This is a genomic window from Ochrobactrum soli, from assembly GCF_003664555.1.
In the GTDB taxonomy this organism is placed as follows: domain Bacteria; phylum Pseudomonadota; class Alphaproteobacteria; order Rhizobiales; family Rhizobiaceae; genus Brucella; species Brucella teleogrylli.
In genome coordinates this window covers 572922-684999 of sequence record NZ_RCHH01000001.1, presented here as the reverse complement: position 1 = coordinate 684999, position 112078 = coordinate 572922, and the positions used below count along the sequence as shown (strand labels likewise).

Genomic DNA, 112078 nt, shown 5'->3' with positions numbered 1-112078 from the left:
TTCGTCGTCGCCGTCAAATTCGATCAGCGCGACTTCACCGCTCAGAGCGGTTGCCCATGCACTTTTGTGCGGCTCTTCAGCAGGCTCTTCGGTGAGGGTGCCCATCTCAAGAAGTTCGGCTTCATGATAACCTTCCTCAGCGAGAATGCCGAGAACGGTCTGAACCAGATCTTCGTCTTCGTCCGCCTTCAAGAGCAGATGCACTTCGACGGGGGATTCTTCACCCTCGTTCCAGACGTCGGCGATGACCAGGTGGACGGTTGGCGAATCGTCGCCGGTGGATGCAGTGGTGGAAGACATTGAGAATCTCTTAATATTGGGTTGCGTTTCGACTCGGATGTGTTTCAATAACGGCTCACGGGCGCCAACACCATGGTGCCACGTGAAAATGACGGTTTTGATCGCGAAATAAGTGCGATTTCGCGCCGATTACAGCGCAATAACCTGTCCGGCGAAGGCCGAAACGCCGGTTTCCTGCCCTTTGGCGAAGAAACTTGGCCCAACTCCCTTGACGAAACGTCGCTAAAGACGTATCAGCAGCCCATCTGAGCCGATGTGAGGCAGGCTTGTTCGGGACGACGCGTCCTGAAGTTCGTCTCAAACAGGGTTCGTTTTACGATCGAAATGCAATTTGCCGTTCGCATGAAGCGTCAGCTTCCTCTGCTTTTGTTCGGGGTGGTCACCGGTTGTCGTGACTTGTCCCGAATTCGTGCATCAGCATGGCGGTGAAACGGCCCATATGGGCGTGGATACGAGATTTTTTATAGAGGAAGGTTGTATGCCAACCGTAAACCAGCTTATCCGCAAGCCGCGCATTGCGCCGGTAAAGCGCAATAAGGTTCCTGCACTGCAGGCAAACCCTCAAAAGCGCGGCGTTTGCACCCGCGTGTATACGACGACCCCGAAGAAGCCGAACTCGGCTCTCCGTAAGGTTGCCAAGGTTCGTCTGACGAACGGCTTCGAAGTTATCGGTTATATCCCTGGTGAAGGGCATAACCTGCAGGAGCACTCGGTCGTCATGATCCGCGGCGGTCGTGTAAAGGACTTGCCGGGTGTGCGTTACCACATCATCCGCGGCGTTCTCGATACCCAGGGTGTCAAGAACCGCAAGCAGCGCCGTTCGAAGTACGGTGCAAAGCGTCCGAAGTAAGATTTTCCGGGGATACCGGCCGCCAGAAGGCGAGCTGAGCCCGATGTAATTGAAAGAAGAGACGAAATGTCCAGACGCCATAAGGCTGAGAAGCGTGAGATTAATCCGGATCCAAAGTTCGGCGATCTCGTTATCACGAAGTTTATGAATGCAGTCATGCTGCATGGCAAGAAGTCGGTTGCTGAAAGCATCGTTTACGGTGCGCTCGATTCAATCGAAGCCAAGGCGAAGTCCGAGCCGGTCGCGCTGTTCCATCAGGCGCTCGACAACGTAGCTCCGCACATCGAAGTCCGTTCGCGCCGCGTTGGTGGTGCAACCTATCAGGTTCCGGTCGATGTGCGTCCAGAACGCCGCCAGGCGCTTGCCATCCGTTGGCTCATTAATGCTGCTCGTGGCCGTAACGAGACGACAATGATTGATCGTCTGTCCGGTGAGCTGCTTGATGCTGCTAACAACCGTGGTTCTGCTGTGAAGAAGCGTGAAGACACGCATCGCATGGCTGAAGCCAACCGCGCCTTCTCGCATTACCGCTGGTAATCGTCGAAACCTATTCAAAGAGCGACTATCATGGCCCGCGAATACAAAATCGAAGACTACCGCAATTTCGGTATCATGGCTCACATCGACGCCGGTAAGACGACGATGACCGAGCGCATCCTGTTCTATACCGGTAAGAACCATAAGATCGGCGAAACCCACGATGGTGCGTCGACCATGGACTGGATGGAGCAGGAACAGGAACGCGGTATCACCATCACGTCCGCTGCTACGACCACGTTCTGGCAGGGCCGGGATGGCAAGAAGCGCCGCTTCAACATCATCGACACTCCGGGCCACGTCGACTTCACGATTGAAGTTGAACGTTCGCTCCGCGTTCTCGACGGCGCGATCGCGCTGCTCGACGCCAACGCTGGCGTTGAGCCTCAGACGGAAACCGTGTGGCGTCAGGCTGAAAAGTACCACGTCCCCCGTATGGTCTTCGTCAACAAGATGGACAAGATCGGTGCTGACTTCTACCGTTGCGTAGAAATGGTTGGCTCGCGTCTTGGCGCTGTTGCACTTCCGGTTCAGCTGCCGATCGGCGCTGAAAACGAGTTCACCGGCGTTATCGACCTGATCGAAATGAAGGCCCTGACCTGGGATGGCACCATCGGCGCAGCTGCCGAAGTTGGCGAAATTCCTGCAGACCTCAAGGACAAGGCTGAAGAATACCGCGAAAAGCTCATCGAGCTGGCCGTGGAAATCGACGAAGCCGCGATGGAAGCATATCTGGAAGGCACCATGCCGACCAATGATGAGCTGCGCGCGCTGATCCGCAAGGGCACGATCGACGTCAAGTTCCATCCGATCCTCTGCGGTACCGCATTCAAGAACCGTGGCGTTCAGCCGCTTCTTGACGCTGTTGTCGAGTTCCTGCCGGCTCCGACCGACGTTCCTGCCATCAAGGGCATTGACGTCAAGACGGAAACCGAAACGACCCGCGAATCTTCGGATGAAGCTCCGCTGTCGATGCTTGCGTTCAAGATCATGAACGACCCGTTCGTCGGTTCGCTCACCTTTGCTCGTATCTACTCTGGCAAGCTGACCAAGGGCGTTTCGCTGGAAAACACCGTCAAGGGCAAGCGTGAGCGTATCGGCCGTATGCTGCAGATGCACTCGAACAGCCGTGAAGACATCGAAGAAGCCTTTGCTGGCGACATCGTTGCTCTGGCTGGCCTCAAGGAAACCACCACTGGCGATACGCTCTGCGATCCGCTGAAGCCGGTTATCCTTGAACGCATGGAATTCCCGGATCCGGTTATCGAAATCGCGATCGAGCCGAAGACCAAGGCCGACCAGGAAAAGATGGGCATCGCGCTCAATCGTCTGGCAGCTGAAGATCCTTCGTTCCGCGTAAAGTCGGATGAAGAATCCGGTCAGACCATCATCGCCGGCATGGGCGAACTTCACCTCGACATTCTCGTCGATCGCATGAAGCGCGAATTCAAGGTTGAAGCCAACGTCGGTGCTCCGCAGGTTGCTTACCGTGAATCGATCACCCGTCAGGCTGAAATCGATTACACCCACAAGAAGCAGTCGGGTGGTTCGGGTCAGTTCGCTCGCGTGAAGATCATCTTCGAACCGCATGATGGCGACGATTTCATCTTCGAATCGAAGATCGTCGGCGGATCGGTTCCGAAGGAATACATTCCGGGTGTCCAGAAGGGTATCGAAAGCGTCATGGGTGCGGGTCCGCTCGCCGGCTTCCCGATGCTCGGCGTGAAGGCCACCCTGATCGACGGCGCGTACCATGACGTTGACTCGTCTGTTCTCGCCTTCGAAATCGCGTCCCGTGCAGCGTTCCGTGAAGGTGCGCAGAAGGCTGGCGCTCAACTCCTCGAGCCGATCATGAAGGTCGAGGTTGTTACGCCGGAAGATTACGTTGGTGACGTTATCGGCGATCTGAACTCGCGTCGCGGTCAGATTTCCGGCACCGAAGCCCGCGGCATCGCCACGGTCGTCAATGCAAACGTTCCGCTGGCCAACATGTTTGGCTACGTGAATTCGCTGCGTTCGATGTCCCAGGGCCGTGCACAGTACACGATGCAGTTCGACCATTATGAGCCGGTTCCGACGGCGGTCGCACAGGAAATCCAAAAGAAGTTTGCGTAATCGGAGCGCATGTCTCCCGGAAGTGGATACCGGTTCCGGGAGAAAGACATGCGTAATCTGAAGGTTACGCTCCCAATCAAAAGAATGCCTGAGCAGGCTAAATTTACGGAGAGCTCAAATGGCAAAGAGTAAGTTTGAACGTACGAAGCCCCACGTTAACATCGGCACCATCGGTCACGTTGACCATGGCAAGACCTCGCTGACTGCAGCGATCACGAAGTTCTTCGGTGAATTCAAGGCGTATGACCAGATCGACGCTGCACCGGAAGAACGCGCCCGCGGTATCACGATCTCGACGGCTCACGTTGAGTACGAAACTGCCAACCGTCACTACGCACACGTCGATTGCCCAGGCCACGCTGACTATGTGAAGAACATGATCACCGGCGCTGCACAGATGGACGGCGCGATCCTGGTTGTTTCGGCAGCTGACGGCCCGATGCCGCAGACCCGTGAGCACATCCTGCTCGCTCGTCAGGTTGGCGTTCCGGCAATCGTTGTGTTCCTGAACAAGTGCGACCAGGTTGACGACGCAGAACTGCTCGAACTGGTTGAACTGGAAGTGCGCGAACTTCTCTCGAAGTACGACTTCCCGGGCGACGAAGTTCCGATCATCAAGGGCTCGGCTCTTGCAGCTCTCGAAGATTCCTCGAAGGAACTCGGCGAAGACGCAATCCGCAACCTGATGGACGCTGTCGACAACTACATCCCGACCCCGGAACGTCCGGTTGACCAGCCGTTCCTGATGCCGATCGAAGACGTGTTCTCGATCTCGGGTCGCGGTACGGTTGTGACGGGTCGCGTTGAGCGCGGTATCGTCAAGGTCGGCGAAGAAGTTGAAATCGTCGGCATTAAGGCAACCTCGAAGACGACGGTTACCGGCGTTGAAATGTTCCGCAAGCTGCTCGATCAGGGCCAGGCTGGCGACAACATCGGTGCACTGGTTCGCGGCGTTGGCCGTGACGACGTTGAACGCGGTCAGGTTCTCTGCAAGCCGGGTTCGGTCAAGCCGCACACCAAGTTCAAGGCAGAAGCTTACATTCTGACCAAGGACGAAGGTGGTCGTCATACGCCGTTCTTCACCAACTACCGCCCGCAGTTCTACTTCCGTACGACTGACGTGACCGGTATTGTGACCCTGCCGGAAGGCACGGAAATGGTTATGCCTGGCGACAACGTTACCGTTGACGTTTCGCTGATCGTCCCGATCGCCATGGAAGAGAAGCTCCGCTTCGCTATCCGTGAAGGTGGCCGCACCGTCGGTGCAGGCATCGTCGCTTCGATCATCGAGTAATTAAGGTTTGTGCAGGAGCGTCTCTCCGGAGACGCTCCGCGTAACAAGGAACAGATGAAATGAACGGTCAAAATATCCGCATTCGCCTTAAGGCGTTTGATCATCGGATCCTTGACGCTTCGACGCGGGAAATCGTGTCGACTGCCAAGCGTACCGGTGCAAATGTGCGCGGACCGATCCCGCTTCCAACACGGATCGAGAAGTTCACGGTAAACCGGTCGCCGCACATCGACAAGAAGAGCCGCGAGCAGTTCGAGATGCGCACGCACAAGCGTCTTCTCGATATCGTTGACCCGACCCCGCAGACTGTTGACGCGCTGATGAAGCTCGATCTGTCCGCCGGTGTCGATGTCGAGATCAAGCTTTAATCGGCTTGAGGACGGAAGGAACGAACCCGATGCGTTCAGGTGTTATTGCACAGAAGCTGGGCATGACCCGCGTCTATAACGACGCCGGCGAGCATGTGCCGGTGACGGTTCTCCGCATGGAGAATTGCCACGTGGTAGCTCAGCGTACAGTTGAAAAGAATGGTTACACGGCTGTTCAGCTTGGCGTTGGTATCGCCAAGGTAAAGAACACGTCCAAGGCTATGCGCGGTCATTTCGCGAAGGCCGAGGTCGAGCCCAAGGCGAAGCTTGCGGAATTCCGCGTTTCTCCGGACAACCTCCTCGAAGTCGGCGCGGAAATCACCGCCGAACACTTCGTCGCCGGCCAGAAGGTCGACGTGACGGGTACTTCGATCGGTAAAGGTTTTGCCGGTGTTATGAAGCGTCACAATTTTGCTGGTCATCGCGCCTCCCACGGTAACTCCATTACCCACCGCGCTCACGGCTCGACCGGTCAGCGTCAAGACCCGGGTAAGGTGTTCAAGGGCAAGAAGATGGCTGGTCATATGGGCCAGACCCGCGTGACCACGCAGAATATTGAAGTTGTCTCGACGGACACTGATCGTGGCCTCATTCTGGTCCGCGGTGCGGTTCCGGGCTCCAAGGGCGCCTGGATCATCGTCCGCGACGCAGTCAAGGTCTCGCTGCCTGAGAACGCGCCGAAGCCGGCCGCTCTGCGTGCAGGTGCCGCCAAGGCTGAAGCCGCCGCGACTGAGGGAGCCGAATAATGGATCTCACGATTACAACTCTTGAAGGCAAGGATGCCGGCAAGGTCAAGCTGAACGAAGATATCTTCGGCCTCGACCCGCGTGACGACATTCTTCAGCGCGTTGTGCGCTGGCAGCTGGCTCGCCGCCAGCAGGGCTCCCATCAGGCTCAGGGCCGTGGCGACGTAAGCCGCACCGGCGCGAAGATGTACAAGCAGAAGGGTACGGGTCGCGCTCGTCACCATTCGGCTCGTGCTCCGCAGTTCCGCGGTGGTGGTCAGGCTCACGGACCAGTTGTCCGTAGCCATGAACACGACCTGCCGAAGAAGGTTCGCGCTCTTGGCCTGCGTCATGCTCTTTCCGCCAAGGCAAAGGCATCCGACCTGATCATCATCGATGATCTGGCGGCTTCCGAAGCCAAGACGAAGCAGCTTGTTTCTCAGTTCGCCAAGCTCGGTCTTGAAAATGCACTGCTCATCGGCGGCGCAGAGATCGACGTGAACTTCCAGCGTGCGGCTTCGAACATCCCGAACATCGACGTTCTGCCAGTGCAGGGCATCAATGTTTACGACATTCTTCGCCGTGGCAAGCTCGTGCTTTCCAAGGCGGCTGTCGAAGCCCTCGAGGAGCGTTTCAAATGACTGATCTTCGCCATTACGACGTGATCGTCAGCCCGGTTATCACCGAGAAGTCTACTCTGGTTTCTGAACACAACCAGGTCGTCTTCAACGTAGCCCGCAAGGCAACGAAGCCGGAAATCAAGGCTGCAGTGGAAGCGCTGTTCGGCGTCAAGGTTACCGCAGTCAACACTGCAGTGCGCAAGGGTAAGGTCAAGCGGTTCCGCGGCATTATCGGGCGCCAGAGCGACGTCAAGAAAGCGATCGTTACTTTGGCTGAAGGCCAGAGCATCGACGTTTCGACCGGTCTCTGAGAGGCCTTGGAGTAAGAAACAATGGCACTCAAGCATTTTAATCCGACCACGCCGAGCCAGCGTCAGCTGGTCATCGTGGATCGCTCGGAACTCTACAAGGGCAAGCCGGTCAAGTCCCTGACCGAAGGTCTGTCCAAGAAGGGTGGCCGTAACAACACCGGTCGTATCACTGTTCGCTTTCAGGGCGGTGGTCACAAGCGTTCGTACCGCTTCATCGATTTCAAGCGTCGCAAGCTTGACGTCGTGGGCACCGTCGAACGCCTGGAATACGATCCGAACCGCACCGCGTTCATCGCGCTGATCCGTTACGAAGACGGCGAACTCGCATACATCCTGGCTCCGCAGCGTCTTGCTGTCGGCGACAAGGTGATTGCTGGTAATTCCGTCGACGTTAAGCCGGGCAACGCAATGCCGCTTGCTTCGATGCCAGTTGGCACGATCGTCCACAACGTCGAACTGAAGCCTGGTAAGGGCGGTCAGATCGCACGTTCGGCTGGCACCTACGCCCAGCTCGTCGGTCGCGACCAGGGCATGGCGATCCTGCGCCTCAACTCTGGTGAACAGCGTCTGGTTTCCGGCGCCTGCTTCGCTTCGGTTGGTGCAGTTTCGAACCCGGATCACGGCAATATCAACGACGGCAAGGCCGGTCGTTCGGTATGGCGTGGCAAGCGTCCGCACGTTCGCGGTGTTGCAATGAACCCGGTCGATCACCCGCATGGTGGTGGTGAAGGTCGTACCTCGGGTGGTCGTCACCCTGTCACTCCGTGGGGCAAGCCTACGAAGGGCAAGAAGACGCGCTCGAACAAGGCGACTGACAAGTTCATCATGCGTTCGCGCCATCAGCGCAAGAAGTAAGAGAGGTAGTCTAAAGTGGCTCGTTCAGTTTGGAAAGGTCCGTTTGTCGACGGCTATCTTCTCAACAAGGCTGAGAAGGTACGCGAAGGCGGTCGTAACGAAGTTATCAAGATGTGGAGCCGCCGCTCCACCATCCTGCCGCAGTTTGTCGGTCTGACTTTCGGCGTCTACAACGGCAACAAGCATGTGCCGGTGTCGATTTCGGAAGAAATGGTCGGACACAAGTTCGGTGAATTCGCGCCTACGCGTACCTACTACGGTCACGGCGCGGACAAGAAGGCAAAGAGGAAGTAACGATGGGCAAGGCCAAGGCTCCCCGCCAGCTTAAGGATAACGAGGCGAAAGCCGTCGCCCGTACGCTCCGCGTCAGCCCGCAGAAGCTTAACCTTGTCGCGAGCATGATTCGCGGCAAGAAAGTGAATGCGGCACTTGCCGATCTGACGTTCTCGCGCAAGCGGATCGCCGATACGGTTAAGAAGACGCTAGAGTCGGCGATTGCAAACGCTGAAAATAATCACGACCTCGACGTCGATGCTTTGATCGTCGCCGAAGCCTATGTGGGCAAGTCGATCGTCATGAAGCGCTTCCACGTCCGTGGCCGTGGCCGCGCGAGCCGTATCGAGAAGCCGTTTTCGCATCTCACCATTGTTGTCCGCGAAGTCGCGGAAAAAGGGGAGGCCGCATAATGGGTCAGAAGATTAATCCGATCGGTCTTCGTCTCGGCATCAACCGCACCTGGGATTCGCGTTGGTACGCAAATACCGGTGAGTACGGCAAGCTGCTGCATGAAGATGTGAAGATCCGCGAGTTCCTCACCGAGGAACTCAAGCAGGCTGCGATTTCGAAGATCGTAATTGAGCGTCCGCACAAGAAGTGCCGCGTGACGATCCACTCGGCTCGTCCGGGCATCATCATCGGCAAGAAGGGTGCAGACATCGAAAAGCTCCGCAAGAAGCTTTCCGAGATGACCAATGCCGATACTTCGCTCAACATCGTTGAAGTTCGCAAGCCGGAAATCGACGCTACGCTGATCGCTCAGTCGATCGCTCAGCAGCTCGAACGCCGTGTGGCATTCCGTCGCGCCATGAAGCGTGCCGTTCAGTCGGCAATGCGTCTTGGAGCCGAAGGTATCCGTATCAACTGCTCGGGTCGTCTGGGTGGTGCGGAAATCGCTCGCATGGAATGGTACCGTGAAGGTCGCGTTCCGCTTCATACTCTGCGCGCCGATATTGACTACGGTACAGCAGAAGCGAAGACCGCTTATGGTATCTGCGGCGTGAAGGTCTGGGTCTTCAAGGGCGAGATCCTTGAACACGATCCGATGGCTTCCGAACGTCGTGCGGTCGAGGGTGACAATCAGGGTTCCTCGTCGAACCGCCGCCGCGAAAACGCTTAAAAAGCGGGCCGCGGGCGAGAAATTTGGAGTAGAGAACAATGATGCAGCCTAAGCGCACCAAGTTCCGCAAGCAGTTCAAGGGCCGTATCCACGGCAACTCGAAAGGCGGCACGGATCTGAATTTCGGTGCTTTCGGTCTGAAGGCTCTCGAGCCGGAACGCGTCACCGCACGTCAGATCGAAGCGGCTCGCCGCGCGATCACCCGTCACATGAAACGTGCCGGTCGCGTGTGGATCCGCATCTTCCCTGACCTGCCGGTAACTTCGAAGCCTACCGAAGTCCGTATGGGTAAAGGTAAGGGTTCGGTTGACTTCTGGGCATGCCGTGTGGCACCAGGTCGCGTGATGTTTGAGCTTGACGGCGTACCCGAAGATGTGGCACGCGAAGCCCTCAGACTCGGCGCAGCAAAGTTGCCGATCAAGACGCGCTTTATCCAGCGCATTGCTGAATAAGGAGAGGCAACGATGAAAGCCGCAGACGTTCGGGCGAAAAGCACCGATCAGATGAACGACGAGTTGGCCGCACTGAAGAAAGAACAGTTCAATCTGCGCTTTCAGAAGGCTACCGGCCAGCTCGAAAAGACCGCGCGCGTGAAGCAGGTTCGCCGCGACATCGCGCGTATTAAGACTATTGCCCGCCAGAAGGCGGCCGAAAGCAAGGCATAAGGAAAAAATATCATGCCTAAACGCGTTCTGCAGGGCGTTGTCGTCAGCGATAAGAACGACAAGACTGTTGTGGTTAAGGTTGAGCGTCGCTATTCGCATCCGCTCCTCCAGAAGACCGTGCGTCAGTCGAAGAAGTACAAGGCGCATGACGAAAACAACCAGTTCAAGGTTGGTGATTCCGTTTCCATTCAGGAATCGGCTCCGATCTCGAAGGACAAACGCTGGGTCGTTCTGACGAACGAAGCAGCGGGCTAAATTACAAACACGCAGCTTAGGTAGGGCAGGAGCCCTTAACCAGCTGAAGGAAAAGAAGGCGGCCAGTCATGATTCAGATGCAAACAAACCTCGACGTGGCGGATAACTCCGGCGCACGTCGTGTCATGTGCATCAAGGTGCTGGGCGGCTCGAAGCGGCGTTATGCTTCCGTTGGCGACATCATTGTGGTGTCGATCAAGGAAGCTATTCCGCGCGGCCGCGTCAAGAAGGGTGACGTGATGAAGGCGGTTGTTGTACGCACCGCCAAGGACATCCGTCGTCCGGACGGCAGCGTAATTCGTTTTGATAACAACGCAGCTGTTCTCATCGATAACAAGAAAGAGCCTATCGGCACGCGTATCTTCGGACCGGTTCCGCGCGAACTTCGCGCAAAGAACCACATGAAGATCATCTCGCTGGCTCCGGAAGTTCTGTAAGGAAGCACAACGATGCAAAAGATTCGCAAAGGCGACAGCGTTGTCGTGCTGTCCGGTAAGGACAAGGGCCGTAAGGGCGAGGTTCTTAAGGTTATGCCTAAGGACGAGCAGGCGCTCGTTCGTGGCATTAATATTGTGAAGCGTCATCAGCGCCAGACCCAGACCCAGGAAGCCGGCATTATCTCCAAGGAAGCGCCGATCCACCTGTCCAACCTGGCAATTGCTGATCCCAAGGATGGCAAGCCGACCCGCGTCGGTTTCCGCGTTGAGGACGGCAAGAAGGTTCGTGTCGCAAAACGTTCTGGAGCGCTGATCGATGGCTGAAGCTAAGGCACTTCCACGCTTCAAGAAGCTTTATCAGGATAATATCCGTAAAGCGCTCCTTGAAGAGTTCAAATACGACAACGAGATGCAGATTCCACGCATCACGAAGGTTGTCCTCAATATGGGCGTTGGCGAAGCCACCGGCGATTCGAAGAAGCCTTCGGTTGCCGCTGAAGACCTCAGCCAGATTGCCGGCCAGAAGGCCGTCATCACACGCGCCCGTAACTCGATCGCAACCTTCAAGTTGCGTGAAGGCATGCCGATTGGCACGAAGGTTACCCTTCGCCAGGACCGCATGTATGAATTCCTTGATCGTCTGGTGACGATCGCTCTTCCTCGCGTTCGCGACTTCCGCGGCCTGAACCCGAAGAGCTTCGACGGACGTGGCAACTACGCCATGGGCATCAAGGAGCACATCGTGTTCCCCGAAATCAACTACGATAAGGTTGATCAGATCTGGGGCATGGACATCATCGTTTGCACGACCGCCAAGACGGATGATGAAGCGCGCTCTCTTCTGCGTGCATTCAACTTCCCGTTTCGGCAGTAACGGCAAGCGTAGCGAGGTATAGATAACATGGCCAAGACTAGCGCAGTCGAAAAAAACAAGCGCCGCGAAAAGTTGGTTAAGCGTCATGCTGAAAAGCGTGCACGTCTGAAGGCGATCGTAATGGATCAGGGCCTTCCGCTGGAGGAGCGCTTCCGCGCCACTATCCGGCTTGCCGAACTGCCGCGCAATTCGTCGAAGGTTCGTATTCGCAATCGTTGCGAAGTATCGGGCCGTCCGCGTGGTTATTACCGTAAACTGAAGATGTCGCGTATTGCGCTGCGTCAGTTGGGTTCGCTCGGACAGATTCCGGGCGTCGTCAAGTCGAGCTGGTAAGGAGTAGCATATGTCTGTGTCAGATCCTCTCGGCGATATGCTGACCCGTATCCGCAACGCAGTAGGCCGCAAGAAGACCAAGGTTACGACCCCGGCTTCGAAGCTGCGCGCTCGCGTTCTCGATGTTCTTCAGTCTGAAGGTTACATCCGCGGATACTCGCAGAGCGAATTCGTGAACGGCAAGGCCGAGATCGAAATCGAGCTGAAGTATTATGAAGGTGTTCCGGTTATCCGTGAGATCAGCCGCGTATCGAAGCCTGGCCGTCGCGTTTATGTGTCGGTCAAGTCGATCCCGCAGGTTGCAAACGGCCTCGGCATCTCGATCCTCTCCACGCCGAAGGGCGTAATGGCGGATCATGAAGCCCGTGAACAAAACGTTGGTGGTGAGCTGCTCTGCCGCATCTTCTGATGCGGTTGACAGCGAACAGATAAAAGACAGGTATTAAAATGTCTCGTATCGGTAAAAAACCCGTGCCGGTCCCGGCAGGCGTGACCGCCAGTGTTGATGGGCAGATCGTCAAGGCCAAGGGCGCGAAGGGTGAACTCTCCTTCGTCGTGCACGATGAAGTTCTGGTCAAGATGGAAGACGGCGCTATCAGCGTCGATCCGCGCGACCAGTCGAAGGAAGCTCGTTCGAAGTGGGGCATGTCCCGCACGATGATCTCCAACATTTTTGTTGGCGTGAAGGACGGCTTCGAGAAGAAGCTCGAAATCAGCGGCGTCGGTTACCGCGCTGCCATGCAGGGCAAGAACCTGCAGCTTTCTCTCGGCTTCAGCCATGAAGTGGTCTATGACGTGCCTGCTGGCATCACTGTTGCCGTGCCGAAGCCGACGGAAATCGTCGTCACCGGTATCGACAAGCAGCAGGTCGGTCAGGTCGCGGCTGAGATCCGCGAATATCGCGGCCCCGAGCCTTACAAGGGCAAGGGCGTCAAGTATGCTGGCGAGAAGATCGTCCGCAAAGAAGGCAAGAAGAAGTAAGGGAAGCGCGTCATGGCATCGCCAAAAGAAACTTTGCAGCGTCGCGCTGCTCGCGTGCGCCGTCAGCTCAAGTCTGCCGCCAACGGCCGACCACGCCTCAGCGTACACCGCTCTTCGAAGAACATCTACGCCCAGATCATCGACGACGTCCGCGGCGTTACGCTTGCGGCCGCTTCGACCCTCGATGGCGACCTCAAGGGCAAGCTCAAGACCGGCGCAGACCAGGCAGCAGCAGCTGCCGTTGGCAAGCTGGTTGCTGAGCGCGCCGTCAAGGCTGGCGTTAAGGACGTAGTGTTCGACCGTGGTGCATTTATTTTCCACGGCCGCGTGAAGGCTCTCGCCGAAGCTGCCCGCGAAAGCGGCCTCAGCTTCTAATAGAAGTTTGTGCTTCCGGAAAAGAAAAAAGGAAATCAGGATATGGCACAGAGAGAACGTAACCGCGAAGACCGCGGTCGCGAGGAGCGCGACAGCGAGTTCGTTGACAAGCTCGTTCACATCAATCGCGTAGCCAAGGTCGTCAAGGGCGGCCGTCGCTTCGGTTTTGCTGCTCTCGTCGTCGTTGGCGATCAGAAGGGCCGCGTAGGCTTCGGTCATGGCAAGGCACGTGAAGTGCCGGAAGCTATCCGTAAGGCTACCGAAGCTGCCAAGCGCGACATGATCTTCGTTCCGCTGCGTTCGGGTCGTACTCTGCATCATGACGTCGAAGGCCGTCACGGTGCTGGCAAGGTTCTGCTCCGTGCAGCTCCTGCCGGTAAGGGTATCATCGCCGGTGGTCCGATGCGTGCAGTGTTCGAAACGCTCGGCGTTCAGGACGTTGTCGCCAAGTCGCTCGGTTCGTCGAACCCATACAACATGGTTCGCGCGACGTTTGATGCTCTCAAGCATCAGATGCATCCGAAGGATATCGCGGCACAGCGCGGCATCAAGTACTCGACCCTTCAGGCTCGCCGCCATGATGTGGTCGGTTCGGAAGAATAGCCGATAGTTTGTGTTAGTCCGGGGTCTGACAGTTTCTGCAAGAATTTGCATTCGACACTGAAACAGGCCACCGGATACGCCATAGACAAAGGATTTGAGTGATGGCTGAGAAGAAGGGTAAGACGGTTACGGTCGAACAGATCGGAAGCCCTATCCGTCGTCCAGCCGAACAGCGTGCAACGCTGATCGGCCTCGGACTTAATAAAATGCACCGCCGCCGCACGCTGGAGGATACTCCTTCGGTTCGTGGCATGATCGCCAAGGTTCAGCATCTCGTCCGCATCGTGGACGAGGCCTGATAACGCAGGGGATAGAGACATGAAACTCAACGATCTGCGTGACAAGCCAGGTTCCGTCAAGGCGCGCAAGCGCGTTGGCCGTGGTATCGGCTCGGGCACAGGTAAAACCGCTGGCCGCGGCGTCAAGGGTCAGAAGTCCCGTTCGGGCGTCTCGATCAATGGCTTCGAAGGCGGCCAGATGCCAATCTACCGTCGTCTGCCGAAGCGCGGCTTCACCAACATCTTTGCAAAGAGCTTCAACGTTGTGTCGCTCGGCCGTGTTCAGGCCGCTATCGACGCCGGCAAGCTGGACGCCAAGGCTGTTGTGAACCTCGAAGCGCTGAAGGCTGCTGGTGTGATTCGTCGCGCCAAGGACGGCGTTCGCATTCTTTCGGATGGCGAACTGAAGGCAAAGGTAACCTTTGAGGTTGCTGGCGCTTCCAAGTCGGCAGTCGAGAAGATCGAAAAGGCTGGCGGTAGCATTAAGCTTCCTGAAGTAGCAGCTGCCGAATAAGGCTTCTGCATCAAAATTATAAGCGGCGGCCCAGGGCAATTCCGGGAAAGATGCAGTGCATTTTTCCATTTGGAACTGCGATAAAAACTGGGCCGCCGCTTGCACATTTATGCCAATGCGCATATCTGGGTTGGGTCTTCTTGTCCGGAAGGACGCGGGTTGATTAAACGCGTGTCGATGGGAGTAGGGGACCGGAGACTTTTCACCGGAGAAATTTAATGGCATCGGCTGCTGAACAGCTAGTTTCCAATCTCAATTTCTCGGCTTTCTCGAAAGCTGATGAACTCAAGAAGCGCATCTGGTTCACACTGGGCGCTTTGCTCGTATATCGGTTCGGCACCTATATTCCGCTTCCGGGAATCAATCCTGACGCTCTTGCGCAGGCTTTCCAGCAGCATAGTCAGGGTGTACTCGGACTTTTCAACATGTTCGCCGGTGGCGCCGTTGGTCGTATGGCCATTTTCGCGCTCGGCATCATGCCTTACATCTCGGCTTCCATCATCGTGCAGCTCATGACGTCGGTTGTTCCGTCGCTTGAAGCGCTGAAGAAGGAAGGCGAGGCGGGTCGCAAGATCATCAATCAGTATACGCGTTACGGCACCGTGCTTCTGGCGCTTGTGCAGGCCTATGCCATTTCGGTGGGCTTGCAGTCGGGTAACGGCATTGTCATGAATCCGGGGCCGTTCTTCATCGTTTCATCGGTGATTACGCTCGTTGGCGGCACCATGTTCCTGATGTGGCTCGGTGAGCAGATCACGGCACGCGGTATCGGCAACGGTATCTCGCTCATCATCTTCTCCGGTATCGTCGCGAACCTTCCGCATGCCATTTCCGGCACGCTGGAACTGGGCCGTACCGGCGCTCTGTCGACGGGCCTCATTCTGGGCGTCATCGTGCTCGCAATCGCCTTGATTGCGGTCATCGTGTTCGTCGAGCGCGCTCAGCGCCGTCTTCTGATCCAGTATCCGAAGCGTCAGGTTGGCAACCGTATGTTCCAGGGCGACACGTCGCATCTGCCGCTGAAGCTCAATACTGCAGGCGTCATTCCGCCGATCTTCGCATCGTCGCTGTTGCTTCTGCCCGCGACCGTTGCTGGCTTTGCCAACACGACGGAAATGCCTGCCTGGGCTACCACGGTTCTCAACGCATTGGGCCATGGACAGCCGCTTTACATGCTGTTCTACGCTGGCTTGATGGCGTTCTTCTGCTTCTTCTACACGGCCATCGTGTTCAATCCCAAGGACACGGCTGACCAGCTCAAGAAGCATTCCGGCTTCATCCCGGGCATTCGCCCCGGTGAGCGGACTGCGGAATATATAGACTATGTGTTGACCCGCATCACGGTTGTCGGCGCCATCTATATTATGCTTGTCTGTCTTCTGCCGGAATTCCTGATTTCCGCGACCGGCGTGCCGTTCTATCTTGGCGGTACATCGCTGCTAATTGTCGTGAGCGTTACGCTCGATACGGTTGCGCAAGTTCAGGGACATCTTATCGCCCATCAGTATGAAGGGCTGATCAAGAAGTCCAAACTCAGAGGTGGGAAACGCAATAAATGAGACTGATACTTCTTGGGCCGCCCGGAGCAGGTAAGGGGACGCAGGCTGGACTTCTTACCAAGAAGCATGGAATTCCGCAGCTTTCGACTGGCGATATGCTGCGTTCGGCAGTCGCTCAGCAGAGCGAAGTCGGAAAGCGCGCCAAGGCGGTCATGGATGCCGGTCAGCTGGTTTCCGACGAGATCGTCAACCAGATCGTGTCGGAGCGCATCGACGCTCCGGATTGCGCGAACGGTTTCATTCTCGACGGCTACCCGCGTACGGTTCCGCAAGCTGAAGCTCTCGGCGGAATGCTCGCAAACAAAGGCCTGAAGCTCGATGCAGTCATCGAGTTGAAGGTTGATGAGAATGCCCTGGTCAAGCGGATGGAGAGCCGCGTGGCCGAAACGATCGCCAAGGGCGGTCAGGTGCGTTCGGACGACAATCCGGAAGCTTTCCGCAAGCGTCTGATCGAGTATCGCGAAAAGACCGCGCCGCTTTCGAGCTATTACGCCGGAACCGGTGAACTGCGTGTCCTCAACGGCATGGCGCCGGTTGAAGAAGTGACTGCCGAAATCGAGAGAATTCTCGTTCCGGCGTGAAGGCTTGGACGAACGCATCGGCCCAAAAATCGGGATCGTTTTTTGGAAAGCACGATGCGCAGATTCAAACACGGGCAGAAAAGCGGTTAGCGTTTTCTGCCCGTTTATTGCTTCCAGAAGTCGATTCGATTGTCTGTAAGGCCGGTTTAACGGCTTTACGAACGTTTAAGAGTTGACTTTTTCGGGCGATTCCGTCAAAGACTGCGCCACTTCATTTGGTTTTGAATGGCAGGTAGCGGCGGAAATCGAAAAGAGGCCGATACCGGTCATTTTATGCTGTCTGGGGGATTAGTCTTTCAGGCGGAAGTGATTAACATTAAGGAGAACAGACGTGGCACGTATCGCTGGCGTCAACATCCCGACGAACAAGCGCGTTGTTATTGCGCTTCAGTACATCCACGGGATTGGACCGAAATTTGCTCGGGAAATCGTAACGAAGGTTGGCATTGCCGACGAACGTCGCGTTAACCAGCTGACGGATGCTGAAGTCCTTCAGATCCGCGAAGCAATCGATGCTGACTACCAGGTCGAAGGTGACCTGCGTCGTGAAGTTTCGATGAACATCAAGCGCCTGATGGACCTGGGTTGCTACCGCGGCCTGCGTCATCGTCGTTCGCTGCCGGTTCGCGGCCAGCGCACGCATACCAACGCACGCACCCGTAAGGGTCCGGCGAAGGCTATCGCAGGCAAGAAGAAGTAATTTCGACGGAACGTTTCGTTCCGTCGGGCCTTTCCGGTGCGCCGGTTGGGTTTGATACTGGTCCTTTCGTGAGGACCGGTGTAGCCGCTGGAATTACGGCGGTGTAGAGATCGATTGAAAGGACTATCATGGCCAAGGAAGCCACGCGCGTTCGCCGTCGCGAGCGTAAAAACATCTCGTCGGGCGTTGCCCACGTAAATTCGACGTTCAACAACACCATGATCACCATCACGGACGCTCAGGGCAATGCGATTGCCTGGTCTTCCGCAGGTGCTCAGGGTTTCAAGGGTTCGCGTAAGTCGACCCCGTTTGCCGCACAGATCGCTGCCGAAGATTGCGCCAAGAAGGCTCAGGAACACGGCATGCGCTCCCTCGAAGTCGAGGTTTGCGGACCGGGTTCTGGCCGTGAATCCGCGCTGCGCGCCCTTCAGGCTGCCGGCTTTGTGATCACGTCGATCCGCGATGTTACGCCGATCCCGCACAACGGTTGCCGTCCGCGCAAGAAGCGCCGGGTCTAATCCTCGTTCACATGCCGCACGAACCCTGGAGCAATTCAGGGTTCCTCTGCGGTTTCTACACTTGATCGCTACGATAGGATGGTAGCGACGATTGATAGAGGGATACTTACATGATCCAGAAGAACTGGCAGGAACTGATCAAGCCGAACAAGGTGGAATTTATCACCCACGGCTCCCGCACGCATGCAACCGTCGTTGCTGAACCGCTAGAACGCGGTTTCGGTCTGACGCTCGGCAATGCTCTGCGTCGCGTGCTTCTGTCGTCGCTGCGCGGCGCTGCCGTGACCGCCGTACAGATCGACGGCGTTCTGCATGAATTCTCTTCTATTCCGGGCGTCCGCGAAGACGTTACGGATATCGTTCTGAACGTCAAGGAAATCGCCATCCGTATGGAAGGTGAGGGCCCGAAGCGCATGGTCGTCCGCAAGGAAGGCCCAGGCGTCGTTACGGCTGGCGACATTCAGACTGTCGGCGATGTCGAAATCCTGAACCCGGATCACGTCATCTGCACGCTGGATGAAGGCGCTGAAATCCGCATGGAATTCACTGTCAACACCGGCAAGGGCTATGTGCCTGCCGACCGCAACCGTGCGGAAGATGCTCCGATTGGGCTTATCCCGGTCGACAGCCTGTATTCCCCGGTTCGCAAGGTGTCGTACAAGATCGAGAACACCCGTGAAGGCCAGGTTCTCGATTATGACAAGCTGACGCTGAACATCGAGACCAACGGTTCGGTCACGGGTGAAGACGCAGTGGCTTATGCTGCTCGTATTCTCCAGGACCAGCTGGCGATCTTCGTCAACTTCGAAGAGCCTCAGAAGGAAGCTCCGCAGGAACAGGTTGCGGAACTCGCTTTCAACCCGGCTCTGCTCAAGAAGGTGGACGAGCTCGAGCTGTCTGTCCGTTCGGCAAACTGCCTGAAGAACGACAACATCGTCTACATCGGCGATCTGATCCAGAAGACGGAAGCCGAGATGCTGCGGACTCCGAATTTCGGCCGCAAGTCGCTCAACGAGATCAAGGAAGTTCTCGCGTCGATGGGTCTCCATCTTGGTATGGAAATCCCGTCCTGGCCGCCTGAAAATATCGAAGATCTCGCAAAGCGCTACGAAGACCAATACTAAGCATTTCCAGCGAAAGTGCGAAGCGGTTTCGCGCGGGATAATGCTTGAATTAAAGACCAGCATTTCCAGCGAAAGTGCGAAGCGGTTTCGCGTCGGACAATGCGTTAATCGAAAATAAGACCGGCATATCCCGGTACGTTACGAATTAAAGGAGAAGGCCATGCGCCACGGTAATGGACAGCGTAAGCTGAACCGCACTGCCTCGCATCGCAAGGCAATGTTCGCCAACATGGCGGCTTCGCTCATCGAGCACGAACAGATTGTGACCACGCTTCCGAAAGCCAAGGAAATCCGTCCAATCGTTGAAAAGCTTGTCACGCTCGGCAAGCGCGGCGATCTGCATGCACGCCGTCAGGCTATCTCGGCTATCCGCGACGTTAAGGTCGTGGCTAAGCTGTTCGATACGCTGGCTACGCGCTATGCAACCCGCAACGGCGGCTACATCCGCATCATGAAGGCTGGCTTCCGCGCTGGCGACAACGCGCCTCTGGCCGTTGTTGAATTCGTGGAACGCGATGTCGATGCAAAGGGCAAGGCTGACCGCGCCCGCGTCGAAGCTCAAGCTGCTGCTGAAGCCGACGCTGCGTAATTCACGCTGATAAAGATTTAAAAAGGGCCGCCTTGTGCGGCCCTTTTTATTTGCGCTGCTGCTTGCATATGCGGCCACACGTTGATGTGACGGAAAATTGCACCGGCTTTTTGCATGTGGTCACAATGTGGCCCTTTATCCTTGGCCTCACTTCATTACATATGGACAACGAGCCCCGTATTCCTCCATTGGGAGTTGAACGGGAAGGCTGGGAAAGCGCGGAGTTTGTGCATGAATTGGCGACGTTTCGGAATCACGGGCATCATTCTGGCATCGATTGGCATGGCAGGACTGCCAGCCATAGCGCAGGATGCGCCAGCACCGGCAAAGCAGATACCGCTCAGCCGGGCTGATATGCAGCTTTCCTTCGCCCCTTTGGTCAAGGAAACCACACCCGCCGTTGTCAATGTCTACGCTGCGCGACAGGTGCAGGCTCAGGCGCAGTCGCCATTTGCGGGCGATCCCTTCTTTGAGCAGTTCTTCGGCAGGCAGTTTCGCGACACCAAGCCCCGCATCCAGCAGTCACTCGGCTCCGGCGTTATTGTCGATGCGTCGGGCATCGTCGTGACCAATAATCACGTCATCAAGGACGCGGACGAAATCAAGGTCGCGCTGTCCGATGGCCGGGAATTCGAAAGCAAGCTTCTGCTGCGCGATGAGACCACAGATCTGGCCGTCTTGAAAATCGAATCCAAGGAGAAATTTCCGGTCCTGTCGTTGGGTAATTCCGACGAAGTGGAAGTGGGCGATCTTGTGCTTGCTGTCGGCAACCCGTTTGGCGTCGGTCAGACCGTGACGAGCGGCATCGTCTCGGCGCAATCGCGCACGCAGGTCGGTATTTCCGACTTCGATTTCTTTATTCAGACAGATGCTGCGATCAATCCCGGCAATTCCGGCGGTGCTCTGGTGGATATGCGCGGGCGGCTGATCGGGATCAATACGGCGATCTATTCGCGTTCCGGCGGTTCTGTCGGCATTGGCTTCGCCATTCCGTCTAATATGGTGCGCGCTGTGATTCAGGCCGCGCAAAGCGGCAGCACCAGCTTCGAACGCCCTTATATCGGTGCGACCTTTCAGGGCGTGACGGCGGATATAGCCGAAGGCCTCGGCATGGAGAAGCCTTATGGCGCCCTGATTACGGCGGTTGCCAAAGGCGGACCGGCTGAAGCCGCAGGCTTGAAGGTTGGCGATGTGGTGCTTTCCGTGCAGGGTACGCGCATCGATAATCAGGATGTGCTCGGCTATCGTCTTTCGACCGCCGGCATCGACAGCACGGTGTCCATTGCGATCCTGCGTGGTGGCGAAAATCTGACCCTGCCGGTCAAGCTGACCAAAGCACCCGAGGTGAAGCAAACCGCGCCTTTGGTTATTGAGGGTGATAACCCATTTGCCGGTGCCGCTGTGCAGGAGCTGACGCCGTCCACTGCCGCAAAATTGCGCCTGAAGCGCGATGCAAACGGCGTGGCGGTGATGGATGTTTATTCCGGCTCGCCAGCCGCACGGCTGGGCTTACGCCCCGGCGATATCATTCGCAACCTGAATGGCAATGTGATCCGCAGCGTAACCGATCTTTCTTCGGTCCTGAATGCGGGCCGCGGTCTGGCATGGCGTATGGAAATCGAACGCAACGGCACGCTCCTGCGCCAGTTCGTTCGATAAACCGGCTACAGAAAGTTGCATGCCGCTTCAGGTAAGCTTATGCCTTCATGTCTGATCCAAAAGTCGCCATGCCGGGCTGCAAATGGCAATTTCTGCGCTTACCTAGGCTCACGTACCCTAATGTACGCTGCGCTCCGGTTCTCGAAATCACCATTTTCCCCACGGCCTGCCGCTTTTTGATTTAGACACTGAAGCGGCATTTATTTTTCGACAGAGTCATCGAATGAGCGATCTTTTTTCATCGGCGTCAGACCCGAATGCGGACCGTAATCGTCCGCTGGCCGACCGTCTGCGTCCGAAGCATCTGTCTGAGGTCACCGGTCAGGAACATCTGACCGGGCCGGAAGGCGTGTTGACGCGCATGATCGCATCCGGTTCGCTCGGTTCGATGATTTTCTGGGGGCCGCCCGGAACCGGTAAAACCACCGTTGCCCGACTGCTGGCTGGCGAAACCGATCTTGCCTTCGAGCAGATTTCTGCAATCTTTTCCGGTGTTGCCGATCTCAAGAAAGTTTTTGAGACGGCCCGCGCGCGGCGCATGTCCGGGCGGCAGACCTTGCTGTTTGTCGACGAAATTCATCGCTTCAATCGTGCGCAGCAAGATTCCTTCCTGCCGGTGATGGAAGACGGCACCGTCATCCTGATTGGCGCGACCACCGAAAATCCATCATTCGAACTCAATGCCGCTCTTTTGTCGCGCGCGCGGGTGCTGACCTTTCATCCGCATGACGCGGAGAGTATTGCGACGCTGCTGATCCGCGCCGAAGAGCAGGAAGGCCGTCCGCTGCCGCTGGATGAGGAGGCGAGGGCGAGCCTTATCCGTATGGCCGACGGGGATGGCCGTGCTGCATTGACGCTGGCCGAGGAAATCTGGCGTGCCGCAAGGCCAGACGAGGTCTTTACGGTAGAAAAACTTCAGGACGTGGTGCAGCGTCGTGCGCCGGTCTACGACAAGAGCCAGGACGGGCATTACAATCTGATCTCGGCGCTGCATAAATCGGTGCGCGGGTCTGATCCCGACGCGGCGCTTTATTATCTGTCGCGCATGTTCGATGCAGGGGAAGACCCGCTTTATCTCGGGCGGCGCCTGGTGCGTATGGCGGTTGAAGATATCGGGCTGGCAGATCCGCAGGCGCTCGTCATCTGCAACGCGGCCAAGGATGCCTATGACTATCTGGGTTCGCCGGAAGGTGAACTGGCGCTGGCGCAGGCCTGCGTTTATCTGGCAACCGCACCAAAGTCGAATGCCGTTTACTTGGCTTATAAAGCTGCGATGCGCGCAGCCAAGGAAAATGGCTCTCTGGTGCCGCCAAAGCATATTTTGAACGCTCCTACCAAGCTGATGAAGAACGAGGGCTATGGCGACGGTTACGCCTATGACCACGATCAGCCTGATGCTTTTTCGGGTCAGGATTATTTCCCCGAAAGTCTCGGACGGCAGAAATTCTATGATCCGCCGGAGCGCGGCTTTGAACGCGATATCCGCAAACGGCTCGACTATTGGGCACGTCTGCGCCAGGAGCGTCAGGGCAGGAACCGATAGGCCTGCCCGCTTGTCGCTCAATGCAATAGTGCAGCATGCCGTACAGGATTGCCGTGATCGTAATCGCAAAGGCTGGGTGCCAGCCCCGATAGTACGAATAGGCAAGCAGGCGCCCCTGATCATGCCGCGAAACAACACTTCTCCCGCAAAGGCGACGAAGACGAGATTGTTGACGGCCCAGATCCCCAAATAGGGCATGATCTTCGGGTCGAACTTCATATAGCCGATCGCCAAGGCGAGAGGAATCACGGTTATAAGGCAACCACTCAACATCATTCCGATGATGTTGAGTGTTCTGGCCGTTCCCGCCGCGCAGTCCGGTTAATAGGACGTTTACTTTTACATTTTATCAATCTTTATAATTTGACGAGGTTTCCCATGATGCGCGTTTTGTGTCTCGTAGCGCTCGTGATCCTTGGAGGCTGTGCGACCGCCCCGCGGCAGGTCAGCAATGTATGCGCAGTCTTCGATCAGCGTGACGGTTGGTTTAACAATTGGCAGAGTGCCGCCACGCGCGTTTCGCGTGAATTCGGCGTGCCGGTTCCGGTTTTGATGGCGACGATCTATACGGAATCGGGCTTCCAGCCCTATGCACGACCGCCCCGCACGAAGATTCTCTGGATCATTCCATGGAAGCGCGCATCCAGCGCCTATGGCTATTCGCAAGCGCTCGACGGGACCTGGGATCGCTACAAGCGGGAGACTGGGCGCTGGACCGCTTCGCGCACCAATTTTGCCGACGCTATCCATTTCATCGGCTGGTATCACTATCAAAGCTATCAGAAGAACGGCATCAACCGCGCGGATGCGTATAGCCTCTATCTGGCTTATTACAGCGGCCATGGCGGCTATGCGCGTGGGGCCTGGCGTGGGAATGCGACGGCGCTCAATGGCGCGAAGAGGGCCCAGGCCATGGCCAATCGTTATGCGGCACAGTTGCGTTCCTGTGGCGGGATTAGCTAAAAGGTGAGGACGGGGGATTCAAATACGAAATTTGGAACACCGTCCGGCCTTAATCGCAACTATCATGCGCGCGGAATCGCAAATTGAGGATGACCTTTGCATGTTGAAAAAAATCGGTATCGGCCTGATTGGAGCCACCTTGCTGGCGGGCTGCACCACTGACCCTTATACGGGCGAACAGAAGATGTCGAACACGGCGGGCGGTGCTGCTATCGGCGCTGCCGTCGGCGCTTTGGGTGGCCTCATGGTTGGCGGTTCCAGCCGTGCACAGCGCAACGCCGTGCTGATCGGCGCAGGTATTGGCGCGCTCGGTGGCGGCGCTATCGGCAACTATATGGATCGCCAGGAAAATGAGCTGCGCGCGCAGCTTCAGGGCACCGGCGTATCCGTGACGCGTAACGGCGATCAGATCATCCTGAACATGCCGTCGAGCATCACCTTCGATACGGATCAGGATCAGGTGAAGAGCCAGTTCTATCCGACGCTGAACTCGGTGGCCATCGTGCTGCGCAAGTTCAACCAGACCCTGGTTGACGTCCTGGGTCACACCGACTCGACGGGTAGCGCCAGCCATAATCAGGATTTGTCGCAGCGTCGTGCCGGATCGGTGGCAAGCTATCTCGGTTCGCAGGGCATCGACCCACGCCGCTTTGCGATCATCGGTTATGGCGCAAGCCAGCCGGTCGCGACCAATGCGACGCCTGAAGGTCGTGCTCAGAACCGTCGCGTTGAAATTCAAATTTCACCGCTGCGGGGCGCAAGCTAACCCTTGGGCAGACAGAATCGGGCCGCTGTGGTCCCATCTAACGAACGCAGTTCCTCGCGAGAGGGCTGCGTTTTTCTATGTTCGGGCCGAATCGTTGCTCCGCCGAAAGTGGCGGAGCTGCTTAAAGCGTGGATAGGCTTTTTATTTTACGTCTCTCTAATTATAGAGAACAATAATGGAACAAAATAGTAATATTGTTTTATTTCAGACTGTTAGCCTTATTGCCAAACGAGAACAAAACAGATACAAATAGATATTGGCGATGAGCCTGCCGGGCTTCTAGCGGGACAAGAGGATGGTGTAAGATGTCTCAGAATTCATTGCGACTTGTTGAGGATAATTCAGTGGACAAGACTAAGGCACTTGATGCGGCGCTGTCACAGATCGAAAGAGCGTTCGGCAAAGGCTCGATCATGCGCCTGGGTCAGAACGACAAGGTGGTCGAGATCGAAACCGTATCGACCGGCTCGCTCTCTCTGGACATCGCGCTGGGTGTAGGCGGCTTGCCCAAGGGCCGCATCGTCGAAATTTACGGGCCGGAAAGCTCCGGTAAGACCACGCTCGCGCTACACACCATTGCTGAAGCGCAGAAGAAGGGCGGCATCTGCGCATTCGTTGACGCTGAACATGCGCTCGACCCTGTCTATGCACGTAAGCTTGGCGTGGATTTGGAAAACCTGCTGATCTCGCAGCCGGACACCGGCGAGCAGGCGCTTGAAATTACCGACACGCTCGTGCGTTCCGGTGCCATTGATGTTCTCGTCGTGGACTCCGTTGCAGCGCTGACGCCGCGTGCGGAAATCGAAGGCGAGATGGGCGATTCGCTCCCCGGTCTCCAGGCCCGTCTGATGAGCCAGGCGCTGCGCAAGCTCACCGCTTCGATCTCGCGTTCGAATTGCATGGTCATCTTCATCAACCAGATCCGTATGAAGATCGGCGTCATGTTCGGTTCGCCTGAAACGACTACCGGCGGTAATGCACTGAAGTTCTACGCTTCGGTTCGTCTCGATATCCGTCGCATCGGTTCCATCAAGGAGCGCGATGAGGTTGTCGGCAACCAGACCCGCGTGAAGGTTGTGAAGAACAAGCTTGCTCCTCCCTTCAAGCAGGTTGAGTTCGACATCATGTATGGCGCCGGTGTTTCCAAGACGGGCGAACTGGTCGATCTTGGCGTGAAAGCCGGTGTGGTCGAAAAGTCCGGCGCTTGGTTCTCCTATAATTCGCAGCGTCTCGGTCAGGGCCGTGAAAACGCGAAGCTTTACCTCAAGGAGAATCCTGAAGTAGCGCGCGAAATCGAAACGACGCTTCGCCAGAATGCCGGTTTGATCGCGGAACAGTTCCTTGAAGATGGCGGCCCGGAAGAAGATAGCGGGTCCGACGCTGCGGAGATGTAATCTCCGCTGTTGGTTCGGTTCGAACCTCAAGTTCCGCTTGAAAGTTGGAGGCCCTGTGCTGTTGCGCAGGGCTTCACTTTTTTCAGTCGCAGCTTGATAGGGATTCAACCGCACCGGCAAAAGCTGGTTTCAGGTGCTGAATTTGCCTTTATGGCGCACGCTGCTTATCTGGACAGAAAAGCAGCACATCGTTAAAAGCGGTCAACCGAAGAACTCCACTTCACGTCTTTGTAACGCGGGGAGGGAGTAATGCCTGCGGTTTCCGTTATTTAATGCGGTTTGCAGGTGCAAAAGACAATCGATGCTGCCTGTTAACAGGCTGCATCAATGCAGGGCAGGAAAAGCCCAAGGGTGAATTATGGCTGGCGTCAACGAGATTAGGTCCACATTCCTCGATTACTTCCGCAAGAACGGACATGAAATCGTTCCGTCGAGTCCGCTCGTGCCGCGCAACGATCCGACGCTCATGTTCACCAATGCGGGCATGGTGCAGTTCAAGAACGTTTTTACCGGGCTGGAACATCGCGCCTATAATCGCGCAACCACCTCGCAGAAATGCGTGCGCGCCGGCGGCAAGCATAACGATCTCGACAATGTCGGCTACACTGCGCGTCACCACACTTTCTTTGAAATGCTGGGCAATTTCTCGTTCGGCGATTATTTCAAGGAAGACGCTATCAGCTTCGCCTGGAACCTGATCACCAAGGAATTCGGTCTGCCGAAGGACAAGCTCCTCGTCACCGTCTATCATACGGATGAGGATGCGGCGAATTACTGGAAGAAGATCGCCGGCCTGAGCGATGACCGTATCATCCGTATTGCCACCAGCGACAATTTCTGGGCGATGGGCGATACCGGCCCGTGTGGCCCTTGCTCGGAAATCTTCTTTGATCACGGCGATCATATCTGGGGTGGACCTCCCGGATCGCCAGACGAAGACGGCGACCGTTTCATCGAAATCTGGAATCTCGTTTTCATGCAGTTCGAGCAGGTGACGCCCGAGCAGCGCATCGATTTGCCGCGTCCTTCGATCGATACCGGCATGGGTCTGGAACGCGTAGCCGCCGTGCTACAGGGCGTGCATGACAATTACGACATCGACCTGTTCAAGGCGCTGATCCGCGCATCGGAAGAAGCGACAGGCGTCAAGGCTGAGGGGGATTTCCGTGCCAGCCATCGCGTTATTGCTGACCATCTGCGCGCTTCGAGCTTCCTGATTGCCGATGGCGTTTTGCCGTCGAATGAAGGTCGCGGCTACGTGCTGCGCCGCATCATGCGCCGCGCCATGCGTCATGCCCAGCTTCTGGGTGCCAAGGAACCGTTGATGTGGCGTCTGCTGCCTGCGCTCATTCGGGAAATGGGTCAGGCCTATCCGGAACTGATCCGCGCCGAAGCGCTTATTTCCGAAACATTGAAGCTGGAAGAAACCCGTTTCCGCAAGACACTGGAACGCGGTCTCGGCCTCTTGTCCGACGCCTCCGAAAAGCTGGTCGAAGGCGACCGCCTCGACGGTGAAACGGCTTTCAAGCTTTACGACACTTATGGCTTTCCGCTCGATCTGACACAGGATGCACTGCGCCAGCGTGGTATTACTGTCGATACCGACGGCTTCTCCACTGCCATGGAACGCCAGAAGGCAGAAGCGCGCGCCAATTGGGCCGGTTCGGGCGAAGCCGCAACCGAAACGATCTGGTTCGGTATCAAGGACAAGGTCGGCGCGACAGAGTTCCTGGGTTATGAAACCGAAAGCGCTGAGGGCGTTATCGCCGCCCTGGTGCGCGACGGCTCGGAAGTGCAGTCGGCGTCCGAAGGCGAGACCGTATCGGTCGTGGTCAACCAGACGCCGTTCTATGGTGAATCCGGCGGCCAGCAGGGCGATACCGGAACGATTTCCGGCGAAGGTTTTGTCATTACCATCAAGGACACGCAGAAAAAGGGCGAAGGCGTCTTCGTTCATATCGGCGAAGTGACCAAGGGCACTGCGAAAACCGGCGAAGCCGTCGAATTGAAGGTCGATTCGGATCGTCGCACGCGCATTCGCTCTAATCACTCGGCAACCCATCTTCTGCATGAAGCGCTGCGCGAAACGCTGGGCAGCCATGTGGCGCAGAAGGGTTCGCTCGTTGCGCCTGATCGCCTGCGCTTTGACTTCTCGCATCCGAAGCCGATTTCGGCTGAGGAGCTGGCCAAGGTTGAAAACATGGCCAATGAGATCATTCTCCAGAACGCGCCGGTTTCCACCCGCCTGATGGCTGTGGACGATGCAATTGCTGAGGGCGCGATGGCGCTGTTCGGTGAAAAATATGGTGATGAAGTGCGCGTCGTGTCGATGGGCATGGCCAAGCATGGTCCGAAGGCTGGCAAGTCCTATTCGGTCGAACTTTGCGGCGGCACGCATGTGCGCCAGACAGGCGATATCGGTCTGGTCCGCATCGTTTCGGAAGGTGCGGTTGCAGCCGGTGTTCGTCGTATGGAAGCGCTGACGGGCGAGGCTGCGCGCCTTTATCTCGAAGAGCAGGACGAACGCGTGAAAGCAATCGCCAGCGCGCTGAAGACCACGCCTGCCGAAGCGCTTGAACGCGTCAACGCCCTGATGGACGAGCGCAAGAAGCTTGAGCGCGAATTGTCGGATGCACGCAAGAAGCTCGCGCTCGGCGGCGGTTCATCGGAGGGCGGCAGCGCGGTTGAAGCTGTGAATGGCGTCAACTTCCTCGGCAAGGTTGTGACTGGTGTATCGCCGCGCGATCTGAAGCCATTGGCCGACGAAGGCAAGAAGCAGGTTGGTTCCGGCGTGGTGCTGTTCATCGGCGTCGGGGAAGATGGCAAGGCCAGTGCCGTTGCTGCCGTGACGGAAGATCTGGTCGGTCGTTTCAGTGCCGTGGATCTGGTGCGCGCTGCTTCGGCAGCACTTGGCGGCGCCGGTGGCGGCGGCCGCCCGGACATGGCGCAGGCCGGCGGGCCGGATGGCGACAAGGCGGATGCTGCGATTGCAGCGGTCAAGGCGCTGATCGCCTGATTTAATAGCAATAAGGCCGGGGAAACCCGGCCTCAGCCTGCTGACAAACCCCTGGCTATGCCGGGGGGGTGTGATTCTCTGGGTCATGTTGAAGAAACCAGCCGCAGAACAGACCGCGCTCGAGATGGTGACGCTCGATCAACTGGTCCCGAAAGATCATCTGCTTCGCAAGATCGATGCGGTGATCGACTTCTCTTTCATCCATGACCGGGTTGCCGGGCTTTATTGCCCCGACAACGGCCGTCCTCCGCTCGATCCGACCTTGATGTTCAAGGCGCTGTTCATTGACTACCTGTTCGGCGTGCGCTCGGAGCGTCAGCGGGTGCGCGAGATCGAGGTCAATGTCGCCTATCGCTGGTTCCTGCGCCTGAAGCTGAGCGATGCGGTGTTCGACGCCTCGACACTGAGCCAGAACCGGCGGCGGCGCTTTAACGACACCTCGGTCGCCCAGGACATTTTCGACCATATCGTCGAACAGGCGATCCGGCACGGACTGGTCGATGGGACAGTGCTTTATACCGACAGCACACATCTGAAAGCCAATGCCAACAAGGGCAAATACGACCTTGAGATGATCGCCAGATCCCGGGCCGACTATTGGGCTGATCTTGATCGGGCCATTGATGCGGAACGGGCACTGCACGGCCAGAAGCCGATGAGGGACAAGCCGCGTGAGCGGGAGGTGAAGGAAACCAAGGTCAGCCGCACCGATCCGGAAAGCGGCTATATGGTGCGCGACGGCAAGCCGAAGGGCTTCTACTATCTCGACCACCGCACGGTGGATGGAAAGCTGGCCATCATCACCGATATCCACGTCACGCCGGCCAATGTGCATGACAGTCGCGTCTATCTCGACCGTCTGGATCGGCAACGCCGGCGCTTTGACTTCGAGGTTGGCGCGGTCGGGCTGGATGCTGGCTATGCGACAGCGGCCATTGCCCGGGGTTTGGAAGATCGCCATATCCTCGGCGTTACCAGCTACCGCACTCCAACGCCGCCCAGGGACGGCATGATGCGCAAGTCGAAGTTCGCATTCGAAGCGGATGCCGATGGCTATCGCTGCCCTGAGGGCCAATTGCTCCCCTATGCCACGACCGACCGCAACGGTTACAAGCATTATGTATCTGATCCGGCCATCTGCCGGACCTGCCCGCTGCTCGCATCCTGCACGGCCAACGCCAAGTCCATCCGTACCATCACCCGCCATGTCTGGCAGGACGCCCGCGAACGCACTGACGCCCACCGGCTCACAGCTTGGGGAAAAGCGATCTACAAGCGGCGCAAGGAAACGGTGGAATGCTCCTTTGCCGACGCCAAGCAGCTGCACGGCCACCGCTACGCCCGCTTTCGAGGCCTTGTCCGCGTCGCCTGCCAATGCCTGCTGCAAGCCGCCGCACAGAACATCAAGAAGATCGCCATGGTCCTGACAAAGACCCAAAGGCAGCCAGCGTATGAGCGGCTGCAGCCGCTTGCAACTCCTTACTAATGCAGTCACAAAACGCGCCCCTCTCAAAAACAAAACCCGCCGAAAAATATCGGCGGGTTTGTCAGCAGCCTGAGGCCGGGGAAACCCGGCCTTATCATTTTAAGCGGCGTGTGCTTTGCGGCTGTCATCGGGCGCTTCGGCCCGTTCATCAAGACCGTAGTCGCGAACCACGCTGGCGACCCGCAAGCGGTAGTTTTCAAAGACACCGCCACGACCCTGTGCCTGTGCAATGCGATGCGAGGGCAGGTTGCGCCATGCGCGGACGGCGTCTTCATCGCGCCAAAATGAGAGCGACAGCAGCTTGTCCGGCTCCACGAGGCTCTGGAAACGCTCGATTGAGATGAATCCATCGATGCGGCTGAGATCGTCCCGTAGGCCCGCCGCTATATCGAGATATTGTCCGCGCCGCTCATCATCGGCGGGCCAGACTTCAAAGATCACCGCGATCATGGTTTTACCAGCTCCGCATGAGGTCCCGATTGCGGCTTGAGGAACATGCGATCCTCAGATCGAATGAATTGCTCTCGGCGCGCAAATTCATAATTCTCGCGTCCGAGCGGATCGGCGGCAAGTCGCGCGCGATAGGCTTCATATGCGGCGAGGTTTTCCAGCGAATAAACGCCATAGGCCGTGGTAGCAGAGCCTTCATGCGGGCCGAAATAGCCGATCAGTTGCGCGCCGCAACGCGGAATGGCTTGGCCCCAATTGCGCGCATATTCGGCAAAAGCATCCGCTTTGAACGGGTCGATCTGGTAGCGGATGAAACAGGTGATCATGCGGGGTCTCCTTGATATGTATGCTTTCGATGGAAACACTGTAGCGGTTGAAATGCAGGCATAGTTCGGTTAGCATCGAAGTATGAAAGATGGACCGATCATAGCATCCGTCGCTGCTCTTCTCGGCGATCCGGCACGTGCAAACATGTTGACGGCGCTGATGGATGGACGCGCCTTGACCGTCAGCGAGCTGGCGTCTGCGGCGGGCGTCACCTTGCAGACTGCCAGCGGGCATCTGGCCAAGCTCGATGCGGCCAATCTGTTGATTGCTGAAAAGCAGGGGCGTCACCGTTATTTCCGCCTATCGGGCGCGGATGTGGCGCAGGTGCTGGAAGGGCTGATGGGCCTTGCCCAGCGAACGGGAGCGGTGCGCGTGCGCACGGGGCCGAAGGAGGAGGCATTGCGCAAGGCGCGCATCTGCTACGATCATCTGGCGGGCGAGCGCGGTGTTGAGATGCTCGATGCCGCGCACAGGCTTCGCCTCATCGATAATGCCGAAGAACCCGTGCTGACGGATGAGGGCAAATCGTTTTTCACCTGCCTGGGTGTGGACGTGGCAGGACTCGAACACGGCAAGAGACCGGTGTGCCGCCATTGTCTCGACTGGAGCGAACGGCGCAATCATCTGGGTGGTGCGCTTGGCGCGGCGCTTCTGAAGAATTTTATCGCGCGTGGTTGGGCCAGACGCGCCGAGGGGCGGGTGATCGCCTTTTCACCCACCGGCGCGCAAGCCTTCAAAAACGCGTTCTCAATTGAAGCGCAGCCGACTTGAAGTCGACACCTTAGCTCGCGGCCTTGACGGCAGCGTCATCCAGTTCAGCTGCACGTTTTGCGGCAGGACGGGCTTGCAGCCGTTCCCAATAGGCATCAAATGCCGGGCGGTGCGGCAAGCTTCCGAACATCATGCCCCAGCCTATATGAGAACCGACATAGACATCGGCTGCCGTGAAGCGATTGCCGGTAATATAGGGATGGCGCGATACCGCCTTTTCCAGCGTGGCGACGACGCTGTCGTAATTGCCATAGCCCATCATGCGCTCGCGCTCTGGCGGCACTTCAAAGCCCATGGAGCGATTTGATAGCGCCGCTTCCAGCGGCCCTGCGGCAAAAAACATCCAGCGATAGAAATCGGCGCGCTCGTCGGGATGGGGCGCAAGTCCTGCTTCCGGAAAGGTGACAGCCAGATAAGCGCAGACGGCTGCGGCTTCGGTGACGATAGCTTCGCCGTGGCGCAATGCGGGCACTTTGCCCATGGGGTTGACGGCACAAAATTCAGGGCCTTTCATCGGAGGGCCAAAATCGAGAATTTGAACGTCGTAGGGCTTGCCCGTCTCCTCCAGCATCCAGCGGGCGATACGTCCACGCGACATGGGATTGGTGAAAAGCGTCAGGTCAGCCATTTTATCCTCCTTGAATGGATGGATGCAGAATGCGCGTTTTCCCATATGAAGCAAATCAAAAAGAAAACGGCGGGAAAACCCGCCGTTTCGCATTCTTATGAAAGCTGCTGCTGATTAAGCAGCCATTGCCTTCTTGAGGTTTTCGTCGATCTTGTCGAGGAAGCCGGTGGTGGAGAGCCACGGCTGATCCGGACCGATCAGCAGCGCCAGATCCTTCGTCATGAAGCCGCTTTCCACGGTGTCCACGCAGACCTTTTCCAGCGTATCGGCAAAGCGCTTCAGCTCGGCATTGTCGTCGAGCTTGGCGCGATGTGCGAGACCACGGGTCCATGCGAAGATCGAAGCGATCGAGTTGGTCGAGGTTTCCTCGCCCTTCTGATGCTGGCGATAGTGACGGGTCACGGTGCCGTGTGCAGCTTCAGCTTCGACGGTCTTGCCATCCGGCGTCATCAGAACCGAGGTCATCAGGCCGAGCGAGCCAAAACCCTGAGCCACGATATCCGACTGAACGTCGCCGTCGTAGTTCTTACAAGCCCAGACATAACCGCCCGACCATTTGAGCGCCGAAGCGACCATGTCGTCGATAAGGCGATGTTCGTACCAGATCTTCGCTTCCTTGAACTTTTCGGCGAATTCGGTCTGGTAGACTTCTTCGAAGATGTCCTTGAAGCGACCGTCATAGGCCTTGAGAATGGTGTTCTTGGTCGAGAGATAGACCGGGTAGTTGCGCTGCAAGCCGTAGTTCAGCGAGGCGCGTGCGAATTCGCGGATCGATTCGTCGAGGTTGTACATGGCCATTGCCACGCCAGCCGCCGGAGCCTGATAGACTTCGTGTTCGATGGTTTCGCCGTCTTCACCGACGAACTTGATCGAAAGCGTGCCCTTGCCCGGGAACTTGAAATCGGTCGCGCGGTACTGGTCGCCGAATGCATGACGGCCAACAATGATCGGCTGGGTCCAGCCCGGCACGAGGCGCGGAACGTTCTTGCAGATGATCGGCTCGCGGAAGATCACGCCGCCGAGAATGTTGCGGATGGTGCCGTTTGGCGACTTCCACATCTTCTTGAGCTTGAATTCTTCAACGCGCGCTTCATCGGGGGTGATGGTTGCGCACTTTACGCCGACGCCGTGTTCCTTGATGGCGTTTGCTGCATCGATGGTGACCTGGTCATTGGTCGCATCGCGGTTTTCAACCGACAGATCGTAATATTTCAGATCGACGTCGAGATAGGGATGGATCAGCTTGTCCTTGATGAACTGCCAGATGATGCGGGTCATCTCGTCGCCGTCGAGTTCAACGACTGGGTTCGCAACCTTGATTTTTGCCATGGATGAAGCCTCTTTTTAAATGCGTCTTGAATGCGTTGGGCCCCTATAGCACCCGCAGGGAATAAGGCAAAGCTCTCAGGGCTCATTCTTTGGCCTATAGGTGAAATTGGCAGTCAAAAAATCGCGAAGGGCGGGGTCAGGCTGCGTGGTGCGTTGCCGGCTCGCTGTTGCGTGGCTTCTTCCAGCTCTCCTGCTGCTGGCGGTAATTTTCCTGTTCGCGCGCCAGAATGGCATCGGCGTCGAGCGCGGAAATGGCGGCTGCCTTGTCGGTCGGCACGAGGCCGTTCAGTTGCAGGGAAAGATAGCGCCCGCAGCAGACGCGCAGGAAAGAGGCGAAATTGTCGAGGTCGTGGCCTTCTTCGCGGGATTCGCCATAAAGCTTGCTGATCAGTCGGCTCACGCTGAGACCGTCGCGGGAAGCAACATCTTCCAGTGTCCACCAGAAGAAGTTTTCAAGCCTAACGCTGGTGACGACGCCATCAATGCGCAGTGAGCGTGTTACGCTCTGCCAGAGTTCTGGATTGGCACCGATGAACAATCTGCACATGATTTTCTCCCGGATAAAGCTCCGTGGATAGTGTTGCGCAATATGAAGCTGCCTGCAACCGGATGATGATTGCAGGCAATATCCATTATGCTCAAGCGTGCGTGATCTTGGTGCCGAGCACGGCGAGGAACTGCGATAGCCATGCCGGATGAGCGGGCCATGCGGGCGCGGTGACGAGGTTTCCGTCTGTTACGGCTTTATCGACGGGAATATCGGCATAGGTGCCACCGGCGAGTTCGACTTCCGGGCGGCAAGCCGGATAGGCTGAACAGGTGCGGCCTTCCAGCACGCGGGCGGCTGCAAGCAGCTGGGCGCCGTGGCAGACGGCGGCGACGGGTTTGTTTGCTTCGAAGAAGTGTTTTACGATCGCAATCACCTTGTCATCGAGCCGCAAATATTCCGGCCCGCGACCACCAGGAATGACCAGCGCGTCATAATTTTCAGCCTTCACATCGGCGAAACTGGCATTCAGCGTGAAATTATGGCCGGGCTTTTCCGAATAGGTCTGGTGACCTTCGAAATCGTGGATGGCGGTCGCGACCTGATCTCCCGCTTTCTTGCCGGGGCAAACCGCGTGAACCGTGTGGCCGACCGCAAGCAAGGTCTGGAACGGGACCATGGTTTCATAGTCTTCGCCGAAATCACCGCACAGCATGAGAATTTTTTTACCGGACATGGCTTCCTCCCTGAATCCTGATTTTCCGTACGGTTAATCTGGCATGGATGCGGCGAGGGCAGGTGTTATTCAGATACTACACCTGTTTTTTGCGGACGAACGTAAGGGGAATCTTTGCGAATTTACCTCAATTATGTCAGGGAAACGCCACGATTATATATATGACGGAAAGCATCATGGCAGGAACAGACAAGCAGCGCCCCTTTATCGCGGAAGGACCGGCAATCGTGCTGGTGGAGCCGCAATTGCCGGAGAACATCGGCATGGTGGCGCGTGCCATGGCGAATTTCGGTCTGGCTGAATTGCGGCTCGTCAATCCGCGTGAGGAGTTTCCCAGCGAAAAGGCGAGGGCCGCCGCCAGCAAGGCCGATCATGTCATCGACAATGCGGTGGTTTATGACGACCTGCCGTCGGCGATTGCCGATCTCAATTTCGTCTATGCCACCACGGCGCGTGAACGCGATGGCTTCAAGCAGGTGCGCAGCGCCGTCGAGGCCGGTAATGAATTGCGCACGCGTTTTCGAAGCGGCGAAAAGACGGGCATCCTCTTCGGTCGTGAACGCTTTGGTCTCAGCAATGAAGAGGTCGGGCTTGCCGATGAGTTGGTGACTTTTCCGGTCAATCCGGCCTTCGCCTCGCTCAATATCGCACAGGCCGTGCTGCTCATGTCCTATGAGTGGATGAAGTCCGGTCTCGAGACCGAGACGGAAACGGTTTTCCGTGGACCAGAGATGGAGCTTGCGCCGAAGCACGAATTGCAGGGCCTGTTCAACCATCTGGAAGAAGCCCTTGATGTCAGAGGCTATTTCCGGCCCGAAGCGCGCAAGGAAATTATGGTCAATAATCTGCGCGCCGTGCTGACGCGGGCCGGTTTCGCCTCAGCGGAATTGAAGCTCCTGCGCGGGGTTGTCACCTCGCTTGATGTGTTTACGCCCAAGAAGCCGCGTGGCTCCGGCGCGCCGGAAGGTCGCGCCCGCAAGCCCGCTCCAGAGGATAAGGCAGAATGAAAGACGCGCCCGTCGCCAGCTTTTCCGCTTCCGCAACAACCGACAACGAAAGACCTATATTGGTCTTCGACAGCGGTATCGGCGGTTTGACGGTGTTGCGCGAGGCGCGGGTGCTGATGCCGGACCGGCGTTTCGTCTATATCGCCGACGATGCCGGTTTTCCCTATGGCGGCTGGGAAGAAGAGGCGCTTCGGGCGCGTATCGTTGAACTGTTCGGCGGTTTCATCGCAACGCACAATCCTGAAATCGCGGTCATCGCCTGCAATACGGCCTCGACATTGGTGCTGGACGATTTGCGCCGCGCCTATCCATCGGTGCCTTTTGTGGGGACCGTGCCTGCGATCAAGCCCGCCGCCGAGCGCACATCGTCCGGGCTGGTTTCCGTGCTGGCGACGCCCGGCACGGTGAAGCGCGCTTATACCCGCGATCTCATCCAGTCTTTCGCCTCGCAATGCCATGTGCGGCTGGTCGGCGCTGATCGGCTGGCGAGCATTGCCGAGTCGCATATTCGCGGCGAGGAGATCGATGAAGCGCTGGTCGTGGAACAGATCGCGCCGTGCTTTATCGAGAAGGATGGCAACCGCACGGATATCGTGGTGCTTGCCTGCACCCACTATCCGTTTCTCGCCAATGTGTTCCGCCGTCTGGCACCATGGCCGGTGGATTGGCTCGATCCGGCGGAAGCGATTGCGCGCCGCACCGTATCGCTGCTGACGCCGCGCAAGGGCGATGTTGAATTGCATCACCACGACGATCTTGCGGTCTTCACCTCACAGAAGCCGGATTATGCCATCCGCAGGCTGATGCAGGGATTTGGGCTGCAATTCGCATAAGATATCATGCTTAAGGCCTTGTATTTTCCTGATCTTACGTGATCATGCTTGTGATCCGTCGATAAGGAAAAAGAGATGACCGGCACGATACCGCAGATCAAGCTTCCGTCAGGTCAGAACGTTCCAGCGCTGGGACAAGGCACCTGGTATATGGGTGAGAACGCCGGAGAGCGTCACCATGAGGTTGAGGCGCTTCGATACGGTATCGAGCTTGGCATGACGCTGATCGACACGGCGGAAATGTATGCCGATGGCGAAGCTGAGGAAGTTGTCGGCGAAGCCATAACAGGTCGCCGCGACGACGTGTTTCTGGTGAGCAAGGTTCTGCCCTATAACGCATCTCGGACTGGCACGATCGAGGCTTGCGAGCGCAGTCTGGAACGTTTCGGTACGGATCGCATCGATCTTTATCTCCTGCACTGGCGCGGGCGTCATCCGCTGGCTGAAACAATTGCTGCTTTCGAGGAATTGCAGCAGGCAGGCAAGATCGTCGCTTGGGGTGTCAGCAATTTTGATGCAGGCGATATGCAAGAGCTGTTCAGCGTCACGGGCGGTCAGGCTGTCGCGAGCAATCAGATTCTCTATAATCTCACACGGCGCGGGCCAGAATTCGACCTCATGCCCTGGTGCGGTCAGCATGGCATTCCGCTGATGGCCTATTCGCCTATCGAACAGGGCCGTTTGCTCGGCAATCGCGCTTTGGCGGAGATCGCTGCGGAATATAGCGTGACGCCTGCGGCGGTGGCGCTGGCATGGATCATGCGCAAGGGCAACGTGGTTGCTATTCCAAAATCATCGAACCTGCATCATGTTCGCGACAACAGAAAAGCCGCAGATTTGCGGCTTTCCGAAGAGCAATTGGCGCGTCTTGACCGCGCCTTTGCGCCGCCTTCGCGAAAAGTGGCGCTGGAGATGCTTTGAAATGGCTCTGTGATTGAATCAAAGAGCCGTTTTAAGCTGTTGTTTATAATCAATTTTCACAGGGTGTGGCTAGCGGGCGTCTTTCTTCGCCTGTTTGACACTTGCGGTCTTGCGGTTACGCCCGCGATCGGCAAGCCGCGTGAAAGTGCTGTACTTTTCATTTGGAACATTTCGCATACCGAAATGGGCATGACGCGTATTGAAGGTTTTGGCAGCCTTTTCGCTGGCGAGCTTTGCTGCAAGCGCTTTCTGGGCGTTGGCGATCAGATCGCTGGCAGCTGCCATCTGTTCACGGCGCTCGACTTCGCCATTGATGCGCGCCACGGCAGTCGCGAGAACGGCAACCTTCAGGTGAGAGCCTTCATCGGCCTTTGAAGCCGTCGCGCCACGGGCCGCCGATTTGCCGCGCATTTCACGGCGGCGCTGGTTGGCTTGATCGCGCGCCTTCTTGCGGCGCTCGCGGATCAGCTTTGCCAGTTGGGTGAGTTCCTCGTCGGACACTTCCTGCAAATGCGGATGCTGGGTCTTTTCCACCAGCTCCTTCTCTTCTGCATTAAGCGCGCGCGCCTGGTCCTTTCTGCTGACGGCCATGGGACATCCTTTCCTTGAAAAGCAATTTCCGCAAAAATCCCTATAGGGATATAGGCTCGGCTTTTGTCCGGGGAAGAGCGTAGTTGAAGTTTTCGTGTCACGCTTTTTATAGCGGTGTTCCTACGGGCCGGCATGGAACTATTACGACCGATTTCCGTTATCCCGCAGTCGGAAAAAGCGCGGAGATCAGCATATGGAAATCGTCGAAACCCGCATCGGCTCGATAGGCGGCTTCAAGCTCTATACGGTCGAGTTTATTGCCGAGGGTGATGAAAAGGTATCCGTGATTTTTGAAAACGAAACCGGGGTGGAGTTGAATCGCGACGATGCCATTCGGCGTGCAGCAGCCAAGCTTGGTGCGGCGCTCGGCGTTGCGTCCATGGAATGTGGAATTGAACCCGACACCTTGCTGACGCGCCCCAGCGCAAGGCGGGCAGGTGACCGGGCCGAACTGGAACGTCAGCTGGAGGAAGGGCTGGAAGATACCTTTCCCGCGAGCGATCCGGTTTCGGTGACGAGTTCCGCGATACCGGCATCCGCGGACCCGAAGTCGTAAGGCGATACAAAGAGAAAAGCCGAAGCGTATGCTCCGGCTTTTCATGTTCATAAAATGAATCGCTTTTTTGATTTAACCCTTTGATAAATCAAAGATTGCGGCGTTTCCCTTCCAGAATGTCCAGAACGGCGCGTGCACAATCCAACACATTCGAGCCGGGGCCGAATACCGCTGCGACGCCGTGGTCGAACAGATATTGATAGTCCTGACGCGGCACCACTCCACCGCAAACCACGACGATGTTTTCCGCGCCTTTTGCTTTCAGCGTATCAACGAGCTGCGGCAGCAGGGTCTTGTGACCGGCAGCCAGCGACGACACCCCAATGACGTGCACTTTCGACTTGATGGCCATATCAGCCGCTTCGTCGGGTGTCTGGAATAATGGTCCGGCCAGAACTTCGAACCCGATATCGCCGAAAGCTGACGCGATGATCTTGGCGCCGCGGTCATGCCCGTCCTGTCCAAGCTTGGCGACCATTACCTTTGGCGTTTCGCCGCTCTGCTTGGAAAACTCCTCCAGCCGCGACACCAGCGTCTGATATTCAGGCTCGTCCTGATAGGCATCGCCATAGACCTTGCGGATGACTTTCGGTTCTGCGGCGTGGTCGCCAAAAGCGCGGCGCATGGCGTCGGAAATTTCGCCGACCGTGGCGCGAGCGCGGGATGCCTCGACGGCTGCGGCAAGAAGATTGCCTTCCCCGCTGGTCGCCACTTCTTCGAGAGCGGCGAGGGCGGCTTCGACCTTTGCCTTGTCGCGGGTCTGGCGAATGCGCTCGATGCGCGCGATCTGCGACTGACGCACGGCGGTATTGTCGATTTCGAGAATGTCGATCTCGTCTTCCTGTTCCAGCCGGAACTTGTTGACGCCGACAATGACTTCCTCGCCCTTGTCGATGGCAGCCTGACGCTTGGTGGCGGCTTCCTCGATCAGCCGCTTCGGCAGGCCGCTTTCGACGGCCTTGGTCATGCCGCCCAGTTCTTCCACTTCCTCGATCAACGCCCAGGCCTTCTCGGCCAGTTCGTTGGTCAGGCTTTCGATGTAATAGGAGCCGGCCAGCGGATCGACCACCTTGGTCACGCCGGTCTCGTTCTGGAGAATGAGCTGCGTGTTGCGGGCGATGCGAGCGGAAAATTCCGTCGGCAAAGCAATGGCTTCGTCGAAAGCGTTCGTGTGCAGCGATTGCGTGCCGCCAAGGGCGGCCGACATGGCCTCGAATGCCGTGCGCACGACATTGTTGTAGGGGTCCTGTTCCTGCAAAGACACGCCAGAGGTCTGGCAGTGGGTGCGCAGCATCAGGGAACCCGGCTTTTTCGGCTCGAATTCCTTCATGATGCGCGTCCAGAGAAGACGGGCTGCGCGCAGCTTGGCGATTTCCATGAAGAAATTCATGCCGATGGCGAAGAAGAACGATAGGCGACCGGCAAAGTCATCGACATTGAGGCCTTTTTGCAGGGCCGCACGCACATATTCGCGCCCGTCGGCCAGCGTGAAGGCCAGTTCCTGCACCAGCGTCGCGCCAGCTTCCTGCATGTGATAGCCGGAAATGGAAATCGAGTTGAACTTCGGCATTTCCGTCGCCGTATAGGCGATGATATCCGCAATGATCCGCATGGAGGGTTCGGGCGGATAAATATAGGTGTTGCGGACCATGAACTCCTTGAGAATGTCGTTCTGGATGGTGCCGGAAAGCAGGTCGCGAGAGACACCTTGTTCTTCGCCTGCAACGATGAAATTGGCGAGGATCGGGATCACCGCGCCATTCATGGTCATCGACACGGAAACCTTCTCAAGCGGGATACCATCGAAGAGGATTTTCATGTCTTCGACGGAGTCGATGGCCACGCCCGCCTTGCCGACATCGCCGACGACACGCGGATGGTCGCTGTCATAGCCGCGATGGGTGGCAAGGTCGAAGGCGACGGACACGCCCTGCTGTCCGGCGGCCAGCGCCTTGCGGTAGAAGGCGTTGGATGCCTCGGCGGTGGAGAAACCAGCATATTGGCGGATGGTCCACGGACGTCCGGCATACATGGTCGCGCGCGGGCCGCGCACGAACGGTTCGAAACCCGGCAGGCTGTCGAGATGGCCGACATTTTGCAGGTCGTCCGCCGTATAAAGCGGCTTCACGTCGATGCCTTCCGGCGTATGCCAGACAAGGCTATCCGCAGGGCGCTTCAGTTCCTTTTCGGCCAACGCTTCCCAATCCGCGCGGGTTTTCTGCGTCATTGGCTTATTCTCCATCCCATATCGTCCTCATGCCCAGCTTCCCCGTCCTTCGAGACGCACCCTGCGGGCGCTCCTCAGGATGAGGAAAGCTTGCACCTGCACCTTGAGCCGGTGCAAAGCACCGCGTTGCAGGCTTATTCGAATTCCATAATCAGTTCGTCGACGGCAAGGCTTTCTCCGGCCTTGACGGCAACGCGCTTGACGGTGGCGCGACGTTCGGCGCGCAGCACGTTTTCCATCTTCATGGCCTCGACCGTCGCAAGTGGTTGTCCGGCTTCCACCGTAACGCCTTCCTCTGCCAGAATCGAGGTGATGACGCCCGGCATCGGGCAGAGCAACATTTTCGATGTATCCGGCGGCAGCTTGACCGGCATCAGCTTTGCCAGTTCCGCGATGCGGGGTTTTCGCACATGCACGGTCAGGTCCATGCCGCGCCAGCGCAGACGCCAGCCGGAGCCCGCGCGGGCGACCTTCACGCTCAGCGGCTTGCCGCCGACGGTGAATGTGGCGAGTTCGCGTCCTGGATGCCAGTCGCTGGCAATGGTGAGGCTGCCGCCATCGACGAAATTCACCGTTGCGCCGCCTTCGCCGTCGGCAAGGCGAACCGGCAGAAGATGGTCGCCGATCTTGACCACCCAGTCGTTGCCGGGCTTGAGGTCCTGCCCGGAAAGACGACCGGAAATTTGTCCGTCGCGGGTGACAACGGTGAGATTGATATGGGCAGCGACTGCAGCCAGAAGGCGCGCATCATCTTCCGATGGCGCAACACCCGAGAAACCATCCGGATATTCCTCTGCGATGAAGGCCGTGGTCAATGCACCGGCTCTGAAGCGCTGGTGGTCCATGACGGCGGACAGGAATGGCAGATTGTGGCCGATGCCTTCCACTTCGAAGGCGTCGAGCGCGTTGCCCATCGCGTCGATTGCGGCAAGGCGATCCGGCCCCCAGGAGCAAAGCTTGGCGATCATCGGATCGTAATACATCGAGATTTCGCCGCCCTCGAACACGCCGGTATCGTTGCGGATGACCGTTCCGTCGTCGCGACGACCTTCCACCGGAGGCCGGTAGCGGGTCAGGCGACCAATGGAGGGCAGGAAGTTGCGATAAGGGTCTTCGGCATAGAGACGGCTTTCCATGGCCCAGCCATTGAGCTTCACATCGGCCTGACCAAAGCGCAGCTTTTCACCGGCGGCAACGCGGATCATTTCTTCCACCAGATCGATCCCGGTGATGAGTTCCGTCACCGGATGCTCCACCTGCAAGCGCGTATTCATTTCGAGGAAATAGAAATTGCGGCTGCCATCGACGATGAACTCAACCGTACCGGCGGAAAAATACCCAACCGCCCTGGCAAGTGCGACGGCCTGTTCGCCCATGGCCTTGCGGGTCGCTTCGTCGAGGAAGGGTGAGGGCGCTTCCTCGATCACCTTCTGGTTTCGGCGCTGGATGGAACATTCGCGTTCGCCGAGATAGACGACATTGCCATGCTGGTCGCCAAGCACCTGAATTTCGATATGGCGCGGCTGCGTGACGAATTTTTCAATGAAAATGCGGTCGTCGCCGAAGGAGGATTTTGCCTCGTTGCGCGACAGTTGAAAGCCTTCGCGGGCTTCGTCGTCGTTCCACGCAATACGCATGCCCTTGCCGCCACCACCGGCAGACGCCTTGATCATCACCGGATAGCCGATGGAACCAGCGATCTTCACCGCTTCGTCAGCGTCTTCGATCAGGCCCATATGGCCGGGCACGGTGGAAACGCACGCTTCCGCCGCCAGCTTCTTGGAGGTGATCTTGTCGCCCATCGCATCAATGGCGTTCACCGGCGGTCCGATGAAAGTGACATTGGCCGCCTTCAGCGCTTCGGCGAAACGGGCATTCTCCGACAGGAAGCCATAGCCCGGATGCACGGCGTCCGCCCCGGTCTGCCTGATGGCATCCAGAATCTTGTCGATGACGATGTAGGACTGGTTGGAAGGTGCAGGCCCGATATGCACGGCCTCGTCGGCCATTTTCACATGCAGCGCATTGCGGTCGGCATCGGAATAAACCGCAACCGTGGCAATGCCCATCTTCTTTGCGGTCTTGATCACACGGCAGGCGATTTCGCCGCGATTGGCAATGAGGATTTTCTTGATCATCTTTATCTACTCAACTGAACCGGATCACAGCGGAATGGTGTCGTGCTTTTTCCAGGGCGCGCTTTGTTGCTTGTTGCGCAGGCTGGCAAAAGCGCGCGCAATGCGGCGGCGCGAGGAATGCGGCATGATCACCTCGTCGATGAAGCCACGCTCGGCGGCGACGAACGGATTGGCGAAGCGTTCTTCATATTCGCTCTGGCGGGCGGCAATCTTTTCGGGGTCGCCCAGTTCCGAGCGATAGAGGATTTCCGTTGCGCCCTTGGCACCCATCACGGCGATTTCCGCCGTTGGCCAGGCATAGTTGATGTCCGCGCCGATATGCTTGGAGGCCATCACGTCATAAGCGCCGCCATAGGCCTTGCGCGTGATGAGCGTGACCATAGGCACTGTCGCCTGACTATAGGCGAACAGCAGCTTTGCGCCGTGCTTGATGACGCCGCCATATTCCTGCGCCGTGCCCGGCAGAAAGCCCGGTACGTCCACAAGGGTCAGAAGCGGGATCGAAAAAGCATCGCAGAAGCGTACGAAACGTGCGGCCTTGCGCGAGGAATCGATATCGAGGCAGCCTGCAAGCACCATGGGCTGGTTAGCGACGACGCCGACTGTCTGGCCTTCGATACGAAGGAATCCGGTAATGATGTTCTTGGCGAAGGCTTTCTGAATTTCGAAGAACTCGCCTTCGTCTGCCAGCGCGTGGATCAGTTCCTTCATGTCGTAGGGCTTGGTTGCGCTGTCGGGGATCAGCGTATCGAGCCGCATTTCCAGCCGGGACGGGTCGTCATGCACCGGACGGACCGGTGGCTTGTCGCGATTGTTGAGTGGTAGGAAATCGAACAGAATGCGCACCTGTTCCAGCGCTTCGATGTCGTTTTCGTAAGCGCCATCAGCGACCGACGACTTGGCGGTATGCGTGCGTGCGCCGCCCAGTTCTTCCGCCGTGACGATCTCATTCGTCACGGTCTTCACCACATCCGGGCCGGTAACGAACATGTAAGAACTGTCGCGCACCATGAAGATGAAGTCGGTCATCGCCGGGGAATAGACCGCGCCGCCCGCGCAGGGGCCCATGATGACGGAAATCTGCGGAATGACGCCGGAGGCATCGGCATTGCGCTTGAACACGTCGGCATAACCCGCCAGCGAGGCGACGCCTTCCTGAATGCGCGCGCCGCCCGAATCGTTGAGGCCAATGACGGGCGCGCCGTTCTTCATCGCCATATCCATGATCTTGCAGATCTTCTGGGCATGGGTTTCCGACAGCGAGCCGCCGAGCACAGTGAAATCCTGACTGAACACATAGACCTGACGGCCATTGATCGTGCCCCAGCCGGTGACGACGCCATCGCCTGCCACTTTCTGCTCCGCCATGCCGAAATCGGTGCAGCGATGCGTGACATACATATCGAACTCCTCGAACGATCCTTCGTCGAGAAGCACTTCGATACGTTCGCGGGCGGTCAGTTTGCCTTTGGCGTGCTGGGCATCGATACGGCGTTGGCCACCGCCGATACGCGCTTCGGCGCGGCGGGCTTCGAGCTGTTCTAGGAGTTCCTGCATTATTGCGGCCTTCGAAAGTCGGTTATGAAACTGAAATGATAGGCATTTTTAGATGCGTTTTCTAAAATGCTTAAAGCGCTTGTGAGCCGTGTAGAAAAGCTTGAAAAGGTGCGATTGTGTAAGTTATAAATTTGCAAATAGCAAAATGCGAAATTGCGAAAATGGCACCTAAAAAACTCTATGTCGGCAGGAAGATACGTCAAATCCGCGAGCAGCATAAGGCCACGCAGTCGGCCTTTGCTGAACGTCTCGGTATTTCAACGAGTTATCTGAACCAGATCGAGAACAACCAGCGCCCCGTTTCGGCAGCCGTCCTGTTGGCGCTGGCCGAGAATTACCAGATCGATATTGGCGCGATCTCGCTCGGGGATGATGACCGGTTGTTATCGGCGGTTTCCGAGGCGCTGGCCGATCCTGTATTCGACAATTACAAGCCGAACCTCCAGGAGTTGAAACTCATCACCCAGAATGCGCCGGGACTGGCGCATGCCCTGATCGCCTGCCATCAGGCTTATCGGCGCAACAGCGAGCAGCTTGCCAGTCTCGATAACCAGCTGGGGCGCGCGCCTTCGATAGCCGAGCCTGCGCCTTATGAGGAAGTTCGCGACTTCTTTCATTTTATCGACAATTATGTGCATGAGATTGATGTTGCAGCAGAAAAGCTTGCCGAGAAGCTGGATATTCCCGGTCGGGATATCGGTGTCGCCCTGCCGCAATATATGGAAGACCGCCACCGCGTGCGGCTGGCAAGGTCCGGTTCAGACGAGGCGGTTCTGCGTCGCTTCGATGCGCAAGCACGGGTTCTCTATCTCAATCCCTATTCGCCTGCTTCGACGCGCCATTTCCAGATCGCATTTCAAATCGCCGAACTTGAAATGGAAGAACTGGTCAATGCGATAGCAAGGCGGGCCGATTTCAGGTCGGTCGAAGCAGTCGAGATTTGCAAGATCGGCCTGCGCAATTATTTTGCCGGCGCGCTGGTCATGCCGTACCAGACTTTTCTGTCGGCGGCGAAAGAACTGCGCCATGATCTTGAACTTTTGGCTTCGCGGTTCGGGGCCAGTCTGGAACAGGTTGCGCATCGTCTCAGCACTTTGCAGCGTTCGGGCCAGCGCGGCATCCCGGTTTTTTTCGCGCGTATCGACCGGGCAGGCAATATCACCAAGCGACACAGTGCCGCCAAGCTGCAATTTGCGCGTTATGGCGCCGCCTGTCCGCTCTGGAATGTGCATCAGGCTTTCGAAATGCCAGGAAGGATTATCCGTCAGTTGGCAGAAACGCCTGACGGTGCCCGCTATCTCTGTGTGGCCACGGAACTGACGAAAAGCGAGGGTGGTTTCAACGCCCCGCAGCGGCGCTATGCCATCGCCCTTGGCTGTGAAGTGGGCTACGCCCATGATTTCGTCTATGCGGATGGTCTCGATATCACGGCGCGGTCAGCCTTCGATCCCATTGGCGTTTCATGCCGGATTTGCGACCGTGCGGAATGTGTGCAGCGTGCCGTGCCGCCGCTCAAAAGCAGGCTGGCGGTCGATCACGACCGCCGTGGCATCCTGCCTTACAGGTTGATGTAGTCAGAAACCTGCATGTTCCTTGAGGAAGTCGGCTTCGTCTTCCGTGGTTGCGCGGCCCAGCACCTTGTTGCGATGCGGGAAACGGCCGAACTGCTCGATGATGTTGTGGTGGTCGCGGGCAAAGCCGAGCGAATATGGGTCGCCGAGCCTTTCATAAAGCTCGACGCAGCGGCGCTGGTGGTCCAGATTTTCGCTGTGCATGAAGGGCAGGTAGAAGAACTGCCGCTCATCGGCGGAAAGCTGCCGGTCGAAATCGTGGTCGAGCGCCTGCATGGCCACATCCAGTGCCAGGCCGTCGCTCTCGAAGGAACGCGGCGAGCCGCGGAACATATTGCGCGGGAACTGATCGAACAGGATCGTTAAGGCCAGCGCGCTTTCCGGCTGTTGCTTCCACGATTCCAGCTTGCCGGCGCGTGCATCGGCATAGGCGACAGCGAATTTCTCGCGAATCTCATTGTCGATATCGTCGCTTTTCGTGAACCAGTTTTCACGCATCTTGGGCGAAAACCAGAATTTGAGCACATCTTGCGGTTCGATAGCCATCTGGGGCCTCCCTTTATCGTTTCAGGCTCAACACCTATTGGGTCTTGGGTGGAGCCTGATCCGGCTGCGGGCAGGGCGGCTCTCCCTTGAAGTTGCGGGACATACAGCCGAATCGGTCAAAACTCTTGCCTGTATCCATGGCAGCCTTTCCCGCGCCACCGCAGCCTGTGAGGATGATGCCGGATAACAGGGCGAGCGAGACAAATATACCGCGTCGTTTCATGATGTTTTTCCCGAAAATGGACAGGCGCTGTCGGTTGAACAGATAATAGGGACGGGGTGAAGGCAGGACAATAGAGGTGCTGGATTTGCCGTGTGTTCACAAAGTTTCACATTCTTGCCCGATACTTGTGGTTCAGTTGAGGCCATTAACCGGTCAGCAAGTTCTGCGATCTAGGAACGATCGGCAATGGCCTCGTGGCGGAATGCAACGCAGGGAGCCTGCAAACTCCCCTGTCCTTGGTTCAAACCCAGGGCGAGGCCTCCATCATCCTCTTCCGCGATAATTCTGCACGCCCTGTTCAGGAATCCAGACATCCTGCGGCGCTGCACCGGTCTGGTAAAAAACGTCGATCGGGATGCCTCCACGCGGATACCAGTAACCGCCGATGCGCAGCCATTCCGGTTGCAGCAGATCGACCAGACGCTTGCCGATAGTCACAGTACAATCTTCGTGGAAAGCGCCGTGATTGCGGAATGAAAACAGGAAAAGCTTGAGCGATTTGCTTTCCACCAGCCAGCGGTCCGGAACATAGTCAATCACCAGATGCGCGAAATCCGGCTGCCCGGTCATGGGGCAGAGCGATGTAAATTCCGGTGCCGTAAAGCGCACGCAATAGCGCGTGCCATGCTGCGGATTGGCGACCTTTTCGAGAACGGCTTCTTCCGGCGAGGTGGGAACACCTGTGGTCGATCCCAGTTGGGTAAGGCCGGAATATATTGTATTTTCTGACATTTAAGCGCCTTTCGTCAAGTTACGGCGCAGCCAGTTTCGCGCTTATGCGCGCAGCACAAGCATTGCTGCTTGGCTCTTGTCCTTGTTTTGACCGGGTAGGCTGCGACCGGTGGCAAAATTGCCGATGCAGCTGCACTATCAGGCAGCTGAGCAGGCGTAAAGGGAAATAGATACAGGAAGGCCCGCGCGAGGGGGCGACGCGGGCCTTCCTTAAACCGGCTTCAATCGGCTTGCTACAAAGCAAATCCCGAAAACCGTACCAGACGTTTCAGGATGTACTCTAGCGGCGATCCGAAATCGCGCATCCGATGGCAACGCCGATCAGAATGCCGAGAATGCCGGCGGTCCCGAACAGCGTGGTCGCCGTTCCGGGATTTTCACGTATCGTCTCCGCCACCACTTGTCCGCGATCGCGCACAGCCTGTGCCGTGTGCCGCAGCCGACCCGATACGTCATCCATTGCGTCTTCCGCACGCTCCCGGAATTCTCCAGACTGGGAGGCAAGCGAGCGGGAAAGACGTTTCAGCTCACCGCGCATATCGGCGATCTGCTTTTCCAAAGCCTGCTGGATATCGTTGGTGGTCTTGTCTTCGGCCATTTGTCGTCTCCGTTGATTGATGCAAGGAAAACGTGCGGAACGCCGTTCGGTTCCATTCGATTTCAGAGCCGGGTGGAGCTTATGGTAAACGGATCATAAACCATTTTAATTTACCAATTTTGAATACAAAGAACTGTCTGGAGCGGGGCCAGAATGTATATCGAAAATGGTGCGCCAATCAGCCGAACCGAACCGGTTTCGGCCCGTATCGTCAAAGCCGCAGCGCTTGCGCAATGCTGCATTGACCAGCAGGAGCCGCAGCAATCTCGTGCCTTCGCTGAAGCAAGCCTGACACTGATGCTCGACGATCCGTCGCCCAAAGTGCGCATTGCCATGGCCGATGTTTTGTCCACCAGCGCGCATTCTCCCTTGCATATCGTTACGGCGCTTGCAGCCGATCAGCCGGAAGTGGCTGGCTATATCATCGCGCGCTCGCCGCTGTTGAGCGAGGCGGACCTTATCGACCGCGTTTCCTTCGGCGCGCCGTTGATCCAGTTGCTGGTCGCGGCCCGTCCGCATGTTTCCATCGCATTGGCCGCTGCCATTGCAGAAGTCGGCTCATTCGAATCGGTGGCCGAACTTCTCCGCAACAGTTGCGCGCGGATTGCGCCGCTGTCATTCCGCCGGATTGCAGAGCGTTGTGGACATGAGCCACAAGTGCGTGAGGCACTGTTGGCGCATCCGCAACTGCCTGCCGATTGCCGTCATTTGCTTGTGGTGAAGGTCGGCGACGCCCTGCGCCAAATGCCGCTGGTCAATCGTCTCCTTGGCGAGAGACGCGCCGCGAAGCTCGTCGGCGATGCGTTCGTGCGGGCGTCCATCGACATAGCCGAAGCTTGCACGCAGCAGGAATTGCCCGCAGTAGTCGAACATCTGCGACTGCGCGGGGAGGTGACGACCGCTTTCATCATCCGTGTTGTCGCGGGCGGTCGCATTGATCTGTTCGCGGCCCTGATGGCGTCGCTGTCCGATCTCGATGAAGAACGCATTTGCTCGATCATTTCGCACGGACGCCCGGCGGCAATGGTCGCTTTGCTGCGATCCGCCGGATTGAGTGATGCTACCCACGCCGCATTGATTGCGGCCATCGAGGCATGGCGCGCTGTTGCCAACGGACGCAGCAAGTTCGGCCCGGTCGAAGTCTCCGCTCTGATGCTTGAAACCACTGGCAAAAGCAGACAACTGGCTGCAAACGACGATCTCTTCGCGTTGCTGCGTTCAATCCATCAGGAATTCATGCGACAGACCGCCCGCGACAGGCTGAGCCTGATGTCGGTGGCCTGATTTGATTTAGGACTGCCGAAAGATGGGCAGTCTGCTCAAAAGATAGCCCGCGGTCGTTCCACAGACAGCACCCACGGCCTTGAAAAGAAAATCCGCCATTTCCCCGTGACGTCCGGGCGCAAGACGCTGCAACAACTCGAATGCACCCGCGCAGCCGACTGTCAGCAGCAAAACAGATAGCCAGTGGCGGGGATAAGCGAGGGCAAACAGCGTGCCCACCAGAAAGAACGCGCCGAAGCGCTCCACATCCGCAGGTTCGCCGCTGATCGGGCGCAGGCTGATCGGGCCGACTGTGACGATGAGAATGGAGGCGAGGACCAGCCACGCAAAAATGCGTAAAAAACGCTTCATGGAAGTATGTCCTCTGTTCGGCTCTATTCTTCGCTGTGATCGCCCTCAGCTTCGTCCTGCCGGGGATCTCCGCATCGCGCATACATACGGTCTGTGACGGATTTTTTCAGATTATTGCCGAACGGCAATTCGTAATGCGAGATGACATCGACGCCCATACACCATTTAACATCGTGCGGCGAGAGGCCGTAATTGGTTTCCAGAAAAGCAGTCACATATTCAACGCCGTCCTCGCAGGTGTCCGTTTTGCAGAACTTGCCGTCGCGCGCGAGCTGGCGAATCGATCCTTCGCCGAGCTTGACCACGAGTGGCTCGATTGCAAATGGAAGCGCACCGCCGATTGCGATGACGATAAGGCCTGCCAATGTGTATTTTATCGAGCGCCGCATAAATTGCCATCATGCTGGTTTCAGGATGGGCTATAACGCACGATCGGCAATATCATGGCAAGAGAGCGCAGCCGCTAATAACTCTATATCGCTGTTTTAATGCGCTTTTCCCATAACGTATCGTACATTTTTCGTGTTCTTCGACTGTTATAAGCCCAAGTTTGCGGCTCCTAAAAGAGTGTCAATATTTTAGGATGTGACGGATTGATATTGACTTTTACGTAAATGCGGTTGCACAACATTCAATCACTCAAGGTGAGGTGCAATGCCGTGGTGCGCGAATATTATACGATTACGGAACTGACGCGGGAATTCGGGATATCAACCCGTACCTTGCGTTTTTACGAGGATGAAGGACTGATCGCGCCTGTGCGGCGTGGCCGGACCCGCTTGTTCCGCCCGTCGGACCGCCACCTTCTCAAGCAGATTCTGCGCGGCAAGCGACTGGGCTTTTCCATCGCCGAGATTCACGAGATCATCCAGATGTATCGCGAGCCGCCCGGCGAGACCGGTCAGCTCAAGCTTTTGATGAAGCGCGTCGAAGAAAAACGTGACGATCTGCGCCAGAAGCGCCGCGATATCGATGAAACCGTCGGCGAACTGGATCAGATCGAAGAAGCTTGCATTGAGCGGTTGGCGGAGCTTGGCGTCAGCACCTGACGCCATCTATTCCGGTTGTGTATCGGGAACAGGCGAACACATATTCGCGATTTCCCGCACCGTACTGTTGTTCTGTTGATCAGCCTTGCCGGTAAAGACGTCATCGAACAGTTGCGCCTTGTCGAGCTCGGTCACGACACAGCCGCAGAACGCCTTGCAAAGCGCTTCGCTGCCGGTTTGCGAACAGGCGGCCACGCAGGACTGCGTGAAGGCTTCTCTTGGCGCTGGTCGCGCAGGCGGCGCGATTTGCGCGAAGACATACACCAGAGAAATAAGTACCGGCTGGTGAATGAGGTAGAAGGCAAGGCTGTGCCTGCCGATAAAAGTGAGCGGCTTTTGCAGAAAGCGGGGCTTGATGCCTCCGGAAAGCAGCGGGAGCAAATTGTAGCGCTCGGCGATGCGCGACGCGGCAATTCCCAACAGAACAGCGCCAAACCATGGAAATAGCGGCACAAAGTCGTTGGACCGTATTGTGACGGTCGAAAGACCGAGGAAAGCCAGTGCCGGATGGTTGAAAATATCGGTTCTGGCAAAATGGGGCGCAGCAATGACCAGGATGGCCGCGCAAAGGGTCACGATCCATGGCAGTCGCAAGAAAAGCAGGCCCAGAACGCTTGCGAGCGCAATTTGATGCAGGATGCCGAAAAAGATGAAGCTTTCCGGTGACATCAAATAGGTGACGCCGGTGATGGCCGCAGCCGCAACGACGATCTGGACAAGACGTATGCCCATTGAACGCCAGCGTATGCCGCGACCATGGGCTAGAACCAGGCTGAACCCAACGAGAAACAGGAAGCTGGAAGCAATGCAGCGCGCGAACAGTTTCCAGCCGCCTTGTGCCGTCGTTGCCGGGGCCATATAGCCGAAAAACTCCAGATCCCAGCCAAAATGATAGATCGCCATGGCGATTAGCGCGATTCCGCGCGCAATATCGATGCGTCCGAGACGAGGACGCGAGGCAGCGGGTGACAGTTCCGTTTCAGCGGTGTTCTGCATGATGCTTTCCGGTTTCGATTCCCCGCAAATCTCTAACACAGGCTGATCCAAGGCTATAGTATCGAGATGCGTGGGATTCGGCCCCGTGTGGATCGGTTCGCTAGGGGTTTCAGAGTGTTCTACAGTTTTTCAAAGCTTTTCTGGCTGTTCTTTCAGCCGCTTACGATCATTTTCCTGTTCGTTTTGCTCGGAATTGTGGCCATATGGGCCGGTTTTCGCAAAACAGGCCTGTCGGTATTGGGACTGGCCGCGCTTATCGTTTTCGTCAGCGCTTTCACAACGCTCGGCGCTCTGTTTCTGGCCCCACTGGAAGACCGCTTTCCGAGAGCTGCTTTGCCGGATAAGGTCGACGGCATTGTCGTTCTGGGCGGTTACATGAATGGCGACATCAATGCGGGACGGCCCGGTTTTGAATTGAACAGCGCGGCTGACCGCATTGTCGAGACGATGCGGCTTGCGCGGCTTTATCCCAATGCGAAGATTATCGTTTCCGGCGGCGAGGGTGCTTTTTTCGAGCAATCCACCAGCGAAGCCGACACAACGCGCGCGCTTCTGGACGATCTCGGCTTTTCCGGAGACCGCTATATCTACGAGAACAAGTCGCGCAATACGGTTGAGAATGCGGTTTTCTCGAAGGAACTGGCTCAGCCCAAAGCGGGAGAAAAGTGGCTGTTGGTGACCTCCGCCTATCACATGCCACGCGCGGTCGGCTGTTTTCGCAAGGCGGGTTTCGACGTGATCGCCTGGCCAGTCGATTACAAGACGCGATTGAACGAAGAATTCTCCATCTATCTGGAGTCGCCCAACGATGCCCTTTCGCGCTTCAGCGTCGCCATGCGCGAGTGGGTGGGACTTGCGGCTTACCGGATTACCGGCAAGACAGATATGTTCCTCCCACAACCCTGATGCCGCATTTTCGCCGCCACTGTAAAGCTTTTGTTAATGAAAAAATTTTGTAAGCTTTTGATACGGAATGGATTTTTAAAGTGCGGTGCTTGCAGTTTTGACAGGTTGCCGCATTTCAGCCGCTTTTCACCGTTGCATTTCGCACTTCACGGGGCTATATGAGCGGTAACAGTGACGTGATCAAAACCACTGTTTGTCAGACCGATACACAATAGGGTTATGAAAAGTTCCATGGACGAAACAGTTCAAAAATCCTGCTGGGGCGTTACGCTCTGGGCAGTCATTGGGCTCGCCGCTATTATTCTCATGGCCTACCTCTTCTCTGTTTGATCGATCAGGCGCTGGGGTCTGAACGATCCGGCAGCAGCGCAGAAACAGAGCTACGCATTCCGGAAAATTGATGCCGCATTTCGGCAATCCGTTTGCGTTATTCCTTTCTTACACTATCTGATATGAATGTACCGCAACGCGTGTTGTATTCGCTCGCGTATACAACCGTCTGGATAGGACGGGCGTTAGGTCAAAGCTTGGTCAGCTCCGTTTAGTCGAAGCTGCAGAAGGTGTGGAATGTTTCTGTCGGTTTTCGATCTCTTCAAGATTGGTATTGGGCCCTCCAGCTCCCATACGATGGGTCCCATGACGGCTGCGCGGATGTTTCTCAATGAGATCATCAGCGGCAACTGGCCACGGCCTGCGCATTCCAAAATCGTTCGCCTGAAGGCGAGCCTGCATGGCTCGCTGGCTTATACCGGCGTCGGTCATGCGACGGACCGCGCCGTCATTCTCGGCCTTTGCGGTTTTCTGCCCGACACGATCGATCCCGATATCATGGATTCGGAAGTAGAAAAGGTTCTGGCGGCCAAGAAAGTGCAGCCGGGAGGCCATCCCGCCTATCAGTTTGATCCGGCGGTCGATCTTGTTCTCGACCGCAAGACGCCGCTCCCCGGCCATGCCAACGGTATGGCGTTTTCCGCTTACGATCACGACGACAATCTTTTGTTGCGTCGTGCTTATTTTTCCATTGGCGGCGGTTTCGTCGTCACAGAGGAAGAATTGAGCCGCGTCCAGCGCAGCGGTGCGAAGCCGGATGACAAGGCCGACGTGCCTTATCCTTTCCGCAATGCCGCTGAAATGCTGGTCATGGCCCATGATAGCGGGCTGTCGATTGCCGAAATGAAGCGCGCCAATGAAGAAGTGCATATGTCGCGTGAGGAACTCGACGCGGGGCTGGATCGCGTCTGGGGCGCCATGCGCGGCTGCATCGAACGCGGATTGAGCCGCGAGGGCATCATGCCCGGCGGGCTGGGCGTTCGTCGTCGGGCACGGCACATTCACGACAAGCTTCAGGATGACTGGCGCAACAATCGCAGCAATCCGTTGCTCGCCAATGACTGGCTGTCGGTCTATGCCATGGCGGTCAACGAGGAAAACGCTTCGGGCGGCAGGGTGGTTACCGCGCCGACCAATGGCGCCGCGGGCGTGGTGCCTGCGGTGCTACGCTATTATCTGCATTTCCACGATGATGCCGACCAGAAGGGCATTCGCGATTTTCTGCTGACGTCGGCAGCCATTGGTGGCGTCATCAAGCACAATGCGTCGATTTCCGGCGCAGAGGTTGGCTGTCAGGGCGAGGTGGGTTCCGCTTCGGCAATGGCGGCAGCGGGGCTTGCCGCTGTTCTCGGCGGTTCGCCGGAGCAGATCGAAAATGCCGCTGAAATCGCGCTCGAGCATCATTTGGGCATGACGTGCGACCCTGTTGCCGGATTGGTTCAGGTGCCTTGCATCGAACGCAATGCGCTGGGTGCGGTGAAGGCGGTGACAGCTGCATCGCTGGCCGTGAAGGGCGATGGCAAACATTTCGTGCCGCTCGATGCCTGTATCGAAACCATGCGTCAGACTGGCCACGATATGAGCGAACGCTACAAGGAAACCAGTCAGGGCGGTCTTGCGGTGAATGTCGTAGCCTGCTGAGTTCTCAACTTTAGGAGAACGCGATTCTTCTTGCTTGAAGCGGTCGCATCCCTTGGTTAAACCGCTTCCATGGCTCTCAATCTCGTCAAGCTTTGTGTCGGTTGCGATAGTATCGAAGATCTCGCAGCCTGGATCGATTTCCGCCTCGCTGAACAGCGGGGCGCGGGGCTTGTGCCCGAACAAACCCACACGACGCGGATGGTGCCGAAACGCATCGACGAGCTTCTGGAGGGCGGTTCGCTCTACTGGGTCATCAAGGGCAATATCCAGTGCCGCCAGCGTTTGCTTGATGTGCGGCCCTTTACGGATGAAGTCGGCATCAGCCGTTGCCATTTCGTGCTGGAACCGAAGATCGTTCCGACGGAATGGCAGCCGCGCCGCGCTTTTCAGGGATGGCGTTATCTGAGCGAGAACGAAGTGCCGCGTGATGAAGCGGCTGGAAAGTCGGGCAGGGCAGCGCTCCCTGCGGAACTGCGTCAGGAGTTGGCAGCACTCGGCCTGCTCTGAGCAATTTTCCCGGAATCAAAAAGGCCCACCAAAAATCGGCGGGCCTTTATTTTATTCAGCTAATTGCCGCTCAGTTTTCAATCGTCACACGAACGGTGATCGTGTTGGAATTGACTGGCAGCGTCATGCGCATCCGGGCACGTGGCTGGGCGATGCGTTTGTTACGAGCGGCATGGCTGACCAGCAGGCCGACGAGATCACGGGTTTGAAACCCCGTGCCGCGACGCACATCGGCAATCCGCAATGCAGCCTGCTTGAGCGTCTGTACCGAGAACAGACCGCCCAGCGAAGGCACACGGTTTTCTTCATGAGACCAAATGGTGGTCTTCAGCGGCGGTACGAATGTGTCTTTCATATTGGACATCTCGAAACCCTCTACGCTTTACAAAATTCGGGTTTGAAGCTGTTGCGAGGAGAAAAAATCCCCTCGCGATTGATCAGTTGGCGACGGCATAGCAGCCGAAGCTCTTCTTCTTGAGAGAAGCACAAGCATCCCATGCAGCCTGCTTCGAGGTGAAGCCGACGAAGCGGGCGCGGTAGAATGTGGCGTTACCCTTGTTGAAGGTTTCCGTGTAGGGCGATGCGCTGCGCAGCGCGCCACCGACAGACGAGGACGCCTTGGCAAGCATGTCGCGGGCCTGACCTTCGCTCGGCAGAGAACCGATCTGGATCGCCCAGCCGCCAGCAGACGGGGCCGATGCGGTGGTGACCGGGTCTACCTCCTGTGCCTGCGCTTGGGCCTGAGCCTGCAGGGTGCCGGATGGGATTTTGGCCTTCGGTGTCGGGCGAATGGCGGCCTGTGCTGCGAGCGCAGCCGGACGGGCTGTTGGAGCGGCCAGTGCAAGCACCTGCGGCTGTTCCGCGTCACCTTCACCGGATTCGTTGTTGATGACTTCGTTGACCGATTCGACACGGGCAACCGGCACAGGCGCTTGTCTCGCCTTCGGCAGATCGACGGCGGCGACAGTCTGCGGAACGTCATTGGTTGCGGCAATGAGAGCGTCGGTACTGCGACCGCGCTTGGCCTGCGGGAGATATTTGTTGATCAGCTGCGCCATATGGGCGTCGCGGCTTGCGCCTGTATTGCCGCCCATGACCACGGCAACGATGCGGCGGCCATCGAGATTGACCGACGAAACGAGGTTGTAGCCGGAAGCATTGGTATAGCCGGTCTTGATGCCGTCGACGCCTTCGATGCGGCCCAGCAGGCGGTTGTGACCGTTGATGGTCTGACCACGATAAACAAAGCTGCGGCGCGAGAAATAGGAGAATTCACGCGGGAAATGCTGACGAAGCGCCATGCCGAGGATAGCCATGTCGCGCGCGGTGGAATGCTGCGCCATGTTCGGCAGGCCTGATGCGTTGCGGAACGTGGTGTTGCGCATGCCGAGACGGCGCGCCTTGGCGGTCATCATCTGGGCAAAGCGCTCTTCCGAACCGCCGATATATTCGCCGACCGCCGCCGCAACGTCATTGGCGGACTTGGTGATCATGGCGAGCGCCGCATCTTCGGCGCGGATGGTCTGGCCCGGGCGGAAGCCGATCTTTGTCGGTGGACGCGAACGGGCATAGGCTGACACGGGGATGGGCGTATCCCTGCTGATCCGTCCGGCCTGCATGGCTTCGAAGAGCATATAGAGCGTCATCATCTTGGTCAGCGAAGCGGGATAGCGCTGCGCGTCGGCGTTTGAAGCAAAAAGCGTCTTGCCCGTATTCGCATCGACCACGATCGCAGCATATCTGTCGCTGGCGGCAATCGCCGGTATCGTGGTGGATGCTGTCGAACAGCCTGTAACGGTCGCGAGAAGAAGTGTAGCTTGCGCCGCTTTTTTCAGGGCATATGCGACTTTACTGAATGCCATACGCACGATGATGACCCTACCTGTATTCCGGAATTTTTAAGCTGCGGCGCAAAAGGCACACAGCAATCTAATTCCACCACCCTAATGTCATCAGCGTTACCAATCCGTTTATGGTAAGCGCGTCGTTCATAATTTTCTGAAAATTTTTGCGGTCACTCGGCCTTGGTCGCAGCTTTGATCACGCATTTATGAAGTTTTTTCGCAGCTGCGCGATGCCCGTTCCGTCAAAAAACAAACGCCACTTTTGGCAGAAAGCTTTAGCAAACGGGTGCTTGACCTATATTAGTTGTGTCAAGGGGCTCGCTGGTAATAAGTCTCGGTTGCAAGTGCCACTGAAGGGCTTAAAATCAGAACGAAAAGACCTACATATTGAGGCAGGGCGGGGTCGGCAGATGGGCATTTGGGTACAGGTTTCATGAGGCATTTCAATACAGTCATGCAAAGCAAGACCGATGGCGGGAACGGGCCGGAAAACGGCACCGTTGTGGTCACGCGCACGCAGCCCAAAACCAAGAAGCCCAGCCTCTACCGTGTCCTGCTACTAAACGACGACTACACCCCCATGGAGTTCGTCGTACATGTCCTGCAGCGTTTTTTCCAAAAAAGCCTTGATGATGCCACGCGCATCATGCTGCATGTTCACAATCACGGTGTCGGTGAATGCGGAGTATTTACATACGAAGTCGCCGAGACCAAAGTGAGCCAGGTCATGGATTTTGCCCGCCAGAATCAGCATCCGCTGCAATGCGTGATGGAGAAAAAGTGAGGTCTTATGCCATCGTTCTCTCCCAGCCTTGAAAGGGCACTGCATCAAGCCCTGACCATCGCAAACGAGCGGCATCACGAATATGCTACGCTCGAACATCTTTTGCTTGCCCTGATCGACGATCAGGATGCCGGCGCAGTGATGCGCGCCTGCAACGTCGATCTGGAGCACCTCAAGCGCGTCGTTACCGATTATATCGACCGCGAACTGGACAATCTCGTCACCGGCTATGACGAGGATTCCAAACCGACGGCCGCTTTCCAACGTGTGATCCAGCGCGCCGTCATTCACGTTCAATCTTCGAATCGCGAGGAAGTTACGGGTGCCAATGTGCTCGTCGCCATCTTTGCGGAACGGGAAAGCCATGCTGCCTATTTCCTTCAGGAGCAGCAGATGACCCGTTACGATGCCGTGAACTATATTTCACACGGCATTTCCAAGCGTCCTCAAAGCGGCGAAACCCGTTCGCCGCGCGGTGCCGAAAGCCCGAGCGAGGAGCAGCGCCCCGGTGGGGAGCAGGAAGAGGGACCGAAGAAGAAGCAGGACGCCCTGTCTGCTTACTGCGTCAACCTCAATGACAAAGCCAAAGCCGGTCGTATCGATCCACTGATTGGTCGCGACAGCGAAATCAGCCGGACGATTCAGGTTCTGTGCCGCCGCTCCAAGAACAACCCGCTTTATGTGGGTGATCCCGGCGTCGGCAAGACGGCCATTGCCGAGGGTCTCGCGAAACGCATTGTGGAAGGACAGGTTCCTGAAGCGCTTGCCGACGCGATGATCTTCTCGCTCGACATGGGCACACTTCTGGCGGGAACGCGCTATCGCGGTGACTTTGAAGAGCGTCTGAAGCAGGTCGTGAAGGAACTCGAAGAGTTTCCGGGTGCGGTTCTGTTCATCGACGAAATCCACACGGTCATCGGTGCCGGTGCGACTTCGGGCGGTGCGATGGATGCATCGAACCTGCTCAAGCCAGCACTGTCGTCCGGCGCAATCCGTTGCATCGGATCGACGACCTATAAGGAATATCGCCAGTTCTTCGAGAAGGACCGCGCGCTTGTGCGTCGTTTCCAGAAGATCGACGTCAATGAGCCGTCGATCCCGGATGCGATTGAAATCATGAAGGGGCTGAAGCCTTACTTCGAGGATTTCCACAAGGTCAAATACACGGTCGACGCCATCAAGTCGGCGGTGGAGCTATCCGCGCGCTATATTTCCGACCGAAAGCTGCCCGATAAGGCGATCGACGTGATCGACGAAACCGGCGCCAGCCAGATGCTGCTGCCGGAAAACAAGCGCAAGAAGACCATCGGCGTGAAGGAAATCGAAGCGACCATCGCGACGATGGCCCGTATCCCGCCGAAGTCCGTCTCGAAGGATGATGAACTCGTCCTGTCGCATCTCGATGCGGAACTGAAGCGTGTCGTCTATGGCCAGGATCTGGCTATCGAAGCGCTGTCGGCCTCGATCAAGCTGGCCCGTGCGGGTCTGCGTGAACCGGACAAGCCAATCGGCTCCTATCTGTTCTCCGGCCCAACCGGCGTCGGCAAGACGGAAGTTGCCAAGCAGCTTGCCGCCTCGCTTGGTGTGGAACTCCTGCGTTTCGACATGTCGGAATATATGGAGCGCCATACGGTTTCGCGGCTTATCGGCGCGCCTCCCGGCTATGTCGGCTTCGATCAGGGCGGTCTTTTGACCGATGGCGTGGACCAGCATCCGCATTGCGTGCTGCTGCTCGACGAAATCGAGAAAGCCCATCCGGACCTTTACAACATTCTGTTGCAGGTCATGGATCATGGCTCGCTGACCGACCATAACGGCAAGAAGATCGATTTCCGCAATGTGATCCTGATCATGACCACCAATGCCGGTGCGTCGGATATGGCCAGAGCGGCAATCGGCTTCGGTTCCACGCGGCGTGAAGGCGACGATATGGAAGCGATCAACCGGCTATTCACGCCGGAGTTCCGCAACCGTCTCGATGCGATCATTCCGTTCGGTCCTCTGCCGGTTCCGGTTATTCATCAGGTTGTGCAGAAGTTCGTTCTTCAACTCGAAGCCCAGCTTGCCGAACGCGGCGTTACCTTCGAACTGACCGAAGGCGCAATCGCATGGCTGGCCGACAAGGGCTATGATGAGCGCATGGGCGCGCGTCCGCTCGGACGTGTCATTCAGGAACACATCAAGAAGCCGCTGGCCGATGAAGTGCTGTTCGGAAAGCTCAAGCATGGCGGTACGGTACGCGTCGATGTGATCACCAAGGCAGACGGCAAGACCGATCTGTCGCTGGAATCCGTCGCCGAGCAGCCGGTGAAGCCGAAGAAGGATATTCCGGCCGAGAAGAAGATTTCTCCGCGCCGGAAGGCCGCGCCGAAGAAGGCTGAAAAGGAAAAGGTTCTGGCCGGTAAGGACGAACCAGCTCCGAAGCCAGCTGCAAAAGCGGCGCCGCAAGCTTCAAGCGCCAAATCGTCGGTGCCGAAAGTGCCGCGCAAGAAATAAATGCATGAACAGACGGCCCCTCTTCGGAGGGGCCGTTTTCGTTTGAAGTTTAAACTTATCGATCCTCGGTCAATTCTATTCTAACGTGGCTTCATGCCAGCGACTCATCTTCCAGATAAGCCTCCACATCAGGACATTGCGCCAGCGCATAGCGGCCAGCATTTTCGCTGGTTTCTGCGTGGTTGCAGCCGCATTTTCAGCATTCCGGCCATCTTGCTGATGAGTTCGTTTGTCGGCTTTGCCGGGCTTGCGATTGAAAGCGGCATTTCGGTCGGGCAGGCGGTGTTCATGACGCTGACCATCTGGGCACTGCCCGCCAAGGTCGTGCTGATCGGTGCCGTCAGTGCAGGCGCAACACTGCCTGCCGCTGCGCTCGCTGTCGGACTGTCCTCGGTGCGCCTCATGCCGATGGTAGTGGCGCTTCTGCCGGAACTCAAAGGGCCAAAAACGCGTAAGCTGACGCTAGCGGTGCTCTGCCATTTCGTGGCGGTGACGGCCTGGGTCATGGCGATGGAGGAGTTGCGCAATATTCCGCGTGACATGCGCACCAGCTATTTTGCCGGGATCGGCTCGGTTCTGGTTGGAACCAATGCGCTGGTGGTGGCGATTGTCTATATGCTGTCGTCTTCGTTCCCGCCGGTTGTGTTTGCAGCCCTTTTCCTGCTGACGCCAATGTATTTTCTGACCTCGCTCTGGCGGTCGGCGCGCGAACTGGCAGGGCAGGTCGCGATGGCGTCCGGCTTGCTGTTGTTTCCGCTCTTTCACCAGTTCATGCCGGGATATGACCTGCTCTGCACGGGCATTGTGGGTGGCCTGATCGCCTTTGGATTCCACAGAAAGCGCAGCATGACGAAGGAGAAGGCGCTATGAACTGGGACAGTTTTGACAGCCAGTGGTGGCCGTTCGTCTTCATCATTCTGGCGGGATCGCTGCCGACCTATATTTTTCGCGTCATGGGCGTAATCGTCGGCGGGCGAGTCCGCGAGGATTCCGAGTTTCTTGTGCTGGTGCGCTGTGTGGCAACCGCGCTGGTCGCGGGCGTGATTGCACAGCTTATTCTTTATCCGAACGGCGCACTTGCCGATTCGCCGATATGGCTTCGGGTCGGAGCCGCCGGTGCAGGATTTGCCGCCTATCTGATGGCTGGCAAGCGTTTGCTTGTCGGTATCGCGGTTGCGGAAATCCTGCTGATTGCCGGTCTGTTGACGCTCTAAGAGTGAGTCTTATCAGAGCGCTGCGCGGATTTTTTCAGCATTTGCTGAAAGAACGGCTGCGTCTTCCATCTGGCCAGTATGCGGCTTGAGAGCGACGCCTTCAAAACGCGGAATGACGTGGAAATGCAGATGATAGACGGTCTGGCCGGAAGCCGGTTCGTTGAACTGCATGACGGTGACGCCATCGGCATTGAAAGCCTTCTTCACGGCCTGCGCGATTTTCTGCACGGCGGCGATGACGACGGCCAGCTTTTCCGGCTTGGCGTCGAGCAGATTGCGCGACGGCGCCTTCGGCACAACCAGCGTGTGGCCGGTGCCCTGCGGCATGACATCCATGAAAGCGACGACATCGTCGGTTTCGTAGACGCGGGTGGACGGAATTTCACCCCGCAGGATTTTCGCGAAGATGTTGTTGTCGTCATAGGTGGCAGACATGCGATTCTCTCCAATGCTGGACTTTGCCAAATTTGACCGCATAGAGAGGCGTTAGGCAAGCTTCGTGGGGGCAGCTTCGTGGCGGTAGGGTGTGTGTTCCTCCAGTGCCTCATGAATTTGCTCGACCTCGCGCCGTTCCTGAACGAGATAGTCGCTCACCGCATTTCGGAAACTTTCATTGACGATGTAATGCGCGGAATGGGTCGTTACTGGCACATAACCGCGTGCAAGCTTATGTTCGCCCTGCGCGCCTGCCTCCACCACGCGCAGCTTGCGCTCGATGGCGAAGTCGATGGCCTGATGGTAGCAGACCTCGAAATGCAGATAGGGGTGGTCCTCGATGCAACCCCAGTGTCTGCCGAACAGCCTGTCCCCACCGATGAAATTGATGGCACCGGCAATATAGCGTCCGGCGCGTTTTGCCATGACCAGCAGAATATCCTCGGCCATGGTCTGGCCGATCAGCGAATAGAACTTGCGGTTGAGATAAGGGCGGCCCCATTTGCGGCTGCCCGTATCCATATAGAAAGCAAAGAAATCGTCCCAGACCGCTTCCGTCAGGTCGCTGCCGGTCAGCCAGACGATTTCAATGCCATCGGACAGCGCTTCGCGGCGTTCCTTTTTGAGCGCCTTGCGTTTGCGCGAAACAAGTTCACTCAGAAAGTCATCATAATTGGAAAAGCCGTTGTTTATAAAATGAAACTGCTGGTCCGTCCGGTGCAGAAAGCCCGCGCGTTCCAGCGCATTTATTTCGTCGGGCAGGGCAAATGTCACATGCGCCGAGGATACGCCTGCCTGATCGGTTAGCTCGCGCAAACCGCCTGCCAGTGCCAGCCGCACGGCTTCGCCATCATAGGCAATATGGTTGAGAAGGCGCGGCCCGGTTGCGGGCGTGAAGGGAATAGCCGCCTGAAATTTCGGGTAGTAACGCCCGCCAGCCCGCTCGAAAGCATCGGCCCAACCGTGGTCGAACACATATTCGCCCTGGCTGTGTCCTTTCAGATAGTTCGGTACAACGCCGAGCAATTCGCCACGATTGTTTTCAAGACGCAGATGGCGCGGCAGCCAACCTGCTTTTCGGGAAACGGAACCCGATTCCTCCAGCGCGGACAGGAAAGCGCGGGTCGTGAAAGGATTATAGTTCGCGTCCTGCCGGGAGGCCCCGGCAAGACTGCCCCATTCGTCTTCCGTAAACTCGCTGATATTTTCAACGATGCGAAGAACGAATCTTTCTTCACTGTGCGGATCTTCGTCGTTCACCGCAAATCCTTTGCTCTCAGGCGACCAGTGAGCGAGGGTCGAACCCTTCGAACGTGAACTGTTCGACATTGAGTTCGCTGTGCTTCTGCATTTCCCGGTCGCGCACTGTCCAGCTGATGACCGGCATATGCAGCTTTTCCCGCACGAAGGTGACGAACGGGTTCGGCAGATGATGCACATTATAGGATACGAAGGAAATGCCATGCGCGAGCATGGAGAAATGCGCTTCGAAATCCTGCGTGCGGGTGCCTTCCGCCGTCAGCCCGCCCGGAATGCCAGGCGCGTCGCTTGCAAAGCGGCGGATCAGGTGATGATCGAACGACATGATGGCCGCTTCGCCCTTATATTCGCCAAGCTCGCGGGCAACGGCTGCGACCAGCCCGTCATCGCGACCTTCGATGCCCTTGAGTTCGATCACCAGCGGAACTCGTCCATCGACCAGATCAAGCATCTGGCGAAGCGTCGGGACGCGCTCGGCAGTGCCGCCGACGTTAAGCGCGGTTGCTTCGGAGAGCGTGAGGTCGCTGATGCGACCCTCGCGACCGGCAAGACGTTGCAGGTCGTCATCATGGAAAACGACCACGCCGCCGTCTTTCGTCAGATGCACGTCGCACTCGATAGCAAAGCCCGCCTTGGCGGCTGCCTCAAACGCAGCGAGCGTGTTTTCCCAGCGGGTTTTGTTCAGATCGTGCAATCCGCGATGCGCCACCGGGCGCTTTGCGAGCCAGTCGATGGAGGACATTATGCAACCTCGATAATCGCTTCGACTTCAACCGGCGCGTTGAGCGGCAGGCTGGCGACGCCGACGGCGGAACGCGCATGTTTGCCAGCATCGCCCAAAACGGCGACGAGCAGATCGGACGCGCCATTGGCAACGAGATGCTGTTCAACGAAATCAGCGGTCGAGGACACAAAAACGGTGATCTTCACGATGCGCTTGATTTTTTCAAGATCGCCGAGCGCAGCCTTGGCCTGTGCCAGAATGTTCACGGCGCAGGCGCGCGCCGCAACCTGGCCATGGGCAACCGTCAATTTGTCGCCAACCTGGCCAGTGTGCACAAGTTTGCCATTTTCCAGCGGCAGCTGGCCCGAAGTGAGCAAAAGCGAGCCTGTTTCAGCAAAGGGGACATAGTTTGCAGCCGGTGCCGCGGCTACGGGCAGGGATATACCCAGGTTTTTCAAGCGGCTTTCGATCGTGTCGGTCATTGCATTAATCCTTGCTTGCAAAGGGACTTCTCCGTCACCCTATAGGCAGAATCGGTGAAGCTTTTTGGGAAGGGTGCGTTTTTTGCCTCGCTTCCGCCACGAGTTTTTTTATCATGCTTGTCAACTCATCGGGAGATTCATGTATGCGTTTTTTGAAGCCGGGTTTTAAAGTGGTTGTTGCTGCAAGTGGAACCGCCGCCTGTGTGTGGGCAGGACTTGCGAGCGTGGCCCAAGCGGCTTCGACGGTAACGCTGGTGCCGCATCGCGCCGTTTACGATTTGACGCTGGACCGCGCCGATGAAAAGTCAGGCATCAGCGGTCTGACTGGGCGCATGGTCTATGAGTTCAACGGATCTGCCTGCGAAGGCTATACGACGAACTTCCGTTTCGTGACCCGCATCGACATGGAAGAGCAGCCGCAGCGCGTCACCGATCAGCAGACGACGACCTTCGAAGGCAGCGACGGCAAGAGCTTCCGCTTCGTCAACAAGACCTTTGTCGACAAGGAACTTGTCAAGGAAGTGCGCGGCGATGCCAAACTTGAAGGTGGCAAGACGGTGGTGGAACTGTCGAAGCCGAAGGAAAACAAGATTGATCTGCGCGGGACGCAATTTCCGACCCAGCATATGGAAGAGCTGATCGGCAAGGCTGAAGCGGGTCAGAAGTTCTATCAGACGTCGCTGTTCGATGCGTCGGAAGACGCCGACCGCGTGGTCGCCACCACAGTCGTTGTCGGCAAGGGGCAGACCCCGTCGGATGATGAAACCAAGTTCATGGGCCCTTTTTCCAAAGACCCGGTCTGGCCGGTGACGATTGCTTATTTCGATGACAAGGAAAAGCAGGACGGGCTGCCGATCTATCGCATCAACTTCAAACTTTACCGCAATGGTATCACGCGCGATCTCACCATGGACTATGGTGACTTCGCCATGCGTGGCAAGCTCGTGAAGCTGGACGTATTCGATGCGGCCAAGGAAAAGGCCAAATCCTGCAATTGAGGATGCCCAGATACGCCGTTTGGCGTTATATTGGCTGGATGACTTGCAATTCATGGCGCGATCGGTTAACAGCGCGCCTATTCCACACACGGGATTGGGCTTTTGCCGGGAGAAATCCGGCAAGAACCTCCGGTGGCGAGCAATCGCCTCAGCCCGTGGAGGTTAAACCGGAAAAGGAAAATAAAGATGGCATTGCCTGATTTCAGCATGCGCCAGCTTCTGGAAGCTGGTGTTCACTTCGGCCACCAGACCCACCGCTGGAACCCGAAGATGGCGCCTTTCATCTATGGCGCTCGTAACAACATCCACATCATGGACCTGTCCCAGACCGTTCCTCTGCTGCACAACGCGCTGAAGATCGTTTCGGACACCGTTGCTCGCGGCGGTCGCGTCCTGTTCGTCGGCACGAAGCGTCAGGCTTCGGACATCATTGCCGATGCAGCAAACCGTTCGGCTCAGTACTACGTCAACGCCCGCTGGCTCGGCGGCATGATGACCAACTGGAAGACGATCTCCAACTCGATCCAGCGTCTGCGCAAGCTCGACGAACTTCTGGCTGGCGAAGGCCAAGGCTTCACCAAGAAGGAACTTCTGAACCTTCAGCGTGAGCGTGAAAAGCTTGACCGCGCACTCGGTGGCATCAAGGACATGGGTTCGGTTCCTGACCTGATCTTCATCATCGACACCAACAAGGAAGCAATTGCTATCCAGGAAGCCAAGCGTCTTGGCATTCCGGTTGTTGCCGTGATCGATTCGAACTGCGATCCGGACCAGATCGACTACCCGATCCCGGGCAACGACGACGCTGCACGCGCTATCTCGCTCTATTGCGATCTGGTTGCACGCGCTGCTCTCGACGGTATTGCTCGCCAGCAGGGCGCAATGGGCATCGACATCGGTGCGCAGGCTGAAGCTCCGGTTGAGCCAGCTCTCGAAGCTCCGGCTGAAGGCGCTTAATCAGCGTTTGATTTCATCCATCCGTCATATCTCTGATAGAGGCGGATGGATAATCTCGTTTCATTCCGGCGCGGACGCGTGATTCCGAAGCACGTTTGACGGTTTTCGGGCAAATTCACGCTTCGTCAAAATGGCGCCGGTTCAAAGTTGGCACACCCATTCGGTGTGCCTTCGCTTTCGTGAAAGGCGACACAATGAGCATTTCCGCATCTCAGGTTAAAGAACTCCGCGAACTGACCGGCGCTGGCATGATGGACTGCAAGGCTGCTCTTGCAGAAACCAACGGCGACATCGAAGCTGCTGTCGATTGGCTGCGCGCCAAGGGCATTGCAAAGGCTGACAAGAAGGCTGGCCGCACGGCTGCTGAAGGTCTGGTTGGCGTTGCATCTTCCGGCAACAAGGCTGTTGTCGTTGAAGTCAACTCCGAAACCGACTTCGTTGCCCGCAACGACGCTTTCCAGGATCTGGTCCGCAAGATCGCTCAGGCTGCCCTGACCACCGACGGTTCGGCTGAAGCTGTGGCCAACGCCAACATCGACGGCAAGACCGTTACCGAAACTGCGAAGGACGCAGTTGCAACCATTGGCGAAAACATTGGTTTCCGTCGTTCGGCTGCTCTGTCCGTTCCGCAGGGTGCAGTTGCAACCTACATCCACAACGGCGTTGCTGACGGTCTCGGCAAGCTCGGCGTTCTGGTTGCTATCGAAACCGCAGGTGACGCAGAAGCTGCAAACGCATTCGGCCGTCAGGTCGCCATGCACGTTGCCGCTATCAACCCGCTCGCTCTGACCGCTGAAGAACTCGACCCGGCTGCTGCCGAGCGCGAAAAGGCGATCTTCATTGAGCAGGCTCGCGAATCCGGCAAGCCGGACAACATCATCGAAAAGATGATCGAAGGCCGTATGCGCAAGTTCTACGAAGAAGTTGTTCTTCTTTCGCAGGCTTTCGTCATCAATCCTGACCTGACGGTTGCAGCTGCCCTCAAGGAAGCTGAAAAGGCCATCGGCGCTCCGGCTAAGATCACCGGCTTTGCCCGTATCGCACTTGGTGAAGGCATCGAAAAGGAAGAAAGCGATTTCGCTGCTGAAGTCGCTGCTGCAGCCAAGGGTTAATCGGCTCTGGTCTTCCTCTGAAAGCGTATTTGCGCTTTCAGAACATGCTTTAGCCTGAAAAGGCTTTTGATTATGAAGGGCATCGCGTGACAACGCGGTGCCCTTCGTGTATCGGAACGCAACACAATCACTTTATTACGATCAGTGGAGAGCATTCCATGTCCGGCAAGCCCGCCTATAAACGCGTCCTTTTGAAAGCCTCGGGCGAGGCATTGATGGGCAGTCAGGGTTTCGGCATCGATGTCTCCGTTGCAGATCGTATCGCCAACGATATCAAACAGGCCCGGCTGCTCGGCGTCGAAGTCGGCGTGGTGATCGGCGGCGGCAATATTTTCCGTGGTGTCGCGGTGGCGTCCAAGGGCGGCGACCGCGTGACGGGTGACCATATGGGTATGCTGGCGACGGTGATCAATTCGCTGGCGCTGCGCACCTCGCTGCACAAGATCGGCGTGGACGCCGTTGTTCTCTCCGCCATAGCAATGCCGGAAATCTGCGAGAGTTTCTCGCAGCGTCAGGCGACGGCCTATATGGACGAGGGCAAAGTGGTGATTTTTGCAGGCGGTACGGGCAATCCGTTCTTCACGACCGATTCAGCGGCAGCGTTGCGCGCCGCAGAAATCGGCGCGGATGCGCTTTTGAAGGGCACGCAGGTGGACGGCATCTATTCGGCTGATCCCAAGAAAGACCCGACCGCGACCCGGTTCGACACGCTCACCCACAAGGAAGTTCTCGATCGCGGACTGGCTGTCATGGATACGGCAGCTGTTGCCCTTGCGCGTGAGAACAACATTCCGATAATAGTCTATTCCATCCATGAAAACGGCGGCTTGGCCGAAATTCTGCAAGGCAAGGGACGTTGCACGATCGTTTCCGATAATTGATCGACACTGATCGTTCACATGCCTTGCTGCGTATCGAAGGAGAATATGCATGAGTGATGCTTTTGACATCAACGACCTGAAACGCCGCATGGAAGGCGCAGTCAATTCTTTGAAGCACGATCTGAACGGTCTTCGTACCGGTCGCGCTTCCGCCAGCCTGCTTGAGCCAATCACCATCGAAGCCTATGGCGCGACGATGCCGATCAATCAGGTTGCCAATATCACGGTTCCGGAATCGCGCATGCTTTCGGTTTCCGTTTGGGACAAGAGCATGGTTGGCGCCGTCGAGCGCGCTATCCGTGATTCCGGTCTGGGCCTCAACCCGATCACCGACGGCATGACACTGCGTATTCCGCTGCCGGAACTGAACGAACAGCGCCGCAAGGAACTGGTCAAGATTGCGCATCAATATGCGGAGCAGGGCCGTATTGCCGCTCGCCATGTGCGTCGCGACGGTATGGATACGCTGAAAAAGCTGGAGAAGGACGGCGACATCAGTCAGGATGACAGCCGCGTTCTGTCCGAAAAGGTGCAGAAGCTGACCGACGACACCATCGCCGAGATGGACAAGGTCGTTGCTGTCAAGGAAGGCGAAATCATGCAGGTCTAGGACCTGTATGACGTTCGTAAAAGGAGAGCCAGGAATGTCCGATCCGCGCCACATCGCCATTATTATGGATGGCAATGGCCGTTGGGCGAAGGCGCGCGGCTTGCCGCGTAGCGCCGGGCATCGTGCTGGCGTGGAAGCGCTGCGCGAAACGGTGCGGGCGGCGGGTGATCGCGGTCTTGGCTTTCTCACGCTTTTTGCGTTTTCTTCCGAAAACTGGTCGCGACCGAGCGGTGAGGTCAATGACCTGCTCGGTCTGCTCAAACTGTTTATCCGTCGCGATCTTGCCGATCTTCATCGTAACAATGTGAAGGTCAGCATCATCGGCGAGCGCGAAGGGCTGACCGACGATATTCGTGGGCTGCTCACCGAAGCAGAAGCGCTGACCCGCCGCAATACCGGTCTCAATCTGGTGATTGCCTTCAATTACGGGTCTCGCGACGAGATCGTCCGTGCAGTCAAGAGCCTGGCGCGCGACGTCGCTGCCGGTCGTCTCGACCCGTCGTCAATTTCCGCCGAGCTGCTCTCGGCAAATCTCGATACCGCTTCCATGCCCGACCCGGACCTCATCATCCGCACCAGTGGCGAGATGCGTCTGTCGAATTTTCTGCTTTGGCAGGCCGCTTATGCGGAATTTCTGTTTCTGCCCGGTCACTGGCCGGATTTCCGTCCGGCCGATCTCGATGCTGCCTATGAAGTGTTCCGTCAGCGTGAGCGCCGCTTTGGTGGTGTGGAGGCGCGGAGCAGTCTTGAAGACGGCCTCGTCGAATGCGAAGAGGGCAGCCGGGCAATGGGGCAATAGGTGCGGCATGACAGATCGTTTCGCAGCCGTGCTTCGTCATTGCTCTGTTCCATCGCATCGCATGCTCTGACGTAGTGCAAGCCGAAAGGTGTCAATGTCCAATCTGCAAACCCGTATTCTCACCGCCATCGTGCTCGGCGCATTGGCCTTGTGGCTGACCTGGGTAGGCGGGTTGGGTTTCACGCTTTTCGCTATCGCTATCGGTCTGGCGATGTTCTACGAATGGACGGCGCTGAGCGCTCCACGTCAAACATCGTTTTCGCGGGTTTTCGGCTGGCTCTGGCTGGTCCTGACAGCCATCCTTCTTATTCTGGACCGCAGCGCGTTGCTGACCATCGGCACGCTTTTGCTGGGAACGCTGATTCTTCTCGCCACGCAGTGGAAAACCGGGCGTGGCTGGCCTGCCGCCGGACTTTTCTATGCCGGGTTCTCGGCGATATCGCTTTCGCTCCTGCGCGGTGACGAGCCCTTCGGCTTTACGGCCATCGTTTTTCTGTTCGCCGTCGTCTGGTCCACTGACATCGCAGCCTATTTCAATGGTCGCGCTTTGGGCGGGCCAAAGCTTGCGCCGCGTTTTTCGCCCAACAAGACATGGTCTGGCGCTATTGGCGGTGCTGCGGCGGCGGTCGCTGGCGGCATTCTGGTCGCTTCGCTGGTGGCGACACCGGGTAGCCTGATCGTGCCGTTGCTGGCGCTTCTGCTCTCTATCGTTTCGCAGATCGGCGATCTGGCGGAATCCTGGGTGAAGCGCCAGTTCGGCGCCAAGGATTCTGGCCGTCTTCTGCCGGGGCATGGTGGCGTGCTGGACCGTGTGGATGGGCTTGTCGCCGCCGCTGCACTTCTATACCTCTTTGGTGCCGTGATTGCGGAGCCGGATGTGCCATCTGCTATCTTTTTCAGTTTCTAAGCGGCAGACGATTCGTAGAGTACGAGGGTCGATGCCGTGCTGTGGCCGCTGTCGATCACTGGGTGATTTGTAAGGAGTAGTCATTTGCAGGAGGCTCTGGCCTTTTTCTTCGGCGGTGAAAGCCTGCTTGTCGGGACAATCGTACCGTTCCTTTTCGTTCTCACAATCGTCGTATTCGTGCATGAGATGGGGCATTATCTGGTGGCGCGATGGTGCGGCATCGGTGCGCAGGCATTTTCAATTGGCTTCGGCCCCGAACTTCTCGGCTTCACCGACCGTCGTGGAACCCGCTGGAAGCTCTCTGCAATCCCGCTTGGCGGCTATGTGAAGTTCATTGGCGATGAAAGCGAAACCAGTTCGCCCGTCGGTGTGGCTAACAATGCACTGAGCGAGGAGGATCGCAAGCGCGCGTTCCACACTCAGCCGGTCTGGAAACGTGCGGCAACGGTTTTTGCCGGTCCTGCTTTCAATATCATCCTGACCATCGTGATTTTCAGCGTCTTCTTTGCGCTTTATGGGCGGCAGATCGCCGATCCCCTGATTGCGGGCGTTCAGCCGAACAGCCCGGCTGCGGCTGCCGGTTTTGAACCCGGTGATCGCTTTATCAGCGTTGAGGGCGAGAAGATCACCACTTTTGCCGATGTACAGCGCATCGTTTCGGGCCGTGCAGGCGATACGCTCGACTTCACGGTGGAGCGCGGCGGCAAGATGGTTGATCTCAAGGCGACGCCCGCAACCGTCGAGAGAACCGATCCGCTCGGCAACAAGGTGAAGCTTGGCGCCATCGGTGTCGAGACCACGGAAGCGGTCGGCAATTTCCGCCGTATTGAATATGGTCCGCTCGAATCAGTCGGGCAGGCGGTGATGGAAACGGGCTTCATCATCAGCCGCACAGGTGAGTTTTTCACACGTTTCGCCTTTGGCCGTGAGGACAAGTGTCAGCTCGGTGGGCCGGTCAAGATCGCCAATATGGCGAGCAAGGCGGCGAGCGCCGGCTTTGACTGGTTGATACAATTGACGGCTATGCTCTCCATCGGGATCGGGCTTTTGAACCTGTTTCCCCTGCCGCCGCTGGATGGCGGGCATCTGGTTTTCTACGCGGTCGAAGCGGTCAAGGGCAGCCCGGTTTCACCGGCGGCGCAGGAAATTTTCTACCGCATCGGATTCCTTCTTGTGATGGGATTTATGGGGTTCGTACTTTTCAACGACCTCTTTGCCTGCTAGATCAAATGCCGACTGTCTCAGGCAGCGGTCCTAGGAATTGAAATCTTGGGGGATGACGATCTTGGGGATTATTGGCCAGACCGGCTTGTCCGGTTAAGCTGACTGCAGTGAGGCGACGCTTTGACCGACGGAGGCCGGGCAAGGTGTTAAACAGAAGTGAACATTGGGAGCGACGACCAGAAAAGCTAAGCAATCTGTTTACCATAACTCACAATTCGCGTGGCATGGATGCCACGCTTGTTGCCTAAGTAAACAGAATTTAACCGCAACGCTTGCTTGTATGGAAAAACCGGCTAATACGGTTGTATCTGTACGCATTTTTCTGGGTTAATCGTCCCGGGGACAGAAACGAAGGTTCGGAAAGCCTATGACGGCAAGTTCTAAATTCTTTGGCGCCGCGTCCGCGCTCGCCATGTCGGTGGCTCTAGTGGCTTCGGGTACTGCTGCGCTCTCGCTCGCATCCGTGAATGTCGCGGAAGCTGCCGTTGTGAGCCGTATCGATGTTCGCGGTAATACGCGCGTTGATGCTCAGACCATTCGCGACAATATCGACATTCGTCCGGGTAAAGCCTTCACCAGCGCCGATATCGATGCCGCTGTGAAGCGTCTTTTCGGCATGGGCCTGTTTTCCGATGTTCGCATCAACCAGTCTGGCAGCACGCTTGTCGTGACCGTCAGTGAGCGTTCCGTGGTCAACAACGTCCTGTTCCAGGGTAATAAGAAGATCAAGGATCCTGACCTGACGCGCGCCGTGCAGCTGAAGCCGCGTTCGCCTTTCGATGCGGCGACGATGGAATCGGACAAGGAAACGATCAAGGCTGCCTATGCACGTATCGGACGCAGCGATGCGACGGTTAATGCGCGCACTGTCGATCTCGGTCAGGGTCGCGTCAACGTTGTCTATGAAGTCAATGAAGGCTCGCGCACCAAGATCGAAAATATCGAATTCGTCGGCAATCAGGCCTATAGCGGTCGCCGTCTGCGCGACGTCATCTCCACCAAGCGTTCGAACCCGCTGTCGTGGCTGACCCGTAATGACGTTTATGACGAAGGCCGTTTGCAGGCTGATGAAGAAACGCTGCGTCGCTTCTATTACAATCGTGGTTATGCCGATTTCCGCGTTGTTTCGTCGAATGCGGTTCTCGATCCGGCTACCAATGAATACACGATTACGATCACCGTCGATGAAGGTCAGCGTTACACCTTCGGCGATGTGAGTGTTGAAAGCACCGTTGATGGCGTCAATACAGACGCTTTGTCCGGTCTCGTGAAGACCCGTTCGGGTCGCGCCTATAGCGCCAAGGAAGTTGAAGATTCCGTTCTGGCTGTAACTGAAAGTGTTGCCGGCAGCGGTTATGCCTTCGCCAAGGTTGAGCCACGCGGTGACCGCAACTTCGAGAATCGCACGATCTCGGTTGTCTATAGCGTTGATCAGGGTCCGCGCGCTTATATCCAGCGCATCGAAATCCGCGGCAACGACAAGACGCGCGATTACGTGATTCGTCGTGAGTTCGACATGAACGAAGGCGATGCCTTCAATCAGGTCATGGTGCAGCGCGCCAAGCGTCGCCTTGAGGCTCTGGACTTCTTCCAGACCGTCAACATCTCGACCGCTCCGGGTTCCGAGCCGGACCAGGTGATTCTGGTTGTGGATGTTGTCGAAAAGTCGACGGGTGAATTCTCCATCGGTGGCGGTTACACCACCGGCGGCGAAACGCCGGGTGCGTCTGTCGAAGGTGCAATCACTGAGCGTAACTTCCTCGGTCGCGGCCAGTATATCCGTCTCAGCGCCGGTGCCGGTCAGGACGATATGCGCAATTACGGCCTGTCCTTCACGGAACCGTATTTCCTTGGCTATCGCATTTCGGCTGGCTTCGACGTATTCCGTCGCAGCTATCGCGTGAACGATGACTACGACGTCGAGCAGACTGGCGGTACGATTCGCTTCGGTCTTCCGGTCACGGAAAACTTCTCGGTCGGTCTCGCTTACAACCTGGTTCAGGAAAAGTATGACCTGTTCCGCGACAATATTGCTGATTACTATGCGCCTGCTCTGCAGGAAGCTGCAGAAAACAGCCCATGGCTTCGCTCGTCGGTCAGCTATTCGCTGACGTATAACACCATCGATGACATGAAGAATCCGCATGAAGGCCTCTTTGGCAAGTTCACGCAGGAATTTGCAGGTCTTGGTGGCGATGCGAAGTTCCTGAAGACGACTTTCAAGGGTAACTACTATAAGACGCTGGCGCAGGAAGCCGACATTGTCGGTATGCTGGGTGTCGGTGGTGGTTACATCCACGAATTCGGCGACGACGGCGTTCGTATCTTCGACTTGTTCAAGAACAATTCGGATATCATTCGCGGCTTCAAGTTCAACGGCATTGGTCGTTACCAGGATTCTGCCAGCGGCCAGCGTTACTGGATGGGCGGCACGACCTACATCAACGGTACGGCTGAAGTGCAGTTCCCGATGCCTGTCGTACCGGAAAGCCTCGGTATCCGTGGGGCATTCTTCGCTGATGCGGCCATGCTCTATGGCGGTGACGACGTGTTGGGTAATCAGCCGGTTCTCGGCGACGACAAGAAGCTTCGCGCTTCGGTCGGTCTCAGCCTGATGTGGGCTTCGCCGTTCGGTCCGTTGCGCTTCGACTACGCATTCCCGGTCGCGAAGGCTGATACTGATAAGGTTCAGAACTTCAACTTCGGTGTTTCGACCAAGTTCTAACCGATTTGCCTTTCCCCGGGGCGGCTACGCCCCGGGAGAGAAAGTGTACTGATGGCAGATCCCGTCTTTTTCTCGCCTTCTCGTGAACTCACGATTGGCGATGTTGCTGATTTCACCGGTGCAAGACTTCGTGACCCGAAGCTTGCACCGCGTTCTGTTGAGCGTCTGGCTTCCATGAAGGATGCCGGAGAGGGTTCGCTTATCTTCGTGGAAGGTAAGAAAAATGCCGAAGCGCTGGCCGGTATCAAAGCCGCTGGCGTTCTCTGCAAGGAAGATGTCGCTCCAAGCGTTCCTTCGCATATGGCAGCCCTGATTACCCGCAATCCGCATCGCGATTTTTCCGCCGTTGGGCGCATGCTGTTTCCGACCTCGGCCAAGATGGAAAGCTGGCTTGGCGAAACCGGCATTTCCCCGCAGGCTTTTATCCACCCTTCAGCGCATGTCGAAGATGGCGCGACCGTTGAAGCGGGCGCGGTGATCGGCAAGGGCGTCACCATCGGTTCAGGCACGTTGATTGCTGCAACGGCGGTGATCGGCGAGAATTGCCAGATTGGACGCGACAGCTATGTCGGGCCTGGTGTGACGATCCAGTGCGCTTTTATCGGCAATCGTGTTTTGTTGCATCCCGGCGTGCGTATCGGTCAGGACGGTTTCGGCTATGTCCCCGGCGCTGCAGGACTTGATAAAGTTCCACAGATCGGTCGGGTTGTTATTCAGGACAATGTCGAGATCGGAGCCAATACGACGGTTGATCGCGGGTCGCTGAGCGACACGGTGATCGGTGAGGGCTCCAAAATCGATAATCTCGTCCAGATTGCGCATAATGTGCGCATCGGTCGTTTTTGTCTCATTGCCGCGCATTGCGGTATTTCCGGAAGTTGCGTGATCGGCGACGGGACCATGCTTGGCGGTCGCGTCGGTCTTGCGGATCACCTGATTATCGGCTCGGGCGTGCAGATTGCCGCTGCGAGCGGTGTTATGAACGATATACCCGATGGAGAACGTTGGGGAGGTCTTCCCGCACGTCCTATCAAGCAATGGTTCCGCGATATCGCGAACATTCGCAGCATCGGGCAATCAAGAAAGGAGCAATCCTCAGATGAGTGATACGGAACAGACGAAACTCGAAGCGGCGGATATTCAGGATCTTCTGGCAGTGTTGCCGCACCGATATCCCTTTCTGCTGATTGACCGGATCGTGGATATTGATGGCGATCGTTCGGCAACCGGCATAAAGAATGTCACGATCAATGAGCCGCATTTTACCGGGCATTTCCCGGAAAAGCCGATCATGCCGGGTGTTCTGATTATCGAAGCCATGGCGCAGACCGCTGGTGCCATCTCGCTGCTGCAGCGCAAGACCGGTCGCCCGGGCGTGGTCTATTTTATGACGATCGACAATGCGAAGTTCCGCCGTCCGGTTGTTCCGGGCGATCGCCTGCTTCTGCATGTCAAGAAAACCAAACAGCGCGCCAATATTTCCAAATATGAGTGCGTGGCTGAGGTTGATGGTGTGAAAGTTGCTGAAGCGGAAGTCGCGGCGATGATCAACGCCGGTGAAGAAAGCCAGTGAGCATTATAATGAACGAAACAATCATTCACCCCACCGCTCTTGTCGAGCCGGGTGTGGAACTGGGCCAGGGTGTGTCTGTAGGCCCCTTCTGTCATATTCAATCGGGCGCTGTCATCGGCGACAATTCCGTCCTGATGAGCCATGTGGTGATCACAGACGCGACCACGCTTGGCGCGGGCGCGAAGGTCTATCCGCATGCCGTTCTCGGCTGCGATCCGCAGAACAACAAGCATAAAGGCGGCCCGACCACGCTGAAGATCGGCGCGAATTGCATGATCCGCGAAGGCGTCACCATGCACCGTGGCTCCGACAGTGCGCGCGGCTATACTTCGGTCGGCGACGACTGCTCCTTCCTCGCTTATGCCCATGTGGCGCATGATTGCGATATCGGCGATCATGTCACTTTCTCGAACAATGTGATGATCGGCGGTCATACGACCATCGAACACCATGCCATTTTGGGCGGCGGTGCGGCTGTGCACCAGTTCGTGCGCGTCGGACACCATGCGTTCATCGGCGGCATGGCTGCCGTGGTAGGCGATGTCATCCCTTATGGCATGGCCATCGGCAATCATGCGCATCTGGGCGGGCTCAACATCGTCGGCATGAAGCGTTCCGGCATGGAGCGCAAGGAAATTCACAATCTGCGCCATGCCGTGCGTATGCTGTTCGACCGTACCAAGCCGGTGCGCGACCGTACCATCGACGTACTCGCAGCTTTCCCGGATTCTCAGGCGGTCGCCGATATGATTGCCTTTATCAGTGCCGATACGAAACGCGCCTATACCACGCCACCGCTCGATGCGGCTCATGGTGGACTCGGGCATGACAGCGACGAAAGCTGAAAACTTGGCGCGTCAGTCCGTCGATGGCGGGCGTGTCGGTATTATTGCGGGCAACGGCCTGTTGCCCATTGCCGTGGCTGAGGCGCTTCAAAACGCTGACACACCGCCCTTTCTCGTTCCCTTGCGTGAAGAAGCCGACCGGGTGCTCTATAATTATGAGCATCAGGAAGTATCGGTTGTCGAATTTGCAAAGCTTGTTCGCTCCATGAAAGCGGCTGGCGTTTCGCGAGTTGTCCTGGCAGGAGGCGTGCGCAGCAGGCCGCATCTCAGTGACCTCAAGCTCGACTGGCCGACGTTGCGGGCTGTGCCGCATGTGTTTCGCGCGCTTGGGCAAGGCGACGACGCTTTGCTGCGGGCCTTTATCGGCCTGTTGGAATCATTCGGCTTCAAGGTGGTTGGTGCCCATGAAGTCGTGCCCGATCTTCTGTCTCCGTCGCCCGCTCGCATTCTTACCAAGGTTGCGCCGGATGCGCGTGAAGCGGGAAATATTAAGCTGGCTATGGAATCGGCTTTGCGGCTCGGCGATCTCGATGTCGGGCAGGGCGCTGTCGCTGTCGGCGGACGGGTGGTGGCGCTGGAAGGCGCGGAGGGCACCGATCTAATGATTGAGCGCGTCCGTGAACTGCGTGAAGCCGGGCGTATTCCCAAGCGCGGAGGAGTGCTTGTGAAAATGGCCAAACCCCGTCAGGATGAACGCGCGGATTTGCCTGCCATTGGTATTTCCACTGTGCTTAATGCTAAACGCGCCGGTCTCGCCGGGATTGCAGTTGAGGCCCGGCGTACATTTATTCTAGGCTTCGGCGACACCATTGCGGCGGCCAATGAAGGCGGCCTCTTCATAGAGACGATCAGTCGACACGAGAAGGACAGTTAAGGGTGAGCAACACCAGCCGGCCATTGAAAATAGCAATCGTGGCCGGTGAAGAATCCGGCGATCTTCTTGGTGCTGACCTGATTGACGCCTTGCGTCTTCAGACCGACAGGCTAGTGGATCTGGTCGGTGTCGGTGGCGATCATCTGGCCGCGCGGGGTCTGAAAACCTTTTTCGACCCGCATGAAATCGCTTTGATGGGGCTTGGTGCCATCATCAAAAACTTGCCGGGACTGGTGTTGCGCATTCGGCAGACTGCACGGCAGATCGTGGCGGAAAAGCCGGATTGTGTTCTGCTGATCGATAGTCCGGATTTTACGCATCGCGTCGCAAAAAAGATCAGAGCCGCCGATCCCTCCATTCCAATCGTCAAGTATATCGCGCCCAGTGTCTGGGCGTGGCGTCCGCAGCGCGCACGTGCGATGCGCGCCTATATCGATCATGTGCTGACGGTTTTGCCGTTCGAGGTCGATGTGATGGAGCGGCTGAATGGACCGCAGGCAACCTATGTCGGGCATCGCCTGTCGAGTTATGCGCCGATCATTGAGACGCGCGCGGCGCAGCTTGCGCTGGAGCCGCAACGATCGGAAGCCGGCAAACATACGCTATTGCTTCTGCCCGGTTCTCGCCGCACGGAAATCCAGATGTTGATGGAGCCTTTCGGCAGAGCGGTCGAAGAGCTGTCGCAGCGCGTGGAAAAACTCGAAGTCATTCTGCCTACCTTGCCGCGCATCGAAGCGATGGTGCGCGATCTGTCGCGGGACTGGGCGGTGAAGCCGCTGATCGTCGTGGGTGACGAGGAGAAGTGGAAGGCTTTTGCGCGGGCCGATGCAGCACTTGCCGCGTCAGGCACCGTATCGCTGGAACTGGCGCTGTCGCGCATTCCGAGCGTGCTTTCCTACAAGGCAGACTGGTTTGCGCGCAAATTCCTGATGCCGAAGATCACAATCTGGAGCGCGGCATTGCCCAATATCATTGCCGATGAACCGGTGGTGCCGGAGTTTTTCAATGAATTTGTGCGTCCGGGCATGCTGGCGCGCAATCTGGAGCGCCTCATGCGGCCCGGTTCAGCGCGTCAGGCGCAGCTGGATGGCTTCGACGCGGTCGCTTCGGTCATGGCGACGGAGCGGCCTTCTGGGGAAATCGGGGCGCGGGTTCTGCTGGACGCGATCGAAAAAGGTCGCAAGGGTTGAACAACTCAAATTTGGATCAAAAAGAAACCCCGGTTGCCATTGGCAGCCGGGGTTTTGTTTTCAGCGTTTGCCGCGCTTATTTGCGCTTTGCAACCGGCACGTAGTCGCGTTCCGTTGCGCCCGTGTAGAGCTGACGAGGGCGACCGATCTTCTGCTGCGGGTCTTCGATCATTTCCTTCCACTGAGCGACCCAGCCGACGGTGCGGGCGAGTGCAAAGAGAACCGTGAACATTTCGGTCGGGAAGCCGAGAGCCTTCAGCGTAATGCCGGAATAGAAGTCGATATTCGGATAGAGCTTCTTCTCGATGAAGTATTCATCCGTCAGAGCGATCTTTTCCAGTTCCATTGCAACGTCGAGCAACGGATCGTCCTTGATGCCCAGTTCGCCCAGAACTTCATGGCAGGTCTTCTGCATGATCTTGGCGCGCGGATCGTAGTTCTTGTAGACGCGGTGACCGAAGCCCATCAGACGGAACGGATCGTTCTTGTCCTTGGCGCGGGCGACGAATTCCGGAATGCGATCCACCGAGCCGATTTCGGCCAGCATGTTGAGCGCTGCTTCGTTTGCGCCGCCATGGGCAGGGCCCCAGAGGCATGCAACGCCAGCTGCGATGCAGGCGAACGGGTTGGCGCCCGACGAACCGGCAAGGCGCACGGTCGAGGTCGAAGCATTCTGTTCGTGATCGGCATGCAGGATGAAGATGCGGTCCATGGCGCGGGCCAGAACCGGATTGACCCTGTAATCCTCGCAAGGAACGCCAAAGCACATGTGCAGGAAGTTCGAAGCGAAATCGAGGTCGTTCTTCGGATACATGAACGGCTGGCCGATATGGTACTTATAGGCCATTGCGGCGAGCGTCGGCACCTTAGCGATCAGGCGGATGGAAGCGACCATGCGCTGATGCGGATCGGTGATGTCGGTCGAGTCGTGGTAGAAGGCGGACATGGCGCCCACACAACCGACCATCACGGCCATCGGATGCGCATCGCGGCGGAAGCCGGTGAAGAAGCGCGTCATCTGTTCATGGATCATCGTGTGACGGGTCACGCGATAATCGAAATCCGCCTTCTGGGTTGCCGTCGGCAGTTCACCGTAAAGCAGCAGGTAGCAGGTTTCGAGGAAGTCGCCATGTTCGGCGAGCTGGTCGATCGGATAGCCGCGATAGAGCAGGGTGCCTTCGTCGCCATCGATATAGGTGATCTTGGATTCGCAGGAAGCGGTCGAGGTGAAACCCGGATCGTAGGTAAAGGCATGCGAATTCTTGTAAAGTGGACCGATGTCGACGACGTCCGGCCCGACAGTGCCTTGTCGCACAGGCAGATCGAACGTATTGCCGTCGAGAGTAAAGCTGGCTGTCTTAGCTGACATCATGTTTCCTTTCATGTCCACTTTGCCGCCGCAGGCGGCAGTATTGCATTCGCTGCTATAACTTGTCTCGTATCTCTTGGCGGGCCCCGAAAGACTGCGGGATGCCCGATTTTTAACGCATTACGGCTACGATTTTGACCGCCAAACTATCCCAAACCGTCCGCGATGCAATGCGAAATTTGAACTATTTATATGCCGTTCGTCACGTCAGCGTGAATGATAGCACCTTAACCGATTTGATCGCGAATACGGCCCAAGGACTCGTCGCGACCCAGCACGAAAAGCACATCGAACACACCCGGTGAAGTAGCGCGCCCGGTAAGGGCGGCACGCAACGGTTGCGCAATCTTGCCGAGTTTCAGTCCGGTTTTTTCTGCATGGGCGCGAACCACAGCGTCCAGTGATTCAATGGTCCACTCGCCGGCAACTTCCAGATCCGGCAGCACCGATTTCAGAACGGCGCGACCTTCTTCATTGAGAAGTGAGGCGGCCTTTTCATCGAGATCGAGCGGGCGCGCTGCGAAAATGAATTTTGCACCGTCGGCAAGTTCAACGAGCGTCTTGGCGCGGTCCTTCAGGCCGGACATGGCCGTGAGCAGCTGCGCGCTGCGCTTGTCATCGAGCGCTGCGGCCAGCTCTTTACCACCTTCGATTTCCGGCAGAACGGCAACAAGGGCATCAAACAGCGCCTTGTCGTCGCTGCCGCGCATATAAAGACCGTTGATCGCTTCGAGCTTCTGGAAGTCGAAACGGGCAGCGCCCTTGTTGATGTCCTTCACGTCGAACCATTCGATCATCTGTTCGGTCGACATGATTTCGTCATCGCCGTGGCTCCAGCCGAGACGGACGAGATAATTGCGCAATGCTGCGGGCAGATAGCCCATGGCGCGATAAGCATCGACGCCAAGAGCGCCATGACGCTTGGAAAGCTTTGCACCGTCCGCACCGTGGATCAGCGGAATATGCGACATTTGCGGCACGTCCCAGCCCATGGCGTCATAGATGACAGTCTGGCGGGCTGCATTGGTCAAATGATCGTCGCCGCGAATGATATGGGTGACGCCCATGTCGTGGTCGTCAACGACAACCGCGTGCATATAGGTCGGTGTGCCATCGGAACGCAGAATGATGAAATCATCGAGATCCTTGTTGGGGAAGCGAATATCGCCCTGCACGGCGTCGCGCACGAGCGTTTCGCCTTCCTGCGGCGCCTTAATGCGAATGACAGGCTTTACACCTGCAGGCGCTTCGGACGGGTCGCGGTCACGCCAGCGGCCATCATAACGCGGCGGGCGGCCTTCGGCACGCGCTTTTTCGCGCATTTCTTCCAGCTCTTCCGGCGTCGTGTAGCAGTAATAGGCTTTGCCGAGAGCAACCAGTTCCTCGGCGACTTCGCGGTGGCGCGGCGCGCGCTCGAACTGCGAGATCGCGTCACCTTCCCAGTCGAGGCCGAGCCAGGTCAGGCCGTCGAGAATGGCGGCGGTGGCGGCATCAGTGGAACGTTCACGGTCGGTGTCTTCGATACGCAGCAGCATCTTGCCGCCGGTATGCTTGGCATAGAGCCAGTTGAACAGGGCCGTGCGGGCACCGCCGATATGAAGATAACCCGTGGGCGAAGGGGCAAAACGGGTGACGACCGGTTTCGACATGGTAGCTCCACTTTATCGCGCGCCCGTCAAGACAGCGGCAATTGCCGGGGCAGGGGCGCAAACTGAATTCTGATGCTCGCCGCCAAAGAGCGAGGGCGAGGATTTCTATAACGAAACCCTCTCGATTTCGACTGGCGTTCATGTAGCATAGGCAGCATTGTGCGCAAGGGCTTCGCGTTTGTTTCGGCTCCTTGCGACATTGTTCTTTTGGGGTATTTCGACAAAAAGACCTTTTTTTGCAGTCAGGCGGGGGCATGACGCGCATAGGTGATATGGCGGAAGCAAATGAGCGGGCGCTTGTCAAAAGCCTGCCTGACGGCTTGACGCGCTCATATCTTCCCGAGCCGTGGCCTGACCCTGCAATTGCGCCTGCCGAACGCCGCGACCGCGATCCGTCGCAAATCCCGACGCCGGATGATGGCCGCAGCGCCGTCAAAAGCCTTGCGCGCAGGGCTCCCGCCGCCTTTGCGGAAGCTGTCAGTCTGGAAGCGGCGCGCGGGATTTTCTTTCTGCTGATTCCGATTTTCAGCGGCCTTGGCGCGATTGCCTATTTCACCGTGTCATTTGAACCGGATTGGACGCCGGTGCTGGCGCTTCTCACCGGACTGGCTGTCATCCGGCTCCTCGCGCGGAAGCATTTCCTTGTTGCGCAGATACTGACGCTGGCGCTGGCTTTCCAGCTGGGTCTTGTCAGCGGAAAATGGGAAACCGAACGCAGGGCGACGCCGATGCTCGGTTCCGATGTTTCAACACGCATAACAGGCCGTGTCGTTGCGCTGGAAGCGCAGGATAATGGCAGCTGGCGTATTACCCTTGATTTGCTGGCAACAGAACGCCCGAAACTGCGCTTTGCACCGGAACGTATCCGTATCAATGCGCGCGATATACCTGCTGAAACAACGATTGGCGGCGGCTTGACCGGTTTTGCGCGGCTGCGGGTGCCGTCAGGCCCGGTCCGCCCCGGCAATTATGATTTTTCTTTTCACGCCTATTTCAACGGTATTGGTGCAAACGGCTTCTTTCTGGGGAACCCAAAGACGGCGCATGTCCCGCCGCAAACAAGCCTGATCGCTGCGATCAGTGAGTGGGTCGCCTTGCTGCGCGTGCGCGTTTCGGAGCGGGTGGAGGAGGTGATTGGCGGCGAGGACGGCAATGTCACAGCCGCATTGATCGCTGGAACGCGCGGCGGCATCAGTGAGGAAACCAACGAAAATCTGCGCAAGGCGGGTCTCGCGCATATTCTTTCCATATCGGGGCTGCACATGGCACTGGCGGCGGGGGTCGTCATGTTTGTCCTCCGGTCTGGTTTTGCGCTCTTTCCCGCGTTCAGTGTGCGCCATCCGGTCAAAAAATACGCGGCATTCCTGTCCCTGCTGAGCTGTACGTTCTATCTCGCCATGTCTGGAGCGGATGTGGCCGCACAGCGCAGCTATGTGATGATCGCCGTGATGCTCAGCGCGTTATTGTTCGACCGGGCTGCGATCAGCATGCGCAATCTGGCAATCGCCGGAATGGTGACCATCGCGATTTCACCGCATGAAATATTGGGGCCTAGTTTTCAAATGTCCTATTCGGCGACAGCTGCCCTGATCGCCGGTTATGCCTGGTGGAGCGCGCGCAAGGCCAAGAAGCTGCAGGATATGGAAAGGCGCGTTGCAGCGCCAGTCGGCGGATTGGCAGCCAAGGCGTTGAATTTTGTCTTTGCCGCTGCAGGAACGTCGTTATTGGCTGGGCTTGCAAGCGGTATTTTCGCTGCCTACCACTTCAACAATACCGCACCGTTGGGGCTGATTGGCAATGTGCTGGCTGATCCGGTGATTGCCGTTCTGGTCATGCCCTTTGCTGTTTTCGGTTTGGTGTTGATGCCGCTCGGTCTCGACTGGATACCATTGTCCCTTGCTGGTTCCGGTGTGTGGATCGTGCGCGAGATTGCAAGTTTCGTGGCGTCCTGGTCCCCGGAAGGCAATCCGGGCGCGATGCCGCTCACAGCGCTTGCTTTCTGGACCATAGCGCTTGTGATTGCGGTCCTGTTCACAACCAGATTCAAGATTCTCGCTTTACCATTTGTTTTATTGGGATTTATCGCCTTTGTACGCGAGCCGTTTCCAGATGTCGTGATCTCGGAAGATGCTAAGCTGGTTGGGGTTCGACTGTCCGATGGGCGTTTTGCCGTGAACCGCGACAGACCATCCAAGTTCACGGTCGATAATTGGCAAACTGCCTATCTCGCATCGCAATTTCTGATACCGCAACACGCAAAGGACCGGCTCAGAGGAATCCCGACGGACGGCTTTATCTGCGAGGATGGATTGTGCACGATCACGCTGCGCGACGGGCGCGTGCTTGTATATACGGCTGATCCGACAGTTCAGGATATCGCCTGTGACATTGGCGATGTGATTATTCTGGCTGTAGCTGGCGAAATGCCAGGATGCACGCGCACGAATAAGCTCGTTCTCAACCGGCGTGATCTGGCCTTGCGCGGGACGGTTGAAATCAAATTGGGTGACAAGAAAGACGCCGCCAATGTTCCCACCGTGAAGCTTTCAAGCACCTCGCCCGACGAAAGCGGCGCTCCACCGCAACAGCCCAGATTTGCTGATCCGCGTTACGACGACACGCTGGCCTTCGCCATCGATGAGCCACGGCGTCCGTGGCATCTATTTCGGCTCTATTCCCGCGCAGCGCGGGGACTGCCAGATTGGGAATATAAAAAGAAAAGGACTGCGCAGGTGGTGGTGTCAAATTGTCCGGCTGATGACAATCAGGAGCCGGGCAAATGTGAATGACCGCATGGCGGCTATGAGATCAGTTATTCCGGCAGTCCGGTAAACTACCATTGCGACCCAAATCGCCCAAAACGGACAACCTCTGATCAATACCGGCGGATCAGACCGACCAGCTTGCCCTGTACGCGCACGCGGTCGGGACCGAAGATGCGCGTTTCGTAAGCGGGGTTTGCCGCTTCAAGCGCAATCGACGCACCCTTGCGGCGGAAGCGCTTCAAGGTCGCTTCTTCATCATCGACCAGAGCCACGACAATCTCGCCCGGATTGGCCATGTCACCGCGCTTGATGATCACCGTGTCACCGTCGAAAATTCCGGCATCGATCATCGAGTCACCTTTGACCTCCAGCGCATAATGTTCGCCCGCGCCGATCATTTCCGGCGGAAGGCTGAGCGAATGCGTCTGGTTCTGAATGGCGGAGATCGGCACACCGGCAGCGATGCGTCCCATGACAGGCACCGACACGGTTGCCGACACATCGTCATTGATCGCAACCGGGGCAGGGCGCAATGGTTGCGCGGGCGCAGGCGGCGCCTTGCCCAGACTGCCTTCAATGACGCTCGGTGCGAATTTCTTCTGCGCGTTCAGCCCCGGTGCAATCGAATCCGGTAGCCGCAGCACCTCAAGGGCACGCGCTCGGTTCGGCAGTCTGCGAATAAAACCGCGTTCTTCCAGAGCGGTGATCAGCCGATGTATGCCCGACTTGGAAGCAAGATCGAGCGCCTCCTTCATTTCGTCAAAAGATGGCGGAATGCCCGTTTCTTTCAGACGGTCATGAATGAACAGCAGAAGCTCGTGCTGCTTACGGGTCAACATGCGCGACACCCTCCGGCCAGATAAGAATCGAGAAAAACAAAACCAGAACGAACACTATATGTTCCAGTCTTGTTCTGCAATGGTTTTAAAATGATTAACGGGTGCGCGCCTTGTTGCGGTTCTGTTCACGGAAGGGTGTGAGGTGGGGCTCGGTGTTTGATGAAGCGGTTTGTTTTCAAACAATTACGTTTGTTACTTCGTGTTCATTCGAGGTTGTGAAAGCGCGGCTTTTCACACCTATCAGCGCAACATCAGAACACGGCACGGTGTGCCCGCAGCGGCTGCCGGGGCATTTTCATCACGAATGAGCAGTGCATTGCAACCGACAAGGGCCGTCAGCATGGACGAGTCCTGTACTGGAAACGGTGTCACCAGCAGTGTTCCATCGCTTTGTGATTCGACCGTTGCGCGCACAAAATCGCGGCGATGGTCATTGGCGGGCATCGCCTGACCGAGTTTCGCCGGGCGGATATCCGCCGTCAAATCGGTGCCTGCAAGTTTCGCGATAAGCGGACGGAGAAAAACCAGACTGCAAACAAGACTTGAAACCGGATTGCCTGGCAGGCCGATTATGTGAACGGTTTTGCCATTGACGGTCTTGCGTCCATACATCAGCGGCTTTCCGGGGCGCATGGCGATTTTCCAGAAGTCCAGTTCGACACCGCAATTGCGTAATGCGCCATGGACGTAATCGCGGTCACCGACCGAGGCGCCGCCGATGGTCACCAGTACGTCGATGCCGCTGTCGAGAGCGGAGGCGATAGCCGCTTCGATCTGAGCCGGATCGTCCGGAATGATTCCCATATCTTCAGGCTTGCCACCGGCGCGGCGCACGATTTCGGCAATGCCGACGCTGTTTGACGCGACAATCTGGTCCGGGCCGGGGTCGGCTCCCGGCGGCACAAGTTCGTCGCCGGTGGCCAAAATAGAAATGCGAGGTTTGCGAAACACATCAAGCGTTGGATTGCCGCTGGCCGCAGCCAGTGACAAAGCGGGTGCGTCCAGTTCGCGGCCAACGGACAGAACAGTCTTGCCCGGCGCAAAATCGAGACCAGCCCGGCGGATATGACGCCCCGTGGCTATGCCTTCGAGTATGGTTAGCTGATCGCCAGATCGCTCGGTATGTTCCTGGATGACAATCGTATCGGCAGCTTCCGGCATCGGTGCGCCAGTGAAAATACGCACAGCCTGTCCGGGGAGGAGTGAACCGTCGAAGCGCTTGCCAGCAGCGGATTCGCCGATAACCTTCAGTTGAAGCGGATAGGTGGTATCTGCTGGCGCAATCAAAGCATAGCCGTCCATGGCTGAGCAGTCGAAAGGCGGTTGCAGGAAATGCGCCTCAACGGCGCGGGCAACAACGCGCCCGCCCGCTTCGTTCAACGCAACGGTTTCGAGGCCATGCGGTTCTGCGGAGGAGAGTATACGCGCCAGAGCATCTTCGACCGGGAGAAGGGACATCGTATTTCCTCTCGAACTCAAACTTGTCGGAACGTTTCACGCCTTCCAGTCGCCGGACTTGCCACCAGACTTTTCCACAACGCGGATATTGCCGATTTCCATATGGCGATCGACAGCCTTGGCCATGTCATAGATCGTCAGGCACGTCACGGATACAGCGGTCAGAGCTTCCATTTCCACGCCGGTGCGGCCCTTGAGCTTTGCAAGTGCGCGAACGCGCAAGCCCGGCAGCGCATGGTCCGGTACAATATCCACCGCGACCTTGGTCAGCATCAGCGGGTGGCAAAGCGGAATGAGGTCGGCGGTCTTTTTCGCGGCCATGATGCCCGCAAGCCGCGCGGTTCCGATCACATCGCCCTTGGCTGCGTCGCCCGCCAATATGAGCGCCAGCGTTTCCGGCTTCATGGTCACGCTGCCTTCGGCGACGGCCTGACGCTCGGTCTCGTCCTTGGAGCCGACATCCACCATATTGGCGGCGCCTTTCTGGTCGAGATGCGTGAGCCTGGCCGTGTCCGAGGTCATGACATCAGGCCTTGCCGGTCAGGAGTTCGCGTGTGGCGGCGGCAACATCGTCCTTGCGCATCAGGCTTTCGCCGATGAGGAACGTGCCGATGCCGGATTTTTCCAATCGCAGGCAATCGTCATGGGTGAAAATGCCGCTTTCGCCAACCAGCAGGCGGTCGGCAGGAGCCATTTTCGACAGCCGTTCCGAAATGGTCAGGCTTACTTCGAATGTACGCAGGTTGCGATTGTTGACGCCCAGAAGGCGCGAGGAAAGCTTGAGGGCGCGTTCCATTTCGGCTTCGTCGTGCACTTCGATGAGCGCATCCATGCCGAGTTCGAAAGCGGTTTCTTCCAGCGCCTTGGCCAGATCGTCATCGACGCTCGCGAGAATGATCAGGATGCAATCCGCACCCCAGCTGCGCGCCTCATAGACCTGATAGGTGTCGAACAGGAAATCCTTGCGCAGGGCAGGCAGGTTGCACGCGGCGCGCGCTGCCATCAGGAATTCCGGCGCTCCCTGAAAGGACGGCGTATCGGTCAGAACCGAAAGGCAGGCAGCGCCGCCATCTTCATAGGCCTTTGCCAATGCTGGCGGATCGAAATCCGGACGGATCAAACCTTTGGAAGGGCTGGCCTTCTTGATTTCCGCGATCAGGGCGAATTTATCGGCTGCGCGCTTGGCTTCGAGCGCCTTGAGAAAGCCGCGTGGTGCGGCCTGATCCTGTGCACGGGCCTTCAGGTCTTCAATCGTATGACGCGCCTTGGCAGCCGCGATTTCCTCGCGCTTGTAGACTTCGATCTTACGGAGAATGTCGGTAGACATGGTGCGCTTCCTCTCGTCAGACTGTCTTGTCGTTGGAGACAGCGATTACCTTTTGCAGAACGGCCAAAGCCGCGCCGCTGTCGATGGAATGGGCAGCCTGTGCTATGCCATCCTTCAAATCCGTGGCCGTACCCGCGATCACGAGGGCGGCAGCCGAGTTGAGCAGAACAATGTCGCGATAAGCGTTCTTCGCGCCTTCCAGAACGGCGAGCAGAGCCTTGGCATTCTCGGCAGCGTCGCCGCCTTTCAGTTCTTCCGGCTTGCAACGGCGCAAACCGACGTCTTCAGGCGTAATCTCGAATGTGCGGACGGTACCGTTTTCCAGCGCCGCGACCTGGGTCGTGCCAGCGGTGGTCATCTCATCCAGACCGTCGCCATAGACGACCCAAACGGCTTCCATGCCGAGTTCATTCAGCACATGCGCCAGAGGCTCAACCCATTGTGCCGCGAAAACGCCCAGGAGCTGGCGCTTCACGCTGGCCGGATTGGCGAGCGGACCCAGTATGTTGAAGATCGTGCGGGTTCCAAGCTCGACGCGAGAAGGGCCGACATGGCGCATAGCGGAATGGTGCATCGGCGCGAACATGAAGCCGAGACCGGCTTCCCGGGCGCTGCGGCCAATGGTTTCCGCGTCGGCTTCAATATTGACGCCCAGTGCTGCAAGCGTGTCTGCCGCGCCTGAGCGGGACGACAGGGCACGGTTGCCGTGCTTGGCGACGGGAACGCCAGCGCCCGCCACGACAAAGGCCGAGCAGGACGACACATTATACGAACCGGACTGATCGCCGCCGGTGCCGACAATGTCGATGGCGTTTGAAGGGGCGACGACCGGCAGCATGCGTGACCGCATGGAAGCGACCGCGCCGACGATTTCCGGCACGGTTTCGCCACGCACGCGCAAAGCCATCAGAAAACCGCCGATCTGCGAAGGCGTTGCCTGACCGGACATCATGATATCGAACGCGGCCTTGGAATCCTCTTGGCTCAGTGGTTCGCCGGAGGCCGCTTTCGCGATGTATGGTTTCAGATCAGCCATTGTCTTTCTGCCGTTTGTTTCTGTGAATTCTCGCGTTCGGCTGCTCAGCAGAACCTAGAATGCGAGAGCATTATTGATGACAGTCTGGTTGATCTTCACCGGATACTGCTTCTGCAATTCGCCAACCATCTGTTCCAGCACATCGTCGGAAAGGGCGGTTGCGAGATAGTTGCGCTGTTGTTCAGGAATGGTGTCCGGGCCAGCACTTGCAGGCTCGGTCACTTCCGTCACCTTGAAGAGAATCTGCGCGTCGTCGGAAGGCGCTGCCGCCGTGCCGGTGAAACCGTCCGGGCCACGGAAAATCTGCGCTGCCGCAGCCGAGCCGATATCGGCATCGTTCGTGGAGCGGGTGATGCCGCGCTTGGTCTGCTTTTCAAGGCCAAGTTCCGAAGCAATCGCATCGAGCGTCGCGCCGCCATCGAGGCGCTTCTTCAGGTCTTCCAGACGCTGATTGAGACGCTTGACGGCTTCCTCACCCTTCCATGCCGCCACAACCTTGTCCTTGACTTCATCAAAGGTGCGGTCGCGGGCAGGGGTGACGCCATCGATCTGATACCAGAGATAGCCGACATTGCCCATGGTCAGCGCGTCATTGTCAAAGCCCTGTTCGGCCTGGAAAGCAGCGGCCAGAAGCGCCTGTCCGTTCGGAAGTTCAACCGGCTTGCCGGACGGGTCGTTGCCCTCGGCATCGACCGCATCGACGGTGACGGTCTTGAGGCTCAGGCTCTTGGCGACATCGGCCATCGATGCGCCATCGGAGCGCTGCTGCTCATAGGAATCATGAATGCCGCTGATGCTGCTCGCCGCAATGTTGTTGGCGAGCGTCGTGCGGATTTCGGCTTCGACTTCCGAGAGTGGCTTGACATGCGCCGGGTCGATCTTGGTAACGCGCAGAATGACCGGGCCGAAACCGCCCTTGACGACAGGGCTTACGCCGTTTTCAGCGAGTGCAAAGGCTGCATCGGCGATGGTCTGGTCAGGAATAGCGCTTTTCTCGAAGGTGCCGAGCTTGAGATCGTCTTCGGTCTTGCCCTGTTCCTTGCCTATGTCGAGGAAGCTGGCGCCAGCGGCAATCTTTTCCTGCGCGGCGTTGGCCGCAGCTTCGTCGGTAAAGCTCAGCTGTTCGATGGTACGCTGTTCGACAGTGCCGTAGCGCGACTTGTTCTTTTCGTAATATTCGTTGATTTCGTCCTGCGTCACCGCAGAAGGGTCTGCGATGTCTGCTGGCTCCAGCTTGACATAGGTTACCTTGCGGTATTCAGGCGCCTTGTACTCATCCTTCTGCGCATCGAAATAGGTCTTGAGGACCTCATCCGACGGGGCAGGGATCGCGTCTGCTTTTTCCACAGGAATGGTGATGTAGTCCGCGCTGCGGCTTTCGCCCTGATAAAGCGCCAGAGCTTTCAGCATGGCGTCGGGCATCTTGATGCCGTCGGTCGCCGCTTCGACCATCTGCTGGCGACGGGCAACCTTGGCGCGATTATCAAGATAATCCTGCGCGCGAATGCCGGACTGGCGCAAAACCGCATCGAACTGCGCGCGGTTGAAGTTACCGCTGGCGTCCTGGAAGGCCGGATCTTCCGCCGTCAGGCGGGCAATGCCGTCCTTCGAAAGACCAAGCTGCATGTTGCGCGCGCCTTCGTCGAGAACCACACCGGCTGCAAGCTGCGCCAGAACCTGATTTTCAACGCCGATCGATTTTGCCTGTTCGCGCGTCAGACGCTGGCGGAACTGCTGCGACAGGCGCATCACCTGCTGTTCATAAGCGAAGCGGTAGTCAGTCGCGCTGACTTCGGAGTCGCCCGCAGTCAGCGCGGCATTGCCGGTTATGCCACCGCGGAAAACATCCGCAATACCCCAAACGCCGAAGCTCAGGACGAGCACACCAAGCAGAAGCTTGGAGATCCAGGAGCGAGAGGCAGAGCGCAGGCTGTCGAGCATGGGAAACCCTTCGATTATGAAATAAAGCTCGGCTTTGGTTGATTTGAGCCAGTCATTGAATTGATCCGTTCAGGGGATAACCCCAAGCAAGCCCCATATGCAAGGTCTCATTGAGGCTCTGCAACCAAGAACATTTGCATTGCGACACGAATATGCTTAGTCAGTGGCAAAATTCGGCGCGGTCATGCGTTATTCGCAGGAGGCGCCTGCCGTTTAGAGCGTGTTTCGATCCGAATGAATCGGATCGACGCTCTGAATGTTCAGTTCGACGCATAATCTTATCGATCCTCGTTTCACTCCGGTCGGATTATGCTCTTGAAAGGCGAGGAGAACACAATGACTCCGGGTATCCGTCCGTTGGTCGCTGGCAACTGGAAGATGAATGGTACGGGAGAATCTCTCACCGAACTGCGCGCGATTGCAGCCGGTCTGAGCTCCGATTTCGGTAGAAAATTGGATGCAGTGATCTGCGTACCGGCCACGCTGCTTTCACGCGCTGCCGAAACGCTCTCTGGCGAAACGACGGTCGGCCTTGGCGGGCAGGACAGCCATTTCAAGACTTCCGGCGCGCATACCGGCGATATTTCGGCTGAAATGCTGAAAGAAGCAGGCGCAAGCCACGTCATCATTGGACATTCAGAGCGCCGCACTGATCACCACGAAACCAACGATACGGTGAAGGCAAAGACCGAAGCCGCCTGGGCCTCTGGTCTTGTTGCCATCGTTTGCGTGGGTGAAACGGCTGATGAGCGTCAGGCAGAACGCACGCTGGACGTCATCGGCTCGCAGCTTGCGGGCTCCCTGCCGGATGGCGTGAATGCCGAAAACACCATCATCGCCTATGAGCCTGTCTGGGCCATTGGAACGGGTCTGACGCCGACGGTGCAGGATGTTCGTGCGGCGCACGCCTTCATGCGTGAGCAGCTGACCGAGCGCTTTGGAGCCAAGGGCGCGCATCTGCGTCTTCTCTATGGCGGTTCGGTCAAGCCGTCCAACTCTACCGAACTGCTCGGCATCGCCGATGTCGATGGTGCGCTTGTTGGTGGTGCGAGCTTGAAGGCGACAGACTTCCTCGCCATATGCGAGACCTATCGCAACCTTTGAGCGGCGCCTTGCCTCGCCATGCTCTAACTTGGGCGGCGGGGCTTGGATTATCACGCAATAGCGTGTAAAGAGCCGCATCTATTCTATCGTGCAGTCTGGACATGGTCATGTGATGTGTCCTGGAACTGCTTTAGTTCAGGGACGTAAAGACCGTTACCCATGCAAACCGTACTCATTGTCATTCATTTGTTGATCGTGCTGGCGCTTGTCGGCGTTGTGCTTATCCAGCGCTCTGAAGGCGGCGGCCTTGGCATTGGCGGCGGTTCTGGCTTCATGACGGCGCGGGGTGCCGCCAATGCGCTCACCCGTACGACTGCCATTCTGGCTATCGGCTTTTTCGCGACGTCGCTGGTTCTCGGCATCATGGCGCGTTATGGCGAACGCCCGACCGATATTCTGAACCGTATCCCGGCAGCATCCGGCAGTCAGACGGCTCCGGCAGGCGGCAACGGCGCTGGTGGTGGCATCCTCAATCAGCTCGGCGGCGAGTCTTCGCGCACCGACACGAATGGGACCGCACCGGCTGCACCGGGCGCCGCTCCGACGGGAACGACTGCACCGCAGGCGCCGGCGACGCCGGAAGCTCCGGCCAATCCGGTTCCAAGCTCACAGTAAAAAGAGCTTTCCATTCAAGCGATTGTGAAGCCGGCCCAATGGGCCGGTTTTCTTTTTGTTAACCACCGAATTGCAAAGTGTTGCAAGCAGGCAATAGGCTTTTACGAATCGCATTGCACAACTGTTGCAACGAATTGAGTCGTTCCTGCGTTTACAGTAAGGAAAGCGAAAGCTTGGCCGTAAAGTTGCGGCAGCTATTTTCCGCTTGTGCTTGGATTTCGGGAACTGATCATGTTTTCACGTCGTATTCTTATGGCTGGCATTGCGAGCCTTTGCGTTGGAGTTTCCGCGCCGGCTTTTGCCGCATCGCCGGTCAGTGCTGAAGCGCAGCTGAACGAAGCCGCTGCCGCTAACGTGCAAAAGGTTGCGCTTTCGAGCGACGCCAAGGCCAATCCGGACAAGCCGAAGAAGAAGAAAAAGAGCGCTTCCAACGGCAATGCCGGTGTGAAGGCCAACAAGTACAATATCGATCCCAAGTTCCGCGCACAGGAAGTTGCCTTTACGGGCTACAAGCCGGGCACGATCGTGATCGATCCGAAGCAGCGCTTCCTCTATCTGGTTGAAACCTCGACCACGGCGCGCCGCTATGGCATCGCAGTGGGCAAGCAGGGTCTGGAATTCAAGGGTTCTGCGACCGTCAATGCCAAGCGCGAATGGCCTCGCTGGATCCCGACCAAGGAAATGGTCGAGCGTGATCCCGGCCATTATGGTCGCTTCAAGAACGGCATGGATGGCGGTCCGGGCAACCCGCTCGGTTCGCGCGCCATGTATCTGTTCCAGGGCAACAAGGATACCTATATCCGTATTCACGGTACGGTTCAGCCATGGACCATCGGCAGCTCCGCTTCGAACGGCTGCTTCCGCATGATCAATGAAGATGTGATGGATCTCTACGAGCGCGTCGGTCTCGGCACCGAAGTCATCGTTCTTTGATCACAAATGACGATCTGAAAATGGCCGGGCTTTCGGGCCCGGCTTTTCTTTTGGCCGATTTTACGAATGCGTGAAGCTAAGCTGTGGATTGCGGGCTTCGGCATGGAAAAGTCGGGCAGGGGCCGTTAAGACGGTTCCATGTATTCGTCCGGAGATCATGCTTCCGTCATCTTCAGACGTATAGCGTTCGCATTCGTGCAATAGGGTTTCAGGGGTGCGTGTCACTCACCAAACGGTCCGTTTTGGGGTGACGTGTCTGTGTTCAACAACGATTACCGCATCGCTTCGGTGAAAAATCACTCCGAAGCGCATTTTTTTGTGGCGGAATCAATTAAGAAAGTCTAACGAGATAAGCCCATGGCGCGATATGTTTTCATCACTGGCGGCGTGGTTTCTTCCCTTGGAAAAGGCATAGCTGCTGCAGCACTGGCTGCACTCCTTCAGGCACGCGGTTACCGCGTGCGTATCCGTAAACTCGACCCTTATCTGAACGTCGATCCCGGCACGATGTCGCCTTACCAGCATGGTGAGGTGTTCGTCACTGACGATGGTGCCGAAACTGACCTCGATCTCGGTCATTACGAGCGGTTCACCGGTCGTCCTGCCAACAAGCAGGATAATATCACCACCGGTCGCATCTACCGTAACATCATCGAAAAGGAACGCCGCGGCGACTATCTCGGCGCGACGGTTCAGGTCATTCCGCACGTCACCGACGAGATCAAGAATTTTGTTCTCGAAGGCAACGAGGATTACGATTTTGTCCTGTGCGAAATCGGCGGCACTGTTGGCGACATTGAAGCCATGCCGTTCCTTGAGGCGATCCGTCAGCTTGGCAATGAATTGCCGCGCGGCGCAGCCGTTTACATCCATCTGACGCTGATGCCGTATATTCCGGCGGCGGGCGAGCTCAAGACCAAGCCGACGCAGCATTCGGTCAAGGAACTGCGTTCCATCGGTATTGCGCCGGATATTCTTCTGGTGCGTGCGGATCGCGAAATTCCGGAATCCGAACGCCGCAAGCTGTCGCTGTTCTGTAACGTGCGTGAAAGCGCCGTTATTCAGGCGCTCGACGTGGCAACGATCTACGATGTGCCAATTGCCTATCACAAGGAAGGCCTGGATTCGGAAGTTCTTTCGGCTTTCGGTATCGACCCGGCTCCGAAACCGCGCATGGATCGCTGGGAAGAAGTTTCCCATCGTCTGCACAATCCGGAAGGCGAAGTCACCATCGCAATCGTCGGCAAATATACGGGTCTGAAGGACGCGTATAAGTCGCTGATCGAAGCGCTCTATCACGGTGGTCTCGCCAACAAGGTTAAGGTCAATCTCGACTGGATTGAAGCGGAAGTCTTCGAAAGCGAAGATCCGGCTCCGCATCTGGAAAAGGTACACGGCATTCTGGTGCCGGGCGGTTTCGGCGAGCGTGGCGCAGAGGGCAAGATTCTTGCGGCGAAATTCGCGCGTGAGCGGAAAGTGCCGTATTTCGGCATTTGCTTTGGCATGCAGATGGCCTGCATCGAGGCAGCGCGTAATCTGGTTGGCATCGAAAACGCGTCTTCGACCGAGTTTGGCCCGACCAAGGAACCAGTAGTTGGTCTGATGACCGAATGGCTCAAGGGCAACATGCTCGAGAAGCGCGCAGCAGCTGGCGATCTCGGCGGCACGATGCGTCTTGGCGCTTATGAAGCAGCCCTTGCTCCGGGTTCCAAGATCGCGGAAATCTACGGTTCGACCGATATTTCCGAGCGTCACCGCCATCGCTACGAAGTCAATATCGACTATAAGAACCGTCTCGAAGAGGCGGGTCTGAATTTCGCGGGCATGTCGCCGGATGGCGTTCTGCCGGAAACGGTCGAATATCCAGACCATCCATGGTTCATCGGCGTACAGTACCATCCGGAACTGAAGTCGCGCCCGTTCGAACCGCATCCGCTCTTCGCTTCGTTCATCGAAGCGGCGATTGAACAAAGCCGTCTGGTTTGATGCATGAATAATGATCTCGCGCGCAATGCTCGTTCGGTGGACCATCTGGTTCTGCCGGTTGGACGACTGGACGAAGCGCGCGCGAGACTTTCTCTCTTGGGATTTACAGTGGCCCCGAAAGCCCAGCATCCATTCGGCACCGCCAATGTGTGCAGCTTTTTTGCTGACGACACCTATCTGGAAATGCTGGCAGTCGACCGCGAGCCGCTTTATGTGGCTGCCGCCCGTCGCTCGAACAGTTTCATTCTCCGCGATCAGGCCTACCGCTTCCGTAACGGGCAGGATGGCTTTTCAGGCATAGCCTTCAAAACGGACGATGCACGCGCCGATCACGCCGCGTTCAAACGGCGCGGTGTTGCCGGTGGCCGCATGGTTGAGTTTTCACGGGCGTTCGTGAGCAAGGAAGGCAAGCGCGAAATTGCGAGTTTCCGCCTTGCTTTTGCGGCGGATCTGCGCGCGCCCGATGCGTTTTTCTTCACCTGCCAGCGTCTGGCTTATCCCAAGACGGATCGTTCGCATCTGATTGCGCATGAAAATGGCGTCAGCGGATTGCGCAAAATCCTGATCTGCGAGGATAATCCGGCGGCATTTTCGGAATTGCTGCAAGGCGTGTTTCATGCGCCAGCGCGCAAGCAGAACGGTGGTTCTCTGGAAATCACCGCAGGCAATGCCGATATAGATATCCTTCCTTCCAAACAGTTTGAACAAAGCTTTGGATGGTTGCCAGAGCTTCATGGCCGTGGCTTGCGGCTTGCAGGGCTGGTTTTCACGGTTGCTTCGCTTTTGACAATCGAGCAGCTTCTTGACCGCAACGGTGTCACGTTTCTGAAAAGAGATGGCCGTATCATCGTTTCTCCGGCTAAAGGCCAGGGTACGTTGTTCGTATTTGAAGGTGTTGAGTAAATGACGACCGCCAATTCCTCCGTCAAAGTCGGTAATGTTACCTTCTCCAACAGCGCGCGCTTCGCGCTGATCGCTGGCCCATGCCAGATGGAAACGCGGGACCATGCCTTCGACATGGCGGGACGCCTGAAGGAAATCACCGACAAGCTGGGTATAGGTCTGGTCTACAAGTCGAGTTTCGACAAGGCCAATCGCACGTCGCTGAAGGCAGAGCGCGGTATCGGTCTCGAAAAGGCGCTGGAAGTCTTTACCGATCTGAAAAAGGAATTCGGCTTTCCGGTTCTGACCGATATCCACACCGAAGAACAATGCGCCGCAGTCGCACCCGTCGTCGATGTGCTTCAGATTCCGGCCTTCCTCTGCCGCCAGACCGATCTGCTGATCGCCGCCGCGAAGACTGGCCGGGTGGTCAATGTCAAGAAGGGCCAGTTTCTGGCACCCTGGGACATGAAGAATGTTCTGGCCAAGATCACCGAAAGCGGCAACCCGAATGTGCTTGCAACCGAGCGCGGCGTGTCCTTCGGCTATAATACGCTGGTTTCGGATATGCGCTCGCTGCCGATCATGGCCGGCCTTGGCGCGCCGGTGGTTTTCGACGCGACCCATTCGGTGCAGCAGCCGGGCGGGCAGGGCGGTTCGTCGGGCGGACAGCGCGAATTTGTGGAAACACTGGCGCGCGCAGCGGTGGCTGTCGGTGTGGCCGGTCTTTTCATTGAAACCCATCAGGACCCCGACAATGCGCCGTCGGACGGACCCAATATGGTGCCGATCGACAAGATGCCTGCACTGCTGGAAAAGCTTGTGGCGTTCGACAGGATTTCCAAGGGTCTATAAAACACTGAGCGAATTGTGAAAGGCGGGGGATTTTCCTCCGCCTTTTGTTTCGCTAAGGATGTGCCCACATCGGATTTGTTCAGCAGCTCTGCATATAAGCGGAGCGATCTATAGGGAAGGACTGGCTCCTATGACTGCAATTATCGACATCGTCGGCCGCGAAATTCTTGACAGCCGCGGCAACCCGACCGTCGAAGTGGACGTAGTGCTTGAAGATGGCTCTTTTGGCCGTGCCGCTGTTCCATCCGGCGCATCGACCGGTGCCCATGAAGCCGTTGAGCTTCGCGATGGCGGCAGCCGCTATCTCGGCAAGGGCGTGGAAAAGGCCGTTGAAGCGGTGAATGGCAAGATTTTCGACGCCATTGCAGGCCTCGATGCCGAAAGCCAGCTGCTCATCGACCAGACTCTGATTGACCTCGACGGCTCTGCCAACAAGGGCAATCTTGGCGCCAATGCTATTCTCGGCGTGTCGCTGGCCGTTGCCAAGGCTGCCGCTCAGGCAACTGGCCTGCCGCTTTATCGCTATGTCGGCGGCGCGAATGCGCATGTTCTGCCCGTGCCGATGATGAACATCATCAATGGCGGCGCACATGCCGACAATCCAATCGACTTTCAGGAATTCATGATTCTGCCGGTTGGCGCATCGTCAATCCGTGAAGCCGTGCGTTATGGCTCGGAAGTTTTCCACACGCTGAAGAAGCGCCTCAAGGACGCTGGCCACAACACCAATGTCGGTGATGAAGGCGGTTTTGCTCCTAATCTCAAGAGCGCGCAGGCCGCCCTCGATTTCGTGATGGAATCGATCGAAAAGGCCGGATTCAAGCCGGGTGAAGATATCGCTATCGGCCTCGATTGCGCATCGACCGAATTCTTCAAGGACGGCAATTACGTCTATGAAGGCGAGCGCAAGACCCGTGATCCAAAGGCGCAGGCCAAGTATCTGGCCAAGCTCGTCGCTGATTATCCAATCGTCAGCATTGAAGACGGCATGGCCGAAGACGACTGGGAAGGCTGGAAGTACCTGACCGACCTCGTTGGCAACAAGTGCCAGCTGGTTGGCGACGATCTGTTCGTCACCAATTCGGCCCGTCTGCGCGATGGCATCCGCATGGGCGTCGCCAATTCGATCCTCGTGAAGGTCAACCAGATCGGTTCCCTGTCGGAAACGCTCGATGCCGTCGAAACCGCACACAAGGCCGGTTACACCGCCGTCATGTCGCACCGTTCGGGCGAAACCGAAGATTCGACCATTGCCGATCTGGCAGTTGCCACGAATTGCGGTCAGATCAAGACCGGCTCGCTGGCCCGTTCGGACCGTACGGCGAAGTACAACCAGCTTATCCGCATTGAAGAAGAACTCGGCAAGCAGGCCCGCTATGCAGGCCGCAGCGCGCTGAAGTTCCTATAATCGGAACGCAAAGGCTTTTGATGAAAGGCGGGCTCTGTGCCCGCCTTTTTCGTTGTCTTTGAGAACCATACCGCCATCTTGGCCAGCCCCGCTTTTGACTCCGCCCATATATATTGATATCAATGTTATTGTTCTGCCATGCGCTGGCCCTGAATGGGGAGCAATATGGCGGACATGGAGCGGCTCAATCCCGTATTGACCCGAGCCGTAAGGGGGGAATCGAAAGGGAGAGAGAAAATGGCTTATATTGAAGGCTTCGTCGTTGCGGTTCCAAAAGCGAACAAGGAAATCTATCGCAAACATGCCGCGACTGCTGCCGAACTGTTCAAGGAGTTTGGCGTTACGCGCATGGTTGAGGCATGGGGTGACGATGTGCCCGATGGCAAGGTGACCGACTTCCGCCGAGCCGTGCAGGCAACCGACGATGAGGAGGTGGTTTTCTCCTGGTTCGAATATCCCGACAAGGCCACCCGCGATGCGGCCAATCAGAAAATGATGAGCGATCCGCGCATGGCGGCGATGGGCAGCGAGATGCCCTTTGACGGCAAGCGGATGATCATGGGCGGGTTCTCAACGATTCTCGATGTGTGATCGTCTGAACGGTCGATAATGAACAGATCGGCAATCAAGAATTGATCCTGGTTGCCGATTTCCCCCTCTGCGAGTGAATTACTCACAAGAGGTCACCGTCTTTTGATTATCTGAACTGTTTCACAAAAATAGGGTTAATCCTTCCCTGACATATGGCTGCGGTAAAGCTCTGTTAAGCAAAATAATGCTTGATGGTGGAATTCGGATTGGCGGCTACAGCTTGAGATTCGCTGCCGTCAAAAACATCCGGGAAGGAAGCCGCAATGTGGACCAAGCAGAAACGTAAATCGATCCGTGGGCGCTTTATTCTGCCTATTCTGACGGCTGCGTTTCTCAGCTATTTCGGCTTCCACGCCTATCATGGCGAATTTGGTCTATACGCCCGTATCCAGCTCGAAGAGCAAAAAGCGAACCTCACCAAGCAGCTCGAAAAAATCAGCGGCGAGCGTTCCGCGCTCGAAAAGCGCGTCGCGCTTTTGCGTGATGGTTCCATCGAAAAGGATATGCTTGACGAGCAGGCGCGCAGGGCGCTTAATCTCTCCCATCCCGATGAAGTGACAATTATTACCTCTCGGGAAGACAGGTCGAATTAACTGAATTCCGGTTAATTGTCTTTTTGTGATATGTTTTTAAGGGCTTGGCAGCATAGCAGCTATGCTCTGGGTGCATATTGTATCTTGTAATATGCGCGTATAACGTCACAATATAACGACAATCTAAGGGAGCGAGATATGGCACCGAGGGCTAAAAAGACGCCTGCTGGCAAAACGCAGACGTCTTCTGTTACTACCCCCAAGGCACCTGCGCCTATAAATTTCACCAAGGAGCAGGAGCTGCACGCCTATCGCGAGATGCTGATGATCCGGCGTTTCGAAGAAAAAGCCGGCCAGCTTTATGGCATGGGCTTCATTGGTGGCTTCTGCCATCTTTATATCGGACAGGAAGCTGTCGTCGTTGGTATGCAGACCGCGCTGAAGGAAGGTGACCAGATCATCACTTCCTATCGCGATCACGGTCATATGCTGGCAACGGGCATGGAAGCGCGCGGCGTCATGGCCGAGCTGACCGGACGCCGTGGAGGCTACTCCAAGGGCAAGGGCGGCTCCATGCATATGTTCTCCAAGGAAAAGGGCTTCTTCGGCGGTCACGGTATCGTCGGCGCTCAGGTTCCGCTGGGCACCGGTCTTGCCTTTGCGAACAAGTATCGTGGCAATGACAATCTGTCGGTCACCTATTTCGGCGATGGCGCTGCCAATCAGGGCCAGGTTTATGAAAGCTTCAACATGGCCTCGCTGTGGAAGCTTCCGGTGATCTACGTCATCGAAAACAACCGTTACGCCATGGGCACCTCGGTATCGCGTTCTTCCGCTGAGACCGATTTCTCCAAGCGCGGTGTTTCGTTCAATCTTCCGGGCATCAAGGTTGACGGCATGGACGTTCGCGCCGTTGCCGCTGCCGCCAAGTTCGCTGCCGATTGGGCGCGTTCCGGCAAGGGTCCGTTGATTCTCGAAATGGAAACCTATCGCTATCGCGGTCACTCCATGTCCGATCCTGCGAAATATCGCTCGAAGGACGAAGTGCAAAAGATGCGTTCCGAGCATGATCCGATCGAACAGGTCAAACAGCGCCTGATCGACAAGGGCTGGGCAACCGAAGAAGAGCTGAAGGAAATCGACAAGGAAGTCCGCGACATCGTCGCTGATTCGGCCGATTTCGCTCAAAACGATCCGGAGCCGGATGTTTCCGAGCTCTATACGGATATTCTGCTCTAATTCGGGAAAGGTGTTGTCATGCCCGTAGAAATTCTCATGCCCGCCCTTTCTCCGACCATGGAAGAAGGCACGCTTTCCAAGTGGGTGAAAAAGGAAGGCGACAAGGTTACGTCCGGCGATGTGATTGCCGAGATCGAAACCGACAAGGCGACGATGGAAGTCGAAGCCGTCGATGAAGGCGTTATCGGCAAGATCCTCATCGCTGAAGGCACAGAAGGCGTGAAGGTCAATACGCCGATTGCCGTGTTGCTCGGCGACGGCGAAAGCGCTTCCGATATCGGTTCGGCCCCGGCTGCCAAGGCTGAAGCCCCGAAGCAGGAAGCCAAGGAAGAAGCAAAGGAAGCGCCGAAGGCTGAAGACAAGTCTGCTGCCAGCGTTCCGGCTGCTCCGAAGGTTGAAGTCGCTTCCGATCCGGATATTCCGGCAGGCACGGAAATGGTTTCGATGACCGTGCGTGAAGCGCTGCGCGATGCCATGGCCGAAGAAATGCGCCGTGACGAAAACGTCTTCATCATGGGTGAAGAAGTTGCCGAATATCAGGGCGCTTACAAGATCACGCAGGGTCTTCTCGATGAGTTCGGCGCGCGCCGCGTCGTCGATACGCCGATCACCGAGCATGGTTTTGCCGGTGTGGGCGTCGGTGCCGCAATGGCCGGTTTGAAGCCGATTGTCGAATTCATGACCTTCAACTTCGCCATGCAGGCAATCGACCAGATCGTCAATTCGGCTGCAAAGACGCTCTACATGTCGGGCGGTCAGATGGGTGCACCGATGGTGTTCCGTGGTCCTTCGGGCGCTGCTGCCCGCGTTGCCGCCCAGCACTCGCAGTGCTACGCCGCCTGGTACAGCCACATTCCGGGCCTGAAGGTCGTCATGCCTTACACGGCTGCCGACGCCAAGGGCTTGCTCAAGGCTGCCATCCGCGATCCGAACCCGGTCATTTTTCTCGAAAACGAAATTCTCTACGGTCATCATTTCGAAGTGCCGAAGCTGGATGATTTCGTCCTGCCGATTGGTAAGGCCCGCATTCACAAGCAGGGCAAGGACGCCACGCTGGTTTCGTTCGGTATAGGCATGACCTATGCGGTCAGGGCTGCGGAAGAACTGGCTGCACAGGGCATCGACGTTGAAGTCATCGATCTGCGCACCATTCGTCCGATGGACATTCCGACTGTCGTGGAATCGGTCAAGAAGACCGGTCGCCTCGTAACCGTCGAAGAAGGCTTCCCGCAGTCGTCGGTCGGCACGGAAATCGCCACCCGCGTGATGCAGCAGGCTTTCGACTATCTCGATGCGCCGATCCTGACCATTGCGGGCAAGGACGTTCCAATGCCTTACGCCGCAAATCTCGAAAAGCTGGCGCTGCCGAATGTGGCCGAAGTCGTGGAAGCGGTGAAAGCCGTGACCTACACCGCTTAACGAAAGGGTTTGGACATGCCGATCAATATCACCATGCCAGCGCTTTCTCCCACGATGGAAGAAGGCAACCTGTCGAAATGGCTGGTCAAGGAAGGCGACAAGGTTTCCTCCGGCGATGTGATTGCCGAGATCGAAACCGACAAGGCCACGATGGAAGTCGAGGCTGTTGACGAAGGCACCGTTGCCAAGCTGGTTGTTCCGGCTGGCACCGAAGGCGTCAAGGTCAATGCGCTGATCGCAATTCTCGCCGCTGACGGCGAAGATATCGCGGAAGCAGCAAAGGGCGGCGGCGCTGCCGCTCCCAAGGCGGAAGCAAAAGCCGAGGCTCCGAAGGAAGAGCCGAAGGTTGAAGCCAAGAAGGAAGCCGCGCCCGCCGCTGCTCCTGCTCCTGCTCCGGCACCTGCCGCTCCCGCACAGGCAAAGGGCGAACGCGTTTTCGCTTCTCCGCTTGCCCGCCGCATTGCCAAGGACGCTGGCGTCGATATCGCCGCCGTGAAGGGCACTGGTCCGCATGGCCGTGTCGTTCAGCGCGATGTGGAATCCGCGATCCAGTCCGGCGGCGCGAAAGCTGCTGCTGCACCGCAGGCTGCTGCGGCTGCTCCAGCGCCTAAGCCGATGTCGGACGATGCCGTTCTCAAGCTGTTCGAGGAAGGTTCTTACGAGATCGTGCCGCATGACGGCATGCGCAAGACCATTGCTCGCCGTCTGGTGGAATCGAAGCAGACCGTTCCGCATTTCTATCTGACGATCGATTGCGAACTGGATGCGCTTCTGGCGCTTCGCGCGCAGATCAACGCGGCGTCGCCGATGCTCAAGACCGAGAAGGGCGAGGTTCCGGCCTACAAACTCTCCGTCAACGACATGATCATCAAGGCGACCGCTCTGGCGCTGCGCGATATCCCGGAAGCCAATGTTTCCTGGACCGATGGCGGCATGATCAAGCACAAGCGTTCGGATGTCGGCGTTGCCGTTTCCATTCCGGGTGGCCTGATCACGCCAATCGTCCGCAATGCGGAAAGCAAGACGCTCTCCACCATCTCCAACGAGATGAAGGATTTGGCCAAGCGCGCGCGTGATCGCAAGCTGAAGCCGGAGGAATATCAGGGCGGTTCGACCTCCGTGTCCAATCTGGGCATGTTCGGCGTCAAGGATTTTGCAGCCATCATCAACCCGCCGCATGCGACCATTTTCGCAATCGGCGCCGGTGAAGAGCGCGTCGTGGTGAAGAAGGGCGAGATGAAAGTGGCGACGGTCATGTCGGTCACGCTTTCTACCGATCACCGCGCGGTGGACGGCGCACTTGCTGCCGAACTCGCGCAGGCCTTCAAGCGCCACATCGAAAACCCGATGGGCATGCTGGTCTGATGGAACTGACGCCGCGCTTGTCTTTGTAGATCATGCAGGGACAAGCGCGGCCTTTCCGCATTCAGGAATAAGGGCAAGAATTATGGCCGACATTTACGACGTTATTGTTATCGGATCTGGCCCCGGCGGCTATGTGACGGCAATCCGTGCGGCACAGCTGGGTCTCAAGACCGCTATTGTCGAGCGCGAGCATCTGGGTGGTATCTGCCTCAACTGGGGCTGCATTCCCACCAAGGCACTGCTGCGTTCGGCGGAAATCCTACATTTCGGCGAACACGCCAAGGATTACGGTCTGAAACTCGAAGGCACCATCACGCCGGACGTGAAAGCCGTCGTGCAGCGTTCGCGCGGCGTTTCGGCCCGTCTTAATGGCGGCGTCGCCTTCCTCATGAAGAAGAACAAGATCGACGTCATCTGGGGCGAAGCCAAGCTCGTCAAAGGCGCTTCCGGTTCCAATCCTGCTGAAATCACGGTCGGCAAGACGTCGAAGCAGCCGATGCAGCCGCAGAACCCGGTGCCGAAGGGCGTGCTGGGCGAGGGCAGCTACAAGGCCAAGCACATCATCGTGGCCACCGGTGCGCGTCCGCGTGCGCTGCCTGGCATCGAACCGGACGGCAAGCTGATCTGGACATATTTCGAAGCCATGGTGCCGCAGGACCTGCCAAAGTCGATGCTGGTCATGGGTTCGGGCGCTATCGGCATCGAATTCGCGTCGTTCTATCACGACATGGGCGTCGATGTGACGGTTGTGGAAGTGATGCCGCAGATCATGCCGGTAGAAGATGCGGAAATTTCCGCCATCGCCCGCAAGCAGCTCGAAAAGCGCGGCCTCAAAATCATCACCGACGCCAAGGTTGCGAAAGTGGAGAAGGGCGCCAACAACGTCACTGCTTCCATCGAAACCAAGGATAGCAAGGTGCAGAAGCTGACGGTCGACCGGATGATTTCGGCTGTCGGCGTGCAGGGCAATATCGAGAATCTCGGCCTTGAAGCGCTTGGCGTGAAGACGGATCGTGGCTGCATCGTCATCGACGGTTATGGCAAGACCAATGTTGAAGGCATCTATGCCATTGGCGATGTCGCCGGTCCGCCGATGCTGGCGCACAAGGCCGAACATGAAGGCACGATCTGCGTTGAAAAGATCGCAGGCCTTCCGAATGTCCATTCGCTCGACAAGGGCAAGATTCCGGGCTGCACCTATTGCAATCCGCAGGTCGCGTCGGTCGGTCTGACGGAAGCCAAGGCCAAGGAACAGGGTTTCGACATTCGTGTCGGTCGCTATTCCTTCACGGCCAACGGCAAGGCGATTGCTCTGGGTGAAGATCAGGGTCTGGTAAAGACGATCTTCGACAAGAAGACCGGTCAGCTTCTGGGCGCACATATGGTTGGCGCGGAAGTCACCGAGCTTATCCAGGGTTTCGTGATTGCCATGAACCTTGAGACCACCGAAGAAGAGCTGATGCATTCGGTCTTCCCGCATCCGACCCTTTCGGAGATGATGAAGGAAAGCGTACTCGACGCATATGGCCGGGTGTTAAACGCCTAATCCCGAAAAGTTGCAGACTTTTCGGACCAGATTAGGCGTGTAAATAAAGCTTAAAGCAATAGGAGACGCCTATTCCGCTGATCGAAAATGGAGGGCCATGGCGGCGCGCCGCCTGGCCGATCATAAAATGGTGTACCGTCATCGGTCTGGCGCTCGGATTTGTAGCCGGCGTCTTGAGTCTGCTTGGCGGTAACACCATATCGGTCAACGGAATGGCGCTCTTGGGCTGGTATGGTGTCTGGACGCTGACTTTGGCGCTTGGCTTTGGCGGTCTGGTCTTTGGGCTCATCTGGGCTCTGGTTTTCAGGGCGCTCGGGCTGGCTGCGCGGCGATGAGTAGCAAATGGTCCAAGTTGACAGGTCTGTGGTCAGGGCTTAGGACCGGACCGAATTAAGGAGCGTTCCACATTTCTTTTGGAACATGCTCCGGATAGGCAGGAAACAGCATGGTTACAGTTCTCAATACGGTCAACCAGAGCGGACGTCTGCGGCACCCGGAAAAGGCGCACCGCCCGGACAATGAAGTCCAGAAGAAGCCTGACTGGATTCGCGTCAAGGCTCCGGTCTCGCGCGGCTATAGCGAAACGCGCGAAATCGTGCGTTCCAACAAGCTCGTGACCGTCTGTGAAGAAGCTGGCTGCCCGAATATCGGCGAGTGCTGGGAAAAGAAGCACGCCACGTTCATGATCATGGGCGAAATCTGCACACGCGCCTGCGCGTTCTGCAATGTTTCGACCGGTATTCCTACGCCGCTCGATCCCAATGAGCCGGAAAATGTCGCCAAGGCCGTCAAGCAGATGGGCCTGACCCATGTGGTCATCACCTCGGTAGACCGTGACGATCTGGCAGACGGCGGTGCGCAGCATTTTGCCGAGGTCATTCGCGCCATCCGCGCTGCAACGCCTGCGACCACCATCGAAATTCTGACGCCGGACTTCCTGCGCAAGGAAGGCGCGTTGGAAATCGTGGTCAAGGCGCGTCCCGACGTGTTCAACCACAATCTGGAAACCGTGCCGTCGCGTTATCTGAAGGTTCGCCCCGGCGCACGCTATTTCCATTCGATCCGCCTGTTGCAGCGCGTCAAGGAACTCGATCCGACCATCTTCACCAAGTCCGGCATCATGGTCGGTCTCGGCGAAGAGCGGAATGAAATCCTGCAGCTGATGGACGATCTTCGTTCGGCGGATGTGGATTTCATGACCATCGGCCAGTATCTGCAGCCGACCCGCAAGCACCATCCGGTCATCCGTTTCGTGACGCCGGACGAATTCAAGTCGTTCGAAACCATCGGCAAAACAAAGGGCTTCCTGCTCGTCGCCTCCAGCCCGCTGACGCGTTCTTCGCATCACGCTGGCGACGATTTTGCAAAGCTCAAGGCCGCCCGCGAAGCGCAGATTGCCAACCGGTCATAAGTAGACATGCCGCAGTTTACGACCGTCAGACGGGTGCATCACCGGGCCGATCAGATGTTCGCACTCGTGGCGGATGTCGAGAAATACCCGGAATTTCTGCCCATGTGCGAAGCCTTGTCGATCCGCTCCCGCAAGGAGCGCGACGGCAAGGCGCTGCTGATTGCCGATATGACGGTCGGCTACAAGCTCATCCGCGAAACCTTCACCAGTCAGGTCCTGCTGAAACCGGACGAGAATGTCATCGACGTCAAATATCTCGATGGCCCGTTCCGCTATCTCGACAATCGCTGGACGTTCAAACCTGCCGAGGATGCGGCTTATTGCGATGTCGAATTCTTCATCGACTATGAATTCAAGAGCCGCACACTCGGCTTGCTGATGGGGACGATGTTCGATCTGGCCTTCAAGAAATTCTCCGAAGCCTTCGAAAAGCGCGCCGACCAGATTTACGGCCTATAATCAAACAGCTTTTTACTGTGCCGTATAACCGCCATCGACCATTAGCGAAGACCCGGTGATGAATGAGGACTCGTCGCTGGCGAGGAAGAGCACAGCGCTTGCCACTTCCTCGGCCCGGCCAAGGCGACCCATCGGGTGCAGGGCAACCAGAGCGTCCTTCTTGTCGTCGGGAATATCTTTCAGAAGTGGTGTGTCGATATAGCCCGGGCAAACGGCATTTACGCGGATATTCTGCGTACCATAATCGATAGCCAGTGTCTGGGTCAGCAGTTTCACACCGCCTTTTGCCGCGGCATAGGCGGTCACGCCAGACTTGCCGACATGGCTGTGGATCGATCCGCAATTGACGATGACGCCGCCGCCTTGCGACCGCATCTGGTCGATTGCGTATTTATCACAGAGATAAACGCCGGTCAGATTGATATCGATGGTCTTCTGCCAGGCGCTTTCGTCAAGTTCGTCGATTGGTCCGTCCGCAGCAATACCGGCATTGGCGAACATGATGTCGAGACGACCGTAATTTTCCACTGTTCGGGCGATAAGCTCCTGAACAGCTTTGGTTTTTGTCACGTCTGTCTTGATGAAAATGGCCTGCTGGTGTTCACCGGCAAGTTCATCGGCCAGTTGCTGGCCGTGGTCGGCATAATCGGCAATGATAACGTTGGCGCCTTCGCGCACAAAAGCCCGGACCGTCGCTTCCCCAATACCGCTTGCCCCGCCCGTAACAATGGCCACTTTGCCTTTGAACCGCATTGCCTATGCTCCTCATCTTAAACTGATAAGTAGAGGATAGGGCGGCAGGGCGGAAAGTACATGCGTGAGCGTTATGCCTTGCGCAAATTTGTCAGCACCAGTTCCAGCGCGGCAAGAACCGTTGCATGGCGAATTTCAGCACGGCTTTTCGGGCCGAAACGGCATTCCCGATGCAGCGTTGGCTGGCCGTTGCGTGCGGAGGCGATATGGACGAGCCCGACGGGCTTTTCGTCTGAGCCACCGCCCGGACCGGCAACGCCGGTCACCGCGATGCTGATGCCCGCCCGCGAGTGCTTCAGCGCGCCTTCGGCCATGGCAATCGCCACTTCTTTTGAGACAGCGCCGACGCGGTTGATCAGCTCCATTGGCACGCCGATCATGTCGTGCTTGGCCTCATTGGAATAGGTGATGAAACCGCGATCCACCACATCGGACGAACCGGCAATATCGGTCAATGCACCGGCAATCAGGCCGCCGGTGCAGGATTCTGCGGTCGCAATCATCAGGCCGGCCTTGCGGCAGGCGTCCAGCAGCGCGATGGCTTCCTTCTCTGCGACGAGTTCGCTCATTCCGGCACCTCGCCGGGATAAATGACGGTGGCGGTGGCGATGGCTGCAATGCCTTCGCGGCGGCCGACGAAGCCAAGCTTTTCGTTGGTGGTTGCCTTGATGGAAACGCGGTCGGCGGCAATGCCGAGCATATCGCAGAGCGCTTCCGTCATGGCGGCGCGATGCGGTCCGATCTTCGGCGCTTCGCTGATCAGCGTCACATCGACATTGGCGATGCGCCCGCCAGCCTCACGAACGATTTTGGCGGCGTGCTCGATGAAGATGCGCGAGGCCGCGCCCTTCCATTGTGGATCCGATGGCGGAAAATGCGTGCCGATATCGCCTGCGCCGCGCGTGGCGAGCAGGGCGTCGGTCACGGCGTGGAGCGCCACATCGGCGTCAGAATGGCCGTTGAGCTTTGCTTCATGCGGAATTTTCACGCCGCATAGCGTGACATGGTCGCCCGGTTCGAAGGAATGGACGTCATAGCCATTGCCCGTGCGAATATCCGGAAAGGCGGCATGGTCTTGCCGCAGGCGCTTGTCTGCCATTTCAATGTCCTTTGCCCAGGTAAGCTTTGTATTGTCAGCCGAGCCTTCGATGATGCGCACGGCGAGGCCCTGCCATTCGGCGATGGCGGCGTCGTCGGTGAAATCGGTGCGACGAATGGCGAAGGCTTTTTCATGCGCTTCGAGAATAGGCGCATAGGGAAATGTCTGCGGGGTCTGTGCCGCGAACAGACCGGCGCGGGGAACGGTGGTCTTGACCGTGCCATCGATGGCGGATTGTTTCAGCGTGTCCGAAACGGCCAGCGCGGGGAGGACGCCTTCTTCCGGCGTCAGATTGCCGACGATGCGTTCGAGCAGTGCTTGCGTGATGAAGGGGCGCACGCCGTCATGGATCATCACATAATCCGGCGCGTGGTCCTTGAGGGCGAGGAGGCCCAGCCGTGTGGATTCCTGCCGTGTGGGGCCGCCGGTGACGACGATCGCATCTTTGTGGCTTTCTGGTATGGCGCGTTCATAAAGCGCGAGATCGTCTGGATGAATGACGACGACGATCTCGTCGACCAATGTGCAGTCGGTAAAGGCGCGCAAGGTGCGCGCGAGCACGGCTTCGCCGCCGATGCGCCGATATTGCTTCGGCCCTTCGACGCTTTGCCCCGCCCGTTCGCCCCGGCCGGCTGCCACAATGACCGCTGCTGTTTTCGAAATGATCTTTGCCTTTGCCAAAACGGATCGCTTTGAAGCCGAATAATGCCTTGCATCGACAAATGCCAGACTGCAATTGATTTATCGCTTAATCTATGCGCTTTTCCTTGCGTTCAAAAGATGAACTGATTAAAGTGTGTGCGTTATGCATCATGCACATGAAATAGGCATTTGTTGGTGACTTCTCTCGATCAGCCCTTGGATATCCGCGGCGTGGTGCTCAAGAATCGCGTTTTTCTGGCGCCGATGTCAGGCGTCTCCGATCTGCCGTTTCGCAAGCGTGCTGCCGCCGCCGGAGCGGGTATGGTCGTTTCGGAAATGGTGGCCAGCGCGGAACTCTGCAATCGTCACAAGGAAAGCCTGCTGCGCCTGTCGGGCGAAGGTTTGGGCACGCATGTGGTTCAGCTTGCCGGGCGTGAAGCGCATTGGATGGGCGAGGCGGCCAGGATTGCCGAAGGCGAGGGCGCCGATATCATCGATATCAATATGGGCTGTCCGGCCAAGAAGGTGACAGGCGGCTATTCCGGGTCGGCGCTGATGCGCGATCTGGATCACGCCATGACGCTTGTCGAAGCAACAGTGGCAGCGGTCAACGTGCCGGTCACATTGAAAATGCGGCTTGGCTGGGACGAAAACAGCATCAATGCTCCGGAACTGGCCAAACGGGCCGAGGATGCCGGTATTGCGATGGTGACGGTGCATGGCCGCACCCGCTGCCAGTTCTATGAAGGTCATGCCGACTGGGACGCCATTCGCGCCGTACGCGATGCGGTGAAAATTCCGCTCGTCGCCAATGGCGATGTGACGTCGCGTGAAGATGCGGAAGAGATTCGCCGCCGGTCGGGTGCCGACGCGGTGATGGTCGGGCGCGCTACCTATGGGCAGCCATGGTTGCCGGGCTCGATCGCGGGCAGTGCCTTGTCGTCTCAAGATGGAACAGGGATTATCGATTATATTATAATGCATTACGAAGATATGCTCGACCATTATGGTAGCAAAACGGGTATTCGCCATGCGCGCAAGCAT

121 protein-coding genes and 1 tRNA gene (2 of these 122 only partly in view) are annotated in these 112078 nt (G+C 57.3%); 87 read left to right on the top strand and 35 right to left on the bottom strand.

Features of this window, described 5'->3' with window-relative positions:
* Nucleotides 1-300 carry the 5' portion of a hypothetical protein gene (locus tag D8666_RS03355; protein ID WP_109369232.1) on the bottom strand. The gene continues 12 nt to the left of window position 1, outside the view, so only the first 300 of its 312 coding nucleotides appear in the window; its start codon is at nt 298-300; the stop codon falls past the left edge of the window.
* 72 nt (nt 301-372) lie between these two features.
* On the opposite strand from D8666_RS03355, the gene D8666_RS24135 reads away from it, so the two are divergent.
* The 39 genes from D8666_RS24135 to D8666_RS03165 all read left to right on the top strand — a co-directional run bounded on the left by D8666_RS24135 (nt 373) and on the right by D8666_RS03165 (nt 30584).
* Nucleotides 373-549, top strand: a complete 177-nt coding sequence (locus tag D8666_RS24135; RefSeq protein ID WP_167836016.1) for a hypothetical protein — start codon at nt 373-375, stop codon at nt 547-549.
* Nucleotides 550-778: 229 nt separating this feature from the next.
* On the top strand, nt 779-1150 hold the full coding sequence (rpsL, locus tag D8666_RS03350; RefSeq protein ID WP_006471111.1) for a 30S ribosomal protein S12: 372 nt from the start codon (nt 779-781) through the stop codon (nt 1148-1150).
* Nucleotides 1151-1216: 66 nt separating this feature from the next.
* Entirely contained in the window at nt 1217-1687 is a 471-nt protein-coding gene (gene rpsG, locus D8666_RS03345; RefSeq protein WP_109369231.1) for a 30S ribosomal protein S7, read from the top strand.
* A 30-nt stretch (nt 1688-1717) separates the two neighbouring features.
* The gene (gene fusA / locus D8666_RS03340; RefSeq protein ID WP_109369230.1) at nt 1718-3802 is read left to right on the top strand and encodes an elongation factor G; all 2085 of its coding nucleotides are present in this window, start codon (nt 1718-1720) and stop codon (nt 3800-3802) included.
* 118 nt (nt 3803-3920) lie between these two features.
* Complete coding sequence (tuf, locus tag D8666_RS03335; RefSeq protein WP_109369229.1) at nt 3921-5096, top strand: elongation factor Tu; 1176 nt, start codon at nt 3921-3923, stop codon at nt 5094-5096.
* 59 nt (nt 5097-5155) lie between these two features.
* The gene (gene rpsJ, locus D8666_RS03330; protein WP_002964363.1) at nt 5156-5464 is read left to right on the top strand and encodes a 30S ribosomal protein S10; all 309 of its coding nucleotides are present in this window, start codon (nt 5156-5158) and stop codon (nt 5462-5464) included.
* A 29-nt stretch (nt 5465-5493) separates the two neighbouring features.
* A complete protein-coding gene (rplC, locus tag D8666_RS03325; RefSeq protein ID WP_109369228.1) occupies nt 5494-6210 on the top strand; it encodes a 50S ribosomal protein L3 in 717 nt (238 codons plus the stop codon).
* On the top strand, nt 6210-6830 hold the full coding sequence (rplD, locus tag D8666_RS03320; RefSeq protein WP_078340772.1) for a 50S ribosomal protein L4: 621 nt from the start codon (nt 6210-6212) through the stop codon (nt 6828-6830). The genes rplC and rplD overlap by 1 nt, the downstream gene beginning before the upstream one ends.
* Nucleotides 6827-7120: a 50S ribosomal protein L23 gene (locus D8666_RS03315; protein WP_078340773.1), complete on the top strand. Its 294-nt coding sequence runs from the start codon at nt 6827-6829 to the stop codon at nt 7118-7120. Before rplD ends, D8666_RS03315 begins: the two co-directional genes overlap by 4 nt.
* 21 nt (nt 7121-7141) lie before the next feature.
* Entirely contained in the window at nt 7142-7975 is an 834-nt protein-coding gene (rplB, locus tag D8666_RS03310; RefSeq protein ID WP_109369227.1) for a 50S ribosomal protein L2, read from the top strand.
* A 15-nt stretch (nt 7976-7990) separates the two neighbouring features.
* Nucleotides 7991-8269: a 30S ribosomal protein S19 gene (gene rpsS, locus D8666_RS03305; protein WP_109369226.1), complete on the top strand. Its 279-nt coding sequence runs from the start codon at nt 7991-7993 to the stop codon at nt 8267-8269.
* A 2-nt stretch (nt 8270-8271) separates the two neighbouring features.
* Nucleotides 8272-8661 carry a 50S ribosomal protein L22 gene (rplV, locus tag D8666_RS03300; protein WP_109369225.1) on the top strand — a complete coding sequence of 130 codons (390 nt, stop codon included), beginning with the start codon at nt 8272-8274 and terminating at the stop codon, nt 8659-8661.
* Nucleotides 8661-9371: a 30S ribosomal protein S3 gene (gene rpsC, locus D8666_RS03295; RefSeq protein ID WP_006467024.1), complete on the top strand. Its 711-nt coding sequence runs from the start codon at nt 8661-8663 to the stop codon at nt 9369-9371. Before rplV ends, rpsC begins: the two co-directional genes overlap by 1 nt.
* A gap of 38 nt (nt 9372-9409) precedes the next feature.
* Nucleotides 9410-9823, top strand: a complete 414-nt coding sequence (gene rplP, locus D8666_RS03290) for a 50S ribosomal protein L16 (protein WP_109369224.1) — start codon at nt 9410-9412, stop codon at nt 9821-9823.
* Between the two features lie 12 nt (nt 9824-9835).
* Nucleotides 9836-10036: a 50S ribosomal protein L29 gene (gene rpmC, locus D8666_RS03285; RefSeq protein WP_078340776.1), complete on the top strand. Its 201-nt coding sequence runs from the start codon at nt 9836-9838 to the stop codon at nt 10034-10036.
* A 12-nt stretch (nt 10037-10048) separates the two neighbouring features.
* Complete coding sequence (gene rpsQ, locus D8666_RS03280) at nt 10049-10291, top strand: 30S ribosomal protein S17 (RefSeq protein WP_109369223.1); 243 nt, start codon at nt 10049-10051, stop codon at nt 10289-10291.
* 68 nt (nt 10292-10359) lie between these two features.
* Nucleotides 10360-10728, top strand: a complete 369-nt coding sequence (rplN, locus tag D8666_RS03275) for a 50S ribosomal protein L14 (protein WP_004683923.1) — start codon at nt 10360-10362, stop codon at nt 10726-10728.
* Between the two features lie 12 nt (nt 10729-10740).
* Complete coding sequence (gene rplX, locus D8666_RS03270) at nt 10741-11052, top strand: 50S ribosomal protein L24 (RefSeq protein WP_006467020.1); 312 nt, start codon at nt 10741-10743, stop codon at nt 11050-11052.
* Nucleotides 11045-11602 (top strand): 50S ribosomal protein L5, encoded by a 558-nt coding sequence (gene rplE, locus D8666_RS03265; protein ID WP_109369222.1) that lies wholly within the window; start codon nt 11045-11047, stop codon nt 11600-11602. Before rplX ends, rplE begins: the two co-directional genes overlap by 8 nt.
* 27 nt (nt 11603-11629) lie before the next feature.
* The gene (gene rpsN, locus D8666_RS03260) at nt 11630-11935 is read left to right on the top strand and encodes a 30S ribosomal protein S14 (RefSeq protein WP_109369221.1); all 306 of its coding nucleotides are present in this window, start codon (nt 11630-11632) and stop codon (nt 11933-11935) included.
* 10 nt (nt 11936-11945) lie between these two features.
* On the top strand, nt 11946-12344 hold the full coding sequence (rpsH, locus tag D8666_RS03255) for a 30S ribosomal protein S8 (RefSeq protein ID WP_078340781.1): 399 nt from the start codon (nt 11946-11948) through the stop codon (nt 12342-12344).
* A gap of 38 nt (nt 12345-12382) precedes the next feature.
* Entirely contained in the window at nt 12383-12916 is a 534-nt protein-coding gene (gene rplF, locus D8666_RS03250) for a 50S ribosomal protein L6 (protein WP_109369220.1), read from the top strand.
* Nucleotides 12917-12928: 12 nt separating this feature from the next.
* The gene (rplR, locus tag D8666_RS03245; RefSeq protein WP_078340783.1) at nt 12929-13291 is read left to right on the top strand and encodes a 50S ribosomal protein L18; all 363 of its coding nucleotides are present in this window, start codon (nt 12929-12931) and stop codon (nt 13289-13291) included.
* A 42-nt stretch (nt 13292-13333) separates the two neighbouring features.
* Entirely contained in the window at nt 13334-13894 is a 561-nt protein-coding gene (rpsE, locus tag D8666_RS03240; protein WP_006467009.1) for a 30S ribosomal protein S5, read from the top strand.
* A gap of 101 nt (nt 13895-13995) precedes the next feature.
* Complete coding sequence (rpmD, locus tag D8666_RS03235) at nt 13996-14193, top strand: 50S ribosomal protein L30 (RefSeq protein ID WP_078340784.1); 198 nt, start codon at nt 13996-13998, stop codon at nt 14191-14193.
* Between the two features lie 19 nt (nt 14194-14212).
* A complete protein-coding gene (gene rplO, locus D8666_RS03230) occupies nt 14213-14686 on the top strand; it encodes a 50S ribosomal protein L15 (protein ID WP_109369219.1) in 474 nt (157 codons plus the stop codon).
* Nucleotides 14687-14904: 218 nt separating this feature from the next.
* The gene (secY, locus tag D8666_RS03225) at nt 14905-16245 is read left to right on the top strand and encodes a preprotein translocase subunit SecY (RefSeq protein ID WP_109369218.1); all 1341 of its coding nucleotides are present in this window, start codon (nt 14905-14907) and stop codon (nt 16243-16245) included.
* A complete protein-coding gene (locus D8666_RS03220) occupies nt 16242-16826 on the top strand; it encodes an adenylate kinase (protein WP_109369217.1) in 585 nt (194 codons plus the stop codon). Before secY ends, D8666_RS03220 begins: the two co-directional genes overlap by 4 nt.
* 331 nt (nt 16827-17157) lie before the next feature.
* Nucleotides 17158-17526 carry a 30S ribosomal protein S13 gene (gene rpsM, locus D8666_RS03215; RefSeq protein ID WP_109369216.1) on the top strand — a complete coding sequence of 123 codons (369 nt, stop codon included), beginning with the start codon at nt 17158-17160 and terminating at the stop codon, nt 17524-17526.
* Between the two features lie 128 nt (nt 17527-17654).
* Nucleotides 17655-18044, top strand: coding sequence for a 30S ribosomal protein S11 (gene rpsK, locus D8666_RS03210; RefSeq protein WP_002964339.1), 390 nt, complete (start codon nt 17655-17657; stop codon nt 18042-18044).
* Nucleotides 18045-18154: 110 nt separating this feature from the next.
* Nucleotides 18155-19168 carry a DNA-directed RNA polymerase subunit alpha gene (locus tag D8666_RS03205; protein WP_109369215.1) on the top strand — a complete coding sequence of 338 codons (1014 nt, stop codon included), beginning with the start codon at nt 18155-18157 and terminating at the stop codon, nt 19166-19168.
* A gap of 160 nt (nt 19169-19328) precedes the next feature.
* Nucleotides 19329-19757, top strand: coding sequence for a 50S ribosomal protein L17 (gene rplQ, locus D8666_RS03200; protein WP_109369214.1), 429 nt, complete (start codon nt 19329-19331; stop codon nt 19755-19757).
* 231 nt (nt 19758-19988) lie between these two features.
* Nucleotides 19989-21416, top strand: a complete 1428-nt coding sequence (locus D8666_RS03195) for a DegQ family serine endoprotease (protein ID WP_121536274.1) — start codon at nt 19989-19991, stop codon at nt 21414-21416.
* A gap of 223 nt (nt 21417-21639) precedes the next feature.
* Nucleotides 21640-22959 carry a replication-associated recombination protein A gene (locus tag D8666_RS03190; RefSeq protein ID WP_109369212.1) on the top strand — a complete coding sequence of 440 codons (1320 nt, stop codon included), beginning with the start codon at nt 21640-21642 and terminating at the stop codon, nt 22957-22959.
* A gap of 378 nt (nt 22960-23337) precedes the next feature.
* Nucleotides 23338-23922 (top strand): transglycosylase SLT domain-containing protein, encoded by a 585-nt coding sequence (locus D8666_RS03185; RefSeq protein ID WP_121536272.1) that lies wholly within the window; start codon nt 23338-23340, stop codon nt 23920-23922.
* A gap of 100 nt (nt 23923-24022) precedes the next feature.
* On the top strand, nt 24023-24688 hold the full coding sequence (locus D8666_RS03180) for a YiaD family glycine zipper/OmpA-like lipoprotein (RefSeq protein WP_109370251.1): 666 nt from the start codon (nt 24023-24025) through the stop codon (nt 24686-24688).
* Between the two features lie 305 nt (nt 24689-24993).
* Entirely contained in the window at nt 24994-26082 is a 1089-nt protein-coding gene (gene recA, locus D8666_RS03175) for a recombinase RecA (RefSeq protein WP_109369210.1), read from the top strand.
* 358 nt (nt 26083-26440) lie between these two features.
* Nucleotides 26441-29098 carry an alanine--tRNA ligase gene (alaS, locus tag D8666_RS03170; RefSeq protein WP_109369209.1) on the top strand — a complete coding sequence of 886 codons (2658 nt, stop codon included), beginning with the start codon at nt 26441-26443 and terminating at the stop codon, nt 29096-29098.
* Between the two features lie 85 nt (nt 29099-29183).
* Complete coding sequence (locus D8666_RS03165) at nt 29184-30584, top strand: IS1182 family transposase (protein WP_121536270.1); 1401 nt, start codon at nt 29184-29186, stop codon at nt 30582-30584.
* Between the two features lie 99 nt (nt 30585-30683).
* Here D8666_RS03165 and D8666_RS03160 read toward each other — a convergent pair whose 3' ends face one another.
* Together D8666_RS03160 and D8666_RS03155 are read right to left on the bottom strand one after the other, a co-directional pair.
* Complete coding sequence (locus tag D8666_RS03160) at nt 30684-31034, bottom strand: antibiotic biosynthesis monooxygenase family protein (protein WP_109369208.1); 351 nt, start codon at nt 31032-31034, stop codon at nt 30684-30686.
* Entirely contained in the window at nt 31031-31360 is a 330-nt protein-coding gene (locus tag D8666_RS03155; RefSeq protein ID WP_109369207.1) for an NIPSNAP family protein, read from the bottom strand. The genes D8666_RS03160 and D8666_RS03155 overlap by 4 nt, the downstream gene beginning before the upstream one ends.
* 82 nt (nt 31361-31442) lie before the next feature.
* On the opposite strand from D8666_RS03155, the gene D8666_RS03150 reads away from it, so the two are divergent.
* Nucleotides 31443-32132 carry an ArsR/SmtB family transcription factor gene (locus D8666_RS03150; protein WP_109369206.1) on the top strand — a complete coding sequence of 230 codons (690 nt, stop codon included), beginning with the start codon at nt 31443-31445 and terminating at the stop codon, nt 32130-32132.
* A gap of 10 nt (nt 32133-32142) precedes the next feature.
* Here D8666_RS03150 and D8666_RS03145 read toward each other — a convergent pair whose 3' ends face one another.
* The 4 genes from D8666_RS03145 to D8666_RS03130 form a co-directional block, all read right to left on the bottom strand.
* Nucleotides 32143-32760 (bottom strand): glutathione S-transferase family protein, encoded by a 618-nt coding sequence (locus tag D8666_RS03145; protein ID WP_109369205.1) that lies wholly within the window; start codon nt 32758-32760, stop codon nt 32143-32145.
* A 114-nt stretch (nt 32761-32874) separates the two neighbouring features.
* Complete coding sequence (locus D8666_RS03140; RefSeq protein ID WP_109369204.1) at nt 32875-34089, bottom strand: NADP-dependent isocitrate dehydrogenase; 1215 nt, start codon at nt 34087-34089, stop codon at nt 32875-32877.
* 136 nt (nt 34090-34225) lie between these two features.
* Nucleotides 34226-34636 carry a ribbon-helix-helix domain-containing protein gene (locus D8666_RS03135; RefSeq protein ID WP_109369203.1) on the bottom strand — a complete coding sequence of 137 codons (411 nt, stop codon included), beginning with the start codon at nt 34634-34636 and terminating at the stop codon, nt 34226-34228.
* 91 nt (nt 34637-34727) lie between these two features.
* Entirely contained in the window at nt 34728-35312 is a 585-nt protein-coding gene (locus tag D8666_RS03130; RefSeq protein WP_109369202.1) for a DJ-1/PfpI family protein, read from the bottom strand.
* A 176-nt stretch (nt 35313-35488) separates the two neighbouring features.
* On the opposite strand from D8666_RS03130, the gene D8666_RS03125 reads away from it, so the two are divergent.
* From D8666_RS03125 to D8666_RS03115, 3 genes are all read left to right on the top strand, one after another.
* Complete coding sequence (locus D8666_RS03125) at nt 35489-36319, top strand: RNA methyltransferase (protein ID WP_109370249.1); 831 nt, start codon at nt 35489-35491, stop codon at nt 36317-36319.
* Complete coding sequence (gene murI / locus D8666_RS03120) at nt 36316-37152, top strand: glutamate racemase (RefSeq protein ID WP_109369201.1); 837 nt, start codon at nt 36316-36318, stop codon at nt 37150-37152. Before D8666_RS03125 ends, murI begins: the two co-directional genes overlap by 4 nt.
* A gap of 75 nt (nt 37153-37227) precedes the next feature.
* Nucleotides 37228-38073 (top strand): aldo/keto reductase, encoded by an 846-nt coding sequence (locus tag D8666_RS03115; RefSeq protein WP_109369200.1) that lies wholly within the window; start codon nt 37228-37230, stop codon nt 38071-38073.
* 69 nt (nt 38074-38142) lie between these two features.
* Here the strand turns inward: D8666_RS03115 and D8666_RS03110 are convergent, their stop codons facing one another.
* Entirely contained in the window at nt 38143-38664 is a 522-nt protein-coding gene (locus tag D8666_RS03110; RefSeq protein ID WP_109369199.1) for a hypothetical protein, read from the bottom strand.
* 193 nt (nt 38665-38857) lie between these two features.
* Here D8666_RS03110 and D8666_RS03105 point away from each other — a divergent pair, with 193 nt between their 5' ends.
* Entirely contained in the window at nt 38858-39220 is a 363-nt protein-coding gene (locus D8666_RS03105) for a hypothetical protein (RefSeq protein ID WP_109369198.1), read from the top strand.
* 88 nt (nt 39221-39308) lie between these two features.
* Here the strand turns inward: D8666_RS03105 and scpA are convergent, their stop codons facing one another.
* From scpA to D8666_RS03090, 3 genes are all read right to left on the bottom strand, one after another.
* Nucleotides 39309-41447 carry a methylmalonyl-CoA mutase gene (gene scpA / locus D8666_RS03100; RefSeq protein ID WP_121536268.1) on the bottom strand — a complete coding sequence of 713 codons (2139 nt, stop codon included), beginning with the start codon at nt 41445-41447 and terminating at the stop codon, nt 39309-39311.
* Between the two features lie 134 nt (nt 41448-41581).
* A complete protein-coding gene (locus D8666_RS03095) occupies nt 41582-43585 on the bottom strand; it encodes an acetyl-CoA carboxylase biotin carboxylase subunit (protein ID WP_109369196.1) in 2004 nt (667 codons plus the stop codon).
* 24 nt (nt 43586-43609) lie between these two features.
* Nucleotides 43610-45142: an acyl-CoA carboxylase subunit beta gene (locus D8666_RS03090; protein ID WP_121536266.1), complete on the bottom strand. Its 1533-nt coding sequence runs from the start codon at nt 45140-45142 to the stop codon at nt 43610-43612.
* A gap of 161 nt (nt 45143-45303) precedes the next feature.
* Here D8666_RS03090 and D8666_RS03085 point away from each other — a divergent pair, with 161 nt between their 5' ends.
* Complete coding sequence (locus D8666_RS03085) at nt 45304-46716, top strand: helix-turn-helix domain-containing protein (RefSeq protein ID WP_121536264.1); 1413 nt, start codon at nt 45304-45306, stop codon at nt 46714-46716.
* Here D8666_RS03085 and D8666_RS03080 read toward each other — a convergent pair whose 3' ends face one another.
* Together D8666_RS03080 and D8666_RS03075 are read right to left on the bottom strand one after the other, a co-directional pair.
* Nucleotides 46717-47259: a DUF924 family protein gene (locus D8666_RS03080; protein ID WP_121536262.1), complete on the bottom strand. Its 543-nt coding sequence runs from the start codon at nt 47257-47259 to the stop codon at nt 46717-46719.
* A 34-nt stretch (nt 47260-47293) separates the two neighbouring features.
* A complete protein-coding gene (locus D8666_RS03075) occupies nt 47294-47482 on the bottom strand; it encodes a hypothetical protein (RefSeq protein WP_109369192.1) in 189 nt (62 codons plus the stop codon).
* Between the two features lie 188 nt (nt 47483-47670).
* On the opposite strand from D8666_RS03075, the gene D8666_RS24130 reads away from it, so the two are divergent.
* Nucleotides 47671-47746: transfer RNA gene (locus tag D8666_RS24130), tRNA-Cys, on the top strand.
* Here D8666_RS24130 and queF read toward each other — a convergent pair.
* Together queF and D8666_RS03065 are read right to left on the bottom strand one after the other, a co-directional pair.
* Nucleotides 47747-48214 carry a preQ(1) synthase gene (gene queF, locus D8666_RS03070; RefSeq protein WP_109369191.1) on the bottom strand — a complete coding sequence of 156 codons (468 nt, stop codon included), beginning with the start codon at nt 48212-48214 and terminating at the stop codon, nt 47747-47749.
* A 280-nt stretch (nt 48215-48494) separates the two neighbouring features.
* Entirely contained in the window at nt 48495-48812 is a 318-nt protein-coding gene (locus tag D8666_RS03065) for an ElaB/YgaM/YqjD family protein (RefSeq protein WP_109369190.1), read from the bottom strand.
* Between the two features lie 153 nt (nt 48813-48965).
* On the opposite strand from D8666_RS03065, the gene D8666_RS03060 reads away from it, so the two are divergent.
* Nucleotides 48966-50096 (top strand): DUF2336 domain-containing protein, encoded by a 1131-nt coding sequence (locus D8666_RS03060; RefSeq protein WP_109369189.1) that lies wholly within the window; start codon nt 48966-48968, stop codon nt 50094-50096.
* A gap of 6 nt (nt 50097-50102) precedes the next feature.
* On the opposite strand, the gene D8666_RS03055 is transcribed toward D8666_RS03060, so the two are convergent.
* Entirely contained in the window at nt 50103-50447 is a 345-nt protein-coding gene (locus D8666_RS03055; RefSeq protein WP_121536260.1) for a VanZ family protein, read from the bottom strand.
* A 23-nt stretch (nt 50448-50470) separates the two neighbouring features.
* Complete coding sequence (locus D8666_RS03050; protein WP_109369187.1) at nt 50471-50836, bottom strand: hypothetical protein; 366 nt, start codon at nt 50834-50836, stop codon at nt 50471-50473.
* A 273-nt stretch (nt 50837-51109) separates the two neighbouring features.
* Here D8666_RS03050 and D8666_RS03045 point away from each other — a divergent pair, with 273 nt between their 5' ends.
* Nucleotides 51110-51496 (top strand): MerR family transcriptional regulator, encoded by a 387-nt coding sequence (locus D8666_RS03045; protein WP_078340841.1) that lies wholly within the window; start codon nt 51110-51112, stop codon nt 51494-51496.
* Nucleotides 51497-51502: 6 nt separating this feature from the next.
* Here the strand turns inward: D8666_RS03045 and D8666_RS03040 are convergent, their stop codons facing one another.
* Nucleotides 51503-52492, bottom strand: a complete 990-nt coding sequence (locus D8666_RS03040; RefSeq protein ID WP_121536258.1) for a heparan-alpha-glucosaminide N-acetyltransferase — start codon at nt 52490-52492, stop codon at nt 51503-51505.
* Nucleotides 52493-52606: 114 nt separating this feature from the next.
* On the opposite strand from D8666_RS03040, the gene D8666_RS03035 reads away from it, so the two are divergent.
* The 3 genes from D8666_RS03035 (at nt 52607) to D8666_RS03025 (ending at nt 55876) form a co-directional block, all read left to right on the top strand.
* A complete protein-coding gene (locus D8666_RS03035) occupies nt 52607-53398 on the top strand; it encodes a YdcF family protein (protein ID WP_109369185.1) in 792 nt (263 codons plus the stop codon).
* Nucleotides 53399-53965: 567 nt separating this feature from the next.
* Nucleotides 53966-55369: an L-serine ammonia-lyase gene (locus tag D8666_RS03030; RefSeq protein ID WP_109369184.1), complete on the top strand. Its 1404-nt coding sequence runs from the start codon at nt 53966-53968 to the stop codon at nt 55367-55369.
* A gap of 69 nt (nt 55370-55438) precedes the next feature.
* Nucleotides 55439-55876 (top strand): DUF1489 family protein, encoded by a 438-nt coding sequence (locus D8666_RS03025; protein WP_109369183.1) that lies wholly within the window; start codon nt 55439-55441, stop codon nt 55874-55876.
* A 70-nt stretch (nt 55877-55946) separates the two neighbouring features.
* Here D8666_RS03025 and D8666_RS03020 read toward each other — a convergent pair whose 3' ends face one another.
* Entirely contained in the window at nt 55947-56240 is a 294-nt protein-coding gene (locus D8666_RS03020) for a hypothetical protein (protein WP_109369182.1), read from the bottom strand.
* Between the two features lie 73 nt (nt 56241-56313).
* Nucleotides 56314-57744 carry a D-alanyl-D-alanine carboxypeptidase gene (locus tag D8666_RS03015; protein WP_109369181.1) on the bottom strand — a complete coding sequence of 477 codons (1431 nt, stop codon included), beginning with the start codon at nt 57742-57744 and terminating at the stop codon, nt 56314-56316.
* Nucleotides 57745-58153: 409 nt separating this feature from the next.
* Between D8666_RS03015 and clpS the strand changes: the two genes are divergently transcribed.
* From clpS to D8666_RS02995, 4 genes are all read left to right on the top strand, one after another.
* The gene (gene clpS / locus D8666_RS03010) at nt 58154-58504 is read left to right on the top strand and encodes an ATP-dependent Clp protease adapter ClpS (protein ID WP_109369180.1); all 351 of its coding nucleotides are present in this window, start codon (nt 58154-58156) and stop codon (nt 58502-58504) included.
* A gap of 6 nt (nt 58505-58510) precedes the next feature.
* Entirely contained in the window at nt 58511-61000 is a 2490-nt protein-coding gene (clpA, locus tag D8666_RS03005) for an ATP-dependent Clp protease ATP-binding subunit ClpA (RefSeq protein ID WP_121536256.1), read from the top strand.
* A gap of 219 nt (nt 61001-61219) precedes the next feature.
* Nucleotides 61220-61870 (top strand): AzlC family ABC transporter permease, encoded by a 651-nt coding sequence (locus D8666_RS03000; protein ID WP_109370248.1) that lies wholly within the window; start codon nt 61220-61222, stop codon nt 61868-61870.
* A complete protein-coding gene (locus tag D8666_RS02995; RefSeq protein ID WP_109369178.1) occupies nt 61867-62214 on the top strand; it encodes an AzlD domain-containing protein in 348 nt (115 codons plus the stop codon). The genes D8666_RS03000 and D8666_RS02995 overlap by 4 nt, the downstream gene beginning before the upstream one ends.
* A gap of 12 nt (nt 62215-62226) precedes the next feature.
* On the opposite strand, the gene D8666_RS02990 is transcribed toward D8666_RS02995, so the two are convergent.
* Genes D8666_RS02990 through D8666_RS02975 form a run of 4 tightly spaced genes read right to left on the bottom strand, consistent with a single transcriptional unit; the run spans nt 62227 to nt 65115 of the window.
* Nucleotides 62227-62649: an HIT family protein gene (locus D8666_RS02990; protein WP_109369177.1), complete on the bottom strand. Its 423-nt coding sequence runs from the start codon at nt 62647-62649 to the stop codon at nt 62227-62229.
* Nucleotides 62650-62700: 51 nt separating this feature from the next.
* Nucleotides 62701-63909, bottom strand: a complete 1209-nt coding sequence (locus D8666_RS02985; protein ID WP_109369176.1) for a GNAT family N-acetyltransferase — start codon at nt 63907-63909, stop codon at nt 62701-62703.
* A 16-nt stretch (nt 63910-63925) separates the two neighbouring features.
* Nucleotides 63926-64651 (bottom strand): glycerophosphodiester phosphodiesterase, encoded by a 726-nt coding sequence (locus D8666_RS02980; RefSeq protein ID WP_121536254.1) that lies wholly within the window; start codon nt 64649-64651, stop codon nt 63926-63928.
* Nucleotides 64651-65115: a RidA family protein gene (locus tag D8666_RS02975; protein ID WP_109369174.1), complete on the bottom strand. Its 465-nt coding sequence runs from the start codon at nt 65113-65115 to the stop codon at nt 64651-64653. Before D8666_RS02975 ends, D8666_RS02980 begins: the two co-directional genes overlap by 1 nt.
* A 143-nt stretch (nt 65116-65258) precedes the next feature.
* Between D8666_RS02975 and eipB the strand changes: the two genes are divergently transcribed.
* From eipB to lpxB, 14 genes are all read left to right on the top strand, one after another.
* Nucleotides 65259-66113: a cell envelope integrity protein EipB gene (gene eipB, locus D8666_RS02970; protein ID WP_109369173.1), complete on the top strand. Its 855-nt coding sequence runs from the start codon at nt 65259-65261 to the stop codon at nt 66111-66113.
* Nucleotides 66114-66299: 186 nt separating this feature from the next.
* On the top strand, nt 66300-67070 hold the full coding sequence (rpsB, locus tag D8666_RS02965) for a 30S ribosomal protein S2 (RefSeq protein ID WP_109369172.1): 771 nt from the start codon (nt 66300-66302) through the stop codon (nt 67068-67070).
* 194 nt (nt 67071-67264) lie between these two features.
* Entirely contained in the window at nt 67265-68182 is a 918-nt protein-coding gene (gene tsf / locus D8666_RS02960) for a translation elongation factor Ts (RefSeq protein WP_109369171.1), read from the top strand.
* Between the two features lie 158 nt (nt 68183-68340).
* Nucleotides 68341-69063 carry a UMP kinase gene (gene pyrH, locus D8666_RS02955; RefSeq protein ID WP_109369170.1) on the top strand — a complete coding sequence of 241 codons (723 nt, stop codon included), beginning with the start codon at nt 68341-68343 and terminating at the stop codon, nt 69061-69063.
* Between the two features lie 49 nt (nt 69064-69112).
* Nucleotides 69113-69673, top strand: coding sequence for a ribosome recycling factor (frr, locus tag D8666_RS02950; RefSeq protein ID WP_078340836.1), 561 nt, complete (start codon nt 69113-69115; stop codon nt 69671-69673).
* A gap of 34 nt (nt 69674-69707) precedes the next feature.
* Nucleotides 69708-70472: an isoprenyl transferase gene (locus tag D8666_RS02945; protein ID WP_109369169.1), complete on the top strand. Its 765-nt coding sequence runs from the start codon at nt 69708-69710 to the stop codon at nt 70470-70472.
* Between the two features lie 94 nt (nt 70473-70566).
* Nucleotides 70567-71379, top strand: a complete 813-nt coding sequence (locus D8666_RS02940) for a phosphatidate cytidylyltransferase (protein WP_109369168.1) — start codon at nt 70567-70569, stop codon at nt 71377-71379.
* Nucleotides 71380-71463: 84 nt separating this feature from the next.
* The gene (rseP, locus tag D8666_RS02935; protein ID WP_109369167.1) at nt 71464-72603 is read left to right on the top strand and encodes an RIP metalloprotease RseP; all 1140 of its coding nucleotides are present in this window, start codon (nt 71464-71466) and stop codon (nt 72601-72603) included.
* Between the two features lie 367 nt (nt 72604-72970).
* Nucleotides 72971-75328 (top strand): outer membrane protein assembly factor BamA, encoded by a 2358-nt coding sequence (gene bamA, locus D8666_RS02930; protein ID WP_235858874.1) that lies wholly within the window; start codon nt 72971-72973, stop codon nt 75326-75328.
* A 51-nt stretch (nt 75329-75379) separates the two neighbouring features.
* Complete coding sequence (lpxD, locus tag D8666_RS02925; protein ID WP_109369166.1) at nt 75380-76435, top strand: UDP-3-O-(3-hydroxymyristoyl)glucosamine N-acyltransferase; 1056 nt, start codon at nt 75380-75382, stop codon at nt 76433-76435.
* Nucleotides 76428-76901 (top strand): 3-hydroxyacyl-ACP dehydratase FabZ, encoded by a 474-nt coding sequence (fabZ, locus tag D8666_RS02920; RefSeq protein WP_109369165.1) that lies wholly within the window; start codon nt 76428-76430, stop codon nt 76899-76901. The genes lpxD and fabZ overlap by 8 nt, the downstream gene beginning before the upstream one ends.
* Nucleotides 76902-76909: 8 nt before the next feature.
* Nucleotides 76910-77746, top strand: coding sequence for an acyl-ACP--UDP-N-acetylglucosamine O-acyltransferase (lpxA, locus tag D8666_RS02915; RefSeq protein WP_109369164.1), 837 nt, complete (start codon nt 76910-76912; stop codon nt 77744-77746).
* Entirely contained in the window at nt 77727-78620 is an 894-nt protein-coding gene (locus D8666_RS02910) for an LpxI family protein (protein ID WP_109370246.1), read from the top strand. The genes lpxA and D8666_RS02910 overlap by 20 nt, the downstream gene beginning before the upstream one ends.
* Before the next feature lie 2 nt (nt 78621-78622).
* On the top strand, nt 78623-79810 hold the full coding sequence (gene lpxB, locus D8666_RS02905; protein ID WP_109369163.1) for a lipid-A-disaccharide synthase: 1188 nt from the start codon (nt 78623-78625) through the stop codon (nt 79808-79810).
* Nucleotides 79811-79886: 76 nt separating this feature from the next.
* Here the strand turns inward: lpxB and gltA are convergent, their stop codons facing one another.
* Together gltA and gltX are read right to left on the bottom strand one after the other, a co-directional pair.
* On the bottom strand, nt 79887-81179 hold the full coding sequence (gene gltA / locus D8666_RS02900; RefSeq protein ID WP_121536324.1) for a citrate synthase: 1293 nt from the start codon (nt 81177-81179) through the stop codon (nt 79887-79889).
* A 227-nt stretch (nt 81180-81406) separates the two neighbouring features.
* Nucleotides 81407-82828: a glutamate--tRNA ligase gene (gltX, locus tag D8666_RS02895; protein ID WP_109369162.1), complete on the bottom strand. Its 1422-nt coding sequence runs from the start codon at nt 82826-82828 to the stop codon at nt 81407-81409.
* Nucleotides 82829-83082: 254 nt separating this feature from the next.
* Here gltX and D8666_RS02890 point away from each other — a divergent pair, with 254 nt between their 5' ends.
* The gene (locus tag D8666_RS02890; RefSeq protein WP_121536252.1) at nt 83083-85617 is read left to right on the top strand and encodes a ComEC/Rec2 family competence protein; all 2535 of its coding nucleotides are present in this window, start codon (nt 83083-83085) and stop codon (nt 85615-85617) included.
* An 86-nt stretch (nt 85618-85703) separates the two neighbouring features.
* Here D8666_RS02890 and lexA read toward each other — a convergent pair whose 3' ends face one another.
* From lexA to D8666_RS02860, 6 genes are all read right to left on the bottom strand, one after another.
* Nucleotides 85704-86432, bottom strand: coding sequence for a transcriptional repressor LexA (gene lexA / locus D8666_RS02885; protein ID WP_109369161.1), 729 nt, complete (start codon nt 86430-86432; stop codon nt 85704-85706).
* A gap of 240 nt (nt 86433-86672) precedes the next feature.
* Nucleotides 86673-87890 (bottom strand): molybdopterin molybdotransferase MoeA, encoded by a 1218-nt coding sequence (locus tag D8666_RS02880; protein WP_109369160.1) that lies wholly within the window; start codon nt 87888-87890, stop codon nt 86673-86675.
* Nucleotides 87891-87926: 36 nt separating this feature from the next.
* Entirely contained in the window at nt 87927-88412 is a 486-nt protein-coding gene (moaC, locus tag D8666_RS02875) for a cyclic pyranopterin monophosphate synthase MoaC (RefSeq protein WP_109369159.1), read from the bottom strand.
* Between the two features lie 4 nt (nt 88413-88416).
* Nucleotides 88417-89217: an indole-3-glycerol phosphate synthase TrpC gene (gene trpC, locus D8666_RS02870; protein ID WP_121536250.1), complete on the bottom strand. Its 801-nt coding sequence runs from the start codon at nt 89215-89217 to the stop codon at nt 88417-88419.
* Between the two features lie 16 nt (nt 89218-89233).
* Nucleotides 89234-90253: an anthranilate phosphoribosyltransferase gene (gene trpD / locus D8666_RS02865; protein ID WP_109369157.1), complete on the bottom strand. Its 1020-nt coding sequence runs from the start codon at nt 90251-90253 to the stop codon at nt 89234-89236.
* Between the two features lie 54 nt (nt 90254-90307).
* Entirely contained in the window at nt 90308-92194 is a 1887-nt protein-coding gene (locus D8666_RS02860; protein ID WP_121536248.1) for a peptidyl-prolyl cis-trans isomerase, read from the bottom strand.
* 336 nt (nt 92195-92530) lie between these two features.
* Between D8666_RS02860 and tpiA the strand changes: the two genes are divergently transcribed.
* From tpiA to D8666_RS02785, 16 genes are all read left to right on the top strand, one after another.
* Nucleotides 92531-93298, top strand: a complete 768-nt coding sequence (gene tpiA, locus D8666_RS02855; protein ID WP_109369155.1) for a triose-phosphate isomerase — start codon at nt 92531-92533, stop codon at nt 93296-93298.
* A 159-nt stretch (nt 93299-93457) separates the two neighbouring features.
* Nucleotides 93458-93913 (top strand): preprotein translocase subunit SecG, encoded by a 456-nt coding sequence (secG, locus tag D8666_RS02850; RefSeq protein ID WP_109369154.1) that lies wholly within the window; start codon nt 93458-93460, stop codon nt 93911-93913.
* Nucleotides 93914-94144: 231 nt separating this feature from the next.
* Nucleotides 94145-94846 (top strand): L,D-transpeptidase, encoded by a 702-nt coding sequence (locus D8666_RS02845; protein ID WP_109369153.1) that lies wholly within the window; start codon nt 94145-94147, stop codon nt 94844-94846.
* A 357-nt stretch (nt 94847-95203) separates the two neighbouring features.
* Nucleotides 95204-96832 carry a CTP synthase gene (pyrG, locus tag D8666_RS02840; RefSeq protein WP_109369152.1) on the top strand — a complete coding sequence of 543 codons (1629 nt, stop codon included), beginning with the start codon at nt 95204-95206 and terminating at the stop codon, nt 96830-96832.
* A 3-nt stretch (nt 96833-96835) separates the two neighbouring features.
* On the top strand, nt 96836-97735 hold the full coding sequence (locus D8666_RS02835; RefSeq protein WP_121536246.1) for a VOC family protein: 900 nt from the start codon (nt 96836-96838) through the stop codon (nt 97733-97735).
* Complete coding sequence (kdsA, locus tag D8666_RS02830; RefSeq protein WP_121536244.1) at nt 97736-98569, top strand: 3-deoxy-8-phosphooctulonate synthase; 834 nt, start codon at nt 97736-97738, stop codon at nt 98567-98569.
* A gap of 130 nt (nt 98570-98699) precedes the next feature.
* Nucleotides 98700-99977 carry a phosphopyruvate hydratase gene (gene eno / locus D8666_RS02825; RefSeq protein WP_109369149.1) on the top strand — a complete coding sequence of 426 codons (1278 nt, stop codon included), beginning with the start codon at nt 98700-98702 and terminating at the stop codon, nt 99975-99977.
* 237 nt (nt 99978-100214) lie between these two features.
* Nucleotides 100215-100568 (top strand): DUF1428 domain-containing protein, encoded by a 354-nt coding sequence (locus D8666_RS02820; RefSeq protein WP_078340401.1) that lies wholly within the window; start codon nt 100215-100217, stop codon nt 100566-100568.
* Nucleotides 100569-100831: 263 nt separating this feature from the next.
* On the top strand, nt 100832-101161 hold the full coding sequence (locus tag D8666_RS02815; protein WP_121536242.1) for an FtsB family cell division protein: 330 nt from the start codon (nt 100832-100834) through the stop codon (nt 101159-101161).
* A 138-nt stretch (nt 101162-101299) separates the two neighbouring features.
* Entirely contained in the window at nt 101300-102340 is a 1041-nt protein-coding gene (pdhA, locus tag D8666_RS02810; RefSeq protein ID WP_121536240.1) for a pyruvate dehydrogenase (acetyl-transferring) E1 component subunit alpha, read from the top strand.
* A gap of 18 nt (nt 102341-102358) precedes the next feature.
* Nucleotides 102359-103759, top strand: coding sequence for a pyruvate dehydrogenase complex E1 component subunit beta (locus D8666_RS02805; protein ID WP_121536238.1), 1401 nt, complete (start codon nt 102359-102361; stop codon nt 103757-103759).
* 15 nt (nt 103760-103774) lie between these two features.
* Complete coding sequence (locus D8666_RS02800) at nt 103775-105124, top strand: pyruvate dehydrogenase complex dihydrolipoamide acetyltransferase (RefSeq protein WP_109369144.1); 1350 nt, start codon at nt 103775-103777, stop codon at nt 105122-105124.
* 82 nt (nt 105125-105206) lie between these two features.
* Nucleotides 105207-106670 carry a dihydrolipoyl dehydrogenase gene (gene lpdA / locus D8666_RS02795; RefSeq protein WP_121536236.1) on the top strand — a complete coding sequence of 488 codons (1464 nt, stop codon included), beginning with the start codon at nt 105207-105209 and terminating at the stop codon, nt 106668-106670.
* 173 nt (nt 106671-106843) lie between these two features.
* Nucleotides 106844-107005 carry a hypothetical protein gene (locus D8666_RS24125; RefSeq protein ID WP_167836034.1) on the top strand — a complete coding sequence of 54 codons (162 nt, stop codon included), beginning with the start codon at nt 106844-106846 and terminating at the stop codon, nt 107003-107005.
* 110 nt (nt 107006-107115) lie between these two features.
* Nucleotides 107116-108081 (top strand): lipoyl synthase, encoded by a 966-nt coding sequence (lipA, locus tag D8666_RS02790; protein ID WP_109369142.1) that lies wholly within the window; start codon nt 107116-107118, stop codon nt 108079-108081.
* Nucleotides 108082-108087: 6 nt separating this feature from the next.
* Nucleotides 108088-108540 carry a type II toxin-antitoxin system RatA family toxin gene (locus tag D8666_RS02785; RefSeq protein ID WP_109369141.1) on the top strand — a complete coding sequence of 151 codons (453 nt, stop codon included), beginning with the start codon at nt 108088-108090 and terminating at the stop codon, nt 108538-108540.
* A gap of 12 nt (nt 108541-108552) precedes the next feature.
* Here D8666_RS02785 and D8666_RS02780 read toward each other — a convergent pair whose 3' ends face one another.
* The 3 genes from D8666_RS02780 to D8666_RS02770 form a co-directional block, all read right to left on the bottom strand.
* Nucleotides 108553-109293, bottom strand: coding sequence for an SDR family NAD(P)-dependent oxidoreductase (locus tag D8666_RS02780; RefSeq protein ID WP_109369140.1), 741 nt, complete (start codon nt 109291-109293; stop codon nt 108553-108555).
* 71 nt (nt 109294-109364) lie between these two features.
* Nucleotides 109365-109862 (bottom strand): CinA family protein, encoded by a 498-nt coding sequence (locus tag D8666_RS02775; protein ID WP_109369139.1) that lies wholly within the window; start codon nt 109860-109862, stop codon nt 109365-109367.
* On the bottom strand, nt 109859-111073 hold the full coding sequence (locus D8666_RS02770) for a bifunctional 2-C-methyl-D-erythritol 4-phosphate cytidylyltransferase/2-C-methyl-D-erythritol 2,4-cyclodiphosphate synthase (RefSeq protein WP_109369138.1): 1215 nt from the start codon (nt 111071-111073) through the stop codon (nt 109859-109861). The genes D8666_RS02775 and D8666_RS02770 overlap by 4 nt, the downstream gene beginning before the upstream one ends.
* 156 nt (nt 111074-111229) lie before the next feature.
* Between D8666_RS02770 and dusB the strand changes: the two genes are divergently transcribed.
* Nucleotides 111230-112078 carry the 5' portion of a tRNA dihydrouridine synthase DusB gene (dusB, locus tag D8666_RS02765; protein WP_181376095.1) on the top strand. It continues 171 nt past the right edge of the window, so 849 of the gene's 1020 nt are visible here — the first part of the coding sequence; it begins with the start codon at nt 111230-111232; its stop codon lies beyond the right edge, outside the window.

Excerpts from the sequence above, each read along its gene's own strand:
- tsf (WP_109369171.1), top strand. The coding sequence starts at position 67,265 with ATGAGCATTTCCGCATCTCAGGTTAAAGAACTCCGCGAACTGACCGGC.
- rpsQ (WP_109369223.1), top strand. The coding sequence starts at position 10,049 with ATGCCTAAACGCGTTCTGCAGGGCGTTGTCGTCAGCGATAAGAACGAC.
- D8666_RS03185 (WP_121536272.1), top strand. The coding sequence starts at position 23,338 with ATGATGCGCGTTTTGTGTCTCGTAGCGCTCGTGATCCTTGGAGGCTGT.
- D8666_RS03195 (WP_121536274.1), top strand. The coding sequence starts at position 19,989 with ATGAATTGGCGACGTTTCGGAATCACGGGCATCATTCTGGCATCGATT.
- eno (WP_109369149.1), top strand. The coding sequence starts at position 98,700 with ATGACTGCAATTATCGACATCGTCGGCCGCGAAATTCTTGACAGCCGC.
- trpC (WP_121536250.1), bottom strand. The coding sequence starts at position 89,217 with ATGTCTACCGACATTCTCCGTAAGATCGAAGTCTACAAGCGCGAGGAA.
- D8666_RS02780 (WP_109369140.1), bottom strand. The coding sequence starts at position 109,293 with ATGCGGTTCAAAGGCAAAGTGGCCATTGTTACGGGCGGGGCAAGCGGT.
- rpsE (WP_006467009.1), top strand. The coding sequence starts at position 13,334 with ATGGCACAGAGAGAACGTAACCGCGAAGACCGCGGTCGCGAGGAGCGC.
- D8666_RS03105 (WP_109369198.1), top strand. The coding sequence starts at position 38,858 with ATGGAAATCGTCGAAACCCGCATCGGCTCGATAGGCGGCTTCAAGCTC.
- D8666_RS02800 (WP_109369144.1), top strand. The coding sequence starts at position 103,775 with ATGCCGATCAATATCACCATGCCAGCGCTTTCTCCCACGATGGAAGAA.
- D8666_RS02995 (WP_109369178.1), top strand. The coding sequence starts at position 61,867 with ATGAACTGGGACAGTTTTGACAGCCAGTGGTGGCCGTTCGTCTTCATC.
- alaS (WP_109369209.1), top strand. The coding sequence starts at position 26,441 with ATGGCTGGCGTCAACGAGATTAGGTCCACATTCCTCGATTACTTCCGC.
- rplX (WP_006467020.1), top strand. The coding sequence starts at position 10,741 with ATGCAAAAGATTCGCAAAGGCGACAGCGTTGTCGTGCTGTCCGGTAAG.
- D8666_RS03315 (WP_078340773.1), top strand. The coding sequence starts at position 6,827 with ATGACTGATCTTCGCCATTACGACGTGATCGTCAGCCCGGTTATCACC.
- D8666_RS02860 (WP_121536248.1), bottom strand. The coding sequence starts at position 92,194 with ATGCTCGACAGCCTGCGCTCTGCCTCTCGCTCCTGGATCTCCAAGCTT.
- D8666_RS03165 (WP_121536270.1), top strand. The coding sequence starts at position 29,184 with ATGTTGAAGAAACCAGCCGCAGAACAGACCGCGCTCGAGATGGTGACG.
- secG (WP_109369154.1), top strand. The coding sequence starts at position 93,458 with ATGCAAACCGTACTCATTGTCATTCATTTGTTGATCGTGCTGGCGCTT.
- D8666_RS03000 (WP_109370248.1), top strand. The coding sequence starts at position 61,220 with ATGAGTTCGTTTGTCGGCTTTGCCGGGCTTGCGATTGAAAGCGGCATT.
- D8666_RS03110 (WP_109369199.1), bottom strand. The coding sequence starts at position 38,664 with ATGGCCGTCAGCAGAAAGGACCAGGCGCGCGCGCTTAATGCAGAAGAG.
- D8666_RS02845 (WP_109369153.1), top strand. The coding sequence starts at position 94,145 with ATGTTTTCACGTCGTATTCTTATGGCTGGCATTGCGAGCCTTTGCGTT.
- D8666_RS03135 (WP_109369203.1), bottom strand. The coding sequence starts at position 34,636 with ATGTGCAGATTGTTCATCGGTGCCAATCCAGAACTCTGGCAGAGCGTA.
- D8666_RS03140 (WP_109369204.1), bottom strand. The coding sequence starts at position 34,089 with ATGGCAAAAATCAAGGTTGCGAACCCAGTCGTTGAACTCGACGGCGAC.
- D8666_RS02820 (WP_078340401.1), top strand. The coding sequence starts at position 100,215 with ATGGCTTATATTGAAGGCTTCGTCGTTGCGGTTCCAAAAGCGAACAAG.
- rplB (WP_109369227.1), top strand. The coding sequence starts at position 7,142 with ATGGCACTCAAGCATTTTAATCCGACCACGCCGAGCCAGCGTCAGCTG.
- D8666_RS02880 (WP_109369160.1), bottom strand. The coding sequence starts at position 87,890 with ATGTCCCTTCTCCCGGTCGAAGATGCTCTGGCGCGTATACTCTCCTCC.
- D8666_RS02990 (WP_109369177.1), bottom strand. The coding sequence starts at position 62,649 with ATGTCTGCCACCTATGACGACAACAACATCTTCGCGAAAATCCTGCGG.
- gltX (WP_109369162.1), bottom strand. The coding sequence starts at position 82,828 with ATGTCGAAACCGGTCGTCACCCGTTTTGCCCCTTCGCCCACGGGTTAT.
- rplQ (WP_109369214.1), top strand. The coding sequence starts at position 19,329 with ATGCGCCACGGTAATGGACAGCGTAAGCTGAACCGCACTGCCTCGCAT.
- D8666_RS03085 (WP_121536264.1), top strand. The coding sequence starts at position 45,304 with ATGGCACCTAAAAAACTCTATGTCGGCAGGAAGATACGTCAAATCCGC.
- tpiA (WP_109369155.1), top strand. The coding sequence starts at position 92,531 with ATGACTCCGGGTATCCGTCCGTTGGTCGCTGGCAACTGGAAGATGAAT.
- D8666_RS03180 (WP_109370251.1), top strand. The coding sequence starts at position 24,023 with ATGTTGAAAAAAATCGGTATCGGCCTGATTGGAGCCACCTTGCTGGCG.
- frr (WP_078340836.1), top strand. The coding sequence starts at position 69,113 with ATGAGTGATGCTTTTGACATCAACGACCTGAAACGCCGCATGGAAGGC.
- lpxA (WP_109369164.1), top strand. The coding sequence starts at position 76,910 with ATGAACGAAACAATCATTCACCCCACCGCTCTTGTCGAGCCGGGTGTG.
- D8666_RS03020 (WP_109369182.1), bottom strand. The coding sequence starts at position 56,240 with ATGTCCAATATGAAAGACACATTCGTACCGCCGCTGAAGACCACCATT.
- rpsH (WP_078340781.1), top strand. The coding sequence starts at position 11,946 with ATGTCTGTGTCAGATCCTCTCGGCGATATGCTGACCCGTATCCGCAAC.
- clpS (WP_109369180.1), top strand. The coding sequence starts at position 58,154 with ATGAGGCATTTCAATACAGTCATGCAAAGCAAGACCGATGGCGGGAAC.
- queF (WP_109369191.1), bottom strand. The coding sequence starts at position 48,214 with ATGTCAGAAAATACAATATATTCCGGCCTTACCCAACTGGGATCGACC.
- D8666_RS03145 (WP_109369205.1), bottom strand. The coding sequence starts at position 32,760 with ATGGCTGACCTGACGCTTTTCACCAATCCCATGTCGCGTGGACGTATC.
- D8666_RS03025 (WP_109369183.1), top strand. The coding sequence starts at position 55,439 with ATGGCTCTCAATCTCGTCAAGCTTTGTGTCGGTTGCGATAGTATCGAA.
- rplE (WP_109369222.1), top strand. The coding sequence starts at position 11,045 with ATGGCTGAAGCTAAGGCACTTCCACGCTTCAAGAAGCTTTATCAGGAT.
- rpsJ (WP_002964363.1), top strand. The coding sequence starts at position 5,156 with ATGAACGGTCAAAATATCCGCATTCGCCTTAAGGCGTTTGATCATCGG.
- lpxD (WP_109369166.1), top strand. The coding sequence starts at position 75,380 with ATGGCAGATCCCGTCTTTTTCTCGCCTTCTCGTGAACTCACGATTGGC.
- rplR (WP_078340783.1), top strand. The coding sequence starts at position 12,929 with ATGGCATCGCCAAAAGAAACTTTGCAGCGTCGCGCTGCTCGCGTGCGC.
- D8666_RS03205 (WP_109369215.1), top strand. The coding sequence starts at position 18,155 with ATGATCCAGAAGAACTGGCAGGAACTGATCAAGCCGAACAAGGTGGAA.
- rpsN (WP_109369221.1), top strand. The coding sequence starts at position 11,630 with ATGGCCAAGACTAGCGCAGTCGAAAAAAACAAGCGCCGCGAAAAGTTG.
- D8666_RS03155 (WP_109369207.1), bottom strand. The coding sequence starts at position 31,360 with ATGATCACCTGTTTCATCCGCTACCAGATCGACCCGTTCAAAGCGGAT.
- D8666_RS03150 (WP_109369206.1), top strand. The coding sequence starts at position 31,443 with ATGAAAGATGGACCGATCATAGCATCCGTCGCTGCTCTTCTCGGCGAT.
- lpdA (WP_121536236.1), top strand. The coding sequence starts at position 105,207 with ATGGCCGACATTTACGACGTTATTGTTATCGGATCTGGCCCCGGCGGC.
- scpA (WP_121536268.1), bottom strand. The coding sequence starts at position 41,447 with ATGACGCAGAAAACCCGCGCGGATTGGGAAGCGTTGGCCGAAAAGGAA.
- tuf (WP_109369229.1), top strand. The coding sequence starts at position 3,921 with ATGGCAAAGAGTAAGTTTGAACGTACGAAGCCCCACGTTAACATCGGC.
- lexA (WP_109369161.1), bottom strand. The coding sequence starts at position 86,432 with ATGTTGACCCGTAAGCAGCACGAGCTTCTGCTGTTCATTCATGACCGT.
- rplP (WP_109369224.1), top strand. The coding sequence starts at position 9,410 with ATGATGCAGCCTAAGCGCACCAAGTTCCGCAAGCAGTTCAAGGGCCGT.
- rplV (WP_109369225.1), top strand. The coding sequence starts at position 8,272 with ATGGGCAAGGCCAAGGCTCCCCGCCAGCTTAAGGATAACGAGGCGAAA.
- kdsA (WP_121536244.1), top strand. The coding sequence starts at position 97,736 with ATGACGACCGCCAATTCCTCCGTCAAAGTCGGTAATGTTACCTTCTCC.
- bamA (WP_235858874.1), top strand. The coding sequence starts at position 72,971 with ATGACGGCAAGTTCTAAATTCTTTGGCGCCGCGTCCGCGCTCGCCATG.
- D8666_RS03090 (WP_121536266.1), bottom strand. The coding sequence starts at position 45,142 with ATGCAGGAACTCCTAGAACAGCTCGAAGCCCGCCGCGCCGAAGCGCGT.
- rpsL (WP_006471111.1), top strand. The coding sequence starts at position 779 with ATGCCAACCGTAAACCAGCTTATCCGCAAGCCGCGCATTGCGCCGGTA.
- D8666_RS03190 (WP_109369212.1), top strand. The coding sequence starts at position 21,640 with ATGAGCGATCTTTTTTCATCGGCGTCAGACCCGAATGCGGACCGTAAT.
- rpsB (WP_109369172.1), top strand. The coding sequence starts at position 66,300 with ATGGCATTGCCTGATTTCAGCATGCGCCAGCTTCTGGAAGCTGGTGTT.
- fusA (WP_109369230.1), top strand. The coding sequence starts at position 1,718 with ATGGCCCGCGAATACAAAATCGAAGACTACCGCAATTTCGGTATCATG.
- D8666_RS03220 (WP_109369217.1), top strand. The coding sequence starts at position 16,242 with ATGAGACTGATACTTCTTGGGCCGCCCGGAGCAGGTAAGGGGACGCAG.
- eipB (WP_109369173.1), top strand. The coding sequence starts at position 65,259 with ATGCGTTTTTTGAAGCCGGGTTTTAAAGTGGTTGTTGCTGCAAGTGGA.
- trpD (WP_109369157.1), bottom strand. The coding sequence starts at position 90,253 with ATGGCTGATCTGAAACCATACATCGCGAAAGCGGCCTCCGGCGAACCA.
- D8666_RS02975 (WP_109369174.1), bottom strand. The coding sequence starts at position 65,115 with ATGACCGACACGATCGAAAGCCGCTTGAAAAACCTGGGTATATCCCTG.
- D8666_RS02890 (WP_121536252.1), top strand. The coding sequence starts at position 83,083 with ATGACGCGCATAGGTGATATGGCGGAAGCAAATGAGCGGGCGCTTGTC.
- D8666_RS03160 (WP_109369208.1), bottom strand. The coding sequence starts at position 31,034 with ATGATCGCGGTGATCTTTGAAGTCTGGCCCGCCGATGATGAGCGGCGC.
- secY (WP_109369218.1), top strand. The coding sequence starts at position 14,905 with ATGGCATCGGCTGCTGAACAGCTAGTTTCCAATCTCAATTTCTCGGCT.
- rplD (WP_078340772.1), top strand. The coding sequence starts at position 6,210 with ATGGATCTCACGATTACAACTCTTGAAGGCAAGGATGCCGGCAAGGTC.
- D8666_RS03060 (WP_109369189.1), top strand. The coding sequence starts at position 48,966 with ATGTATATCGAAAATGGTGCGCCAATCAGCCGAACCGAACCGGTTTCG.
- fabZ (WP_109369165.1), top strand. The coding sequence starts at position 76,428 with ATGAGTGATACGGAACAGACGAAACTCGAAGCGGCGGATATTCAGGAT.
- rplN (WP_004683923.1), top strand. The coding sequence starts at position 10,360 with ATGATTCAGATGCAAACAAACCTCGACGTGGCGGATAACTCCGGCGCA.
- D8666_RS03130 (WP_109369202.1), bottom strand. The coding sequence starts at position 35,312 with ATGTCCGGTAAAAAAATTCTCATGCTGTGCGGTGATTTCGGCGAAGAC.
- D8666_RS03040 (WP_121536258.1), bottom strand. The coding sequence starts at position 52,492 with ATGCAGAACACCGCTGAAACGGAACTGTCACCCGCTGCCTCGCGTCCT.
- rpsC (WP_006467024.1), top strand. The coding sequence starts at position 8,661 with ATGGGTCAGAAGATTAATCCGATCGGTCTTCGTCTCGGCATCAACCGC.
- rpsG (WP_109369231.1), top strand. The coding sequence starts at position 1,217 with ATGTCCAGACGCCATAAGGCTGAGAAGCGTGAGATTAATCCGGATCCA.
- rplO (WP_109369219.1), top strand. The coding sequence starts at position 14,213 with ATGAAACTCAACGATCTGCGTGACAAGCCAGGTTCCGTCAAGGCGCGC.
- D8666_RS02815 (WP_121536242.1), top strand. The coding sequence starts at position 100,832 with ATGTGGACCAAGCAGAAACGTAAATCGATCCGTGGGCGCTTTATTCTG.
- D8666_RS02980 (WP_121536254.1), bottom strand. The coding sequence starts at position 64,651 with ATGTCCTCCATCGACTGGCTCGCAAAGCGCCCGGTGGCGCATCGCGGA.
- D8666_RS03125 (WP_109370249.1), top strand. The coding sequence starts at position 35,489 with ATGGCAGGAACAGACAAGCAGCGCCCCTTTATCGCGGAAGGACCGGCA.
- D8666_RS02835 (WP_121536246.1), top strand. The coding sequence starts at position 96,836 with ATGAATAATGATCTCGCGCGCAATGCTCGTTCGGTGGACCATCTGGTT.
- D8666_RS03055 (WP_121536260.1), bottom strand. The coding sequence starts at position 50,447 with ATGAAGCGTTTTTTACGCATTTTTGCGTGGCTGGTCCTCGCCTCCATT.
- D8666_RS03115 (WP_109369200.1), top strand. The coding sequence starts at position 37,228 with ATGACCGGCACGATACCGCAGATCAAGCTTCCGTCAGGTCAGAACGTT.
- D8666_RS03080 (WP_121536262.1), bottom strand. The coding sequence starts at position 47,259 with ATGGCTATCGAACCGCAAGATGTGCTCAAATTCTGGTTTTCGCCCAAG.
- lipA (WP_109369142.1), top strand. The coding sequence starts at position 107,116 with ATGGTTACAGTTCTCAATACGGTCAACCAGAGCGGACGTCTGCGGCAC.
- clpA (WP_121536256.1), top strand. The coding sequence starts at position 58,511 with ATGCCATCGTTCTCTCCCAGCCTTGAAAGGGCACTGCATCAAGCCCTG.
- D8666_RS02775 (WP_109369139.1), bottom strand. The coding sequence starts at position 109,862 with ATGAGCGAACTCGTCGCAGAGAAGGAAGCCATCGCGCTGCTGGACGCC.
- murI (WP_109369201.1), top strand. The coding sequence starts at position 36,316 with ATGAAAGACGCGCCCGTCGCCAGCTTTTCCGCTTCCGCAACAACCGAC.
- D8666_RS02785 (WP_109369141.1), top strand. The coding sequence starts at position 108,088 with ATGCCGCAGTTTACGACCGTCAGACGGGTGCATCACCGGGCCGATCAG.
- D8666_RS03065 (WP_109369190.1), bottom strand. The coding sequence starts at position 48,812 with ATGGCCGAAGACAAGACCACCAACGATATCCAGCAGGCTTTGGAAAAG.
- recA (WP_109369210.1), top strand. The coding sequence starts at position 24,994 with ATGTCTCAGAATTCATTGCGACTTGTTGAGGATAATTCAGTGGACAAG.
- D8666_RS24135 (WP_167836016.1), top strand. The coding sequence starts at position 373 with ATGGTGCCACGTGAAAATGACGGTTTTGATCGCGAAATAAGTGCGATT.
- rplF (WP_109369220.1), top strand. The coding sequence starts at position 12,383 with ATGTCTCGTATCGGTAAAAAACCCGTGCCGGTCCCGGCAGGCGTGACC.
- D8666_RS02805 (WP_121536238.1), top strand. The coding sequence starts at position 102,359 with ATGCCCGTAGAAATTCTCATGCCCGCCCTTTCTCCGACCATGGAAGAA.
- D8666_RS03050 (WP_109369187.1), bottom strand. The coding sequence starts at position 50,836 with ATGCGGCGCTCGATAAAATACACATTGGCAGGCCTTATCGTCATCGCA.
- rplC (WP_109369228.1), top strand. The coding sequence starts at position 5,494 with ATGCGTTCAGGTGTTATTGCACAGAAGCTGGGCATGACCCGCGTCTAT.
- D8666_RS02940 (WP_109369168.1), top strand. The coding sequence starts at position 70,567 with ATGTCCAATCTGCAAACCCGTATTCTCACCGCCATCGTGCTCGGCGCA.
- rpmC (WP_078340776.1), top strand. The coding sequence starts at position 9,836 with ATGAAAGCCGCAGACGTTCGGGCGAAAAGCACCGATCAGATGAACGAC.
- D8666_RS03075 (WP_109369192.1), bottom strand. The coding sequence starts at position 47,482 with ATGAAACGACGCGGTATATTTGTCTCGCTCGCCCTGTTATCCGGCATC.
- rpsK (WP_002964339.1), top strand. The coding sequence starts at position 17,655 with ATGGCCAAGGAAGCCACGCGCGTTCGCCGTCGCGAGCGTAAAAACATC.
- D8666_RS02910 (WP_109370246.1), top strand. The coding sequence starts at position 77,727 with ATGACAGCGACGAAAGCTGAAAACTTGGCGCGTCAGTCCGTCGATGGC.
- moaC (WP_109369159.1), bottom strand. The coding sequence starts at position 88,412 with ATGACCTCGGACACGGCCAGGCTCACGCATCTCGACCAGAAAGGCGCC.
- D8666_RS02945 (WP_109369169.1), top strand. The coding sequence starts at position 69,708 with ATGTCCGATCCGCGCCACATCGCCATTATTATGGATGGCAATGGCCGT.
- gltA (WP_121536324.1), bottom strand. The coding sequence starts at position 81,179 with ATGTCAGCTAAGACAGCCAGCTTTACTCTCGACGGCAATACGTTCGAT.
- pyrG (WP_109369152.1), top strand. The coding sequence starts at position 95,204 with ATGGCGCGATATGTTTTCATCACTGGCGGCGTGGTTTCTTCCCTTGGA.
- D8666_RS03030 (WP_109369184.1), top strand. The coding sequence starts at position 53,966 with ATGTTTCTGTCGGTTTTCGATCTCTTCAAGATTGGTATTGGGCCCTCC.
- rpmD (WP_078340784.1), top strand. The coding sequence starts at position 13,996 with ATGGCTGAGAAGAAGGGTAAGACGGTTACGGTCGAACAGATCGGAAGC.
- pyrH (WP_109369170.1), top strand. The coding sequence starts at position 68,341 with ATGTCCGGCAAGCCCGCCTATAAACGCGTCCTTTTGAAAGCCTCGGGC.
- pdhA (WP_121536240.1), top strand. The coding sequence starts at position 101,300 with ATGGCACCGAGGGCTAAAAAGACGCCTGCTGGCAAAACGCAGACGTCT.
- D8666_RS03095 (WP_109369196.1), bottom strand. The coding sequence starts at position 43,585 with ATGATCAAGAAAATCCTCATTGCCAATCGCGGCGAAATCGCCTGCCGT.